Raw genomic sequence first — 115,343 nt, 5'->3', positions numbered from 1 at the left:
CGGCAACTTGGATCTCAGTACCGCTCGCTCGCATCTTCCGATTTCGACGCCAGCCTGCGGCGTGAACTGTCGCAGGCCACCATCCATACCGGCCGCGGGGTGACCGCGCTGGATGCCCAGGGTGTCACGCTTGACGGCGGAGAGAGGATTTCCGCCCGGATGGTGATCGATTGCCGCGGCGCGGTTACATCGGAGCATTTTCGCGGCGGCTGGCAAGTGTTCATGGGCCGCCACATCCGCACCCGCCAGCCGCACGGAGTCGCCCGCCCGACGATCATGGACGCAGCGGTGCGGCAGCATGGTGCTTTCCGCTTCGTCTACACCCTGCCGCTGGGCGCGAACGACCTGTTCATCGAAGACACCTATTACGCCGACGATCCGGTGCTGGACCGCGGAGCACTGTCTACCCGGATCGACGCCTACACACAGGAACAAGGCTGGGGCGCGGCTGGCAGCGACGATTTCGAGATCGTCGGCCACGAGGCGGGAGTCCTGCCGGTGATAACCGGCGGATCGTTCGCCGATTACCAGGCCGATCAACGCGTGGACGGCGTGGTGATGGCCGGCGCACGCGGCGGCTTCGTGCATCCGCTGACCAGCTATACCCTCCCCTTCGCAGTGGAGACCGCGCTGGCGATCGCTGCCGATGCGGACCTCCCGGGCGCGCAGATGGCCGCCCTGATCGAACAACGGGCACGGCGCCATTGGTCGCGGACCCGCTATTACCGGATGCTCGGTTCGATGCTGTTCGGTGCGGCAGAGCCGGACCTGCGCTACCGCATATTCGAACATTTCTACCGCCTGGACGAAGATCTGGTCGAACGGTTTTATGCCGCCCGGTCCACTCTTCCGGACAAGGCCCGCATCCTTATCGGCAAGCCGCCCGTACCTGTCAGCAAGGCCATCCAGGCCTTGATCACGCCGGGCCGTCCGCTTGCTGCCCCCCAGGAGACACGAACATGACTTCGCCTTCCATCACTACGCTGGCGCCCGCCCCGGCAGCGGCGGCGAAGCCCGCCGCAATCGTGCCGACCGGCAAGACCGCCTGCGTGGTCGGGTCGGGCTTTGGCGGGTTGGCGCTGGCGATGCGCCTGCAATCCGCCGGGATCGCGACGACCGTGATCGAAGGCCGGGACAAGCCGGGCGGCCGCGCCTATTTCTGGGAGAAGGACGGTTTTACCTTCGACGGCGGGCCGACCGTCGTCACCGATCCGCCATGCCTCAAGCAATTGTGGGAACTCAGCGGCCACGACATGGCCGACGACGTCGAACTGATGCCGGTGATGCCGTTCTACCGGCTCAACTGGCCCGACGGGGTCAATTTCGATTACTCCAACGACGAAGCGGGCCTGATGGCGGAAATCGACCGCGTCGCGCCGGGCGATGCTGCCGGGTACCGCGAATTCCTGACCTATTCCGCCGGGGTGCATGACGAAGGCTATGTGAAGCTGGGCACCGTGCCGTTCCTCGATTTCAAATCGATGATCAAGGCGGCGCCGGCGCTGGCGAAGTACCAGGCGTGGCGCAGCGTCTATTCGATCGTGTCGAAATACATCAAGTCGGAGAAACTGCGCGAGGCGCTGAGTTTCCACACGCTGCTGGTCGGCGGCAACCCGATGAAGACCAGCGCGGTTTACGCCCTCATTCACAAGCTGGAAAAAGACGGCGGCGTATGGTGGACGCGGGGCGGGACCAACCGCCTGATTGCGGGCATGATCCGCCATTTCGAGCGGCTTGGCGGACGGATGATCGTCGGCGATCCGGTGGTCCAGGTGCACACCGTCGGCAACCGGGTGACCGAAGTCGAAACGAAGAGCGGGTTCCGCGAACGGTTCGACGCGGTGGCCAGCAACGCCGACATCATGCATTCCTACCGCGACCTGCTGTCCGGTTCGAAGCGCGGCAAGGATTACTCGAAGAAGCTGGCGCGCAAGACCTACAGCCCCGGGTTGTTCGTGGTCCATTTCGGGCTGGAGGGAACGTGGCCCGGTATTCCGCACCACATGATCCTGTTCGGCCCGCGCTATAAGGGGCTGCTCGACGATATCTACGACAAGGGCGTGCTGCCGCAGGATTTCAGCATCTACCTGCACCACCCCACGGTTACCGACCCCAGCATGGCGCCCCCGGGCAAGAGCACGTTCTACGCGCTGGTTCCCGTCGCCCACATGGGCAAGCTGACGGTCGACTGGGACGAAATCGGCCCGATCCTCGAAAAGCGCATCCTCGACGAGGTCGGGCGGCGGCTGATCCCCGATATCCACGACCGGATCGTGACCAAGTTCCATTACGCGCCCGCGGATTTCAGCACCGACCTCAACGCGCATCTCGGCAGCGCCTTCAGCCTGGAACCGGTGCTGACCCAGAGTGCATGGTTCCGCGGCCACAACCGCGACGACCTGATCCCCAATTTTTACCTCACCGGCGCTGGCACTCATCCGGGCGCGGGTATACCGGGCGTGGTCGGCAGCGCGAAAGCGACCGCCGGATTGATGATCGCGGATTTGGCAGGCACGGGAACCTGATGAAAAGACTGGCTATCTACTGCGGCTCCGCCTCCCCGGCCGACCCGCGCTACATCGAACTCGCCCGCAGCGTGGGCGAAGCGTTGGCCCAGCGCGGTATCGGGGTAGTTTACGGCGGCGGACGGCTGGGGCTGATGGGCGCGGTCGCGTCCGGCGCGCTCGGCGCAGGCGGCGAGGTCATCGGGGTCATACCCGAAGCGCTGGCGGGCAGCGAAGTCGCCAACACCGACTGCACCGAACTGCGGATCGTCGGCGGCATGCACGAACGCAAGGCGGCCTTCACCGACTTGTCGGATGGGTTCATCAACCTGCCCGGCGGTGTCGGCACGATGGACGAAATGTGGGAAGCGGTTAGCTGGGCGCAGCTCGGCTACCACAGCAACCCGGTCGGGCTGCTCAACGCCTACGGCTTCTACGACCACCTGATCGCCTTCAACCGGCACATGGCGGAAGTCGGCTTCGTCCGTCCGGCGCACCAGGGCATCCTGATCGCCGAGGAAACGCTCGACAAATTGCTGGACCGGATGGCAGATTACACCCCGCACACCCCGATTTTCCAGATGAAGGCCAGCGACCTCTGACCGAACGCAACCATCCCGGGACGACGAATTCCAAGCGCATGCTCGCGCCGTCGCGGATCATGCGGACCACCCCCGAACAAACGGGCGGCGGGCGGCACCGTGCCTCGCTGGTGGCCAAGGCGCGCGAAGCGATCGAAGAAGGCTCCAGGAGCTTCGCCGCCGCGTCGCGCCTGTTCGACCGGACCACCCGCGAACGGGTCTGGCTGCTCTATGCATGGTGCCGCCGCTGTGACGATATCGCCGACGCGCAGGACAAGGGCGGCGCGCTGGGCGACCAGAGTGACGCGGCCAAGCGCCTGCGGTCAATCAAGCTGCTCACCAACCGCGCGTTCGACCGGATGCCGACTGCCGACGTGGCGTTCGACGCGTTTGGTCAGGTCGCCATCGAAACCGGGATCACGCATGAAATGGCGGAGGACGTCATCGCCGGCTTCGCGCTCGACGCGGAGGATTGGCGGCCCCGCACCGAGAAGGATATGATGCAATATTGCTACCACGTCGCGGGCGCGGTTGGGGTGATGATGGGCGTGGTGATGGGCGTGGCGAAGACTGACGAGGAAATGCTCGACCGGGCGTGCGACCTCGGGCTCGCGTTCCAGCTCAACAACATCGCCCGCGATATCGAGGAAGACGACGCCGCAGGGCGCTGTTACCTGCCGCTCGAATGGCTGTCGGAAGCCGATATTCCGCCGGGCCAGCACATGAAACCGATGTTCCGCGCCGAGCTGGTCGCGTTGGTCGCGCGGATGCTGGACATAGCCGAAACCCACGAAGCGGCATCGCGGCTGGGCGCCAGGAACCTCCCCTTCCGCAGCCGCTGGGCAGTGCTGAGCGCGGCGCGGATCTACGGCGCGATTGGCCGCAAGGTGCGCAAATCCGGCACCGCGGCATGGGACCACCGGATCTATATTTCCGGCCCGGCCAAGGCGCGCCACGTCGCCGCCGCCTATTTCGAGGCGCTGCTGAACCGTCCCAAAGCGCCCACTGAAATGCCGCGCTGGTCACGGCGGGACTTTGCCCGGCCGGCGGTTGCCGCGCTCACTCCACTGGAAGAATAATCGGCTTCGTCCCGGGCGGATTTACGCGGCGGAACAGCTTGCCCCTCTCGCTCCACAGCACCAGCGCAAGGGCGAGGATCCCGCACACCAGCAGCGCCATCGCGATCGGCCGCGCGGTCCCATCGAACGCCTGCCCGATGGCCCCGCCCAGCAGAGCACCGGTTACCATCCGCAGGAAGGTCTGGCCGGAGGACGCGGCGCCCGCGATATGCACGAACGGCTGCAGCGCGATCGAACCGAAATTCGCCCCGATAAAGCCGAGCAGCGCCAAGTTGATCGCCATCAGCGGAACGAATTGCCATAACGTCTGGTCGGGCTGGCTGGCGGACCAGACCTGCACCGCGCTGACCACGATGATGCCGAGCAGCGCTGTATGGCTGACCCGCCGCGCGCCGAACCGTTCGACAATGCGGGAATTGGTGAAGTTGGCGATCACCAGCCCGATCACCATCGAACCGAACACCAGCGCGAAATCCTCGCCCGCTCCGAATGTCTCGCCGATCAATTGCTGCGATGAATTGAGGAACCCGAACAGCGCACCGAACACCAACGCACTGCCGAGGACATAGCCGATCGCGCTTCGGTCGCTGACGCCGCGGACCATGTTGATCGCGATGGTACGTATCTCGAGGGTTTGCCGGTTCTCCGCCGTCAAGGATTCGGGCAGCCGCCACCACACCCAGATGCCGACCAGCGCGCAGGCGACCGCCATCGCATCGAAGATCACTCGCCAGCCGGCGAACACAAGGATCGCCTGACCGACCGCTGGAGCGAGCAGCGGGACAACCATGAAGGTCATCATGATCAGCGACATCAGCTTGGCCATGCGGTCCCCGCCCACACGGTCGCGCACGATGGTGGCGGGCAGGACGGATAGCCCGGCGCTGCCGAACCCCTGGATCGAGCGCATCACGACCAGCGTGTCGAAATCGGTCACCATCGAGCACGCGATCGACATCAGGAAATAGAACACGATACCGAAAAACAGCACCGGGCGCCGCCCGAACCGGTCGGCAAAGGCTCCCGGGATCAGCGCGCCGAGGCCCGATCCAAGCAAATAGGCGGCAATGATCAGCTGGCGGTCATTCCCCGAAGCGCCGAGGTCTGCCGCCATCGCGCCGAGCGCCGGCAGCATCGCGTCGATCCCGAACGCCTGAAGGCTCATCAACGAGGCCATCATCGCGATCAGTTCGCGTTCGCCCAATGCCGGACGGGTTGGTGATCTGCTGATACTCATGAAATTCCTGTGGGCACGCTAGCCGCATTGGGCGCAATCCGCCAACCAGTCTCGATTTGAAACTGCCTTATTCTCGAAAGATGACGACTTGGCGATGTTTTTGTTCCGGTCAACCACCGCCGCGGCTATCTTTCTGTCCGATGGACCACGAAAATCCTCAGAGCGATGCCGCTGAACCGGCGAATGACGGCCACAGCCTGGAGGAGGAATCGAGCGGCCTGCGCAAGATCATCCACGTGGACATGGACGCGTTCTTCGCCAGCGTGGAGCAGCGCGACAACCCCGAACTGCGCGGCAAACCGGTCGCGGTCGGCGGCGCGGGCGGGCGCGGCGTGGTTGCCGCCGCCAGCTACGAAGCGCGCAAATTCGGGGTCCGGTCGGCCATGCCCTCGGTCACCGCCAAACGGCTGTGCCCGGACCTGATCTTTTGCAAGAGCCATTTCGAAACTTACCGCGAGGTGTCCCAGCAGATCCGGGCAATATTCCGCCATTTCACCCCGCATGTAGAGCCGTTGAGCCTGGACGAGGCGTATCTCGACGTGTCCGACGACCTGCGCGGCATCGGCTCCGCCACCCGGATTGCCCAGTTGATCCGCAAACGTATTCAGGAAGAGACGCAGCTGACCGCCAGCGCGGGCGTCAGTTACAACAAGTTTCTCGCCAAACTCGCCAGTGACCAGAACAAGCCCGACGGCCTGTGCGTCATCCGGCCGGGTGAAGGCGCGGCGTTCGTCGCGGCCCTGCCGGTGCGCCGGTTTCACGGCATTGGTCCGAAAGGCGCGGAGAAGATGGCCCGCCTCGGTATCGAAACCGGTGCCGACCTTGCCGCGAAGGACATCAAATTCCTGCGCAGCAATTTTGGCAGCTTCGCCGATTACCTGTTCCGCGCAGCGCGGGGCATCGACCTGCGCCCGGTGCGCGCCAACCGCATTCGCAAGTCGGTTGGCGGGGAACGAACCTTCAACGAAGACATCTCGTCCGGCGCGGCTCTGCGCGACACGCTGGAACGCATCGTCGATATCGTCTGGGAGCGGATCGAAAACGCCAAGGCGGAGGGCCGCACAATCACCTTGAAAATGAAATTCAACGATTTCACGCAAGTAACCCGCGCCCGGTCCCTTCCCCGCAATGTGACGGACAAGGACGAGTTCCGGTCGATCGGCCGCGCGCTGCTGGAAGAAATGCTGCCCCTGCCGATGCCAATTCGCCTGATGGGCCTGACGCTATCGAACCTGGCTGGGTCAAACACCGACGGCAGCGGGGAAAAGGCCGCAGGGCCCGGGCGCGATGTCGCCCAGCTGTCGCTGCTGTAACCGCCCCCGGCTACTGCGAATTGCCGCGCCACAATTCGAGCCGCCGCCGGGTCATCTGGCTCAGCGGTTCGGGCAGCGAATGGAGCGGGAAGAACCGCGCGTCCATGATTTCGCGGTGATCGGGCGCCGGGTTGCCCTGCACCTTGGCGGCAAAAACATGGATCGAATGATGCGAGCCGTGAACGCGTTCCTGCTGGATCCCGACCAACTCGAGCGCGCCGGCCTCGCAGCCGGTTTCTTCACGGAATTCGCGCCGCGCAGCAGCCTCGGGCGCTTCCCCGCGATTTATCCCGCCCCCTGCCAGCGACCACGAGCCGGAACCGTAGGACAGCCGGACCAGCAGCAGCCGGTCCTCCAGGTCCGTCGCGATCACGGAAACGCTTGAAATTTTAGGCTGCCGGAGCCGCCACCAGTGTTTGCGCACCGCATGGGCCATTCGGTACGCCAGCCGGTGCAGCGGCGCAGGGATCAGGTGAAGCACGTCACCTCCAGGCCGGGGATTTGCGCCGCCGCACCAAGCAGGCGGGCAATTGGCAGGTCATGGGCCCCGGCCACCGCGGCATCGAAAACGGCTCGCTTGTCCTGCCCCCGGATCACGAACATCAGCGCGTCGGTGCGCAGCAGTGCGGGAATGGTCAGCGTCACGCGGTCGAACGGTGCTTCGGGCGGCAAGGGATCCGGTGTCAGGCGGCGGATCGGCTGCGGATCGTCAACGCGCGGATCGGTGTTTGGAAACAGCGACGCAATATGGCCGTCCGCGCCCATGCCCAGCCATGCGAATGCGAAATGCGGAACGCTGACAGTGCTCGCCTCGGCTTGCTCGATGATCGAGACGACTTTCGCCCCGACCGGTTCGAGCAGCGCACGGATGCGGCCGGTGTTGCTGGCTTCGTCGCTTTCCGGAACGATTCGGTCGTCGCCCGGCCAAACCTCGATGCGCGGCCAATCGAGCGAACTTTCCGTCAGTTGCTGGAGGATGGGGAACGGCGTCGAGCCGCCCGGTACGGTGATGGCAATTGTGCCATCCGCCGCGGTCAGGGCCGCGCCAAGACGGCGCTCGATCCAGGCGGCGATGGCGGCGTCATCGGCGTTTTCTCGGAGTGTCGGTTGGTTCATCGGGCACCCATACCAAATAGGCCGCCCGCGGCTAGTGACCTTGCGGCCAGGCGGACGGCCCATTCGGCGTCATCGTCAATCATGGAAAGGCCCACGCCTTATTTGTGGGCCCTATTTCAGGGTCTGCGCGAGGAACCATACGCGCTCCTCCGCCATGTCGGTCCAGTCGTCCAACAGCCCGTCGGTGGCGTTGTCGCCTGCCTGCTCGGCCAGTGGCTTCATGCCCTTGAGGCGCTTGACCAGCTTTACGTTGTCATCATGCAGTTCCTTGACCATCTTTTCTGCGCTCAGCGATGTGTCGTCCTGGTCCTTGATCTGGGTGTTCTTGGCCACCGAACCGATCGAGGTCAGCGTATTCTCGCCCAGCTTGCGGACGCGTTCGCCCACGGCGTCGATCTGGTCGCGGATTTCGATCGCCTGTTCGTCGAACATCAAATGAAGGTCCCGGAAACGCGGACCGGCGACGTGCCAATGGAAGTTCTTGGTCTTGAAATACAATGCCAAGTGGTCGGCAAGTAAACCGTTGAGTTCACTGACAAGTGCAGATTTCGAATTGTCGCCTTCTTTGGCCATGAATAGTTCCCCTTTTAGAAGTGATGTGATGAGATTACGCCCATTAACGGGCGGACCGTAGCAAAGTTTCCAGTAATCTCCTCATCACCATGATCGGATAGAGCGATCAGCCGATCAGGCCGCGTGCGGATAATCCGATCACCAGCCCGGCCAGCAGCACTATCGCTGCCAGCGTCAGTCGTACCTTACGCAAATGAAGTGACCGTTCGAGGTCCGCCTTGGCCAGCCAACCGATGGTGACCGCCGCCCCGCCCGCCAGCGCGCCGCCAGCCCCCGCCAGCACCGGTGCGCCAGTGGCCGCGGCAATCGCGAACACCAGAAACCGTCCTGCGTCTCCCAGTTGACGCGAAAACAGCACCAGCGCGATGGCACCGAGCGAACGCGTCGGTTCCTGCAGTGCCGCTGTGCGGTTGGGCCATGCCAGTTCCACCGCGGCGAGCACCAGCGCAATCGCCACCAGCATCGTCTTGCCTTCGGGCGGCAGGATCTGCGCCGCCGCCTGCCCCGCCCAAGCCATCACGCCGGCCGAAACTGCCGCCACCAGCCATCCCGTAGCGAGCAGCCCGTAGGCACGCCCCAACCGTTCTGAAAGTTGCGCCACCAGCAACTGGTCGCGGCTCCCTATGGAACTCAGCAACGCAGCGACAAAGGCGAGGAAAAAGGACGGCATCGACAACCCCTAACCCCAATCACTCGCGCGTTCAAAGTTCCTTCGGGATCGAGCTAGAAAAAGACATGGTCCTGACGGCCTTCTCGTTCGCCTGAACGGCCCGCATTTGCATCAAAGCCGCCGGCATGCTTCCCTGCTTCCCCGCAAAACCATCTCCCAGCGGTATATGTTACAATCACTTACGGCTGATTTGGTTGATGTGCCGGTGTTTCGAAAACTTTTTCCGTCTGCCGGTTGACCTGAATTGATACCGGTGTCATTTAATGGGTAAACCGGTGTCAATTCGGACGCGCAGTCTTCATGCTGCGTCATAAAGGGAGAATCAAAATGCGAAATTCCAGGAAAAAGGTGGCGGCTCAGCGGCTGGTCCTGCTGGCCTCGGCCGCGGCAGTAATGGCACCTGTATCCGCGCTCGCGCAGGACGCGCCGGTAGGGCCGGCTGCTGAGAATACAGAGAATGGCGAGATTGTGGTGACTGGCGAAATCAGTCGTTCGATTGAAAATTCGCTCGAGGCGAAGCGGCAGCTGAATGTAATCGGCGATGCGATTGTCGGGGAAGACATCGGCGATCTGCCCGACCTGTCGGTGGCGGAGACGCTGGAACGCGTGGTCGGAGTGACCTCCGACCGCTTCAAGGGCGGCGCTTCGGAGCTTTCAATCCGCGGTCTCGGCGCCTTTCTCGGCGCATCCTATCTCAACGGGCGCGAGATTTCCTCGGGCAGTGACGGACGCGGTGTCAATTTCGGCCAGTTTCCTTCCGAACTGCTAAACGGCGTGGTCGTCTACAAGTCGCAGCAGGCAAGTTTCATCGAAGGCGGCGTTTCCGGGATCATCGAGTTGCAGACGCTCCGTCCGCTCGATTACGGCAAAAGCCGGCTGCAGGTGCAGGGTCTGCTCGGTTACAGCGACTACGAGGACCGGGTGGATGACGGGTCCCCATTCAGCCAAAGGCTCACCGCCTCATACATCGACCAGTTCGGCAATGTCGGCATCGCCATTGGCGGACAGCTCCGCCGCGATACCGCGCCGGAAGACATCTACACCACCAGTTCGACGTTCAACCCGTGCAACACGCTGGGCGATAGCGGCAATTGTTCCTACCGGAAAGATGCGGACGGCAACCCCACCGGACCCTCGCCGCTCTATTTCGCCTCCAACCAGTACATTTACCGCGCACAAGCGAGCGAGGCGGACCGCGATGCGGTGATGGCGAACATCCAGTGGCAACCGACATCCAGCCTGGATATCAATCTGGACGGACAATATTCCTACCGCGACGATATCGAGGAGCGCCAGAACCTGGTGATCGCCGACGGCCGCCGCAGGATTGCGCCGATCGAGATTTCGCCCTCCGGCGCGCTGTTGGCATGGGCCGGGAATTCGCGGCTGGAAAACCAGAGCGTTTGGCGCAAGCGGACCGAGGAATATATCGGTCTAGGCGGAAATGTAGCGTGGACCGGCAACCGCCTGACGATGGCGCTCGATGTCGGCTATTCGCAGACCAAGCGCAGGCAGGACGAGCTGGACATGCGCATCCGCACCAACCAGCGGGTGAATTACGAAATCGACACGCGCGGTCTCACTGTGCCGAGCCTGGTACTGACCGATGTTTCCGCGGTCGAAAACAACACCGGGCTGGAGTTCGATCTCGACAATCACGATATCTACAACGAAGGCGCGCGGGCGCGGCGCCGGCTGGAAAACATCGACGATTCCATCTTCGCGGTGCGGCTGGACGGGACATACGAGCTGGACGGATTTTTCAATTCGATCGACGCAGGTGTCCGTTACGGCAACCGCGACCGCTTCCATGATGACGGCATCGACACCGAGGTCCCGCTGGTGCCGGGTAATTACGCCAGCGACGGCGCGGTTGCGGCGCGGCTCGATACGTTCCTGGTCAAGGATCTGTACCAGGGGGCCGATACCCCGATTGAAGGGCTGACCTTTGCACGGTGGGATGCGCGGGCGCTGTACGCCGCCCTCACCGGCAGTCTCGACGCCGGTCTGCCGACCGGGTCCACCCTATCGGCGGATGATACGGACGTGGTCGAGAAAACCTACGCGGGTTACGTGCAGGCCAATTTCGATGGCGATGTGTTCGGCACGCCGGCAACGGGGAACTTCGGGCTGCGGATTGTGCGGACCGATATCACTTCGATTGGCCTCAGCTCCGAACTGGCCACCGCTCCCGGGCCGGACCCCGACACTATCGTGATCACCCAGATCGGAACCCCGGTCGCGAATGTAGAGCGCAACAGCTTCACCAATGTTTTGCCGAGCGCTAACATCTCCTTCGAACTGGATTTCGACAAGCTGCTTCGCTTCGCGGCCTATCGCGCGATCGCCCGGCCCGAACAGGAAGCTATGTCAGCAGGCCTCAGTTTCGATACCGAGGCGGATCTGGGCAATATCGGGAGCATCGTCAGCGCCGCGGGCAACCCGTTCCTGGAGCCTCTGAAATCCTGGAATGCGGATGTTTCGTTCGAATGGTACGCATCGCCGACCACTTCGCTGGCGATCGCGCTTTATGCCAAACGGCTCAGCACCGGCTTCCGCACCGATGTCTCGCCGCTGACGCTGATCGTGGACGGCACCCCGACCGAAGTGATCATCGGCAGGACGGTCAATTCGGATGACAAGAGCCATCTGCTCGGGTTCGAAATCAACGCACAGCACAAGTTCGACTTCGGGCTGGGGCTTCAGGCAAGTTACAATTTCGCGGATTCGAATTTCGAATTCCCCGATCCGCAAGTGGTTGCCGGCACACCGATAGCGGATTTGACCGAACCGGCCAATCTGCCCGGATATTCGCGGCACACCGCCAACGCGACGGTGTTCTATGAAGGCTCCGGCTGGAATGCGCGGCTCGCCTACAAGATCCGTTCGGATTATTTCAAACCGTTCCGGTCCGAACAGAACCGCTTCGCCGCCGCGCAGGATTTTCTCGACTTTTCCGCCAGTGTGGACCTGACCCGAAGCGTCCAGTTGCGGCTTCAGGCACTAAACCTGCTCGACGAGCCCAACCTGTTCTATCGTCCGACGCGCGACAGCCTTGCGCAGGCCGATTATTCGGGGCGGCGGTTCTTTGTCGGTCTGCGGGGCAAGTTCTAACCATGGGGCGGCCGGGCGCTCGCAGCGACCTGGGGCCTGGTTCCAAGGCCCGACATGCCGCCCGCGGGCTCGCCGCAATGTTGCTGTTCGCGATGCCAGCGGGGCTTTCAGCGCAGGAATCCGGCGCCAAGGTCCCGGCGCTGGTGCTGGCCGACGGCGCACCGCGTTGCCGCGGCAGCGCGGGGTACGCTGCCGATTTCGAGGGGAGACGAACATTCCTATGGCGTCCGCAATGGCTCGAATCGATCCGGCAGGACCCGGCCGCGGTCAAGGCTGTAACGGATGCCGGCGACAAGGCGATCGGCGGGCCGCTCTACAGTGTGACGGACAAGCCGCAGCCGGTTCCCGGTGCCAGCCCGAACGAATACGCGTCGATTGGACCCTATTGGTGGCCCGACCCGAAGAAGGCAGATGGCACGCCCTATATCCGCCGCGACGGCGAAGTTAACCCGCAGCGTAACGGGCCGGAGTTCGACAAGGACAGGTTGCGCAATCTGGCGCGCGATGTTCGGGCTTTGTCTCTCGCCGCGTATGTGTCGGGGGATGAACGCTATTCTTCACGAGCGGCTGAACTGGTTCGCCGGTGGTTTCTCGATCCCGCGACGCGGATGTCCCCGAACATGAATTTCGCGCAGGGCATACCGGGCCGGGTCGATGGCCGCGCCGAAGGGATCATCGAAGCCTCGGATTTGGCGACCATCGCCGAAGCGGTCGGACTCATCGAGCCGACCGGTGCCCTTTCCCGTGAGGAACTGGCCGGCCTGCGCCAATGGTATGCCGATTTCGCGATGTGGATGGCGACCAGCGAAAACGGCGAAGCCGAGATGCTGAAAACCAACAACCACGGCGTGTTCTATGATTTCTACCTCGCCCAATTCGCATTGTTTGCCGGTCTTGAGGGAACCGCCCGAAGTGTAGTCGACAGCTTTCTGGATTTCCGCTTGGGGGCGCAGATGGACCGCCAGGGACGGTTTATCGAGGAATTGAAGCGTACCCGCAGCTGGCACTATTCCCATTTCGTGGTAATCGGCGCGGCGAAGCTGGCGACTATCGGGGAATGCCTGGACCGCGATTTGTGGAACAGTCAATTGTCCGATGGCCGCAGCCTGCAGACGGCGCGTTCGTTCCTGCTGCGTTATGCCGGCAATCCGGAAAGCTGGCCGTTTAGCGATATCGACCTCAGCGGCGGCAAACTTGGCAGGATGCGCCTGACTGCGATGCAGACGGAACAACTTTTCGAACGGGAAAGTCTGTCCGGCGGAGCGGACGCGCTCCCCTGATCGGATTTTGCGGGCTTCACGCCATCAGCCGCGCCTGTTCGTCACCATCGGCGATCCACCGGGAAGCGATAATTTCCGCGGAAACCGGCTTGGAGATATGCCACCCCTGGGCGATGTCGCAGCGCAGCGTGTGTAGCAGACGCATGCACTCCGCATCCTCGATACCTTCGGCGACTACCGTGAGGCCGAGGGCATGGGCCATCTCGATGGTCGATTCCACCATCACCCGGTTTCCCCGGTTGGTTGTTACCGTCTTGACGAAGCTCTGGTCGATCTTGATTTCGTCGACCGGCAGCCGCTGGAGATAGCTCATGGTCGACTGGCCGGTGCCGTAATCGTCGATCGAGATCTTGATGCCGGTATCACGGATCTTGCCGAGGGCCACGGTAGACAGTTCGGGATCGTCGAGCGCAGCGGTTTCGGTAACCTCGAAAGTGATCTGCTGGTTGGCCACTTCGGATTGCTCCACCAAGGCGATGGCCTGCTGCACGAAGGCACTGTCCCCCAGCAGTCGCGCGGAAATATTAACCGCGCAGCCCAGGCCGGGACGCTGACGGTCCCACTGCGCGAGGTCGGACAGCGTGCGGCGGATGACGAACAGGGTCAGGCTGTCGATCCGGCCCGATTTCTCGATTACCGGAATGAATACGTCCGGACCGATCCCGCCATAGACCGGATGTTCCCACCGGATCAGCGCCTCGAACCCCTGCAGCCGGTCGGTGTGGAGATTCCATTTCGGCTGATACACCACGTGCAGCTGGTTGTTGCGGATCGCCTCTTCCAGATCGACCAGCAGGATCTGCTTCAGGCCGATCGCGCTGGCCGCCTGTGCATCATCCCAGCACCATTTGCGGTCCTGTACGCGGGCTTGCTGGGCCGCTACTTTCGCCTGGTCGACCGAACGGTTGCTGATGCCGAAGGTCGCGCCAATCTTGACCCTTTGCGTCCCCGCCATGAACGGCGCCTGGAACAACGCCATAGCGGTCTCGAAATGACCGGGAATGTCGTCCTGGTAATCCTTTTTCACCAGCCATCCGACGGTGTTCGCATCGAGATGGAAAATCTGTTCGTCTTCGGCAAGAAAACCCAGCCGGGCGCTCAAATTGCCGAACAGGTCGCGGCGGGCGGCGCGGTCGGTCAGCACCAACAGGTCGGTGAAGTCCGCCATGCGCGCCGCGACGATGTTACCCGGACCATGGCGGGCGATGAACTCCTGCAACGCAACTTCATTCGGCAGGCCGCTGGCTTCGTTCGACATCTGGCTCGTTTCAAGCTCCCCGATCGTGCTCGAAAATTTGTGCAGGCCAGCGAACGACAGCAGGAAGAATAAGGCCGGGACCCCGGCAAAGGTAGCGACGAGGTAATATTCGAGTACCAGCACCGAGCCGAACAGCGCGACCCCGGTCCCCGCCGCCCCCACGGCGACCCCCCGTTTGCGCCGCGACACATGGGCGAATTGCACGAGCAGCCACATCGAACTGAAAGCGATGCCGAGCGGCAGGAAACCGCCCAGGTGCGGGATGTCGGCGTTCTGGATAAGCGTCTCGGCCGCGAGCGCCTGGATCACCACGCCCGGGGTAACGCCGAACCGCCGCAGAGAATAACGGTCGCCCAGCTCGATCGCAGTAGCACCGATCAGCACCTTTTTCCCGGTCAACCCTGCCGGCGGCGAGCGCGCTGCCAGCAAGTCAGAGAAACTCAGCCGCGGGATCGATGCAGGGTCGATCGACTGGTCAATCGCGAAGGTCCGTTCGATGGTTCCGGACCGCTCGGCCAGCATGCTAGCGACGGAGGGTCGCGCGATGCCTCCTGTGCGGGTGCCGAAACTGTAACGGCTGAGCTGCCCGTTGCCATCAGGGTGGATATTGACCGAGGCGATGAAAGCGTGCTGCCGCAACATTTCGATCGGCCGGTTTTCGACATAGGCACGCTGGACCGGGGAACGCACCTGGCGGAACGTAGGCAGGATGACATTGGCGGCAGAATTGGCAATTGCGGATGCAAATCGCTCGTCATGCTCGCGCGACGATTCCGAGGAAAAGTCGACGTCGAAAGCAATCTGGGCCGCTCCGGCTGCCGACAGCTTGTCTACCGCATCGGCGTAGTAACTGCGCGGCCAGGGCCAACTGTCCAGCGCCTGCAGCGATTTCCCGTCGATTTCGACGATGACTATCTCGCCGGAAGCCGGACGTTCGAGAAGGTCGGCACGAACATTCTGCAGCCGCTGTTCCAACTCGTTGCCCACGCCGGTGAGCGCCATCAGCGCGGCGGACACCAGGGCGATCACCCAGGCCAAGGCCGAGCGGCGGGCCTCCCATGGCTTGAAAGAAAGCAACCAGATCTTCAACGCGCGCACCACCACATTCGGTTAGCCGCGTTACTTAGCCCGGCCCGCTCTATTTTTGGTTAACCGGCAGCTAAAGCCGATTGCGAATTAAGGCCTCGGCTTGCCTTTATCACCGCCGCCGCCCCCATTGCCGCCACCTCCGTTGCCGCCACCTCCGTTGCCACCGCCCTCGTTCCCCGTACCATTTCCGCCGCCGTTGCCCTTACCGTTGCCTTTGTTGCCGCCGCCATGGCCGGTGCCGTTGCCATCGCCGTTACCGTTACCGTTACCGTTACCGTTACCGTTACCGTTGCCGTTGGCGCCGCCGTTGCCGTCACCGTTGCCTCCGCCTCCGCCGTTGCCCCCGCCGTTACCGTTGCCGTCTCCGCCGCTTCCGCCACCGTCGTTACCAGAACCGTTTCCGCCACCTTCCGCATTCCCATTGCCGTTACCGCCGTCCCCGCCATCACGGCCGCCTTCATTACCGCCGCCGTCATTGCCATTGCCGTTGCCGTTGCCGTTGCCGTTGCCATTGCCGTTACCTTGGCCGTTACCTTGGCCGTTACCTTGGCCGTCGCCTGCCCCGCCATTAGCTTCGCCGCCGCCATTGCCGTTGCCCGGTTCATTACTGTCATCCGAAGGTCCGCGGGCTTCGGCAGAGTTGTTGCCGAAGACACCGTTTCTTCCGTCCGCTGGAGCTTTTCCGGCAACACCATTTATCACAGCGTTGTCGTTGCCTGCGTTGTCGTTGAACGCCATCCGCACTGCCGTGTCCGGGGCGGCGCCGCCGTGCACCAGCCCATTGGTAATCACGCCGAGCGGCACGGGAGTTTCGGCGATCGCGGCGCTGATAGTGCCTTCGAAACCGCTGGATGCGATGTCGAGAAGGGTCGCCTCATCCATCGGCTGCGGTGTCTCGCTGCTTCCTGCCGGGGCGTTGGGCGAATCGATAACCTGCGGCCGGGCACCGGAGATGGTCAGCCGGAATTGCTTGGCGCGATCGACGATGCCGATCATTCCTGGCTGCAATAGCTGTGTGGCGCCGCCATCCAGGGTCGCGACCTGCACCGCGCCTTCGGTAACCTGAACCGCCGCGCCAACGTCGGTGACGGTCACACTGAATGTCGTGCCCTTGACCACGGCGGCGAGATACGGCGTCTCAACCCCGAAATGCGGCGTGGCCTTCTTGTCGATTCGGAAGATGGCGTTGCCGATCTCCTGGAAGAACTGCACGACACCGCCCTCGGCCTTGGGCTGGTTGATGCGGACGCGGCTGTTGGGCGAAACAGCGACATATTCCTCTCCGCGCACCAGCACTGCCCGGCTCTTCGCCCCGGCCGCGACCACGTCGCCGGGTTGCAGGATGCTGCCGGTGACCGCGATTTTCGAAACGCCTGCGCGCAAGACATTAACGTTTCCGGTCGTTTCGGACAGGGTCCATTGGGGCGCAGCGGCGTGGACCGCACCAGCAGACAGAAATGCAGCAATAACAACAGCTTTGACATAATTGCGCATCGGCAATTCCTTCGGCAATCACGTTTTAATCCAAATTCAAGGCCTTCTCTACGCTCCCCCTCCTCACGATCTCGTTCAATTTTACGCTGAATATCCGGTTAAACGGAACCTAAGCTAAGGAAATCATAAGGAATGAAGCTTAACCCGCGGCAGTCTTCGATGGAGTTGTGAATTGCGCCGCATTGCTTGTTTTTCCGTCTTCCTAGGCGTCAGTCATTTCGCGTCACCGGCAGCGGCGCAGCAGGTTTCGAATCCCTTCGAAACAGTGGCGAGCCCCCGCGACGGCCGCACGCCTGAGCAGACTGTCGATGTCGGCACCGGTCCGGTAGCCGCGACCGGAACATCAAGCGGTGCGTCCGATGCTCTGAGCGCCGTGACCATCGGTTCGGTCCATGTCGGTACCGCGCAGGAAATCGCCCCCGAGACGCTTGCCGGCAGCTATGCGGATTTCATCGGGCGCGAGGCCACCGAAGAAACGCTGCAGGCGCTGGCGACCGCGGTGTCCTCTGCCGCGCGCGAACAGGGCTACGTGTTTGCCAGCGCCAGTATCCCCCCTCAATCGGTCCGGATGGGCATGGTCGCAGTCCGGCTGGATCCGGGGCCGATCGACGAAGTCCGCGTCCTCGGCTCGAAGAACAAGCGCCTGCGCGCCATCCTTGAAAAATTGCGCTGCAATGCTGCGCAGTCGGATATCCTCGAACGGCAATTGCTACTGGCGGGGGACCTGCATGGGATCACCGTCAAGTCGGTGAATTACGAACGCGAAAGCGGGCGCGGCGTACTGGTGGTGAACGTTTCGGAAGACACGATCAGCGGGTATGCCGCGGCAGATAATTACGGCCCCGAGAGCTTCGGTCCGATCCGCGCAAGGATTGAATACGACATCGCGGGTTTGCTGTCGGATGACGATGTGCTGACCACCCGGCTCATCAGCACGGCGCTGCAACCAAGTGAACTGGTGTATTTCAACTCCCGCTATGCGCGTACGCTCGGGGACGGCAGCACCGTCATCGGCGCATCGGGCGCGGCGGGGCGCACCCGCTGGGATAATTTTTCCGGGCTTCGGGATTTCCGTGGCCGGACGCTCTACGCTTCCCTGTTTGCAGGACATGCGTTGAAACGCAGCCGCGCCGGCAGTCTGTGGGTGAATGCGGAACTCGACTATCTGGCTTACGAACAATCGGGCGACAGTGGCGTGTTCCAGGATGACCGGATCGTCACCGCTACGGTCAGCTTCAGCGGAAATTACGATCTTGGCGCAGGCCGTGTCTATGGGGGCATCGGAGTGACGCAAGGGCTCGGCGTCCTTAATGCCAGCCGCACCGGAGACCCGTTGAATTCGCGCTCAAACGGCAGCGGGGAGTTCACCAAGGTCAGCGCCTGGGTCAACACCGTCCTGAACGCTGGCGGCGGTTTCGGAATGCGCCTGGCGGCCAACGGGCAGATCACCTCGCGTCCGCTGCTGTCGCCGAACGAGATTGCGCTCGGCGGTCCCTATTTCGGCAAGGGATACGATTTCAGCGAGCGCTTCGGTGACGAGGGGATCCTCGCCCTGACCGAGTTGCGCAAGGAATTCAGCGACGTGAACCAGTGGCTCGACTGGTTCCAGCTCTACGGGTTCGTCGATGGGGGCTATGTCGACAATATCGGCACCGGCGAAGGCGACGGGTCGCTGGCGTCGGCGGGCGGCGGGATGCGCGCGCAGATGGGCCCGCTCGACATGGGCCTGGAAGTAGCCGCGCCCCTGACCGGTGACCGATACGAAAGCGGAGACCAGTCGCCCAAGATCAATGTGCAGGTCGGCTTGCGGTTTTAGGAGCCGGTAACCGGCAGCGTGGCACGGATCGGTGTCGACCCCGGGTCGGCCCCCGTCGCCGCGTAAAGCGCGATGATCGACGCGGCCAGGTCGGCCTCGCTATCGATGAGTGACTGGCGGCTGGCGATCAACTGGCGCTGCGCATCCAGCACGTCGAACAAGCTGGCGAGCCCTTCGCGGTACAGCGCCCGTGACTGTTCGAACGCGGTCTCGCTTTCTTCGATCGCCTGCCGCAATTCGGTGTTCCGATCGGTGAAGGCGTCGATCGCCACCAGCGAATTCTCGACTTCTGCCAAGGCGTTGAGGAAGGTCAGGCGGTATTCGAAGAACCGCGCGTCGGCCTCCGCTTCCGCCGCCGCGATTTCAGCGCGCCGCCGCCCGCCGTCGAACAGCGGAAGATCGAGCGATGCGCCGACTGTGGCGAAGAAATCGGACACCAGCCCGCCCAGTGACCCGTCACCCAGCACCAGATTGGCAGGCAGCACGAGATTGGGCAGCAAGTCGGACCGCTCCACCCCGACACGGGCCGCGGCCTCCACCAGGCCGGCTTCCGCCACCAGGATGTCCGCCCGGCGCCGCAGCAGGTCGGCCGGAGCCCCCGTCGGCGGACCGCCCGCATAGGCCGGGATCGCGGCGTCCTGCCCGGCAAATTCCTCCACCGCTCCCGGTGTGTCGCCGGTCAGCACGGACAAGGCGTGGCCCGCGCGCGCGCGCGCCAGGCGCAGCAGGCCCAGCTGGGCCCTTGTTTGCGCGAGATCCGCGGCCGCGCGGCGTACGTCGAGATTGGCGGATAGCCCGGCTTCGAACCGCAGCGTCACGATCCGCAGCGTCTGTTGCTGCAAGTCGGTCGATTCCTCCAGCAGCGCGAGCCGCGCGCCGGTCCGCCGCAGTTCGATATACTGGCCCGCAACCGCCGCCGCCACCAGCCGCCGCTGGTCCGCGAGGAAATACTCCGCCGCCGCCGCGTTGGCCGCGGCAGCCTGCACTTCCGCCGACAGCCGCCCCGACAAGTCGAGATCGAGTTGCGCTGAAAGCCCGGCCCCGGCAACCAGGCCGCTGTCCCCCGCAGTGCCGGCTTCGCCGCCCACGCTGCCGCTCACCCCGGCGGACGGCAGCAGGTCGGATTGTTCCGCGTCCACCAGCGCCCTCGCCGCGCGCAGCCGCGAATTGGCCGCCGCGACGTCGAGATTATCCGCCAGCGCGTCCTGCACCAACTGGTCGAGCACCGGGTCGGTGAACCCCTGCCACCACAATTCGCTATCCCCCGAAGCGGGCCGGTAATCCGCGTAATATTCGGCGGGCGGAGAAAGGTCCGCCGGGCCGCGCGCCGGCGGGATGGTGGCGGTGCAGCTGGACATCGCCAAGCCAGCTGCGGCCAGGGCTGCGAGAGCCGGATGGCGTGAAGCGCCCCTCATCGCGCACTTTCCAGCAAGGCGTTCTGTCCGCTCGCCTTGTCAATTTCTTCGTGGATGCGGGTCAGGTCTTCGTTGCGCGCAGACCCGAACCGCGCGATACCGAGATAGATTACCGGCGTCAGCAGCAGGGTGAAAACGCCCGCGATGCCGAGCCCGCCGAAGATCACCCAGCCAATCGACTGCCGCGCCTCCGCACCCGCGCCGCTCGCCAGGATCAGCGGGACTGCGCCGACAACGGTCGAAATCAGCGTCATCGCAATGGGCCGGAGGCGGATGATCGAGGCTTCCTCGATCGCCGCGCGCACATCGCGCCCGCCAGCCCTCAACTGGTCGGCAAACTCCACGATAAGGATCCCGTTCTTGGCCATTAGCCCGATCAGCATGACCAGCCCGATCTGCGAATAGATGTTCAGCGAAACGCCCGACAGATAAAGCGAGAATACCGCCGCCGCCAAGGCGAACGGCACTGTCAGGATCACGACCATGGCGCTCGTCATGCTTTCGAACTGCGCCACCAGCACCAGGAAAACGATCACGAAGGCGAAGGCGTAGGTCAGCAGCAGGTCGTTGGAGGTTTCCTCCAGCGATTGCGCCTGCCCCTGCAGCAGCATGTCGATGTCGTCCGCCACGGCGCTTTCCGCCAGCCGTTCGATCTCGGTCACCGCGTCTGCAAGGGGTGTTCCGGGGGCAATGCTGGCGCTGACCTCGATCGACCGGCGCTGTTCGGTGCGGTCGAGTTCGGCCGCGATGCCCTGTTCCTCGATCAGCGTCACGCTCGACAGCGGCACCAGCGTATCGTTCGCCCCGCGCACGTACAGGTTGCGAAGGTTGGACGGATTGGAAATCGATCCCACCGGCGCGGTCAGGAATATCGGAACTGCCTGGTCGCCGATGTTGAGGTCGACAATCTCGTCCCCGCCGACCATCGCGCGCAGGGTCTGCGACAGATCGTCCAGGCTGACCCCGAGGTCGGCAGCACGCTGGCGGTCGATCTGGATCGACAGCTGCGGCTGCGTCGGCTGGTAGGATATTTCCGCGTCGGACAGGATTTCCGACCCGGTGTCGATCGCTTCGGACAAGGATAGCGCAGAAGCATAGATGTTGTCATATTCCGCGCCGGTCAGGGCAACCTCGATCCCGTCCCCGCCGCCGCCGCCGAAATTCAGCGTACCGCGGCCCCGCGCGTTGGTGCGCGAACCGGGAATTTCCTGCAATGGACCGTCCAGCGCTTCGACGATCTCGGTCTGGCTGCGGTCCCGGTCCCCCCATTCCGCAAGCTCAGCGGTCGCCTGTATCCGGTTGGGATCGTAGCGCCCGACTATCGAGAAGGTCGACTGGATCTCGCCGCTGTCGAGGAACGGTTGGAGGACCTGCTCGATCTCGTCCATTTCGCTGTCCATGAACGCCAGCCCGACGCCGTCCGGCCCGGTCGCGCTGATCACCACGACCCCGCGATCCTCGTCCGGCACCAGTTCGTTGTCGAGCATCCCGTAGAGCAGTCCGGCGAGCACTGCCGCGACCAGCGCCGCACCGAGGGTGATCCGGGGGTGATCGAGACACCGCTTGAGCATGGATGCGTAGCGGGAATTGGCTGCGCTCCCCCAACGGGACAAGCGCGTTTCCGGCTGGTCATGCGCGGTCAGGTCGAGCCGCGCCGCGAGTGCGGGAACCAGCGACAGGGCCACGAAGGAAGACAGGATGACCGCGACCGCGAGCACAAAACCGAACTCCCGGAACAGCCGCCCCGCTTCCGATGGAAGGAAGGAAATCGGCACGAACACCGACACCAGCACCGCCGTCGTCGCGACCACGGCGAAGAATACCTGCCGCGTGCCGATGACGGCGGCGGCGCGTTTGCCCAGCCCCTTGTCCTGCAATCGCTGCGCATTTTCGAGCACCACGATCGCATCGTCCACGATCAGGCCGGTGGCGAGCACCAGCGCCAGCAGGGTCAGCAAGTTGATCGAGAAACCCATCAGGTAAATGCCCGCCAGGACGCCGACCAGCGCCACGGGAATGGTCGTGCTGGGGATCACCGTCGGCTTGATCGCGCGGAAGAACACCAGCATCGTCACGACCACCACCGCGATGGTGAAAGCCAGTGTTATCAGCACTTCGCGGACCGAAATCTGGATGAAATCCGCTTCGTCGGAAATGACTTCGATGGCGATATCGCCGAACCGCTCGTCAAGCCGTGTGACCGCTTCGCGAATTTCGCCGGATATCTGGATGGTGTTGGAACTCGCCTGCCGGATTACGCCCAGGCCGATGATCCGCTTGCCGTTCAGGCGCACGAAATTGGTGGCATCGGCGGGCGCGAAGCCGGCCTCTGCGACGTCGCCGATCCTAGTGTTGCCGGAAATGATCACGTCCTTGATCATCTGCGGATCGGTGGCGCTGGCTTCGGCCCGCACGACAAGTTCCTGCGCGTCCGAACGGAAACTGCCGACGGGAACATCATAAGGCGCGCGGCGCAAGGCTGCGGCCACGTCGGTCATGGTCAGGCCGAAGCGGTTCAGCCGCAATGGATCGACCGACACCCGCATCTGGCGTGCGCGCGATCCGAATTGTGCGATACTCGCAACCCCGTCCGCCGCGAGCAGTTCGGGCAGAATGTCGTTATCGACGATGCTGGTAAGTTCCGCCTCGTCATAGCGGTTGCTGGAAACCGCCAGTGTCATGATCGGCGAAGCGTCCTCGTCGGCCTTGACCACGGTGACTTGTTCAACCCGTTCCGGCAGTTCGCGGGTCACCCGGCTGACCGCCTCGCGCACATCGGACGCGGCGGTGTCGAGATCGGTGCCGGCGGTAAATTCGATGCGGATGCGCGAATTGTTCTCCTCGCTCGAGGCGTTGATCTGCCTGACCCCGGAAACGCGGGCCACCGCGTCTTCGAGAATGCTGGTGACCTCGGAATCCATCGTTTCCGGCGCGGCACCGGGGAAACTGGCGCTGACCGAAACGATCGGCCGGTCGACATTGGGCAGCTCGCGGACCTCGATCCCGATCAGCGCGGCAATCCCGGCAATCACGATCAGCAGGTTCAGGACCCCGATCAGCAGCGGCCGTTCGACCGCCAGCAACGGGAGATCGAGCTTCCTAGCGGCCATTGGCAGTGAGCGAGGCGGACGCGGCCGGGGCGGGTTTCGGCGCAGGCGTGGGCGTTACCAGCGTTCCGGTTTGCGCTGGTGCCGGGGCCGCCTTCGCAATTCGCACCTCCTGCCCCTCGCGGACTTTCTGGACCCCTTCCACCACCACGGTATCGCGCGCGGTCAGCGGTGCGTCGACAAACGCGCGCCCGTCGCGGCGGGAGGTGATCGTGACCGGAATGCGCCGCGCCTTGCCGTCCCGGACGGCCCACAGATAGGCTCCTTCCCCGCCCCAGACGATCGCTTCTTCCGGGACCGCCGGACGGGTGGTGCCCGCGTCGGAGAAGATCACCCGGAAACTCATTCCGGGCCGCAGCCGGTCACCGGAATTGTCCACCGCGGTGCGGACGGTGAAGTTGCGCTGGTCGGAGGAAACGGTGGAATCGGTCGCGATCACCCGCGCTTCGATCTGCCGGCCCGGTTCGGAAAACGGCGACACCGTGACTACGGCGCCTTCACTCAACTGGTTGAATACGGTCTCCGGCGCGGGGAAATCGACATACAATGTCCCGCGCTGGTCCAGTTGGGCGATCGGGATGGAGGGATCGATCCGGTCACCGACATCGATCTCGGTCAGGCCGATATGGCCGGAAAACGGCGCGCGGATGGTGCGGTCGGCGAGCGCTGTCTGCGCCTGCCGCAGCGCGACCCGGGCGGATGCAAGCGCGGTTTCCCCGGCCTCGATCTGGCTTTCCGAAATCGCGCCGGTGTCTTCGATCCGCCGGTATCGGCCAAGCAGTTGGTCCGCCTCGCGCACCTGCACCTGCGCCAGCTCCACCGCCAAACGTTCCTGCCGCGCGTCGAGTTCGACCAGCACCGCGCCCCGACGGACAAAATCCCCGGCGGCAAAGCGCACGCGGCGGACCTGGCCCGCGGTTTCGGGAAATATTTGCGCCGAGGTCGCCGCGCGGGCGGATCCGATGGCCTCGACCCGGGACTGCTCCGGCAGCATCGCCACTTTCTGGGCAATGATCGGGACCGCTTCACGCTCCGGTGGTTCCTCGTCAGCAGCGCAGCCCGCCAGCAACACCGCGGCCAACGCGAGGTACGTTCTTTTCAAGGAAACCATGCAAGCAGCCTTAACCCGATCCAGAAGTTGACGAACGCCTCCTTGCGCAGTTCTTCTGAAAAGGTTTCAGCCGCCGCGTTGTTCCCTTACAGACAGCATGTTCATTCGTGACGCAAGGCCTCGATTGGATCGAGGCGGGATGCGCGGCGTGCGGGGTAATATCCGAAAATGATCCCCATCACTGCCGAGAACAGGAAGCTCATCACGTTGATCACGGGATCGAACATGAAGGGGACGTCCACCAGCGACGCCAGACCGTAGGACAGTCCGAACGCCAGCACGATCCCGATCATTCCGCCAAGGCAGCATAGCACCACCGCTTCGGTCAGGAATTGCAGCTGCACCTCGCGCGCCAAGGCGCCAATGGCCAGCCGGATACCGATCTCGCGGGTTCGCTCGGTCACCGAAACCAGCATGATGTTCATGATCCCGATGCCGCCGACCAGCAGGCTGATCGCGGCAATGGCCGCCACCATCGCGGTCAGCGCCCCGGTGGCGGCACCCAGCGCATCGTTGACCTGCGCGGTGTCGATGACGTTGAAATCGTTGTCCTGCCCGTCCTGCAACAAGCGCCGTTCGCGCAGCAGGTCCACAAGGGAGGCCTGGATACCCGAACTGGCGTAGCTGCTATCGTACTTGACCACGAAGGACTGGATATCGGTGTTGCCGATAAACCGCCGCTGGACGGTCTTGAGCGGCATCATCACCAGATTGTCCTGGTCCTGGCCGCCCCCGCCCTGTCCGCGTTCCTCGAGCACGCCGATCACGGTGCAGGACACCGAATCCAGCCGCATTTCAGAGCCTAGCGGGCTGACCCCGGGCACGAAAATCGCGTCCAGCACCTTGGGCCCGATGATGCAGACGTTCTGGCCGGACGATTCCTCCGCCGCCGAAAAGCTGCGGCCCTCGACCACGTCGATGGTCTGGGCCCGCAGGAAATCGTTTTCCACCCCGTTGACGGTCGTGGTCCAGTTCTGTCCGTTATGGAACGCGGTGGCGCTGGCAGAAGCGCTGCCGGCGGCCAGTTCCACTCCGGCGATCTGCGTTGCCACCGCGTCGATGTCGCTTTGTTCGAACGGGCGAGGGTTGCCCCGGTCGGTGCGCACCGGGAAGACGATGAACACGTTCGAGCCGAGCGACGAAATCTCGTCCCGGATGGACGCGGTCACCCCGTTGCCGAGCGTCACCATGGTGATCACCGCGGCGACCCCGATGATGATCCCCAGCGTGGTCAGGAAGGACCGCAACAAATGCCGGCGAATCTCGCGCAGGGATAGCAGCAGGGTCGCGCCGAAAATCCCGAACATCAGGCGGTCGCCCCGATTGCAGGAGCGGGGCTGGCCGGATCAGCGGCTGCGCCGCGTTCGATCCGCTCCACCACCCCGTCACGGAAATGCACGATCGTGCGCGCGAACTGGGCCATTTCCATTTCGTGAGTGACCAGCAGGATAGTTATCCCGGCACGGTTGAGGTCGGTCAGCAGTTCCATGATTTCGATCGAGCGTTCGGTGTCGAGATTGCCGGTCGGCTCGTCCGCCAGCAGCACATCAGGTTCCGTCACCAGGGCGCGCGCGATGGCAACGCGCTGCTGCTGGCCGCCGGAAAGTTCCGCTGGCGTATGATCCGCCCACGGGACCAGCCCGACCAGGTCGAGCGCTTTCAGCCCCGCCTTGCGCCGGGCCGCCTTGCTTTCCCCGCGATACAGCAGCGGCAGTTCGACATTCTCCAGCGCAGTCGTGCGTGACAACAGGTTGAAACCCTGGAAGACAAAACCGAGGTAGCGCCGCCGCAGCAGTGATCGCTGGTCGCGGGTCAGCGCCTGGACCTCCGTCCCGCGAAACCGGAATATTCCGGTAGTGGGCACGTCGAGGCAGCCGAGGATGTTCATGGTGGTCGACTTGCCGGAACCCGACGGTCCCATCACCGCGACGAAATCGCCCTTCTCAATCGACAGGTCGACGCCCTTCAGCGCCTGGAACGCCGCCGGGCCGGTCCCGAAGGTCTTGGTTATCCCTTCCAGCTGGATCAGCGGCTGCGGCGCGCCGGCGTCACTCATTTTTCGGCTGCCTTGGTCCCGGTCACGACTTTCATCCCCTTTTTCAAATCGGGGGAGGTTACCACGGTTCGCCGGCCATTGCTCTGTCCGGTCACGACATCGATGCCTTTCAGCTTCCCGTCGTCCTGCAGCACATACACGCGCTGCCGGCTGCCTGCACCGATCGTGGCCTGCTGTTCTTTCTGCTCGAGCCCGATCTGCGGGTTGAGCACGTTGCCTTCCTCCGCCGCTTCCTCCTCCGGATCGAACCGCAGTGCGCTGTTCGGGACCAGCAATTGCTGGCCGGTGTTTTGCGTGGCGATAGTCGCGGTCGCGGTCATCCCGGGCCGCAGCAACCCGTCGGCGTTGGCGACGGACAGGCGTGCTTCGTAACTGACCACCGAATTGCCCGCAGCGTTCGTTGCGGCGGCATTTTCCGTCGCGGTGTTGCTGGAGGCGAGATCGATCCGTTCGACCACCGCCGGGAAGCGTTTGCCGGGATAGGCGTCAACCACGAAGCTGGCTTTCTGCCCGGGCTTGACCTGGCCGACATCCGCTTCGTCGATTTCGACCCGCAGTTGCATCGCCGACAGGTCTTCCGCCAGCACGAACAGCGTCGGGGTGTTGAAGGATGCGGCCACGGTCTGGCCCGGTTCGACCTGCCGGGCGAGCACCACACCGGTCACCGGCGAGCGGATTACCGCGCGGCTCCGCGTGGTCATGCTGGACGATAGCGCCGCTTCCGAAGCCGCGACATTCGCCCGCGCCGTCGCCACCGCCGCACGGTCACGCGCGACATTCGCCTGCGCCGCTTCCAGTTCGGTTTGCGAGGGGACCTTGCCGCCGGAAATGCGGTAAACTTCGCGCAGGCGGCCAAGCTGCGCGGTGTCGACATCGAGCGAGGCCTGAGCGGAAGCCACGGCGGCGCGCGACGCGTTGAGATTGGCGCGCGACTGGGCGATCTGGTCGTCGATGATGTCGGTGTTGATCCGTGCCAGCACCTGGCCCTGGGTTACCCGGTCGTTCACATCGACGGTGATCAGGTCAATCTTGCCGGACACTTCCGAACCGACTTCGACCTGGTTGGTCGGGCGCAGGTTGCCGGTCGCGCTAACGGTGAGGTCGAGCGATTCCTGTTCCACCGTCTGGGTGATATACTGCGGGCCCTCATCGCCCCCGGAACAGCGCGCGACGGCAAATATCAGCAGCAGCACGACCAGCGCGGGGACCCAGTAACGGGCCCACCGCCGCCAGCGCGGACGGGGCTTCTCGCCAAGGAAATCTTCCATGTTTTCCGGTCCGCTGTCCGGTGCGTTTTCCGGCGGGTTCGTGCCGGCGGATGCTGTGTCGTTCATGGATCAAGTCCTGGGCTGAAAGTCTCTGGATAGTTGCCCGGGTCCCAGCCGCCGCCGAGTGCCTGCGTCAAGGTGACGAAGGCACTCGCGCGCTGCGCTTCCGAGGCAACCTGCGAATTACGCGCTGACAGCAACTGGTTTTCCGCCGTCAGCAGGGTCCGGAAATCGGTCAAACCCGCCTGGTACTGGCTGCGCGCGAGGATCGCCGCGTTTTCTGCAGCTTCGCGGGCTTCGGCGAACAGCGCGACCCGCTGCCGGGCGGCACTCAGGCTCGCGCTTCCGCTTTCGACATCCTCGAGCGCGATCAGGATCGATTGACGCCATGCCGCCAACGCCCCTTCGGCCGCGGCTTCTGCGCTGCCAACCTGGGCCCGCGTCCGGCCGCCGTCGAAAATCAGCTGGCTGACCCCCGCAAACAGGTTGCCGGTGATGATATCGAACAGATTGCCGATCCCGATGGAGCCGCTGCCGACCGTGCCGGTAAGGCGCACGAGCGGCAGCAACTGCGCCCGCGCCACGCCCACCCGCGCGCTGCTGGCCAGCAGGCCTGCCTCGGCCGCGCGCACATCGGGACGGCGGCGCAGGACTTCTGCCGGGGCTGCCAGACCGACCGTTTCAGGCGGCCGCGGGATCCGGGCGGTGTTGTCCAGTAACGCCAGGACGCGGCCCGGCGGCTCGCCGATCAGGGTCGAGATGGCGTTGGCGGTAGCGGCAAGATCGCTTTCCAGCGCGGGAATACTCGCCGCGGTCTGCGCACGCTGGACCCGGGCCTGCTCGACATCGAGGCTGGACACGAGCCCTGCCTGGTTGCGCCAGCGGGCGATCTGCAGGTTGTCATCCTGGTTGACCAGGGTGTCGCGCGCTATCGCGAGCTGGGCTGCGGTCGACCGGGCGGAAATAGTCGAGACGGCGACATTGCCGATGATGATGCGCTGCAAATCGGCCAGCGAATACCCGGCGCTGGCAAGGTCCGCGCTTGCCGCGTCGACCGATCCGGTGATCTGCCCAAACAGGTCGGCTTCCCAACTGGCATCCGCGCCAACCGAGAATTGCAGGGAACGCTCGGCGAAATCGCCCACCTCTCGGCTTACCCCGCCGCTGGCGGAAACGGCGGGCAGCCGGCCGGCACGCGCGATGACCAGGGCTTCACGCGCTTGCGCCAGCCTGGCCGCCGACTGGGCAAGGTCGAGATTGTTCTCTGCCGCAAGCGCGACGAATTCCGCCAGCGCCGGATCATTGAGCGCCAACCAGTAATCGGTAACGTCGGTTTCGAGGGGAGCGGCACCGGCGCTCCATTGTTCGGGAACGGGAATATTCGCCGCAGGAAGATCGGCGTAGGTAATCGACTGTCCGCAGCCGCCAAGCGCCAGCGACGCCGCAATCGGTCCGGCCAGCCGAAACGAATTGCGGCGGATCAGGTCCGCCGACAATCGGAGGACTTGTAGTTGTCGTTCGAATTGAGTGATGGCAGCGCCCCTGTTGCCGGTAATCCCAAGCATAGGCACTGCAATTATTTTGGCAATATTTGCAAGCATTAATCGCGCCGCGCTCTATTCTTTTGCCATTGCAAACAATCCATTGCCGCCGGGAATATCCGGTCAGAAATGGCTCGACCTTGCCGGTTCTACCATCAAACTACTGCCGTGTCTGACCAAAAAGGCACAGCGCCGACAAGAGACTCCGAAGCCGGGACAAATCGCTAGCCCTTTTCGGCAAGGAAGCTAAGCCCACCCCGAAACCATGGGGGAAGGAACGCCGCAATGCGGGCTAAACCGAATACGCAGGTCCGCGCCGTTGTCTGATCGCGCCGTCTCCGGATTGCAGTCGCGGCGCTTCCTGCTGCTCTATGCGCTGGCGGCTGCGGGCGGCTCGGCGTCCTATGCGCCGTTCCTGACCTTGCTGCTGCCAGTAAGGGCCGGCGTGATCTGGCAGGGCGACGCGCTGCAGGTGCTCGCCTACGCCGCCTTTGCCGGGGCGTGTGCGGCCAGTGCGGCCAACATCCTGTTCGGCTGGATAAGCGACCGTTCCTCCCGGCGGAAGGAATGGATCGTCGCGGGCGCGCTCCTGTCCAGCGTGCTCCTGGTGGGCATGCAATACATCACGTCGATTGCGGGCCTGCTGGTCATGATCGTGCTGTGGCAGACCGCGGTCAACATGATGCTGGCGCCGCTGGGCGCATGGGCGGGGGATTGTGTTCCCGACAGCCAGAAGGGGACGCTGGGCGGTCTGCTGTCGGCGGCCCCGGCGGTCGGAGCGATGGTCGGTGCGGTCGTCACCATCCCCGGTCTTGCCGGTGCGGACACGCGGCTGGTCATGGTAGCGGTCATCGTCCTTGGGCTGGTGCTGCCGGTCGTGTTTTTCGGCAATCCCGCGCCGATGCCGGAACTTATGAAGCCGAAGAAGGAACTGCGGGTCGAAGTGGTCACTGGGCCGGGGACCACCGGGCGCAAGGCCCGCGGCAGCGCCGTGGGCCGCATGTGGTTCGCCCGGTTGTTGATCCAGATCGCCGAAGCGGCGCTGTTCGCATTCCTGCTGTTGTGGCTGCGAAGTATCGACGAGGGGATCACCGACAACGATACCGCGCGGCTGTTTACGACGGTGCTGGTCATTTCGGTGCCGATTGCGGTCTATGTTGGACGCTGGTCGGACCGTGCCGGTCGGCCGATCCTGCCGCTCGCCGTCCTGTCGGGCGGCGGCGCGGTGGGCCTGGTGTGGATGGCGATGGCCGATAGCGCCGCGATGGCGGTCAGCGGATTTGCCGTGTTCGGCGTGCTGACCGGGGTGTTCCTGTCGCTCCATTCGAGCCAGACCCTGCGCGTCCTCCCCCGTCCGCAGACCCGGGGCCGGGACCTTGGCGTGTTCAACTTAACGAACACCGTCCCCTCGTTGATCATGCCGTGGCTGGCGCTTGCACTGGTGCCGGTTTTCGGTTTCCAGGCACTGTTCCTGCTGCTGGCCGCTTTGGCCGTGATGTCCTGCATCCTGCTCGCAACAATGCGGGAAACATAGGGAATATCCGGCAGGTAACTTCTGAACAGTTGGCGTCCCATTGCGATTTGGCTAAAGGGGCCGCGTGGCACACATATGGTAACCATCAGGGAAGTAGCAAAAGAGGCCGGAGTTTCCGTCGCGACAGCCTCGCGCGCCCTCAACGGCCTGACCAATGTAACGCGTGAAACTCGCGAGAAGATCGAGGCCGCTGCGGTCCGTCTCGATTACGTTCCCCACAGCGGCGCACGCAACCTCACTCGCCGCACCACCGACACGATCGGGGTAATCCTGCCCGACCTGTTCGGCGAATTTTTCTCCGAGATGATCCGCGGGATCGACGTGGTGGTGCACCGCGCGGGCAAGAACCTGCTGCTCGGCAATATGCACGGCAGTCCGGAAGAAACCGGCCAGGCCATCCGGGCGATGCGCGGGCGGGTGGACGGCCTGCTGGTGATGCCGCCAAACTCCAGTGCCGAGACAATGGCCGGATCGCTGTCGAAACAGTTACCCACGGTGCTGCTCAACGCACGCGCAGTCGACGGGCACACGCCGTTCGTCACGGTGGACAATTATGCCGGGGCGCGTCTGATCACCGAGCATCTGATCGAACGCGGCGCGCGCAACATCGTCCACATCGCCGGTCCGGTCAGCAACCGCGACGCGAGCGAGCGCCAGCGCGGCTATTGCGACGTGCTCAAGGAGCGGTTGCGAATTACCGATCCGACCATCCTGCCGGGCGACTTCCGCGAAAACGCCGGACGCAGTGCAGCGCGCTTCCTGCTCGACGGAAATATCCGGTTCGACGCGGTGTTCGCCGGGAACGACCTGATGGCGGTCGACCTGATGGCCGAGCTGCGCGAAAACGGTATGGAAATCGGCCGCGACGTTCTGATCGCCGGGTTCGACGATATTCCGCTCACCCGTTATGTCACCCCGCAATTGACCACGGTGCATTCCGATATCACCCGGCTCGGATCTGCTGCCGCGCTGATGCTCCTGCGGATCCTCAGGGGAGAAGCGCTGTCCTCGTCCGACGGCCTCGTTATTGCGCCGACCCTGGCAATCCGGGCTTCCACCGCAGGCATTCCCGAACAATAAGTTCCACCGAACCGGTTTAACGGATTGCCTTCTCGCGCACGATCAACCAAGCTGCCAATGTAACCGCTTACAATAACAGTCGACGGGAGTTTATTTGGCAATGCGCAACCCGGTTTTATCAACGGCCAGACTGGCCCTGTGTTCGTTTCTGCTGGCCGCCGGTTTGCAGGCCATGCCGGTTGCGGCCGCGGACGAGCCGCAGCACGGACAGCATCCGCAAGAACCACTGGATGAAACCGGCTATCCCTACCAATTGTTCATTCCCCGCGGGCTTGAAGCTGGCGACGACGGGGAACAGACCAAATGGCCCCTGATGATCTTCCTTCATGGTTCGGGTGAACGCGGCGACGATGTGGCCCGGGTCAAGGTTCACGGCCCGCCTAAGCACGCCGACCGCAACCCCGACTTTCCATTCATCCTGATCTCGCCGCTGCTGGGGGCTGAACAGGATTGGGACATCGCCAAGCTCGACAAGATCCTCGATCATGTCACGGCAACCCTGCCGGTCGATCCGGACCGCATCTACCTGACCGGCCTCAGCCGCGGCGGCCATGCCGCGTGGCGATGGGCGGCAGCCGAACCGGAACGCTTTGCCGCCCTCGCCCCGGTTGCCGGCCGCGGCGTTGCGGACACCGCCTGCGCGCTCAAGGACCTGCCCGTCTGGGCGTTTCACGGTGACCGCGACGATGTGGTGGTACCTGAAGGGAGCTTCGCGATGGCGCGTGCGATCCGCGCCTGCGAAGGCCGCAAGTCGCGACTGACCATCTACCCCGACTTGGGCCACAACGCGTGGGACCCGGCCTATGAAGATCCTGAATTGTATTTGTGGCTGCTGTCCCAGCGCCGGATGCAAGGCGGTGAATAGGAGAGGCGTCCTCGGGGCGCTGGTCGCCCTGTCGTCCGCCCTGCTGCTGATCGGCTGCGTCCATGCCGGCGCTCGGCCCGGTATCGCAGCCGCGACCGATACCCCGGCCCCGATCAGCGCGATGACGTTCAACATCCGGCTGGACCTGCCCAGTGACGGGGCGAACGCCTGGCCGCAGCGCAAGGAGCTGGTCTTCGAACTGATCCGCCGCGAAGCGCCTGACCTGCTCGGGATGCAGGAAGTTCTGCTTCACCAGAAGCGCGAACTTGAAGCCGCCTTGCCGGATTATGCCATGATCGGCGCGGGCCGCGATGACGGACGGGAGGCCGGCGAATTCTCGCCGCTCGCGTGGCGCCGTGACCGTTTCGAGCTTGTTCGGTCAGGCACCTTCTGGCTCTCACCAACGCCGGAAACGCCGGGGAAGGCGTGGGACGCCGCCTTGCCGCGGATCGCCACTTGGGCGGTGTTGCGAGACCGGAAATCGGGCGAAACGCTCCGCGTGTTGAACACGCATTTCGACCACGTCGGGGCGGTTGCCAAGGCTAATAGTGCGCGGCTGATCGGGGAGTGGGTAAAGGCCGGCCCCGATGCGGGGCTGCCCGCGATAGTAATGGGCGATTTCAACTCGCCCACCGGCAGTGAACCGTACCGGCTGCTGGCGGACACCGGCGCAACGTCGCTATCCGATGCGCGGAACCTGAGTGCCTCTGCTCCTTATGGACCAAAGGGAACCTTCACCGGGTTCCGGATCGATGCCGATGCGGTGGAACCGATCGACCACATCTTCGTCAGTCCCCGTTTCCAGGTTACCAGCCACGCCGTCATCACCCAGCATTGGGGCGGCCGGTTGCCATCGGACCATTACCCGGTGCTGGCCGAGTTGACGTTAACCCGCCCGTGAACCGCTCCGCCGCCATGCTGTTCGCATTGTTGCTAGCGCTGACAGCTGCCGGTTGCGCTACGACATCCAGCCCGCAGCTCGATCGGGCCGCGATGCGCAACGTGACCGAACTGCCGCAGGACTGGGAATTCGCCTACAATGACGAATGGTCCCCGTCCGATGCGGGGTCCGCGCTACCGTCCGTGTGGCAGACTGTGACGCTGCCGCATACCTGGAACCGGCTCGGGGAATATCGCATCGGCCGCACGGAAGCGACCGACAACCGGCAGGGCCGGGGGTGGTACCGGCGGGTGATCGACGGGGCCGACCTCGATCCCGCAAAGCGCCACTTCATCGAGTTCGACGCGGTGGGCAATGTTGCCGACGTCTGGCTCAACGGCCAGCATCTCGGGAGCCATTCCGGCGCCTTCACCCGCTTCCGGTTCGAACTGACGCACGGGCTCGATTTCACCAGCGACAACGTCCTGCTGGTGCGCGCGGATAACAGCGACCCCCAGCCGGGCAGCAGCACCCAGCATGTCATCCCGCTGCTCGGCGATTTCTTCATCCATGGCGGCATCTACCGTCCCGCGCGTATTATCTCGGTGCCGCACAGCCACATCGACCTGACCGATGCAGGCGGCCCGGGTGTTTATGCGGTACCATCTGTCGCCGCCGACGGGTCCGCCGCCATAGCGGTGCTGGTGCGGGTGGAGCAGGCGCAGGCCGGACAGAGCGTCCAGTTCGCTGCGCTCGGTGCCGACGGCAAGCCGGTGGCGAAAACCTCCATCGCGCTAACGCCGGGTCAGACGGAAGCGCGCGGCAATCTCGCCGTCGCCCGCCCTCGGCTGTGGAACGGGCTCGAGGACCCGTATCTTTACCGCCTCCAAGCCACTCTGATGGACGGCGGGCGCGCGCTCGACCGGGTGGAGAAGCCGTTTGGCATCCGCTCGATCCGCTTCGATCCCGACAAGGGCTTTTTCCTCAATGGCGAAGCGCTGCGGCTGCGCGGCGTATCGCGGCACCAGGATCACCTCGGCAAAGGCTGGGCCCTGACGGAGGAGGACAACGCACGCGACATGGCGATCATCGCCGAGATGGGTGCGAACAGCGTGCGCGTGGCGCATTACCCGCAGGCGGAACAATGGTTCGACCTCGCCGATCGTTACGGCATGGTGGTGTGGGCCGAAGTGCCGTTCGTGAACAAGGTGGCGTTCGGCGATGCGCCCGCGTCCCCTGAACTTGCCGCGAATGCGCGGCAGCAGATGACCGAGATGATCCGCCAGAACTTCAACCATCCCTCCATCGTGACCTGGGGAATCGGGAACGAGGCGGATATCGACCTGGCCTTCAAGCGGCTCGGCCCCAAGGCGGACGCGCGTCCGCTGCTGCGCGAGCTCAACGCCTTGTCCAAGCGCGAGGATCCCTCACGCCCGACCGTGCTGGCCGATTGCTGCGAAGCCACCCCCGGCGACAAGGCCGACTACCTGCCGGTGCTCACGGGTGAGGCCGACCTGATGGGCTACAACCGCTATTTCGGCTGGTATTACGGCAAGGTGGAGGACCTCGGCCCGCACCTCGACATGCTCCACGCCCGCCACCCGGACGTGCCGCTATCGGTCAGCGAATACGGTGCCGGCGGCGCGCTGACCCAGCATAGCGGTCACCCCGAAGGCCGTCCGACGAACGTCACCGGTCGGCCGCAGCCAGAGGAATTCGAAAGCTGGCTGCACGAACAGAGCTGGCCGCAAATCCGCTCTCGCGACTATCTGTGGGGCAGCTGGATCTGGAACATGTTCGATTTTTCCAGCCGGGTGCGGCAGGAAGGCGATGCGACCGACATCAACACCAAGGGGCTGGTCAGTTTCGACCGGACGATCCGGAAGGACGCGTTCTTCTATTACAAGGCGCAGTGGAGCGCGGCACCGGTCGTGCACATCACCAGCCGCCGCTTCGTCGAGCGCACCGAGCCGGTGACCCGGATCAAGGTTTATTCCAACGCGACTTCGGTCGATATTTCGCTGAACGGCGAGCCCATCGGCAGTGCGCCTTGCGTCGACCGGGTTTGCACCCGGGAAGGAGTGACGCTGGTGGCGGGCGAAAACCGGATAACCGCGAGCGCAGCGTTCGGTACGGAACGGGTAGAGGACAGCGTCAGCTGGACCTTGCAGGCGCCGTAACGTTTACTCCGCCGGTTTTTCCAGCCAGCCGCCTTCGAAACCGAGCCGTTCCAGCCCGCGGCGGATATGCGGGTTCTTTCGCATGGTGCGCCAGACCAGCCCGCTGCGGTGGTTTTCCATCATTGCCAGGATCGGACCCTGGTCGATCCCAAGGTGATCGGTCGCTACCCAGCCTTTTACGGGGTCGGTCTGGCCCGTGCGCGAACCGGCCTCCACGAAGGTGAAGCTCGGGTTGACCGCGTCCTTGAATCCGTACTTTCCGTAGAGCCGTTCGCCGTATTTTTCCTTCATCGCCATCAGCGCAGGAATGGTGGCTTCGGGCGCGAAGGGTATCGAGCCGCCGGCAGCGGTAGGAACGATGGTGCCATCGTCGCGCACCCGAATGGCGCTGACGCCGCGGGCCATGTACGTGTAGAAGCTACGCGGCTTCCCATTGACCGTATATTCGTCCTTGGAATATTTCGGCCCGTCCGACGCAGTCCAGCCCCAGATATCGCCGCTGTAGTCCTTCCAGTTGTTCGGATTGTCCGCGCCATAAGCCTGCTGGCTCAGCGTGGCGCGGCGGCTGTTCTCGAAATAATCGATGCCCTTCTTTGCCATGAAGTCATCCTGGATGCCGCGGAAGTCGATCCAGACATGGCTGTACTGATGGCCGAACAAGGGTTCGAACTGGAGATGTTCATAGCCATAGTACGTCCCCCAATCCTCCTCGAGCTTGGCCGCCCAGCCCTTGTCCCAGGCGTCCTTGCCGACAGGATGCGTGGGGGAGGCCAGCGCCAGCACATAGACCAGCATGCCTTCGTTATAGCCGATCCAGTCCGCTGGCTCCCAGCCCTTTTCCGGCTTCCAGCCCATCGCGATGCCGTGCGAATTGGCGAGGTTGATCGCCTGCGTCCCGGTGGTGTTGCGCTGCGCCCAGTCCCATTCGACGCGGGTGTAGATCTTATCGGCAAGCTCGCGGATCTCCGCCTCGACCGGATCATTGCGGTCGAAATAGCTTTGGGCGAACAGGGCGCCGCCGAGGAACAGCGTGGTGTCGACGGTCGAAAGTTCGGTGGTCCCGTGGCGAGTGCCGTCGTCATATTTGAGGAAATGGTAGAAGAAGCCCTTGTGCCCCGTCACGCCGCTGGCCGCCGGACCTTGAGGGGCGTCCCAGTAGAACGCGAGGCAGTCGCGGGTCCGCTCGGCCGCTTCTGCACGCGAAACATAGCCGCGCTCGGCACCGACGCCGTAAGCGGTCAGCGCAAAACCGGTCGCCGCGATCGACGAGAAATTCCGCGTCGGCCAACGATCGGGCGCAAGGCAGCGCTCGGTGTCGGTAGTATCCCAGAAATACTGGAACGTGCGCCGGGTCAAGTCTTCGGAGAAGGCCTCCTGCGCGGATTTCTCTGCCGCAGGCGGGGGGCTGGCTGCCGTTTCACTTGCCGGCAAATGGGCGCAGGAGGCCAGCGCGAGTGCCGACAGCGATACGAACAGGCTGCGAGCCATCAGATATCCTTATGCAATTGAAAACTGCCGCGGCCCGGGGAGGGTCGGACCGCGGCAGTAAATCGACACGCTAGAAAGAAAAGCCTGCCGAAAACTTGAACGTCCGCGGCGGATTGCCGCCGGTACCAAGACCGGTGAGGCTGCCGAACACGCCGTTGGCATCATCCACCACATCACGGGCATTCCCGTTATAGTTGGTGAAGTTCTTGTAATCGAAGACGTTGATCGCATCGACCCGCAACCTGATCCGGGCATCTTCGTTGAGGAAGCCGAGTGTGATGTACTTGGTCAATGCCAGATCAACCTGGCGCAGGGCCCAGGTATCAGTGACGATGAACGGGAATCGTTCGGTATTATCACCCACCGTACCCAGGATAATCCGCTCTCCATTAGGGCCAGTGCTGAACCCCTTGAGATATGGCGGGGACGCCAAGGTGACCTTGGCCGACAGCGTGAAGTCCCACGGGAGGTCGGCGGCACCGGCTGCCACAAACCTGTGGCGGGAAACGCCGGAGGACCGGAGCGTCGGATAATCGGCGATCGTCGGGAAATCGAGCGAGAACGTCTCTCCGAAGGCCCGGTTTTCCTCCGCTTCGGTGTAGGTGTACGTGGCGGTGACATTCCACGGCGAGCTGGGCGAATAGCGCTTGGTCAGCTTGAGATAGGCCGAATCTGCCGAAGTCGACAAACCGTTGTCGCCCAGGATGATCGCGCCGCGGCCCGGGGGCGCGAAACCGAAGGGCGAATCCTGATTGGCCGGAGCGGGCGCGAAGAACGAACCGTCGGGGCGGCGGTTGCCCAGCAGCCAGGCAAAGCCGTCACGGCTCTCGATATGCTGATAGCCAACTTCGCCGTCGACGAGGCCGAACCGGCGGCGCAGGCCGAGGCTGAACTGGTCGGAATACGGCACTTTCAGATCGTTGTTGATGAAGCGCAGTTCCGCTCCGCCCTGCGGGCCAACCGAGTTCACCAGCTGTGTACGGCCTTCTTCGGTCAGATAGATCGGATCCCATGCAACGCAGGTCGGGCTCGGTACGCAAGTGTTGCGGGTGTCGCCCGGAACCTGGAACCGGAAAGTCCGGGTCGAAAACGCCCCGACACTGGTTTCCTGCTGGATGAAATCGAACTGGTTACGGTCATACGACCGGCCAAACCCGCCGAACAGGACAAAGCTGGATTCTTCATCGAGAATGTAACTGAAACCGATCCGCGGCTGGAACGCACCCGTGAAGGTCTTCCGCTGGCTTCCATCGCTGATGTAATCGTTGATGTCGTAATCGGCGTTGACGAGGTTGGGGTAATTGGCTGGTGACACGGCCTGGATGGCGCTCGGCGTGGTTACGAAATCGACGTATTGCGGGGTCCGGTCGTAGTCCCAGCGGATACCGAGATTGAGCGTCAACCGATCGGTTATTTCCCAATCGTCCTGGACGTACAGGCCTAGCTGGAAATTCTTCGAGGTGACGACAGGATCGCCGCCCAAACCGGAATCAAAGCCGAACTGGACCTGATAGGGAACGGACGTGTTGAACGTGCCGGTGTTGTTCATCGCAGCAGGATTATACTGCGTATTATAGACGAACACCGGGTTGGTGTTGATCAGCGATAGCGAATTCAGCTCCACCCACTTGGCTTTCGCGCCGAATTTGATCGAGTGTCCCTCGAGGCCGAAATAGGTGAAATCGTTCTGGATACCGTAACCCGTCTGGCCCTTGTCCTGGAAGTTCGCCCCTCCTCCGGTGCGGATGATCTGACGGCCCTGCGCATCCTGGAACACGCTGGCATTCTCGAACAGGACCGGATTTGGCGACCAGCTGACATCTTCATAGGTCAATTTCAGGTCGTTCACAAAACTGTCGGACCGGTGCTCCCACCGAAGCAAGCCGCGGTACTCGTCGATCCCTTGGTTGACCGCCGTTTCACGCAGGTTCGAACCGTTGTTGATCCCCTCGCCGGTTTCGATCCGGACCTTGAGCGATGCCTCGAACAGGTCTTTGTCGGTCGGAAGGATGTCGATCTTGCCGAAGTAGAGGTCTTCGTTGAAGGTCCGGTTGAAATTCCCGAATTCACCCGCAAACGAGGCCGGGAGATTCTGCGTGTTATCGGTAATTCCGGGGAAAATCTCGACGGGAACCTGCTGCCGCTTTCCCTCATAGGTGACGAAGAAATGCGCGAGGTCCTTGACGATGGGTCCGCCCAGGGCGCCGCCGAACTGGAAGTCCCGCGTCTTGGACTTCTCGCGCGTCAGGCTGGCGTCTTCGACCGGCGTCCGCGAGCGCAGGGACTGGTTCGTGAAATCGACGAAGGCTTCACCGTGGAATTCGTTCGTGCCCGATTTTGTCGCTGCCGTGATCGCGACCGAACTGACCTGGTCGAATTCCGCTTTGTAGTTCGAGCTGATTACGCGGTATTCGCCGACGGCCAGCTGGGGGAACGGATTGCCCTGCGTAGAATCCTGACCGGTGACGCCGTTTTTCAGGACATAATCTTTTTGGCCCACCCCATCGATGAAGATGTTCACAGTCCGGCTGTCTTGCGCGCCGCCTTGCAGACGGGATTGGCCATTGGCGCCGGTCACGAACTGGACGCCCGGAGCGAGATCAGCGAAGGCCAGGAAGTTACGGTTGTTCTGGGGAAGCTGCTCGATCTCGCGGTTGGTGATGTTGACCCCGACTTCGCCGCCTTCAAAGGATTTCAGCCTGCTGCCGGTGACGATGATCTCGCCGGTATCGTAGGCGGCCTGTTCTTCCGGTGTGAAATCGAAGTCCAGCACGGCGTTCTGGCCGGCGATCAGGGTGAATTCGTCCGTCCGCTTCACGCCTTCCGCGGTCTGAAGCTCGATTCGGTAGGTGCTCGGCCGAAGCGAAGGAACATCGAAGCTGCCGTCGGGGCGGACGGTCGCCGTACGGCGGAAGCCGGAGTTCACGTCGATCACGACGACCTCGGTGGCTGCCGGCGCGCCGTTGAGCGTTACGGATCCGCGCAGGTTGGCGTTGGCGTCCTGAGCGTGGGCCGGGGCCGCCATTCCGACAGCCAGAGCGCCCGTCGCAGTGCCGAGAATCAGTGCAGCCGCGAGCCGGCCAGTCACCGATGTGCGATTACCAAGCGAAATGAACATGTTGTACTCCTCCCACCATTGCCCCTGTATGTCGGGACTTCTGTCGAACTTCCCCCGGATCCCGGTGGTCCATTCAATTTGCAAATAAACTTGTAACCGGTTTCATATCGACTGTATAGCCTCGTCGTGCAAGCTTGAATCGCGCATCGCTACTGCGGAATAACTGCCGGCCGGCTGCGTGCGGAATAAAAATTACCAGGGAGGATTGAATGCGAAAAGCCCGCCAGTTCGTAGCGACAATTAGTTGCGCAGCGATTGGATCACTGCTGCTGGGAGCCTGCGCCACGACGCCGATGACCGGCACCGCGGCGCCAGTCACAGCCGCTCCGGCAAGTGACCGCACCGCAGTTCCCGTGACACAGGCGCAGCCGGACTGGGCGCGTAGCAATCCCGAAATGAACACGTTCATCAGCGACCTGATGGCGCAGATGACGCTCAAGGAAAAAATCGGCCAACTGACCCTGCTGACCAGCAATTGGGAATCGACCGGCCCGACGATGCGTGACAGCTACAAGGAGGACATCCGCTCCGGCCGGGTCGGGGGGATCTTCAACGCCTACACCGCAGCCTATACGGCGGAACTCCAGCGCCTGGCGGTTGACGAAACCCGCCTAAAGATCCCGCTGCTGTTCGGTTACGACGTGATCCATGGTCACCGCACCATCTTCCCCATTTCGCTGGGCGAAGCGGCGTCCTGGGACCTGGCGGCGATCGAACAAGCGGCCCGTCTTTCCGCGGTCGAAGCAAGCGCGGAAGGTATCCACTGGACCTTCTCCCCGATGGTCGACATCGCCCGTGATCCGCGCTGGGGCCGCATTTCCGAAGGCGCTGGCGAGGATGTCCACCTGGGCAGCAAGATCGCTGCCGCCCGCGTTCGGGGCTATCAGGGTGACGACCTCGCCGCGACCGATACGGTGGTCGCCACCGCCAAGCATTTCGCTGCCTATGGCGCGGCGCAGGCCGGGCGCGACTATCACACGGTCGATATCAGCGAGCGGACGCTGCGCGACGTATATTTGCCGCCGTTCAAGGCCGCGGTCGATGCGGGCGTGGGCAGTTTCATGACCTCGTTCAACGAAGTCGACGGCATTCCGGCTAGTGGCAGCCGGTATCTTCTCACCGACATCCTGCGTGACCAGTGGGGCTTCGACGGCTTCGTGGTGACGGACTACACCTCGATCAACGAAATGGTCCCGCATGGCTATTCGAAAGACCTCAAGCAGTCGGGCGAACAGGCGCTGAACGCCGGGGTCGATATGGACATGCAGGGCGCGGTTTACATGGACCACCTCGCGCAGTCGGTCAGCGAAGGCAAGGTCGATCAAGCCGCCATCGACCGCGCGGTGCGCCGCATCCTGGAAATGAAATACCGCCTCGGTCTGTTCGAAGCCCCCTATCGCTATTCGAACGTCGAACGTCAGGAAGCAACAATCTACCGCCCCGACATCCTGGAGGCAGCGCGCGATGTCGCGCGCAAGTCGATGGTGCTGCTGAAGAACGAAGGCGGCGCCCTGCCGCTCGCTTCCACCGCGCAGTCCATCGCCGTGATCGGCCCCCTGGCCGACAGCAAGGAAGACATGATCGGCAGCTGGTCCGCCGCCGGTGACCGCAGCACGCGCCCGGTGACCATTCTGCAAGGCATCCGCGAACGCGCCGCCAGCGGTGTGAACATCGGTTATGCCAAGGGCGCGAGCTATGCCTACGGCGACGCGGGCAAGGACGACGGGTTCGCTGAAGCTCTGGCGCTCGCACAAAAGTCCGACGTGATCATTGCGGCGATGGGCGAGAAATGGGACATGACCGGGGAAGCGGCCAGCCGCACCTCGCTCGACCTTCCCGGCAACCAGCAGGCGCTGCTGGAACGCCTGGTCGCAACGGGCAAGCCGGTGATCCTGGTGATGCTGAGCGGACGCCCCAATTCCATCGGCTGGGCGGATGAAAACGTGCCCGCCATCCTACATGCCTGGTATCCCGGCACGATGGGCGGTCACGCGGTCGCGGACGTGCTGTTCGGTGATTACAACCCGTCGGGCAAGCTGCCGGTAACCTTCCCCCGCAACGTCGGCCAGGTGCCGATCCATTACGACATGAAGAACACCGGCCGGCCGATCGAGCTGGGCGCGGACAACGCGAAATATGTGTCGCGGTACCTCAACACGCCGAACACCCCGCTCTACCGCTTCGGTCACGGCCTCAGCTACACCAGCTTCGGCTATTCGCCGGCCACGTTGAGCACCGCCAGCATGACCGCGGGCGGTTCGCTCACGGCTAGCGCGACGATCACCAACACCGGCAAGGTTGCAGGCGAGGAAGTGGTCCAGCTCTATGTCCGCGACCTGGTCGGATCGGTCACCCGCCCGGTGCAGGAATTGAAAGGCTTCGAAAAGGTCACCCTCGCCCCGGGAGAAAGCCGCACGGTCACCTTCACCCTGCGTCCCGAAGACCTAGCCTTCACCCGCGCCGATATGAGCCACGGTTGGGAACCGGGGGAGTTCCAGCTGTGGATCGCGCCGGTTTCCGGTGCGGCCGCCAGTGTCCCGGTGGGGTTCACCATCACGGAGTAGCGGAATGGTCCGGATTGTTGCCTTTGCTGCGGCCGCGGCCGGCTTGTCGGTAACCGGCTGTACCACGCTGGAACAGCCCACCGCCGCCGCCCCGGTGATCGCCGCCGCGCCCGCGCCGCTCGTGCAGCAATCCCGTCCGAACATCGTGTTCATCATGTCGGACGACCACGCCTATCAGGCAGTCTCCGCTTACGAATCTGACGTATCGCGGATTGCCCCGACGCCGAATATCGACCGTATCGCGCAGCGCGGGGCGCTGTTCGAAAACAGCTACGTAACCAATTCGCTGTGCGGGCCGAGCCGGGCGACGATGCTGACCGGGCAATTCAGCCACATGCACGGCTTCACCCGGAACGGCCAGAAATACGACAATTCGCGGTGGAACTGGCCGCGCGCCCTTGGGCAATCGGGTTACCAGACCGCGCTGTTCGGCAAGTGGCACCTCAATTACTCGCCCGAGGGCGCGGGTTTCGACACCTGGAAGGTGCTCGACGACCAGGGAAAATACTACAATCCCGACGTGATCACCCCGACCGGGCGCAGCGCGGTGGAAGGTTATGCCACCGATATCGTGACCGACCAGAGCCTGCACTGGCTGGAACAGGAACGCGACCCGGATCGGCCCTTCGCGCTGCTCATCCATCACAAGGCGCCGCACCGCAATTTCATGCCCGCCATCCGTCATCTGCAGAAATATCTCGGCACCGAATTTCCTGTGCCGACCAATTATTTCGACCATTACGATGGACGGCGCGCGGCCGACGCGCAGGAAATGAACATCTACCGCGACATGTTCGAAGGCCATGACCTGAAAATGACCACCGGGGTCGGCTCGAAGGAATTGCGCGAGAACCCGTGGAAGAACGATTTCGAGCGGATGACGCCGCAGCAGCGCGCGGAATATTTCAGCGCGCTGCAGCCGAGCAACGACGCGATGAACGCCGCCGACATGAGCGAGCGCGACATGGCGCTGTGGAAATACCAGCGTTACATGAGCGAATATCTCGGCACCGTGGCTGCGGTGGATGACAGTGTCGGCCGCGTGCTCGACTGGCTGGAAACCAATGGTCTCGATGAAAACACCATCGTCGTCTATACGTCCGACCAGGGCTTCTACCTCGGCGAACACGGCTGGTTCGACAAGCGCTTCATGTATGAGGAATCGCTGCGCACCCCGCTGCTGATCCAGTATCCCGGCCATATCGCGCCGGGCACACGGGTGACTGCTCCGGTGCAGAACGTCGATTACGCGCCAACATTTCTCGAGCTTGCCGGACTGGCGCAGCAGCCAAGCATACAGGGCCGCACCCTGCGCGAGGTGTTCGATAACTCACCCCCGGCGGACTGGCGGGAGGATATCTACTACCATTATTATGAATATCCCGGCTTTCACGCGGTGCGCGCACACTACGGTGTCCGCACCGAACGCTACAAGTTGATCCGGTTCTACGGCGATATCAACGCCTGGGAATTCTACGACCTGCAGGCCGACCCCGCCGAGATGCATAACCGGATCGACGACCCGAAAGTCCGGTCTTTGGTGGCCGATTTAAAGCAACGGCTCGAGGGTTTGCGCGCCCGCTATCAGGACGACAGCGGCCCTGCGGTCGATGCGCCGCTGGCGCTCGCTTCAGCCATGGCCAAGGGGCGCCGCGATGCGGAGGCGGCTGCCGGGGCCGGCCATCACGCGCACTGATCGCGATCCAACTCCAGCGCTTCAGGACTGCGGAACGAGCGACATCCCGAACCCGCCGCCAGACTCCATCGTTAGTGTCAGGGTGTCTCCGGCGGTGACCGTGCGGCGTTCCCGGACCATAGCAAAACGGTCCCCGTCGATCCCGCCGCCCGGGCCATCGCGCCAGATTTCAGCAATGTAGCGCTTGCCGGGTTCGAGAAATCCGAGATCGATCACGGCCTCGCGCTGCTTGCTGTCCGTCACCCCGCCGATCCACCAGTCCTTGCCGCCGCGTACCTGCCGCGCCACGACTGCGAACTCGCCGATCCGCCCGTCCAGCACCCGTGTCTGTTCCCAGTCGACCGGGACCTGCTCGATGAAGGCCAGCGCGTCCGGATGCTTCACATAGTTTTCCGGCAAATCCGCCGCCATCTGGATTGGCGAATAGATCACCACGTAATCGGCCAGCTGGCGGGCCAGGGTGTTGGGGATCGCCCGCCCGCCGCGCCCTTCCAGGCTGACGATGCCCGGCGTCAGGTCGAACGGGCCCGACAGCATCCGGGTGAACAGCAGCGTCGGTTCGTGGGACGGCGGATTGGCCGGCTCGCCCCAGGCGTTGTATTCGGTGCCGCGCGCACCTTCCCGCGTCAGCAGGTTGGGATAAGTGCGGCGGAGGCCGGTGTCCTTGATCGGCTCATGCGCGTTGACCGCGATGCGGTGCGCGGCAGCCCGCTCCGCCACCAACACATGGTGCCGCGCCATATATTGCCCGTCATGCCATTCCCATTGCTCGGTGCCGTCCGGATCCTCGCGCAGCACCCCGCCCGCGTCGGCTACATAGCCGGTCTTGACCGCATGCACCCCGTGGCGCTGGTAGTAATCGAGGGCTTCCTCCAGCTCGCGTTCGTAAAGCCCGGCGTTACCGGCGGTCTCGTGGTGGCCCATGATCTCGACGCCCTTCGCCTTGGCGTAGGCGGCGATGCGGTCCATGTCGAAATCGGGATAGGCCTCGGCGAATTTGAAATTGCGGCCGCTTTCGCTCCACCAACCCTGATTCCACCCTTCGACCAGCACCGATCCGAAACCATGTTCGGCCGCGAAATCTATATAGCGCAGCGTGTTTTCCGTAGTCGCGCCGTGTTTGGGCCCGTCGTTCCAGCTCCATTGGTCAAGGTGCATCCCCCACCAGATACCGATATATTTGTGCGGCTTCACCCAGCTCACATCCCCGAGCCGGTTGGGCTCGTTGAGGTTCAGTATAATGTCCGAAGCGGCATATAGGCCCGGCGCATCCTCCGCGATCAGGATGGTCCGCCACGGCGTGGTGAACGGCGCGGCGCGGCGCACCTTCCACGGCTGGGAGGACGGGGCGAGCCGGGTCCGGAAGCGCTGACCGTCGAGCCGCTGCAGCCAGAAGCCCGAATAATCGGCCAACGCCGCCTCGTGGATGGCGATATGCAGGCCATCTTCGCGGCGGAAGGTGATCGGTGAATGCGCGGTAGTGACCTCATTCGCCGGCGTCGTGTTGTAGAGGTATTCGTAGCGATTCCATTCGCCGCCGGGAACCCACCACGCCTCGGCCTTCCCGGCGATCGTGAACTCGGTCATTTCCTCGTCGATCATCACATCGCTCAGTTGCGACTGATCGGGAAATCCGAAGCGGAAGCCGACCCCGCCTTCGAACACGCGGGCGGTCAAATTGATGGTGCGGCCCGTCTTGCCGCCTTCGGTGATCGGGACGGCAATTTCGTTGTAATGGTCGGTGACGAGGCGGCTTTCGCCCCACGGCTGTTCCCATGTTTCGCGGTGGCTGCGGCGGGTTGGCTCGCCCAGCGTCATGCCATGTTCCCATTTGCCCGCACCGCGCAACATGAAGCCCAGCCTCGAAGGAGCGATAACATCCTCGCCGCCGCGTTCGACGCGGTAGGTCGCGACCTGGTTTTCGGTTGTAAGGACGAAGCAGACGGTCCCTTCCGGAGAGCACTCGCGGTATTCGGTTTCGTCGGCAGCGAGGACCGGTAAAGCCAACACCAAGCCGGCCATCAGCGCGGCGGCCACCGAGAGAACCGCGGATGCACTTCCGGAAGCCTTCGATTCAAACATGATTTTCCATATCTTTCCGGCCTATTGCCGTTATCCGATATCGGGGATATGCCCCGATCCAATTGCAGACATGGCGCAAGTGAAATCGGCGTGCAACCGGTTACATCATGCGCTAACGGCATTAGCCGATAGTCTGAACAATGTGGGAGGGTAGAGTATAATGGCGTTGGCACCAGAACTTGCGACGAGCAGCGACACGATACCGATGGAGGAGGACGGCCAGCCGATCGATGCGCCGGGCCTGCAGTACTTCGTGTTTGGTCTGTTTTTCATTTTCGGCGGAATCACCTCGCTAAACGACGTGCTTATCCCCAAGCTCAAGGAGCTGTTCACGCTTTCCTACACCGAAGCGATGTTGGTGCAATTCTGCTTCTTCGCCGCCTATCTGCTGATCGGCATTCCCGGCGCGCGGCTGGTGAAGCGCATCGGCTACATGCGCGGTGCCGTGGCCGGGCTGGTCACCATGATGGCAGGCTGCCTGCTGTTCATACCCGCCAGTCAGACCGCGACCTATGCCCTGTTCCTGTTCGCGTTGTTCATCCTCGCCAGCGGCGTGGTGATCGTCCAGGTCGTGGCCAACCCGCTGATCAGCCTGCTCGGTCCGGTTAAGACCACCCACAGCCGGTTAACTTTCGCACAGGCGTTCAACTCTCTTGGCACCACCGTGTTTCCCATCGTCGGCGCGGCGGTCATCCTAGGCTCACTGGCCAATTTCAGCGCCGACCAGCTGCAGGGGGCCGAACTGCAGGCCTATCGGGCTGCGGAGAGCGAGGCGATCTGGCAAGGCTACCTCGGGGTCGCGGCGCTGATCGGGCTGGTGGCTGTGGCTGTCTGGCTGTTCCGCAACCGCTTGCCGCACGATGTCAGGACGATGGGTGACGGCGAGCTGGTTTCCAACAATCGCTACCTCATCGGCCTCGCGCTCGCCGCGCTGGGCGTATTCCTCGCTATCCAGGTCAACGGCTGGCTGGGTGTGCTGGTTATCCTGCTCGCGCCCGCTCTCTGGTTGTATGACAATCCCCTGCTGAAGCGTACCCGCTTCAGCTACGGGGCCCTGTGCATCTTCCTCTACGTCGGGGCGGAAGTCTCAATCGGCTCGATCGTCATTAATTACCTTCTGCAAGATCATGTGATGGCGAATGGTGGGCCAATAACCGCTTTCCTCAACGGCCTTGTCGGTGCCGAACCCAATGCTGTGGAATGGCTAATCGGCCTCTACTGGGGTGGCGCGATGCTCGGTCGCTTCATCGGCTCTGCGGCGCTGCGAAAATTTAGCCCGGGAAAAATCCTTGTCTTCAATGCAACTGGTGCAATCCTTTTGGTCCTGATTTCAACGAACACTACCGGCGAACTTGCTGGCTACACCCTGCTGGCGGTGGGCCTGATGAACTCGATCATGTTTCCGACCATCTTTTCGCTCGCCTGCGAGAAGCTGGGCAGCAAAGCGGCTGATGGTTCGGGCATCATCAATGTTGCTATCTTCGGAGGGGCGGTCGTGCCGCTGCTCTATGGCGTGATGGCCGATGCGACCGGCGGTAACCTCGCGCTGGCCATGGTGATCCCGGTCGTCTGCTACGCCATCATCGCCGGGTTCGGGTTATACGCACGCCGCCCGGCCTGAATGGCGGGATTTCAGACTGCCGAACTGAACCGGCGCTGCGCGTGCTGGCGGTAAGGGTCGAACAAGGCAGCGATCGTCCGCGCATAGGGCAGTCCGTCGGCGTCGATGGTCAGGTGTCCATCCTGCATCGACGCCAGCCCGCGTTCGATGAAGGGCCGCAGGGCTTCGCGCGTTTCCTGCTCCAGCGCCGCCGGCACCGGTGCGTTGCCTGAACACAGCAGTGCCTCGATAATGCCGCCGCGCAGTTGATCGGCGGGGGAGCGGTGAACGCCGCGATTGGCCGCCAGCTTCCCCGCTTCGGCGATCATCCGGTACCGCCCGCTGTTCTTCTCGTTCTGGGCCAGCAAGTGGGGGAACGAACTGATGGCCGACGCACCGAGGCCGATCAGGTTCGGCGCAGCGTCGTCCGTGAAACCCTGGAAATTGCGGTGCAGCCTGCCTGACAGCGCAGCGTGGGCAAGCGGATCACCGCCCGGCTTGGCAAAGTGATCGAACCCGACCGGGGTGTACCCGTGCGTGACCAGATAGCCGTAACCCAGTTGCGCCATCGCAAACCGTTCCGCCTGATCCGGCAGTCCGGCCGCTTCGATGGCCTTCTGTCGCGGCACGATGTGGGGCACGTGCGCGTAGCCGAACAAGGCGATCCGGTCCGCGCCAAGCACCCGCGTGCGCTGAAGGCTATCCAGCAGGTCGCCGCAGGTCTGGCCGGGCAGGCCGTACATCAGGTCGAAATTCAGCGAACCGACCCCCGCTTCCCGCAGCCAGTCGGTGGTCTGCAGAATCAGCTGTTCCGGCTGCACCCGTCCGATCCGTTTCTGGCAATGCGCGGCGAAGGTCTGCACCCCGAGGCTGGCCCGTTCGATCCCGACCGCCTCGATGACGGAGGCCCATTCCTCCGTCATCGTCCGCGGATCGAGTTCGATGGAATAAATCGGACTGGTAAGGCCGAAAGATATGGTCAGTGCATCGACCAGTCGCACGAAGTCGGTCGGATCGATCGCGTTCGGGCTCCCCCCGCCGAACGCTACGCGCCCGATTTTTACGCCTGACGGTAGCAGCCGGGAAACCGTTTCAATTTCGCGGTGCAGCGCGTCGAGGTAGGATTGCAGCCGCTGCCGCTTCCCGACAGCCGCGGTGTTGCACCCGCAATAGAAACAGATTTTGTCGCAGAACGGCAGGTGGACATAGAGCGATATGTCCCCCGACACGGACTGCAGCGCCGTGCCGTAATCTCCAGCCTCAAGGTCACCGAATTCAGCGGCGGTGGGAAAACTGGTGTAGCGCGGTACCGGCACCGCGAGCAGATCTGCATGATATGGCCACATGCCCGGGTTGTGACCGAAAAGGCCGGCTGCCGTCATTGCGCTGAATCAAAATCCCTGCGGCTGCATCCGGCATGGCAGGCCTTTGCCGGACACGGTGCGGGAAATTCCTGCTCCTTTCCCGGGACCGGAATTTCGACCGAGCGGCTGCCCGACGCGGAACAGATCGAAAGCGTCATGGTATCAGGACCCGGAGGCATCGTCCCGAAGGCGAGCGGGAGCAATGCGACAAGGGCCAGGCCAGCGCCGCTCATTTGCCAGGTCCGTCGCCATCGTCGTCAATCAGGATGCGGTTGGCAGCGCCTTCCATATCATCGAATTGGCCGTCCCGCATGGCCCAGAAAAACAGTGCCAGACCGGCCCCGCCCATGCCGAGCGCTACGGGGATCAGATAGGCGAGAACACTCAAGACACCGGGTCCCGAGCCGCGCGAGCCAGCCGCAGCGAATTGCCGACGACCACCAGCGAACTCAGCGACATGGCGACGGCGGCGATCAGCGGGGTTACGATCCCCGCAAGCGCCAGCGGCACCGCCAGCACATTATACCCGATTGCAAAGACAAAGTTCTGTCGGACGATCTGCATCGTGCGGCGGGCAACCCGGACGGCGAGGACCACCGGCATGAGTTTCTCGCCGATGAAGACCGCGTCGGCGGCTTGCTGGCTCGCATCGCTCGCGGAGGCCGGAGCGATCGACGCATGCGCCGCCGCCAGCGCAGGACCGTCATTGAGACCGTCGCCGACCATCAGGGGGAAGCCGCCGCTGCGCCGGAGGTTGTCAAGCGCCGCCAGTTTGCCCGCCGGGCTCACACCGCCGCTGCCGGGAATGCCGAGCGTTCGGGACACCTGAGCAACCGCAGTCTCGCCGTCTCCCGACAGGATGCCGGCATCGAGCCCCATCGCCGCGAGCGCCGCGACCGCTTGCTTCGCGTCGGAGCGCAGCTGGTCGGCAAAGGTGATCAACGAGCTACGATCGCCGATGCGCAGGCTCACCTGCGGGCGATCGGCAGAGGCTTCAGGCCGCTCGAGCGCGACGTCAACGCCGTCACACTGTCCAGTCACACCGATCCCCCCGGTTTCGCGAATTTCCGTGACAGCTGCTGGTTTGAACCCGGCGGCGGTGAGCGACCGGGCGAGCCCGACGCTGAGAGGGTGGCGGCTTGCCTGCGCCAGCGCGAGCGCGATTTCAGCGTCGCGACCTCCGATACCGCCAACGTCCGCGCGCAAATCCCCCAGCGTGAGGGTGCCGGTCTTGTCGAAGATTACCGTGTCGACCTCCGCCAACCGCTCCAGCGCGCTACCGTCCTTGACCAGCAGTCCGCGCCGAATGAGCGCACCGGAAGCGACCACTTGCGCAGCGGGCACAGCAAGGCCCATCGCGCAGGGGCAGGTAATGATCAGCACCGCGATCGCGATCACCAGCGACTGGTGCCACCCCGCCCCCGCAATCATCCAGCCGGCGAAGGCCAGCGCCGCGAGCGAATGCACCGCCGGTGCATAAAGGCGGGAAGCGCGGTCGGCAATCCGGACATAGCGGCTGCGCGATTGGCCCGCCTCGTCCATCAAGCGGGCTATCTCCGCCAGCGCGGTGTCGCTGCCGGTCTGCGTGATGCGGACCTCGATCGGCTCCATCAAATTGACCGTGCCGGCGTGGACGAGGTCGCCGGTCACCACGTGTTCAGGGGTGCTTTCCCCGGTCAGCATGGCGTTGTCGATGGTGCCGCGCGGGCTTTCCAGCACCCCGTCAGCCGCCAGCACCTCCCCGGCGGCGACCAGCATCACCATGCCCGGGCGCAGGTCTTCCGCTTTCAGCCGCAGGATGGAACCGTCCGCCTGCACCACCCCGGCGCTGCGGCCCATGCGGCCCAGCAACGCTCCGATCCCGGCCCGGGTCCGGTTGCGCATCGCCGCATCCAGCGCGCGCCCGGCGAGCAGGAAGAACAGCAGCATGACGGCGCTGTCGAAATAGGCATGCTCGCCGCCGGTGACCGTCTCGTACAGGCTGAGAGCCGCCGCCAGCAGCACCCCGATGGAGATCGGCACATCCATGTTGGTCCGGCGATAACGCAACGCCATCGCTGCGGATGCAAAGAACGGCCGCCCGGAATAGAGGATGACCGGCACTGCGATAATCGCCGACAACCAGTGGAACAGATCGCGCGTGACCCCGCCCGCTCCCGACCACACGCTGACCGACAGCAGCATGATGTTCATCATCCCGAACCCGGCCACCGCCAGTGCGCGTAGCAGGGTCCGGCTTTCACGGTCATCCTGCGCCAAGGGGTTGGCCGCCACCGCCTGCGCTTCAAAGCCCAGTTGGCGAAGTTCCTCGACCAGCGCCTCTTCCGTCAGGGCTGGATCATGGCTGACCGCCACGCGGCGGGCGGAGAAATTCACCCTTGCGCTGGCCACCCCGTCCACGCCGCCAAGCCCGCGTTCGATCTTCGCGATGCAGCCGGCGCAGCGCATGCCGGGCACGGTCAGGCGGGTATCGACCAGCGCCACGGAATTTGCCGGATCGAGGATTGCAGGCGCGTTCATTCGATGCGAACTTCCTCGGTCCAGCGCTCGTCCGCCGCCGTGATTTCGATCCGGGCGATCCACCGGCCCGCGGGTACCGGCACCGACGAGACATACTCACCGGGGGTGACGGAATCGAAGCCGAGGTCGATCGTCTCGGGCTGACCCAGGGGACGGCGAAACTTCACCGACACCTCCGCGCCGCCGGGAACGCCGGTGGTGACGATCCGGACATTGCCGCCGGCCTGCCGCACCGCCTCTGCCGACCAGCCGAGCCGCTCCTGCTCCCGCGCGGCGCTCAGCCAGCCGTTGAAATTCTGGCTCGCGACGTAAGAGTTTTCGACCACCACCCCGCCGAATCCGCGAACCGCCAGCGTCGCCATGAAGAAATTCACCGCGATGACCACGCCGAACCCGCAAATCATCACCGCCCACATGTGCCGCCCGGTAAATTCGGTTTTCATGGTTGGTCTCCCGGCGCGGAGAAGCGGGTTTCCACGGTGTCGGTTTCCCGCTGCTCGTCCTGCGAAGTTATGCGGAAGGCGAAGTCCTGCGCCGGGGTTCCGCCGGGTGCCATCACATAGGCCCGCACGGTTTGGGTCTGGTCCGCCGCGACGTTCACGATCTGGGTCGCAGCAGCATCTTCCCGCCGCGTCGTGTCGGACCACATGACCGCACCGAGCAGGCCTTCGACGGCGATCTCCATGTCGCGCGGGCGGCTTTCCATGTTGCGCAGCTTGAGCGTGAAGGAATTGCGCACCGACCCGTCGCTCATCAGCATGAAGGGTGGATTGCGGTCCGGCGAGACTGTCAGGTCGGTATGGCTGCGCACCCCGAGCGCGAACAGCAGGCCTAGCCCGATGCTGGCCCAGATCAGGGTATAGGCGATGATCCGTGGCCGGAGCAGCGTGCGCCACGGCGGACGCGGCGTTTCGCCCCGTGCCTCGCGCTCGCAATCCTCCAGCGTCGCGTAGTCGATCAGGCCGCGCGGGCGGCCGACTTCGGCCATTACCTTGTCGCAGGCGTCGATGCACAAGGCGCAGGTGATGCACCCGATCTGCGCGCCTTCGCGGATGTCGATGCCCGTCGGGCAGACCGCAACACATTGCATGCAGTCGATGCAGTCGCCGAACTCACCGGGATTTTTCTGCGCCTTCTTGACGCTACCACGCGGTTCGCCGCGCCAATCCTTGTAGGTGACCATGAGCGATTTCTCGTCGAGCATCGCGGTCTGGATGCGCGGCCACGGGCACATGTAGATGCACACCTGTTCGCGCATGAACCCGCCCAGGGTGACCGTGGTCAGGGTCAGGACGGCTACGGTGATATAGGCGATCGACGCGGCCTGGCCGGTAAAGAAATCGCGCAGCAGCGTCGGTGCGTCGGCAAAATAAAGGATCCACGCGCCGCCCGTGGCGAACCCGATCACCGCGTAAAGCGACCATTTGAAGGCGCGGCGCGTCACCTTGCCCCAGGTCCACGGCGCGGCGTCGAGGCGGACGCGGGCGTTACGGTCCCCGTCCACGAACCGATCGACGTGCTGGAACAGGTCGGTCCACACGGTTTGCGGGCAGGCGTATCCGCACCATGCGCGCCCGACGGCGCTGGTGATGAGGAACAGCCCAATCCCGGCCATGATCAACAATCCGGCGACGAAATAAAATTCGTGCGGCCAGATCTCGATCCCGAACATGTAGAACCGCCGGTTCGCCATATCGACCAGAACGGCCTGGTCGGGCGCATAGGGTCCACGGTCCCAGCGCAGCCAGGGGGTGACGTAATAGATCCCCAGCGTGACCAGCATGACGAACCATTTGAACCGGCGGAACGGCCCGTCGATCCGTTTGTTATGGACCGCCGCACGCGCTTCGTAGAGCTTTTCCGGCTGGGGATCGCGCTCCGCTTCGCCAGGTTCTGGCGCGGTGCTAAGGTTGTGCATCGACATCGACCGCCGGATCAGCGGCAACCTCCACGAAGTCTTCGCCGCCGCCCAGCGAGTGCACATAGGCAGTGAGCATCCGGATCGTCACCGGATCGAGGCGGCCTTCCCACTTCGGCATGACGCCCATTTTCGGATTGAGAATCTGCGCGCGCAGATCATCGCGGCTGCTGCCGCGCAGCCAGATAGCGTCGTTCAGGCGCGGCGCACCGACATCGCGGCTGCCCTCCCCTTGCGGTCCGTGACAGGCGGCACAATTGTCCGCGAAGGTCTGGGCACCGGCCGGGTTGGGCTGCGCCTTGCCGCTGAGCGACAGGACATGGGTGATCAGGGCGTCGAGCTGGGCCGGCTCGAACGCACCGGCGAACGGGGGCATGGCACTGAACCGGGTTTCGTCGTCCCCCGCCTGGCGGATGCCGTGCACCAGCGTGTATTCGATGGCGCGCGGATCACCGCCCCACAGCCAGTCATCGTCGTTGAGATTGGGATAGCCGAGGAGCTGGCTGCCCGCTGCGCCGGACCCATGGCATTGGCTGCAATTGACCTTGAACGCGGCCCGGCCGCCAGCAACCGCCTGGGCCATCAGGGCGCTATCTTCCGGCAGCCGCTCGATCGGGGTGCGGGCAAGTGCCTCGCGCACGCTGACCTTGGCAAGGTCAGCTGCGCCCAGTTCGTCCGCCAGCTGTCCGCGGCTGGTCCAGCCGAGCACTCCTTCGGTGCCCTTCTCGACCAGCGGCCAGGCGGGATAGGCCACGACATAACCGGCGGAGAAAATGATGCACAGATAGAACGTCCACAGCCACCACCGCGGGAGCGGGGTATTGAGTTCCTCGATCCCGTCCCATTCGTGGCCGACCGTTTCCGTGCCGGTGGGCTTGTCGATGCGCCTATTGGCCATCCTGTTCATCCTTGAAAATTGAGTGCGCTGCGGAATGGTTGTGGTGTTTCGCCCCGGGCCGGAACGGCCACAGGCACAGCGTCAGGAACACGACCAGCATGGCGACCAGTCCGTAACTGTCGGCGAAGTGGCGCAGGGTTTCGTAGGCGGTCACCGGCCTTTCTCCTGCGCCAGTTCCTCCTGCGCCGCCGCGCTGCCGAAATCGACCAGCGTGCCCAGCATCTGGAGATACGCCACCAGCGCATCCATTTCCGTGATGCGGGAAGGGTCGCCATCGAAATCGCGCACCTGCGCCTTGGGATAACGCTGCTGGAAGTCGGCGACATCGCCTCCCGCGTCGGGGTCGGCCTGAATCTCGATATCGCCCGCCGCGAGCTGGATGTCGCGGTCCGAATACGGCACTCCGACTCGGCGCAGCGCCGTCAGCTGCGCGGAAGCATCGGGAACCTCCAGCTCGGTTTTGCCGAGGAAGCTGTATTGCGGCATCACGCTTTCCGGCACCACGCTCTGGGGATTGGTCAGATGCTGGACGTGCCATTCATCGGAATAGCGACCGCCCACGCGGGCAAGGTCCGGCCCGGTCCGCTTGGACCCCCACTGGAACGGGTGGTCGTACATGCTCTCGGCGGCGAGGCTGTAGTGGCCGTACCGCTCCACCTCGTCGCGGAACGGACGGATCATTTGGCTGTGGCAGGAATAGCAGCCTTCGCGGACATAGATATCGCGCCCCGCCTGTTCCAGCGGGGTATAGGGGCGCATCCCCTCCACTTCCTCGATCGTGTTGTCGATCCAGAACAGCGGCGCGATCTCCACCAGGCCGCCAATCGCGACCGTGACGAAGGTCGCCACAGCCAGCAGGGTGATGTTGCGCTCCAGCTTCTTGTGGCCTTCAAAGGGCTCTTTGGCGGGTTTGGTCATCGGGTGCGCCCTTTATTCGGCCGGAACGGTGCTGGGGGTGGGCTGGACGATCGGACGGTCGGCGTCCGGATCGTAGGGGGCGTCGGTCATCGGCGCTTCGTCGCGCTGGTGCCCGGCCACCGTCATCCAGAAGTTGTAGGCCATGATTATCGCACCGCCGAGATACATGAGGCCGCCGGATGCGCGCATGATGTACATCGGGTGGAGCGCGGCGACCGTGTCGGCGAAGCTGTTCACGAGGTAACCGTCGGGTCCGTATTCGCGCCACATCAGGCCCTGGGTGATGCCCGCCACCCACATGCTCGAAGCGTAGAAAACGATACCGACCGTCGCCAGCCAGAAATGCCAGTTGATCATCCGCAGCGAATACATCCGTTCCCGCTTCCACAGGCGCGGCACCAGGAAATAGACGCAGGCGAAGGTGATCATCCCATTCCAGCCAAGCGCGCCGGAATGGACGTGGCCGATGGTCCAGTCGGTATAATGCGACAGGCTGTTGACGCTCTTGATCGACAGCATCGGCCCTTCGAAAGTGCTCATGCCGTAGAACGCGAGCGCCATCACCATCATCCGGATGATCGGATCGGTGCGGACCTTGTCCCACGCGCCGTTGAGCGTCATCAGCCCGTTGATCATCCCGCCCCAGCTGGGCATCCACAGCATGACGGAGAAGACCATACCCAGCGTCTGCGCCCAGTCGGGCAGCGCGGTGTAATGCAGATGGTGCGGACCGGCCCAGATGTAGAGGAAGATGAGCGACCAGAAGTGGATGATCGAGAGGCGGTAGGAATAGACCGGACGGCCGGCCTGCTTGGGGACGAAGTAATACATCATCGCCAGGAAGCCCGCGGTCAGGAAGAAACCGACCGCGTTATGGCCGTACCACCACTGCGTCAGCGCGTCCTGCACCCCGGAAAAGGCGCTGTAGCTGCGCGATCCGAGGAAGCTGATCGGCACCGCCAGATTGTTGACGATATGGAGCATCGCAATCGTCAGGATGAACGCGAGGTAGAACCAGTTGGCAACGTAGATATGCGGTTCATGCCGACGCACCAGCGTGCCGATGAACACCGCGGCATAGGACACCCAGACGATGGTCAGCCACAAGTCGACATACCATTCGGGTTCGGCGTATTCCTTGGACTGGGTGATCCCGAGCAGATAGCCGCTGGCCGCCAGCACGATGAACATCTGGTAGCCCCAGAACACAAATCGCGCGAGACCAGGGAACGCCAATTGCGTTCGGCACGTGCGCTGCACGACATAGAAGCTGGTCGCGATCAGGGCATTGCCGCCGAACGCGAAGATCACCGCGCTGGTGTGGAGCGGCCTGACGCGCCCGAAATTCAGGTAGGGTTCGAAGTTGAGCTGCGGAAAAGCGAGCTGAAGGGCGATGAACAGTCCGGCAAGAAACCCGGCCATACCCCAGAACATCGTCGCGATCACGCCCCAGCGGACGACATCGTCATCGTAGAGCGAGGGACCTTCGGGCATCCGGAAGAATCCCTGCGCCCGGCCCAGCGGGTCGAAGCGCAGCGCGCTCATCACCATCAACGCAAAGGCCACTACCGCGACAATTGTGGCGTGCGCGGCGAACCCCCAATCTGCCGCCGTCGCCATGACGATCACCGACAACAGGAATATCCCCAACCACAGGCCTGTTCGGCCAAGTGCAGCTTCCGCTCGCATTATAATCTCCGTCCGTTTGCGGCGGTCTATGGTGCACTGCGGAAAGCTGCTTTGATCCAGATCAAGAAGCCGAAAGATAGATCATCCGGCAATGCAGGGGCCGGACACGGCTGGGGACCGCCCAACATTTCCGCACGTGCAAATATCATGTTGCGGCGCAGCGGACTTGGTTGATCTGCGTCAATGATCTGCGGCGGACACGCGGCCAATAGGTCCCCCGCAACGCAAAAAACCTGGGCTGCAAGGGGCAGTCGCTGCGTTGCCGGGAAAATAGAATGAAACTGCTGCATGCCGTGTGTATTTTCGCCCTCGGATCGCTGGCTGCATCGGGCACCGCGATGGCGCAGGACCGCGCCGGTTCGGTTCAGGTCAAGGCCTTCGCTACGGCGGTGCTGCCGGACGGCAAGATCACCAAGTTCGAAACCGATCTCGTTGGGCTGCCCGCGAACACCCAGACGACAGCCAACGACAATGTCGTCCCGACGGTCGCGGTCGAATATTTCTTCACCGATAATTTCTCGGTCGAGACGATCTGCTGTCTGACCCAGCACGATGTCGACGGGACCACCGGCCTGCCCGGAGCGGAACTGGTGTCCGACGCCAAGCTGATCCCCGCGACTTTCACCGCGAAATACCATTTCGACCTTGGCGCGATCAAACCCTATGTCGGCGCGGGTCCGGCCTACTTCATCTTCATCGATGAACAGCGCGGCGCGGCAACCATCCCCCTCGGCGTGACCGATTTCGACCTGTCGAACGAATTCGGCGTCGCGTTGCAGGCGGGCGTGGACATCCCGGTGAACAGCCGCGGGCTTGGCGTCAGCCTAGACGCCAAGCGGTACTTCATCGACACCACCGCCCGCTGGTTTGCCGGCAACACCGTGGCGATCCAGACGGAACACCGGCTCGATCCATGGGTGCTCAGCGCCGGCCTGGCCTTCCGCTTCTGACGCGATTCAATCCGGAGAAACGATGATGGCACATACGAACTTCAAGGACTGGCCGGGAATGGCCGCGGGCCTTCTGCCCGCAATCAAGGAACTGCACCGCGGGTCCCCGGGGGTCATGAAAGGCTTCCGGGAAATGGCGGCCGCCGCGCATGAAGGCGGCGCGCTCGACGCCAAGACCAAGGAACTGCTCGCGGTCGCTATCTCGGTCGCGGTGCGTTGCGATCCTTGCATTACCTACCACGTAGAAGCTGCGCGCAAGCAGGGGGCGACCCGCGAGGAGATTGCGGAAACACTCGGGCTGGCGATCTACATGGGCGCCGGACCCAGTGCGATGTATGCGGCGCAGGCGCTGGAAGCGTTCGACCAGTACACCGACAAGGCAGCCGGCTAGGTGCTTTCACGCCTAGCTGGCGCGCTCGGCCAGTTCCTTCGGCCGGAGGACCGTCACTTCCCTTCGGCCGGAGACGTCGATCAACCCGTCGTTCTTCATCTTGGTGAATTGGCGGCTGACCGTTTCGATGGTCAGGCCGAGCACGTCGGCAATCTGCTGCCGTGACAGGGGCAGCTCGATCGTCTGCGGGCCGTCGGAAGGCACGAAACTGCAGTTCGCAGGCGCCAGTCGCTCGGTGGTTTCGACGAGGAAGCTGGCCAATTTCTGTTCAGCATTCATCCGCCCCAGCAGGAGCATCCAGCGCCGGGTGCGGTCCAGTTCCGTCAGGGTCCGTTCGAGCAATTTATGCGCGAGCTTGGGATGCTCGCGAGAGAATCGGTCGAAATCCGCACGCTGGAAGATGCAAACCTGGGTCTCGGTCAGGGCTTCGACACCATACGGAGTCGTCTGGCCGAACGGTCGGCCGAGGAAGTCGGACGGGTAGGCCAGCCCGAGGATCTGTTCCTTGCCCTCCGCCGTCTGGGTCGAAAGCTTCAGCACGCCTTCGATGACATTGGCCACCAGCACGGCATCATCGCCTTCCCACAGCAATTGTTCTCCGGGCGCGATCGTCTTGCGGCGGCCGATCGCGTTGAGCAGGCAGATCTCCTGATCGTCGAGATCGGCACAGATTGACCGGTTGCGAACCGTGCAGGCTTGGCAAAAATTGAGGGCAGGTTCGCTTTGGACAGCTTGCATGGACAGGGACTAGAGGTATTGGCGACCTTTGCCAAGCTTGTCGGGCCTTGACGGGACCGTCTGGCGCCCACGTTCCAGCAGCGATTTTCAGGATTTGCCGTTCCTAACCAAGGCAAAGCCGCGCAATATGGCACGCAAAAGGCCCGGCCTTGGCAGGCCGGGCCTTTCCCCTGCTGCAAGCCGGATCAGTATTCCGGTGCGTAGTGGTGCTCAATCGCCCACAGGTACCAATTGTCCACCACCGTGCCGGTCAGCAGGATGCCGATCCCGCCGGTGAGAGTGCACAGCACCGCGAACCACCACGCCCAGCGATGGATCGATTCCATCGTGGCGTTGAAGCCCATCGTCCAGCGCCAGAACAGGGCTGCCCGTTCGGACGCGGTGCCGCGGTCGGTGATCTGTTCCAGTTCCCGCTCGCCGCCGTACCGGCCGACCGCCAGGATGGTCGCCCCGTGCATTGCGAACAGCAGCGCCGAACCATAGAGGAACACGATCGAGAGCGCGTGGAACGGATTGTAGAACAGGTTCCCGTAAAGCAGCGAGAAATTGTTGGTCCATTCCAGGTGCGGGAAGATGCCAAACGGCACCGCTTCCGACCATTGGCCCATGAAGAACGGCCGGATGAAGCCGAGCACCAGGTAGAGCCAGATCGCGCTGAGGAATGCCCACGCCACATGCGTTCCCATGCCGAGCGCACGGGCGCGCCGATAGGTCCGTACCCACCACAGCAGGATCGACAGCGTCAGGAAGAAACCGGCGAGGATCCACCAGCCGCCTTCCTTGAGCGGGACGAACGGGGTGAAGCCGTATTCAGGGCCCGGAGGGTTGAGCGAAAGCCAGAAGAACTGGCGGACGAATTCAACCGGATCCCAATTGACCGAGGCGAGCATGTTGAGCCCGATGATCTCGATCGCGAGAAACCCGAACAGGATCGATGCAAGACCGAGCCAGCCAAGGTAGATCGGTCCGATCTGCGCCTGGCCGAACTTGCCCATCCAGTAACTGAACCCGGTCATGTCGATCCGGCGTTCGTCACCAGCAGGCAGCGGGACACCCATTTCGGGGGCGTATTGCAGCTGAACCTGCGTGAAAATGTTCTGATAGCGTGCCATTATCTATACCCCCTCACGACCAGATCGGAATGTTGCGCCACCATTCCCACCATTCCGGCCAGCCGCCGGCGTACAGCGGCCCGGCGATGATGATGCACACCGCGCTCCAGAACCCGGCGCTCAGCGCGAGGAACAGGCCGAGGCGGTGGATGCCGATCGTGCCAACCGAATAGCCGATGAAATCGCGGAAAAACGTATCTTCGTATTCCGGCGTCTTGACGACCTCGCCCTTCTTCGGATTGACCGCGGACAGGATCAGCGCGCCGTGCAGCGCGAGCGCGAAGGTGGTGACGAAGAAGAACGACACCGCGATCATGTGCGCCGGATTGTAATGGAAATTCACATACTGGTACCCGGTGTTGGATACCCAATCGAGGTGGCTGAAAATGCCATACGGGAATCCGAATCCCCACGCCCCGAGCAGGAACGGACGGAAAATCACCAGCGTCACATAGGCCAGGATCGCCACGCCGAACGCGACGGGCACATGGTAGCCCATGCCCAGCTTGCGGCAGATCTCGACCTCTCTCAGCGCCCACGAAACGAAGGCCACCGTCGCGCAGATCGTGATGACCTGCCAGAAACCGCCCTCTGCGAGCGGCGCGAAGCCCAGACCGTAACTGATGTCGGGGGGATTGATGGATATGAGCCACGGGTTCCACGTTGGGCCCTGCGACGCGGCGTAAAAGATCAGCGCGGTTCCGAGAATCGCGGAGATCGCTGTGACCACCCCGAAAAACCCGACGTAGAACGGGCCGATCCAGAAATCGAACAGGTCACCTCCGATCAGGGTACCGCCCCTGACCCGATATTTTCTCTCGAAGCTTAACAGCGACATGGCTTTTCCCCTGCGCGCTCATCCGTGCCGCCCGACTAGGGCGGACCTGTGTAACAATTCGAACCCTGACCCCTGCCAGGCCCTGCGGGAGGCACGGTGCTCTCGCACCGTGACCTCCACTGGGGGCGTGATCAGGTTTGTCGTTCCGACTGCTCGATCATGGCCGTTGCGGCCGGACCGGCAGCACCGGGACCTTCGATCCAGTTGAAGCGATCAGTGCTCAACAGGATGAAATGGATCAGCAGCGCCAGGACGAACAGGAAGATCGCCAAGGCGACGAGGGTCCGACGTGGGTCGAATATTAGCCAAAGTCTCCACATGGTCGTTCTCCTATCCTAACAGCGGCATGAGGGTGGCCTGAGCCATCCGCACACCGTCGTCCAAAGCCGCGTAACCATTTACGCCAGGAAGCCACGGACGCCACATCCACACCAACACATGCGCGATAATCGCGATGATGGTGAAGGCGATGAAGCTGCTCACAAAGATCTTGTGAAACTCCTTGGCTTCTTCCGGGGTCAGATAAGCCCCCGGACCGAAGCGGTCGTTATGCTCACTCATATTCCTTCTCCAGTTTAGCCCCCTGCAAGCCGCCAGAGGCGCCTCCCACGGGTATTGCCCGGTCGCCCGAAAAGGCCGGCCAGGTTGCGGATGCCAGGCCGCAGCCGGGCAAATTTCCGGGGCGCGTCATGCGTTTTCCCCCTTGAGGAGCGCTGCCGCCAAACGGTCGGCAGACACATGTTTTTCGCCTGCGAGCCGCGCATGGCGCTCGGCAGCGTCGCGCAGGCGCTTGGCGGCGGAAATCCGCACCAGCACCGGCTGCGCTTCGACGATGGCGTCGAGCTTTTCCTTCGCGTCCTGGTCCCACGACAGCTGGATATCGTCCCGGGCCGGGGTCGCTTCCCCCGCGTCCATCTGGGTCGAGAGAGGCAGGATGTGAAACAGCGCATCAAACAGCGCATTGCACACTTCCTGCACCAGGTAGGTCGCGCCGGAATAACCCATGTATGGTGTGCCGGTATGGCGACGGATGGCTGCACCGGGGAACGATGCGGGAATGAAGATTCCCCGAGAACCGGCCTCCGCCATGTACATCCGCTCGTTATAGCTGCCGAACACCACCATCGGCAGCTGCTCGAAAATCGCTGCGCGCACCGCCTGGTTGTCAGGCTTCACCCCGGCGCTGCGGCTGAAAGCGAAGGCGCACGGCAGGCCCATGTCGTTTTCAAGGAAATTGCGGATGCCTCGTGCGTAAGTCTCGTTGGCGACGATCCCGAAATTGGCCGTGCCGAAGAAGTCCTGCGTGACGGAGCGCCAGAGGTCCCACAGGGGCTTGATCGTGGTGTGCTTTTCCCTGGTGATGAACGGTTCCGGATCGAGCCCGGTCATTTCTCCCAATTGGCGCAGGAACAATGTGGTCGAATTCAGCCCGACCGGCGCCTGCAGATAGGGCCGCTCCAGCAGCTCGCACAGATTGCGGCCGAATTCGCGGTACATGCAGACATTGACCGAGGCATTCGCCAACTGGCGGATATCGGCCAGATGGCTGCCGAGCGGGAAGACCATGTTCACTTCCGCGCCGATGCCTTCGATCAACCGGCGTATTTCGGCCAGGTCGGACGGCATGTTGAACATGCCATAGGATGGCCCGATGATGTTGACCTTGGGCTTGTCGCCGTCCTGCAGGACCTTGGGCGCGGGCATTTTTTTGGGGCCGAATTCGGTCCACAGCCAGGAGAGGGCGCGATCTTCCGACTGCCACTGGTCCTCGTCGATCGTGCGCGGCAGGAACCGCTTGATATTGGTCCCTTCGGGGGTGACACCCCCGCCGATCATCTCGGCAATCGACCCGGTGACGACCACGGCCGGCAGGTCGGGATCGAGCGCTTGCCAGGCCCGGCGCATCGCGCCTTCGGTGCCGGTCTTGCCAAGCTCTTCCTCGCCCAGCCCGGTCACCACGATCGGCAATTCGTGCGGCGGCAGGCCGTCGGTGTAATGGAGAACAGAGGTAACCGGCAGGTTTTCACACCCGACTGGACCATCGATGATCACCTGCAATCCCTTGATCGCGGTGAACGCATAGACCGCGCCCCAATAGCCGCCGGCCCGATCATGGTCGATGATCAGCGTCATGATCCAACCGCCTCGGCCGCTTTCGCAGCCATCGCGTTCTGGGCAGCGTATTTCTGCTTGAACTTCGGCCGGTCGGTCGGCGTGTCCTCCCAGATCCCGCTGGCGTAGCCTTCGCCGACGCCTTCGAAAAATTCCGTCATCCGGTCAAAGCGCGCCTTGTTGGCGAGCGCGGCGTTGACGACCTGCGCCAGGCTGCCAGCACCGGCGGGACCCATCAGCGGGCGGGCGGAAATGAGGTTCGTGAAATACAGCGCCGGGGTGCCCTTGGCCTTGGCGTGCTGGACCACCGGTGTGGTGCCGATGGACAGATCGGGTCCGAATTCCTCGACCGCTGCGATATCCTGCTCCAGGCTGGCGCGGAAATTGACCCGCACGCCCTTGGCTTCCAGCCATTCGCGGTCGGGGTCGGACCACTTGGTCCTGGGACAGGCGGTGCCAACATAGGGCACATCCGCGCCGCTTTCGATCAGCAGGCGGGCCACCAGCAATTCCGAACCTTCGTAGCCTGATACGGTAATCCGGCCCCTGATCGGCTTGGCTGCGAGCGCGCCTGTAATTGCAGGCAGGATGGCGTTCTGGGCAGCGGCGATCTGGTCTGCGCTGGCGCCGGTGGCCTCGCCGATGGCCTGAAGCCACGCGGCGGTTCCATCCCGGCCGACCGGCGCGGAGCCGATGACCTTGCGGCCCGCAGCCTCGAATTCACGGACGCTGGCAGTGTAGAACGGATGGATCGCCGCGATCACCGCCCCGTCGAGCGCGGCATAGAGTTCGCGCCATTCGCGGGTCGGCACGACCGGTCCGGCAGCAAGCCCGAGCGGCGCGAGCATCTGGCCGATGCCGATGGGGTCGGCGGGGAACATTTCGCCCAGCAGCGTCACCGAAGGTTTGTCGGCCCGTTCCCGCGGTGCGGCCACGGGGCCCTGTTCAGCTTCCTGGCGAGCGAATTTGAGCATTGCGCCGGCCAGGACATCCTTGGCCTCGGCATGGGTCGGAACCCCGAAGCCGGGCACGTCGATCCCGATCACCCGGACGCCGTTGATCGAATTCGGCAGCAGCCGCAGCGGAACGCCGCTGGCGGTCGGCACGCAAAGATTGGTCACCACGATGGTGTCGTATTTCTCGGGATCGGCCATCTGTTCGACGGCTTCCTTGATGTCCTCGAACAGTTTGCCGGTGACAAGCGTTTCGGAACTGAACGGAACGTAGCCGACACTGCGCCGCGCGCCGTAGAAATGCGAGGTGAAGGTCAGGCCGTATACGCAGCACGCCGAGCCCGACAGGATCGTGGCCGTCCGCCGCATCCGCAGCCCGACACGCAGCGAACCGAATGCGGGGCACATGCTTTGCGGTTGGTCATGCGGGCCGACCGGATAGTCTTTTTCGTAACGGTCGAGCACTTCAGTGTTGCCCGCCTGCTTGGCGGCATCGCGCATCGTTTCCGCACCGCCGTGGCACCCGCTGCCTTCCGCGCCCGCCGGTGCTGCCGGAGCGATTTCGATCCGGTCTGGCGCGCGTCTGGTCGGGGCGGAGGTGTCAGTCATCTGTCATACCTCGTCGTAAATCACTTCGAGGGACGGCTTCTGTTCGAAGGTGCCGCCGCGCATATCGGCCTGGGTCGCCGGAACGAGCTGGATATTGCCGCCGGTCTGATCGGGCGAGAACAGCCCCAGAAGTCCGTCCTGGTCCAGCGGCTTCGGCTGTTTGGGAGGAGCCTCCGCGACGTTGATCGCGAGTTCCTCGAACAGGCTGGCCCATTCGCTGTCGGGCGTGCCGATGATCTGGTAATTCGCCGACTTCTTGCGGATATCGTCGTTGGCCGGGATTGCGGTGAGCACCGGAATATCCACAGCCTTGGCAAACGCCTGCGCCTCGCCGCTGCCGTCGTCCTTGTTGATGATCATGCCCGCCACGCCGACATTGCCGCCCATCTTGCGGAAATATTCGACCGCCTTGCAGACATTGTTGGCCACATACAGCGACTGCAGATCGTTCGATCCGACGACGATGACTTTCTGGCACATGTCGCGCGCGATCGGCAGGCCAAAGCCGCCGCACACCACATCGCCGAGGAAATCGAGCAGGACGTAATCGAAGCCCCATTCGTGGAAGCCAAGTTTCTCCAGCAATTCGAACCCGTGAATGATCCCGCGCCCGCCGCAGCCGCGGCCAACCTCGGGTCCGCCAAGCTCCATCGCGAACACCCCGTCGCGCTGGAAACAGACGTCTTCGATCGACACTTCCTCGCCCGCCAGTTTCTTCTGGGATGACGTTTCGATGATGGTCGGGCAGCTCTTGCCGCCGAACAGCAGGCTGGTGGTGTCGGACTTGGGATCGCAGCCGATCAGCAGGACCCGCTTGCCCTGCTGGGCCATCATGTAGCTGAGATTGGACAGCGCGAAGCTCTTGCCCGAACCACCCTTGCCGTAGATCGCGATGACCTGCGTTTCGCTCTTCACCTCGCCGGTGTGGACCGGATCGGGTTCGTGATCCGCTTCTTCGCGCAGCTTGTCTACATCAACGAGGCTCATGCGGCTTCTCTCCAATCGAGCACCATTTTGAGGCACTCGCTATCTTCAAAGGCGGCGGGGTAGGCCGTTTCGGCGCTGGATGCGGGCTCGACGTTGGTGATCAGCCCGGTAAGGTCGAGCGCCCCGGTGCCGATCAGGGCGTTGACCGAGGTAAGGTCATCCGGCTGCCATTCGGCGGCAATCCGCAGACGGGCTTCGCGCTGGAACGCAGGGGGAAAGGCAAAGCTGATCGGCTGGGTATAGAACCCGGCCAGCACCAGCTCCCCGCCCTTGGCGAGGCAGCCGATGAAACTTTCGATGGACGCCGCATCCCCACTCACGTCGTAGATGTTGCGGTAATCGCGGCGGTCATCGTCGTCCGGATGGATTACATCGTACCCCTGAGCGCCCGCCTGGCGCCGGGAATTGGTGTCCCACACCACCGGCGGCTTGGCCCCGGATGCGACCGCGAGCCGCGCCAGCAACCGGCCCAGAACACCGTGACCGACGATCAGTTCGGGTGCGTCGCCATGCGCGATTGCATGAAGTGCGGTGGCCGCCAGCGCGTAAAGGATGCCCTCGCGCCCGAGTTCCTCCGACACCGGTAGCGCCCGCGCTGACGGGAGAATCACGGTCCTGGCCGATCCGCCGAACAGCCCGCGCGCATCGCGGTAGCAATTCGCGCCGGGGACAAAGACCCATTCACCGATCCGCGAGGAGGCGGACTCCCCGGCATCCACCACCCGGCCGACCGACTCGTAGCCCGGCACCAAGGGATAACCCATGCCTGGAAAGTTCGGCATCTTGCCGGTCCAGAACAGCTTCTCGGTCCCGGTGCTTACCCCGCTCCAGTGGATGTCCACCTGCACATCCCCGGCGCCCATGGGGTTCAGCGCGGTTTCCCGCAGTGCCAAACGCCCCGGTGCGTCAAGAATGATAGCGGCAGTTTTCATCCAGGCCCTCTCTGGGTCCCTATTCGAGAAGGGACTCCATCCAGCGTCAAACTACCGAAACAGAAAACATTGTCAACTAAACTGGACACTTATTCTGTCACTTCGTCAGGACAAGTGCCTTTGCGATGATCGGAAGAGGGGTTGGGACCGCCTTACTCGTTGAAAATCCTGCCAATTGCGCCATCTCAACGTAGCTGTGGATGGAGCGCGGCCTACCTGACCCCATGGCCCACAAGTAAAGCCCGAAATAGGCGTCCCCCATGCCCTCGGCCCCCCGAGTCTCGGCCATCGGTTCGACTATCAGGACCTTCCCGCCAACCGGGAGCGACTCGCACAGTGCGGCCAACAACGCTTGGACCACGTCGTCGTCGTGGTCGTGGAGGATGCGGATGAGAGTGACGAGGTCATAGCCCGCCGGGATGGGGTCGGTGCGAAAGCTGCCGGCGTGAAGTGTTACCCGCTTTTCCAGTTCCGATCCGGCAAACCGCTTGTGCGCCAACGGCACGACCTCCGGAAGGTCGAACAGGCCAAGGTCGAGTCCCGGTGTATGCGCGCCGACCGCAGCAACAAACGTCCCTGACCCTCCCCCGATGTCGAGCATACGGCGGTGGCTGCCGAACGAGTATCGGCCGATAATCTGCTGCCAGACCATCGGCTGGGTCGCAGCCATCAACTCGGAATAGGGTGCGGGCTGCTGGCTGTCTTCGGCTGATTTGGGCGCATAGGTCCAGAAACGCGAAAGCTCGCTTCTCGCCGCGCCGCGATCTTTTAGCAACGCGAACGGGTCGGACAAATCGCGGTAGAACAGCGCGTGATGGCGGATCATCGCCATCGCGCCTTCGTTGGCGGACAACGCGGCACCAACCACACCCAGGGTCCACAAGTCGCGCTGCGGCGACTCGGCCAGACCCAGCGCGGCGCCCGCCTTCAGTATGCGGGCCGCGGCGTCTTGCGGGAAATCGAGGAACCGGACGATTTCCGCCTCCGTCCGCGCACTATTGCCGAGGAACCCGATCAGGCCCGATTGGACGAAAATATAGGTAATCTGGGTATAGACAAAGCCTGCAACAAGATCGAACTGACGGGCTGCCTTGCGCCGCGCAACACTGCGAAAAACAGGCGTTCTCGCCGCCCAATCCTGAAATTTGCGGCTGCCGAGAATCCGGTTTCGGCGCAGCGCCCAGCGGGTTCTCCAATTCAGGGAGACGGGGGCAGGATCGTCTGGTCTGGACATAATGATATGTCCAAGCGAATGGACGTGTGGTAGAGGTTCGTCAAATCGAAACTCGCAGACGGGTCGGGGAGAGCGTGACGGAAACACCGACAGTCATCATCGGGGCAGGCGTTGGGGGGCTCGCCAGCGCGGCGTTGCTCTCGGCTCGCGGTGTTCCGGTGATCGTGCTGGAAAAAGAACCCGCCGCGGGCGGCAAAATCCGCCAGCTGGATGTAGACGAGTCCCCGATCGACGCCGGGCCGACCGTGTTCACCATGGGCCCGGTGATCGATGCAATCTTCGAAAGCGCCGGCGCGTCGACCGGAGATTATCTGACCCTCTCACCGGCAGATACCTTGGCGAGACATGCATGGGACGAACATGGCCATCTCGACCTGTTCAGCGATCACGAAAAGAGCGTGGAGGCCATCGGTGATTTCGCCGGGGCGAAAGCCGCCGCTGGGTTTCGCAGCTTCTCTCAGGAAGCGAAGAAGATCTTTGACATCCTCGACCGGCCCTTCTTGCAGGACAGCAAGACTTATCCGCCGGGGCTGATGTGGAGGATCGGATTGTGGCGGATGGGGTCGTTGCTGGCGATCCGGCCCTACGAGAGCTTATGGAAAGTCCTCGGCGAACATTTCACCGATCCGCGTTTGCGGCAATTGTTCGGTCGCTACACGACCTATTGCGGGTCATCACCGTTCAAGACGCCCGCCACGCTGATGCTGATCGCACATGTCGAGTCGCAGGGCGTCTGGAAAATCGACGGAGGGATGAACGCTCTGGCCAAGGGGCTGGAAGCGGTCGCGCGCAAGAACGGAGCGCGTTTTCGCTACGGCGCAAAGGTGGACGAAATCCGTGTGACGCGCGGAAGGGTCAGCGGCGTACGGCTCGAAAGCGGTGAAGAAATTTCCACGCAATCGGTCATTTGCAACGCGGACCCCTCCGCCCTCGGCGCCGGAATGTTCGGCCGGGAAGCGCAAAAAGCGGCCAGTGCAGTCCGGCCAAAAGACCGTTCCCTGTCCGCGATGGTCTGGCTGGCGAAGGGCAAGGCGCAGGGCTTCCCCCTCGGACATCACAACGTCTTCTTCTCCGGTGACTACCCCGCCGAGTTCAGGGATATCGGCGCGGGCTGCGTGCCGGCGGGTCCGACTGTCTACCTCTGCGCGCTCGACCACGGCCCTGATAACACGCCCGATGCGGCCACCAGCCAGCGCTTCCAGATCATCGTCAACGCGCCGGCCAATGGCGACACCCATACGTATACCGCCGAGGAGAAGGACCAATGCACGTCGAAGATGCTGAGCCGGCTGCGCGCCTGCGGGTTGGAGCTGGAAACGCCCCTGCCCCACCAGCTGGTCACGCCCAACGATTTCTCGAAACTCTTCCCGGCGACCGGCGGGGCGCTTTATGGTCGAGCCTCGCACGGGTGGGCGGCCTCCTTCCTCCGGCCCGGATGCCGGACGAGGATCCGTGGGCTCTATTGCGCGGGCGGGGCGACCCATCCTGGCGCGGGCGTCCCGATGGCCGCCTTGTCGGGGAAATTGGCGAGCGAAGCCGTGTTGTCCGACCGAATTTCGACACGGTCGTCCCGCCGCAGGGATACCGCTGGTGGTATGTCGATGCGATCAGCGATGACGGGTCCTTCGGGCTGACGATCATCGCCTTCATCGGCAGCGTGTTCTCCCCTTATTACCGTAAATCCGGCCGAAACATCCCGCTCGATCACAGCTGTCTAAACGTTGCGCTGTATGGCCGCGGCGGGGCGCGCTGGGTGATGACCGAGCGCGGCCAGTCGGACACCGTTCAGCATCGCGACGCAGTGCAGATCGGGCCGAGTTCGATGCGGTGGGACAATGACCGGCTGATCATCGAGATCGAGGAGCGTGATATCCGCCTCGGCATTCCCTGGCGGCGACGGGTTGCCGGCCGGATCGTACTGACACCGGAGGTCCTGAACTCCCGCTCGTTCAAGCTCGACGTCGAAGGCAAGCATAACTGGCACACCATCGCCCCGCGCGCACGGATTGATGTCCGGATGGAGCGGCCCGACGTGACGTGGTCTGGCAGCGCCTATCTCGACGGCAATCACGGCAGCGAACCGATCGAGGACGGCTTTCGGGACTGGCACTGGTCGCGCGCGCATGCGGGGGAGGACGTGGCGGTGATCTATGAAGGCAACCGGCGCGATGGCAGCCATTTCGGCAGCGCGCTGCGGTTCGACAAGACCGGTACCCCGCACGAGGAGGAACTGCCGCTGGTCGCGCCATTGCCCGCGACATTATGGGGCATGAAGCGTCAGACCCGGGCGGACCGCGGCCATGCATCGGTTATCAAGACCTGGGAGGATTCGCCGTTCTATGCCCGCTCGACGCTGGCCATGCGGATTTTCGGCAAGAAGGTGATGGCGGTGCAGGAAAGCATCTCGCTCGACCGGCTGGTCAACCCGGTCATCCAGTTCATGCTGCCGTACAAGATGCCGCGAGAATAGGGGCGGTCAATCGCCCTCCGCCTCGGTCCCGGTCTGGGCGTCCCGGGCCGCGGCCTTTTCCTTGTCCTTGGCAATCTCGCGGTTCACCGACCACAATTGCCAGAATCCGATGCCGAGCGCGACCGCGCTGGTGAAGATGATCTCTACCCAGCCAAGATTGTCGAACGCGCCCTGTTCCATCACCCCGCCTCCCGTTCAGTCATGTCGGCCACGAATGCGCCGATCATCTGCGCAACCTGCTCCGGTCGTTCCTCATGCGCAAGATGCCCTACCCCCTTTAACTCCTCGAAGGTACAGCGCGGGATCAGGTCGGCGGCACCCTTGACGGCAGAGCGGGGAATAGCCGTATCGCCTGCCGCATGGACTAGCAGGACAGGCCCGGTCAGTTCCTGCATCCGCGCCTGCAGCGGCTCCAGACGCCAGCTGGCCATCATCCGGATCGCGCCGTCACAATGCCCCGAACGGCTCATCAGGATTTCGTACTGCTTCAGGCCGGCCCGGTCGATGGTGGAACCGGTCGCCTTGCCGAGGAACCGCTCCACGGCGCCGGGATAGCGCGCCATCCGGGCGAAAATCTGCGACACCAGCGGGTTGGTGAACAGCATCTTGGCAAGCTGCGGAAACAGTTTCGCGGCAAGCCCCGGGAACGGCATCAGCGCCGGGTTGAGGCCAACCAGCGGGACCTTCCAGCCCCGATCCAGCATCATCTGCATCCCGATTGCCGCGCCGGCCGAGTGACCCACTATCAGATCGGGTCTGGCGTCCAATTCGTCGAGCAGGGCAACGATCGAGCCGGCCATCAGCGGCAAGGTGACCCGCCGTTTGAAATTCGGGCGGGTGAAGCCATGTCCCGGCAAATCCATCGCGATGACACGGAAATCCTGTGCCAGCCGCGGCATCAGGTCGCGCCAGCTGTGGGTGGCGGCGCCGGTGCCGTGGATTAGCACGCACACCGGCGCGGTCGGATGGTCCGGTCCCATGGACTGCACGTGCCAATGGTAGCCATCCGCCTCGACGAATTGACTGGCGGCGCGGTTGGGCCAGTTTCGTCCGTCCGTGTTCCAGTCGGGATAGCGCCCGCTCATGCCCGCGCACCTTCGCCAACACTCTCGATCGCGTCGACCATAGCTGCGCTGCCCGCACGCGGCAGTGCGAGATAGCGGCCGCCCAATTCGCTGGCGAGCTGCGCCGCCTCCTCGCGGGGCCGGGGGGAGATATCGATCACGATCGACTGGTGGCCCGTCGCCGCGACACGTTTGCTTACCTCACTGACCTCCCGCATGGCGGTAGACCGGTCAGCGTCTCCCGCGAGCGTCACATTGGCCTTGCCGTCGGTCAGGATTGCTATCGTCGGAGTCTGCCCGCGCTTGGACGACGCGTCGGCCATCATCAGCGCTTCAAGCAGGCCGGCCGCAAGCGGAGTCCCCCCTCCGCCCGGCAAGGCACCGAGAGCGCGGCGGGCGCGGGTCAACGAGCGTGTCGGCGGCAGGAGGATTTCCGAACCCGACTGGCGAAATGCGATCAGAGCGACTTGTGAGCGCTTCACATGCGCCTGCGCCAGCATCAGTTCGACCGCGCCCTTGGCTTCTGCGAGCCGCGACAGGGCCGACGACCCCGACGCATCGACCGCGAAGATGGTCAGGCTTTCCCGGCGCTGTTCGTAATGGCGGATCCGCAAATCCGACTTGCGAATATGGAGCGTCTGTTTGCTGCCCGAACCGGCGCGCCGCGCGCCTTGCCACGGGGCGGCTGCGCGCAGCGTATCGATCAGCGCAAGTTTCCGCCCGTCGCCCGGAATGCCCGGCTTCGATCCGAGCGGACGCCCCCGTTTTGAGGATTTTTCTTTCTGGCCCGAACTGCCCGTCCGGCCGCCCGCCGACCGCAGCGTACCGCGATCGATCCCGTCGAGTATATGCTGCGGGATGGAGGCGGCGGCGGCTTCGATCAGCAGGTCATCCAGGGAGACATCCTGCTGTCGCTGCTCTTCCGATTGGCCCGAATCCTCTCCGGGCTGATCCGGTTCGGCGGGTGGCGGGGGAGCGGGTTCCGCCACCTCTGGCCGCCGGGTCGCCCGCGGCGCAAGCACCAGCCGGATGGCCGTTTCGAAATCCTCCGTCCGTACCATACCGGCCTCGGCGAGTGCGGCGCTCGCCCGCGCGCTTTGTTCCGCCATCAGCACCGGCCGCATTGAATGTATCCCCAGCGCAGCCGCCGTCGCCGCGAGCGCCTGACGCTGATGCTTGGAAGGCGCGCGGGCGGGCCGCCATGGTGCCTCCTGCCCATCAAGTTCGAAATCGAGGGTGCGTACCGCCGTCAAGTCGCAGTGGAACGCGGCACGTTCGCGCAGAACAGCGGGTGGGGCTTCGTCCACCTCAATCCCGTCATCGAGCAGGATCACCGCGACCTCACGGTGGTCCATTGCCTGCGCCAGATGCGCGGCAATATCCGGTGCAATCCGCTCCGCCATGCTGACGATCACCACCCCGCCCGCAGCCCGCGCCAGCAGCCCCGGACGCAGAACCGCACGTCCACGGCTGAGCGTTTCGGTCAGGTCCAGCCCGCCGAGCAATTGTTCGGTATCGACGTTGATCGGCATTCGCAGGACCGGGCCTTGTTTGGCCAGTTGGGCGGTCATCAAATCAAGCAGCCGGTCCCGAACCGGGCCATATCCACGCAGGACAATCCCGCCGAATTTCATGGGGTGCAAAGTGAACAGCTGCGCTGCAAGCAGGCTGTCGGCCATTGCCGGGTCGGCGGCAGGCCCCTCCTTCACCCCGGCAGTTCTTCCAGCGCCATTTCAATCCGCACCGTCGATCCCGTTTCGTCCAGCACGTCGCGCCGCAGACGGTGACGCAAAGCCAGCGGCGCGAGCGTGCGGAGGTGGTCCATGGTCACCGAACCCGCGCCTTCCAGTGCGGCCAGCGCCCGCGCGGCGCGCATCAGCGTCAGTTCGCCGCGCAGCCCGTCCGCGCCGACCATCTGGCACAGGGTCGCAGTACTGCGCATGATCTTGGCCGAAGTCTTGACCTTCGGCAGGGCTTTCTTGGCCAGTTCGATATTCCGCAGGACCTTGGCGTCTTCGCTCTTCCATTTGGCGGCGAATTTGACTGCATCGCGTTCCTGCGCGTCGCAGCGGCGCATGATTTCGACCCGGTCGTCGATACTGTCGGGCGTGCGCACCTCCACCGACAGGCCGAAGCGGTCGAGCAACTGCGGGCGGAGTTCGCCTTCTTCCGGATTGCCGCTGCCGATCAGCACGAAGCGCGCCTTGTGCCTTACGCTCAGCCCGTCGCGTTCCACCAGGTTCTCCCCCGATGCGGCGACATCGAGCAACAGGTCGACGACATGGTCTTCGAGCAGATTGATTTCGTCGATATACAGGAACCCGCGGTGCGCCTTGGCCAGCAGGCCCGGTTCGAAATGCTTTTCGCCCGCCGCCAGCGCTTTTTCCAGATCGAGTGTCCCAAGCACCCGGTCTTCCGTCGAGCCGAGCGGCAAGTCCACGAAAGGGACCGCTATCTTGCGCACCCGCTTGCTGCTGCAGGCATCGGGACAGGTTCCGGCATTTTCCGGTTCACAATTATACCGGCATCCCTCGACCGCCCGGATGGGCGGCAAGGTTCCGGCCAGCGCGCGGGCGGCGGTGGATTTGCCGGTGCCGCGATCGCCGAAGATCATCACCCCGCCGATCCGCGCATCGACCGCCGCGACCATGAGGGCCAGTTTCATCTCACGCTGCCCGACGATGGCGCTGAACGGAAATACAGACATCGCGGTTGTCTATCACACGCGCGCGGCGCCGCAAGCGCGGCTTGTGGTCACCCATCCCCGTCGATCAGTCTTGACCTGCAACCTGTTTCTGCCGCACGCTGTGCCCGCCTACCGGAAAATCGGCGGCGCGGCTGTCAAGGGCGGGGAAAACGGGATGGGCAAGATCAAGGTAATCGCTGCGGTCGGCGCTGTCGCCGTAGTCCTGGCAGCGGGCGGATACTGGCTTTCCCGCCCCGCCGTGATCGATCCCGCCGAAGTTGCCGAGGCCGAAGCGGCCATCGCACTGACCGAGTTTCCCGAGACTGTCCTGTGGGGCGATACCCACCTCCACACCGACAATTCGATTGACGCATTTGGCTTCGGCGTACGCCTTGGGCCTGAGGACGCACTCAAATTCGCGCGCGGTGATGAAGTCACCTCGACCACCGGTATCAAGGCGAAGCTCGCGCGTCCGCTCGATTTCCTGGTGATCGCCGATCACAGTGATGGCCTCGGGGTCATGCGCCGCATTTACGACGCGCCGCGCATTGCGATCCGCGATGAAACGCTGCGCCGCTGGTATGACATGATGCACGAATCCCCGCAGCAATCGGCCCGTGCGACGGCGGAACTCATTTCTGCCGCGGGAGCAGGCACTTTGCCGGAAGCCATGATGGACCCCGAGCGCCGCGAAGAGACCGCGACCGATATCTGGAACGACCAGCTCCGGGTGCTCGACCGCTATTACCGTCCCGGCAAATTTACCCCGCTCGCCGGGTTCGAATACACCTATCAGCCGGACGGCAACAATCTTCACCGGGTGGTCATGTTCCGCGACGGGATCGAACGGACGTCGAAGGTTCTGCCCTACCCCGGCCTGACCGAAGAAATCGGCGGCTTGTTCGATTACATGGATGCCTACGAGCAGGCGACCGGCGGCAAGGTGCTGGCTATCCCGCACAATTCCAACCTGTCCAACGGGCTGATGTTCGAGCTAACCGATGCGGGTGGCGGGCCGATGTCGGCCGAATACGCGCGGCGGCGCGCAAGCCGCGAACCGGTGGTGGAAGCAACCCAGATCAAGGGCGATAGCGAAACGCATCCGTTTCTTTCGCCCAACGACGAATTTGCGGATTTCGGCAAGAAGGGCTGGGATATCGGCAATCTGACGCTGTCGCGGGCGAAGGCCGATCCGATGTATGCGGGCGAGTACCTCCGCGAGGCGTTGAAGCGCGGCCTGTCGATCGAGCAACGGACCGGGGTAAATCCGTACAAGTTCGGGATGATCGGTTCGACCGACAGCCACACCTCGCTCGCCACCGGGGACGAGGACAATTTCTTCGGCAAGCACACCGGCAACGAACCGAGCGCAGCCCGCGCCAACGCCCCGCAGAACCTCGGGACGCAGGTCGGCCGGTTCGGCTGGAACTATCTCGCCGGTGGCTACGCGGCGGTCTGGGCCCGGGCCAACACCCGCGCGGAAATTTTCGACGCGATGATGCGGCGGGAAGTCTATGCCACCACGGGCCCGCGCATGGTTGTACGGTTTTTCGGCGGTTTCGATTTCACCGACAACGCGTTCGAGGGAAACTGGGTGCGCGCCGGCTACAAGAACGGCGTGCCGATGGGCGGCGAACTGGTGGACGGCGGCAAGGCGCCTCGGTTCCTGGTATCGGCGCTGAAGGATCCGGACGGGGCGCATCTCGACCGGGTGCAGATCATCAAGGGGTGGACCGCGGCGGACGGCACGGCGCGCGAAAAAGTCTACGATGTTGTCTGGTCCGACAATGCCAGGCGCCGTCCGGTAAACGGCAAGGTGCCCGCGGTCGGCGATACGGTGGACCGGGCCAAGGCAAGCTACACCAACTCCATCGGCGCGCCCGAATTGCGCGCGGTCTGGACCGACCCCGATTACCGGGCCGGCGAGCGGGCGTTCTACTACGTCCGGGTGCTGGAAATTCCCACGCCGCGCTGGCCGCTGTTCGACGCCCTGCGCTTCGACATGACCCTTTCCCCCGAGGCGGTGGATGATGCCGTGGCGCAGGAACGGGCCTACAGCTCGCCGATCTGGATCGGGCCGCCCGCCAGATGACGCTGCCCGCCTGGACCCGCGAGCCGATCGTGCATTTCCTGGCCGCGGCGGCCGCGCTGTTCCTCTATTTTGCATGGGTGGGCGAACCGGCCGATCCCGCCAGCAGGACGATCACGGTTACGCGTGAGGACCGCGCGGCGATGGCCCTGCAGTGGGAGCGCACCATGCAGCGCCCGCCGACCGATGCGGAACTGGATGCTCTGGTGGAGATTTTCCTGCGCGAGGAAGTGCTCTACCGCGAGGCGATCCGCCTTGGCCTCGACCGGGACGACACCGTGGTGCGTAAACGTCTCGCCAACAAGATGGACTACCTTGCGGCAAGCATGGCGGAAACCGCGGTTGTATCGGACGACGTACTGGCCGAGTGGCTGGCGCAATATCCCGAACGTTTTGCACCCGACGTGCGCTACAGTTTCGACCAGATGTATTTCGCGGAGCGCGCCGCGGCGGCAGCGGCGCTGACAAGTGCGCCAACGAACGGAGAATCAATTTCGCTGCCGTCCGCCTTCGAAAATGCATCTCGCAGCGAAGTGGAGGGCAGGCTCGGCCGCGCTTTCACGGCCACCCTCGACACCCTGGAACCCGGAAGCAAATGGGCTGGCCCGGTTGCCTCCGGCTTTGGCTGGCACGTTGTCCGGCTCCGGGCGCGAGAGATCGGCAAGGCGCCAACGCTGGCCGAAATTCGCGGCGAAGTCGAAGCCGACTGGCGCGGCAGCACGGAAGCGCAGCGCAAGAAAGACGCCTACGAATTGCTGCGCGGCGCATACCGGGTGACGGTGCAGAAATGAGAGCGCTGGCCGCATTGTTCCTGATGCTGCTGTGGATGCCCGGCACGGCAAGCGCCGATGAACTGCGGCCCGGCTACCTCGAAATGAGCGAGCAGCGCGCCGGGGACTGGCGGATTGCGTGGAAGCTCCCGCTTGCCCAGCCGCCGACCAGTGCAATCCCGGTACCTACCTTGCCGCGATCCTGCCGCTACCGGGAAGAACCGCAGCAGGGCTTCGTCGGCGGGGCGATCATCGGTAGCGGGCAGGTATCCTGCGCTGGCGGCGTGACAGGCGGAACGGTTACGGTGCCTGCACTGTCCGGACCGGGCGACATGCTGGTCCGGCTGGCACCGCTGGACCAGCCGGTCCAGGTCCACCGGCTGACCGCTGCAACGCCCGCGGCAACCGTCACGGGACCGGCAAGCACGTGGCAAGTCCTGCAGAGTTATTTCGTGATCGGCGTGGAGCATATCCTTGCCGGGTGGGACCACTTGCTGTTCGTCATCGCGCTGGTCCTGTTGCTGCGAACCCCGCGCGCGGTGGTGGTGGCGGCGACGGCTTTCACGCTGGCCCATTCGGTCACCCTGGCCGCGGCGGCTCTGGGCTTTCTGTCGATGCCGCAGAAACCGGTCGAGGCGCTGATCGCGCTGTCGATCGTGTTCATGGCCGTGGAAATCTTGCGAAAATCCAGAACCGTTCCCAGCCTCACCCTGCGCTTTCCATGGGTGATCGCACTGCTGTTCGGGCTACTTCACGGCTTCGGCTTCGCGGGCGCGCTGAGCGCAATCGGTTTGCCGGAAGGGGACATCGTTCCGGCATTGCTGGCGTTCAATATTGGCGTCGAGGCTGGGCAGATCCTGGTGGTCTTCGCCGTTCTCGGGTTGCTCGCCGCAGTCCGCAGGCTATCCCAGCCAGCTCTGCAGACCGGGATCCGGCTCGCGTCCTATGCCATCGGGATCACCGGGGCTTACTGGCTGCTGGACCGCATCCTCGTCTGAAGCTCAGCCGACGCTCTCGATAGTACCCAGAACCCGTCCCTCGCAGGTTATCGAGATGGAACGGTAACGCGCCGCCGCGGCGGGTCCGGAATAGCTCACCTCCCGCGTGTCGAGCACCTGGGTAACCATCCCGGCGGGCGCATTTGCCAGCAGCCGCAATTCGAAAGCCGGGACAGCTGACCGGTCAAGCCGGCCCGCTTCCCACGCGAAGGTGTACCCCGGCGTGGGCATGGTGACTCGCCCGGTGATGGTCAGCTGGTTACGATCCGGACTTCCCGGCACGGGAGCTATAGTTGCGGCCCAGCCCTCGCTTTCAATGACCGGGCAATCGTCTGCAGTCTGCATCTCATCCGGATCCTGGATAGCTGCTTCGTCAGAAGGTGTGGTGCACGCACAAAGCACGATGGTGCTGGCGGCTGCGAGGACAAATGCGGAATGTTGCATATGCGCTGTACCCTTGTTGCTGGTCGGCTTCGGTGCCGGACATGGCAATAGTACCATCGAGCCGACCGTTAGTGCCCAATGGTGTTCCAGCAATGGCCAAGTGCAGACCCTATTGCATCCGGCGCGGGGGAATGGCCGCGGCGACCCGCTGCATCGCGATCGCCGCGACGAGGAAGGCGCAGGCGGCGAACAGCATCGTCCAGACCGGCTCGTTCGGGAAAAATATCTTCATGATCGATCCCATGATCGTTGCGACCAGCAATTGCGGAACCACGATGAAGATGTTGAACAAGCCCATGTAGATGCCGAGTTTGCGCTGCGGCAGGTTCGACGCGAGAATGGCGTAGGGCATGGCGAGGATCGAGGCCCAGGCGATCCCGATGCCGATCTCGCACACAATCAACGCATAGGCATCACGCAACACGAAAAAGCCGAGGAAACCCAGCGCGCCCAGTACCAGGCATATCGAGTGCGTGGTGACCTGCCCGAATTTTCGCGACAGCACCGGCAGCAAGGCGAGTGCAGCGATGGCGGCGACACCGTTATAGACGGTGAACAGTACATTCACCCAGTTGGCGCCTTCATTGTAGGCCGCGCTGGCCGTGTCGGTGCTGCCGAAGACGTATTGCGTGACCACCGGCGTGGTGTTGATCCACATGATGAACAGCGCGGACCAACTGAAGAACTGCACGACGGCAAGGCGCTTCATCACGTCCGGCATGCCCGAAAAATCCCCGACGATGGAAGACAGCATGTTGGCGGTCTTCCCCCGTCTGGACAGGCTGATCGCAAATCCACTGAGCAATCCGTAGACCACCAGCAGGCCGCCAAGCAGGAACACTTCCTTCTCCAGCGACAGCGGGCCGACCGCCGCCGCGACGGCGATCCCGAGCGCGATCCAGACCATGGGGGAATAATAGGTCTTGTCCGCCAGCGCGCGGGCGGGGCCGGTTTCGTCCACCAGTGCCGGGCCTTCGAAGGTCGCTACTTCCTCGGGGCTGTATTCCGTGGTGGTCACGACCGTCCACAATACGGCGCAGAACAGCGCGATCGCGCCGAACCAGAAACTGAACTTCACGGTGTCCGGCAATTCGCCCGCGGCGGCAACGTTCGAGACTCCGAACTGTTCAAGGAAAAACGGAAAGATCGACCCGACGACCGCGCCGGTTCCGATGAAGGCGGTCTGGACGGCATAGCCCGCGCTGTGCTGGTCGGTCCCCAGCATGTCGCCAACAAAGGCGCGGAACGGCTCCATCGAAATGTTGAGCGAAGCGTCGAGCATCCACAGCATGGCAGCGGCAAACACCAGCGGGGCGGCGATCAGCGGTGCCAGCGGCATTGCCAGCAGCGCCGCCGCGGCCAGCACCGCGCCCACCAGGAAATACGGTCGCCGCCGGCCAAGGCGGGTCCAGGTCCGGTCCGAAAAATGGCCGACGATCGGCTGAACGATCAGGCCGGTCAGCGGCGCCGCAGCCCACAGCCACGGAAGATCGTCCATGCTTGCTCCGAGCGTCTGGAACACGCGGCTCATATTGGCATTCTGCAGGGCAAAGCCGATCTGGATACCGAAAAAGCCGAAGCTGATGTTCCACAGGCCCCAGAAACTTTGCCGTGGCTTCGCGCGCAGTTGATCCATCCTCAGGCCCTTCCCTTCACCTTGGCGAACTTCTGCCGCCATTCAGGTTGCACGGCTGGCACGCCCGGTGGCCCGCGACAAGTTGCATACGAATGTGATGAAATTGAAGGGACCGGACCCAAGGGCCCTAGACGGCCCCGGAGGTGCTCGCCCGGACGATCAGCTGGGCGGGCAAGGTCCTTGCGGGCCGCGGCGTATTCTCGATCTGGGCGATCAGCGTATCGACCAGCAGTGCGCCCGCATTCCTGGTGTCCTGCATCAGGGTCGTCAGCGGCGGCGTGGTCACGCTCGCGGTCGAGATATCGTCGAAACCAACCACCGCGACATCCTCCGGGACCGCCAGGCCCGCTTCCGCCAACGCCCGCAAGGCGCCGATCGCGATCAGATCACTGCCGGCGAACAAGCCGTCAAACGGGGTCTCGCGGGCCAGCAGTGCGCGAGCTGCACAGTAGCCTTCTTCCTCGGTTGTCAACGCATCCAGCCGCAGCCGTTCGTCGAACCCCAGCCCGGCCTGGTCCAGCGCATCGCGCAAACCGCGATAGCGATCGGCGAATTCGGGATAATGTTCATCCGCCTGCCCCAGAAATGCGATCTTCCTGCGCCCCTGGGCAATCAGGTGTTCGCCCGCCAATCGGCCAGCCCCGAAATTATCAGAGCCAACCGTCGCGCCGATATTGTCGTCCCCGACCGAACCCCAGCGCACGAAATGCGTACCCTGCCGCACGAGCTGTTCCAGCCGGCTTTCGTATAATGCGTAATCCCCGTATCCCAGCAGGATCAGCCCGTCGGCGCGGTGGCTGTCCTGGTAGCGGACGTGCCAGTCATCCTCCATCCGCTGGAATGATATCAGCAAGTCGAGGCCGCAGGTGGCGCAGTGGCGGGTGATCGAACCGAGCATCGCCAGGAAAAACGGATTGATCATGCTCTGGTCGGGAGTGGGATCTTCGAACAGCAGAAGCGCCAGCGTGTTCGACCGCTGCGAGCGCAGGGAAGAAGCGTTCTTGTCGACCGTGTAGTTGAGTTCCCGCGCGATCTGCTCGATCTTCTCGCGCGTGGCCGCGCTGACCGACTTGTCTCCGCGTAAGGCACGGCTGACGGTTGGCTGGGAAACGCCCGCCAGATAGGCAATATCAAAGCTGGTCGGCTTTCCCGTGGGCAATCTACCCATTTCTCACTCCCGCGTTCTTTCTAGCACGAATTGTCGCGGCCTACGAAAGCTATATTGCGGCCATTTTATCGCATCATGGGATGATGCAAATGCGTGACACTCGGCCATGCTGCGCTGCACAAACATACGTATGCTGGCTATCGCAGCGCCATTTTTACCTCCTAAGACACTCTCGAAAAGCAGCCGCCCCCGGGCCGGACAGGCTTTCCAATGAGAACAAGCAGGCCGTTAACAACACGGTGGGACTGGGAGACGACGACGTGGTAAAACGTAATTTTCTGACGAACGGAATCAGTGGATCGGCCATGGCGCTCGCGCTGGCTGGCGGCTTTGGACAGTCCGCCGCAATCGCGCAGGACGCCGCCGAACCGGTAGTGAACGAAGCGGCAACGGAAGACGAAAGCGAAGACGAGGATGTCATCGTGGTGTCCGGTTTCCGGGCCAGCCTGGAATCTTCGGTCAACGAAAAACGCCGTTCGGACCTTATTTTGGAATCGGTGACCGCCGAAGACATCGGCAAGCTGCCTGACGATTCCATTGGCGAATCCATTGCCCGCCTGCCGGGCGTGACCTCGCAGCGGCTGAACGGCCGCGCCAACGTCATCGCGATCCGCGGTCTTGGTCCGGACTTCTCGCAGACGCTGCTCAACGGCCGCGAACAAACCTCCACCGGCGACAACCGCGCCGTTGAATTCGACCAGTACCCATCCGAGGTGGTCAATCAGGTCGTAGTCTACAAATCGCCTTCGGCAAGCCTGGTCGGACAAGGCCTCGTTGGTACGATCGACGTGCGCACCATCCGTCCGCTCGAAGCCGGCAAGCAGATCTTCGCCATTGGTGCCAAGGGTTCCTACGCCGATCTGGGCGCGCTCAACGCCGGGTCGAAGGAATTCGGCTACCGCGCCAACGCCACATACGTGGACCAGTTCGCGGACGACACCATCGGTATCGCGCTGGCCGCGGCCTACACCGACGAGCCGTACCAGCTGCAGGAATTCAACGCCTGGGGCTATGGCGGGGGCGGCACACCCGGCAGCCCGTTCGTGATCGGCGGATCGAAGAGCTTCGTCACCTCGACCCAGCTCAAGCGGTTCGGCGTCAACGGCACCTTTCAGGCTGAGGTTACCCCGACCCTGACGCTGACAGTCGATGGGTTCTATTCCAACTTCGATGACGATTCCACCAAGCGCGGTATCGAATTGCCGCTCGGCTTCGGCGCGTTCGGGACGACTTTCGATCCCGCCACGGCCACGACCACCCCGACCGAGTTCGGCGATTTCGCGTCCTCCGGCACATTCCAGAACGTGCAGGGCGTGGTCCGCAACGACGTGTTCCAGCGCAAGGCGGACCTCTATTCCGGCGGTCTTAACCTCGAATACGAAGGCGAAGACGGCTGGAGCGCGTTCTTCGATTTCGGATATTCGCGCACCGACCGGAACGAACTCAGCATCGAAAGCTATTCCGGTACCGGTTTCAACTGGGACGATCCGAACCGGGTGGGTGACGAATTCGCGGCGGGCGATCCCACCGACACCATCGGGTTCAATTCCGGCACGACCGGTACCGTGTTCAGCCCGACCCTGGATTACAGCGATCCGTCGCTCATTTTCCTGACCGATCCGCTTGGCTGGGGCGGCAGCCTGACCGTTCCGCAGGCCGGCTATTACAACAACCGGATCCTGGAAGACGAACTGAAGCAGTACCGCCTCGGCGTCGAGAAGGAACTCGACGGTTTCTTGAGCGCGGTTAAATTCGGCTTAGCCTATACCGACCGCGCCAAAAGCCTGACCCCGGACGAATCCCTGATCCGCCTGGCGGGCGGCGCGACCGAACTCGCGATCCCGTCCAGTGCTTTGCTGGAGCCGACCAATCTCGATTACCTCGGGCTCGGTCCCATCGTCAGCTACGATCCGCGCGGCCTGATTGCCGACGGAACATACGTGCTGGAAATCAACACTTCGAACGACATCCCGGCCAAGGCCTACCGGATTTCGGAAAAGCTGATGACGGCTTACCTGCAGGTCGATCTCGACAAGGAAATCGGGACAGGCGTCCTCACCGGTAACTTCGGTGTCCAGGCGATCGCGACCAACCAGAAGTCATCAGGCATTGCATTTGCGGACGGCCAGCGCGTCGACGTTACGCTGGGTGATGATTTCTGGGATGTCTTGCCCAGCCTCAACCTCTCCTACCGGCTCGCCAGCGACTGGGTGTTCCGCCTCGCCGCATCGCGCCAGATCCAGCGCCCGCAACTCGACGATCTCCGGTCCGCCATCGGCTACAGCGTGATTACCGCGATCGACGACCAGAGCCCGACCGGCCTCTACCCATACATCTCGGGCGGCGGCGGCAACCCGCTGCTGCGACCCTACCGCGCCAACGCAGTCGACTTCAACGTCGAGAAATACTTCGCCAACGGTGCCGGGGTCATCGCGCTGCAACTGTTCTACAAGGACATCGTCAGCTACATCGACGCATCGCAGACGGTGTTCGATTACGCAGGGCTGCCAATCCCCGTGGGCCAGACGCCGGCCACGACCATTGGCCTGCTCAATTCCGAGATCAACACCGGCGGCGGCGATTTCTATGGTGCGGAAATCTCTGCAACCGTGCCCTTCGACGCCTTCTTCTCGTTCCTGGAAGGCTTCGGTGCGACCGGCGGGGTTGGTTACACCAAGACCAAGATCAAGGATGCGAACGACAATGTCGACGTGATCCCGGGGTACTCGAAGTGGGTCGCGAACGGCACGCTCTATTACGAACGCGGCGGCTTCAACGCTCGCGGAAGTGCGCGCTACCGTTCGCAGTTCCTCGCCGACTTCACCGGTTTCGGCGGGACTCCGACCCGCCGCCTGGCACGGGCCGAAACCATCATCGATGCGCAGATCGGCTATGATTTCGACAGCGGCGCACTCGAAGGTCTGTCGGTTTATCTCCAGGGCCAGAACCTGACCAACACGCCCTTCGTGTCGCAATTCGATGTGCCCGTGCCGGAAGCGGTGATCGACAACCAGGAATACGGCCGCCGCTTCCTGGCTGGTTTCACCTACAGGTTCTGATCTATTGAAGAAGGGGCGGCGCGCGGACAGCTTTCCGGCAGTCCGCGACCGCCCCTTGTTTTCGGGCTGGCATTCCGGCGAGCGGAACATTTTGCAAATCGGGATTTTTGGGACGGTACATGGATGAAGGGCGTAAACAGCGTATCATCATAGTCGGCGGCGGGACTGCCGGCTGGATGGCGGCGGCAGCCCTCGCGCGCTTCACCGACCGGGCCATTACGCTGGTCGAATCCGAGGCCATCGGCACCGTCGGGGTGGGGGAGGCAACGATCCCGCAACTTCGCCTGTTCAACGCCGGGCTCGGGATCGACGAAGCGGAGTTTCTTCGCGAAACCCGAGGCAGCTTCAAACTGGGGATCGAATTCGCAGGCTGGTCGTGCGACAGCAGCCGCTACATGCATGCGTTCGGCAGCGTGGGCCAGGGCGCGGGCCTGCTGCCGTTCCACCAATATTGGCTCCGCGCCCATGCGTCCGGCATCGCCGAGGAACTCGGCCGCTATTCGCTCAACGAAACCGCCGCGAGGGCCGGCAAAATGCAGATCTGGCGGCCCTCGCCGGGCGCCCAAGCACCCGACATGCCGTGGGCCTATCATTTCGACGCCGGTCTTTATGCCGCCTATCTCCGCCGGTATTGCGATGCGCGCGGGGTAACCCGGGTCGAAGGTACCGTGAGCCGCGCCGAAAAGTCACCGGATGGCGGCACCCTGACCGGGATATTGCTCGACGACGGCACCTCCATCTCCGGCGATTACTTCATCGACTGCAGCGGTTTTAGGGCATTGCTGATTGAGGGCGCGCTGGGGTCCGAACTTGAAGACTGGTCGCAATGGCTGCCCTGCAACCGCGCGGTCGCGGTTCCCTGCGCCGGCACCGGGGAATTCACGCCCTACACCCGCTCGACTGCGACCAGAGCCGGCTGGCGCTGGCGCATTCCGCTGCAGCACCGGATCGGCAACGGGCACGTCTACTGCAGCAGCTTCATGTCCGATGACGAGGCAGCGGCAAACCTGCTCGATAATCTTGACGGCGCTGCGCTGGACGAACCGCGGGTGCTGCGGTTCACCACCGGCATGCGGCGCACGCAATGGTCGGGCAACTGCCTCGCGCTGGGTCTGGCGGCGGGGTTCATGGAGCCGCTGGAATCGACTTCGATCCACCTCGTCCAGTCGGCCATCGCCCGGTTCCTAGGCATGCTGCCGGGATCGGTACCGCAGCCTGCCCTGATCGACGAATTCAACCGTCAGGCCAGCTTTGAATGGACCAGTATCCGCGATTTCCTGATCCTGCCCTATCACGCGAACGGCCGCGTGGGCGAACCATTCTGGGATGCCTGCCGCGCCGCCGAAGTGCCGGAAACCCTGCAGCGGAAGATCGGTCAATTCCGCGCCGCCGGCTTCGTCCACCGCGAGTATGAGGAACTGTTCACCGATGCTGGCTGGGTTCAGGTCATGATCGGCCAAGGCATCTGGCCGGATCACTGGCATCCGATCGCCGACACCGTTCCCGAAAGCGACCTCGCCGCGATGATGACGGTGCTTGAGCAACGCCATGTCCAGACGGCGGCAAAAATGTCCGACCATGCCCCATTCTTGCGGGCGTATTGCGCGCCCGCCGTATCTCCCTCCCCCGGCCCGAGCGGCGAACTCAGGAAAATTCCTTCATGATCCGCACCGCTGCATTTCTGCTGACTGCCCTTTCACTCGGCGCCGCTGCTTGCGCGCAGACTCCGCCGCCTGCAGCCGCCGCTCCGGTATCGGAATCCGGTTTCCGCGACCGGCTGCCCGAAGACGAGGTGATCTATTTCGTCCTGCCCGACCGGTTCGCGAATGGCGACACGGCCAACGACCTCGGCGGTTACAAGGCGGACCGGCTGACCAGTGGCTACGATCCCGAACACAAGGGTTTCTACCATGGCGGCGACCTGGCCGGTCTTACGGGGAAACTGGATTATATTCAGGGCATGGGCGTGACCGCCGTGTGGTTCGCGCCGATCTTCAAGAACAAGCCGGTCCAGGGTCCCAAGGGCGATGAAAGCGCAGGTTATCATGGCTACTGGGTCACCGACTTTACCCAGGTCGATCCGCATTTCGGGACCAATGCCGAATTCAAGGCGTTTGTCGACGCCGCCCACGCCCGCGGGATGAAGGTCTATATGGACATCATCACCAACCACACCGCCGACGTGATCCGTTACCGCGAAGGCGACGCGGCACAATACGCCTATCGCAGCCTGGGCGAATACCCCTACTCCACCCGCGACGGTGTGAACGGGGCGGCCATCAATCCCGGCTTCCTGGGCCATGAAGTCGACACACCGGAAAACTGGGCCAAGCTGACCGATCCCGCCTATGCCTACACCCCGTACGTTCCGCGCGGCGAGGAACAGGTGAAGATGCCCGCATGGCTTAACGATCCGCAATATTACCACAACCGGGGCGACACGTTCTGGGTCGGCGAGAGCGCGGTGTTCGGTGATTTCGCCGGGCTCGATGACCTGTTTACGGAGCATCCCCGTGTCTTGGCCGGGATGATCGATATCTATGGCAGCTGGATTGACCGCTTCGGGATCGACGGGTTTCGCATCGACACCGCCAAGCACGTCAATCCCGAATTCTGGGACGCGTTCGTTCCCGCCATGACCCAGCGCGCCGCCGCGGCGGGGATACCCAATTTCCACATGTTCGGCGAAGTCGCCACGCAGGATGTCGATCCGGCGCTGCTGGCGCGCTGGACCCGGATTTCCGCACTGCCAACTAACCTCGACATGGCGTTCGCCGCGGCGGCGCAGGGGATCGTGTCCGGGAAGATGCCGCCCGCCGCGATGGCCCGGATGCTGGAAGATGACCCGCTGTACCAAGGCGGTGCGAAAACCGCGCTGCGCCTGCCGACGTTCCTCGGCAACCACGATTTCGGCCGCTTCTCGATGTTCGTGAAGCAGGCCAATCCGGGTGCGGACGAGGAAGAATTGCTGCAGCGGCTGATGCTCGGCAACGCGCTGCTGATCGGGCTGCGCGGCGTGCCGGTGATCTATTACGGCGACGAACAAGGCTTCGTGTCGGACGGCAACGACCAACTAGCGCGGGAGGACATGTTCGAAAGCCGTGTGGCCGCGTATAATGACAACGATCTGATCGGCAGCGATGCCACGACAGCCCAGGACAATTTTGACCCTTCCCATCCGCTGTACCGGCAGATCGCCGCGCTGGCCGAGCTCAGGGCGGACAATCCGGCCCTGCGTTACGGCGAAACCGTGATCCGCGATTACGATACCGAGCCGGGCCTGCTCGCGGTGACGCGGCACGATCCCGCCAGCGGCCAGCGCATCCTGCTGGCGTACAACAGCAGCGCGTCCGCGATCACGCGCGCCGTTGCGATCGACTACCGATCGGGGGGGATCAATCCGCTGGCAGGGCAATGCCCCGCCGCCCTCGCCGCCCCCGGCTCGGCAGTGATTACCCTGCCGCCATTCGGCTATGCGATCTGCGAACTGACCGGCAAGGCGGGGGGCTGACCCGGTGGCGAGCACTGTTACCGACCGGATGGCAAACCCCGTCAGTGATACCGCGCCGTGGTGGCGCGGTGCGGCGATCTACCAGATCTATCCGCGCAGTTTCATGGATTCCAACGCAGACGGGATCGGCGACCTGCCGGGCATTGCCAGCAAGCTGGAGCATGTTGCGCGGCTGGGCGTCGATGCGATCTGGATTTCGCCCTTCTTCACCAGCCCGATGAAGGATTTCGGATACGACGTTTCCGATTATTGCGATGTCGATCCGATCTTCGGCACGCTGGCCGATTTCGACAGAGTCGTGAAACGCGCCCATGCGCTCGGGCTGAAGCTGATAATCGACCAGGTTTATTCCCACACATCGGATGAACATGCCTGGTTTGCCGAAAGCCGCTCCTCCCGCGATAATCCGAAGGCGGACTGGTATGTCTGGGCAGACGCCAAGCCGGACGGCTCGCCGCCATCCAACTGGCAATCGGTGTTCGGCGGTCCGGCGTGGACCTGGGACGCCCGCCGACGGCAATATTACCTGCACAATTTTCTCACCAGCCAGCCGCAGCTGAACGTGCACAACGCCGCCGTGCAGGATGCCCTGTTGGACGTGGCCCGCTTCTGGCTGGACCGCGGGGTCGACGGGTTCCGAATCGACGCGCTCAATTTTGCGATGCACGATCCGCAATTGCGCGATAATCCACCGGCGGCGGCGACCAATCGCCCGCGCAGCCGGCCGTTCGATTTCCAGCAGCGTATTCACAACCAGTCGCATCCCGATATTCCCAAATTCATCGAACGTATCCGGCAGGTTACGGATGATTACGACGCCATTTTCACCGTCGCCGAAGTTGGCGGGGACGAGGCCGAGCGGGAAATGAAATCCTTCACCGAAGGCAGCACCCATCTCAATTCCGCCTATGGGTTCAACTTCCTCTACGCCGATCACCTGACCCCGGAACTGGTTTGCGCCGCCCTGTACGAATGGCCGGACGAACCCGGTATCGGCTGGCCAAGCTGGGCGTTCGAGAACCATGATGCACCGCGCGCGCTTTCGCGGTGGTGCCGCCCGGAAAACCGCGAAGCCTTCGCCCGGATGAAGATGCTGCTGATGGCCTGCCTGCGCGGCAATATCATCCTATACCAAGGCGAGGAATTGGGGCTGACGCAGGTCGATATTCCGTTCGAGAAACTGCGCGATCCCGAAGCGATCGCGAACTGGCCGCTAACCCTGTCGCGCGATGGTGCACGGGCACCGATGCCGTGGACCCGCGATCCGAAATCGGGCGACTTTTCGGATGCCGAACCGTGGCTGCCGCTGGGCGAGGACAATCTCGCTCGCGCGGTAGAAGGGCAGAAGGATGGCTCGATCCTTGCGCACACAGCCGCAATGCTCGCGCTGCGCAACCAACACCCGGCCTTGCGCAGCGGCGCGGTGACGCGCTGCCATGCCGCCGACGGAATTCTCGTCCTCGACCGCAGCGCACCGGGCGAGACGATCCGCTGCATCATCAATTTCACTGACCGGGTGCACCCATTGGCGCCCGAGACCGCGACTGGCGCCGTGCTGGCCGCAGTCAACGGCGCGACCCCCGACACACTGCCTGAATTTGGAGCCCTGATATGCCGAAACTGACCCTGCTATTCGCCTCTGCCTCGCTCGCGGCCCTACTTGGCGCAGTCGGCGCGGCGCAGGCCGGTACGGTCACCTCGCCCGACGGCCGGATCACCGTCACCCTCGACGCTGATAACGACGGGGTGCCATTCTACGAAGTGGCGCGCGACGGGAAACCGCTGATCGCGAAATCCAGCCTCGGCTTCAATTTCACCGATGCCAACCCGATGCGTCGCAACTTCGCAATCGAGAGCGAAACCGCAGCGTCAGCCGATACCAAGTGGGAACAGCCGTGGGGCGAGCGGCAATGGGTCGCGGACGTGCACAACGAACTGGCAGTGACCTTCCGCGAGGCTGGCGAAACGCCGCGCCGGGTGACCGTGCGGATGCGGGTGTTCGATGGCGGGGTCGGCTTCCGCTATGAATTTCCGCAGCAGGACACCCTGCCGGTCGCACGGATCGCGGAGGAACTGACCGAATTCAACATTGCCGGCGAAGGAACCGCCTGGTGGATCCCCGGCGGCGATTGGAACCGCTACGAATATCTCTATTCCAGGACCCCGATCCGCGAGGTGTCGATCGCGCATACGCCAATCACGCTGCGGCTTGAAAACGGCACCCATATGTCGTTCCACGAAGCGGCGCTGGTCGATTATTCAGGGATGTGGATGCGGCGGATGGACGGGACCCGGTTCCGCGCCATGCTCGCGCCGTCCTCGCGCGGGCCGAAAGTCGTACGGGAAGGCGCCTTCAACACCCCGTGGCGCGCCATGCGCGTCGCCGATGACGCGGCAGGGCTGGTGGAAAACGATCTTGATCTGAATTTGAACGAACCCAACAAGCTGGGCGATGTCAGCTATTTCGAACCGGCCAAATACATCGGCATCTGGTGGGGGATGATCCGCGGCGACTGGAGCTGGGCCCAGGGGCCCAATCATGGTGCGACCACCCAGCGGGCGAAGGATTATATCGATTTCGCCGCGGCAAACGGCTTCCGCGGGGTGCTGATCGAGGGGTGGAACGTCGGCTGGGACGGCAATTGGTTCGGCAACGGCCGCGACTACAGCTTCACGCAGGCGTATCCCGATTTCGACCTGGAGGAAGTAACCAGCTATGCCGCCGAAAAAGGCGTCCACATCGTCGGGCATCACGAAACCGGCGGGAACATCGAAGTTTACGAGCGGCAGCTGGAAGATGCGATGGCAATGAACGCGCGCCTCGGGATCGATGTCGTCAAGACCGGCTATGTCGCTGATGCCGGCGGGATCATTTCCTGCAATGCAGACATCACCGATCCCTGCGGCAAGGAAATCTTCGAGTGGCATGACGGGCAGCGCATGGTCCAGCACCATCTGAAGGTCGTGGAAACCGCCGCCGCCCACAAAATCGCGATTAACCCGCACGAACCAGTCAAGGACACCGGCCTCCGCCGTACCTATCCAAATTGGGTCGCTCGCGAAGGCGCCCGCGGGCAGGAATATAACGCCTGGGCCCGCTTCGCCAACGGCCCGGATCATGAACCCACATTGGTCTACACGCGGATGCTTTCGGGCCCGATGGATTACACCCCTGGTGTGCTCGGGCTGGTCGGGTCGGACGGTGTCCCGATCGCGTCAACCAAGGCGAAGCAGCTCGGCCTGTATCTGGCGATCTACTCGCCGATCCAGATGGCGGCCGATTTCATCGAAAGCCTCGCCAAGCACCCGCGCGAACTGGAATTCATCCGCCAGGTTCCCGCCGATTGGGCAGAAAGCCACCTGATCGCGGGCGAGGTCGGCGATTACGCCATCTTTGCGCGCAAGGACCGGAACAGCGCAGAATGGTATGTCGGCGGCGTCAACGACGCGACCGAGCGGACGGTGGAACTGGATTTCGATTTCCTCGAACCCGGGGCCAGCTACCGCGCGACTATCTGGAAGGACGGGCCCGGCGCGACCTATGAAACCGAGGCGCGCCACAACATCGCCTACGACACCGCCACCGTAAAACGCGGGGACACAATGCCAGTGTGGCTTGCCCCCGGCGGCGGACTTGCGATCAGGCTGGAGAAGCTTTCCAAGTGAGCCAAGCCCCCACCCCGCCGAAAATCGTCGTCCTTGGCGGCGGCAGCGCGGGGTGGATAACGGCCTGCCTGATGGCGCGGGCGTGGGGCGGCAGCCATGTGACCGTGGTCGAAAGCCCGGACATCGGGATCATCGGCGTGGGCGAAGGGTCGACCCCGCAGTTAAAGGCGTTCTTCGATCTGATCGGCGTGGCGGAAGCCGACTGGATGCCGGCCTGCGATGCTACTTACAAGATGGGGATCCGCTTTACCGGCTGGAGCGAACGCCCGGGGTACGAAAGCTATTTCCACCCCTTCCCGGGGCCGACGGACCTTCATACGGAGCCGGCATTCCTGCACAATTGCGCGCTGGCGCGGCGCGGTTTCGAAGTTCCGGCGCATCCCGACGCGTTCTTCCTTGCCAGCCGACTGGCGGCAGAGGGCAAAGGACCGCAGGCAGGCGAAAATTTCCCGTTCGCTCCCAGTTACGGCTATCATTTCGACGCTTACAAGCTTGGTGCCTTCCTGCGGAGCCATGCAGCGGCGCAAGGGGTCACGCATCTCGAACGGCTCGTCAGAGAGGTGGAACGCGGTGCGGACGGCGACGTCGCTGCGCTTGTGTGCGAGGGCGGCGAACGGATTGACGGCGATCTGTTTGTCGATTGCTCGGGCTTTGCCGGGGTAATTGCGCAGCAGGCGCTGGGGGAACGGTTCGTATCTTTCAGCGACACACTGTTCAACGACCGCGCGGTGGTCATGCCCACGCCCCGCAGTCCGGATTACCGCCCCCAGACCGAAGCAGTCGCCATGTCCGCGGGTTGGCGCTGGTCGATCCCGCTTACCAGCCGCATCGGCAATGGCTACGTCTATTCCTCCAGCCACCAGTCGGACAAAGACGCAGAAGCTGAGCTTCGCGCCGCGTTGAGCCTGTCCGGCAGCGAGACCGAGGCACGGCATCTGCGCATGAAGGTCGGCCGCGTCGAAAACAGCTGGTCGCGGAACTGCCTGTCTACCGGCTTGGCGCAGGGGTTCCTCGAACCATTGGAAGCCACCGCGCTGCACATCGTGATCGCGACCGCACTCGAATTCATCAGCGCTTACGAGGCAGGGAACTTCACAGACCAGCACCAAGCCCGCTTCAACACCTCGATCGCGGAGCGGATCGACGGTATCCGGGACTACATCACCGCCCATTACCGTCTGAGCCAGCGCAGCGACACGGAATACTGGCGCGAGAACGCAACAAACCAGAACTTGTCCGAAGGCCTCAAATCGATGATGACGGCATGGTTCACCCATCAGGACATCGCCGCCGCAAACGAACGCGCCTACCCCCAGCGGCCCTACTCGGCGGCAAGCTGGCACTGCCTGATGGCCGGTTACGGCACCTTCCCCGCAGCCGAAAAGATGCAAGCCCCGCCAGCAAACCTGCGCGCAGCCGAAATGGCGGATGTCGGCCGCATCCTCACCGCCAGCGCGAAGAATTTCACTGTCCTGGGAAGATAAAAGCGACTGCGGACAAGACGATGGCGCGCAGTTCGGACTGTAACCCGCCGCCGCCGATAAAATAATGGTGAGCCCTGCTGGGTTCGAACCAGCGACCTACTGATTAAAAGTCAGTTGCTCTACCGACTGAGCTAAGGGCCCGCACATGGGGGTGTCTCGGGCCGCTCACCTAGGGGCGGGGCGCGGGCGGGTCAAGCGGGTATGGAGCTGTTTTATCGTCAGCCCGGTAATCGGATCGCGCCAGCTTGCCGCGACGGTTGCCGCGGGGCCGAGGACGAAGCTGCGGTCCCGGTAGGCGATATGGGGGATGACCAGCGCTGCCGAGCCGAAGCTGCCGCCGCTCCACAGGATGATGTCGAGGTCGAGGACGCGGGCTCGCCAGCGCTGTCCGGAGCCAGTCCTGCCGAAATCGCGCTCGATCCGTTTTAGCCGGTCCAGCACCTTTTCCGGCGGCAGGTCACTCGCAACAATTGCCGCACTGTTGGCGTAGTGCCGCTGCGAGGGACCGATCGGAGCGGTCGAGACAGGGGGTGATGCGCTGACCACCGCCAGCCCTGCCCTGCCCAGACTGTCGAGCGCCGCCGCGAGCACCTTGCGTGGATCGCCGTGACGGGGGTGCCGGACGTTGGAACCCAGCGCCACCAGATAGCTGCCCGGCGCAGGCAAGCTCAGATATCCTCGCAGATCCGGCCGTAAAGCTGCGGACGGCGGTCGCGGAAGAACCCCATGCCGGCGCGGTGCTTTTCCGCCAGCGTTAGGTCCAGCGTCGCCACCAGCACGCCGTCTTCCTCGCCGCCGAATTCCGCAACCAGATCGCCCCATTCGTTGGTGATGAAGCTGTGGCCGTAGAAGCTCTGTTCGCCTTCCGCGCCGATCCGGTTCGCGGCGACGACGGCCATGCAGTTGGACACCGCGTGACCCTGCATTGCGCGGCGCCACAGATGGCTGGTGTCGAACTCCGCATCGTAGGGTTCGGATCCGATGGCGGTGGGGTAGAACAGCACTTCGGCGCCCATCAGCGCCATTATCCGTGCACATTCGGGATACCACTGGTCCCAGCAGATGCCGACGCCGATCGTGGTGCCGAAGACGTTCCAGACCTTGAAACCGTCGTTACCCGGGCGGAAATAGTACTTTTCTTCATAGCCCGGCCCGTCGGGAATATGGCTTTTGCGGTAGGTGCCCATCACTTCGCCGTCGGGCCCGATCATGGCGAGGGTGTTGTAATAGTGGTGCCCGTCCCGCTCGAAGAAACTGGTCGGAATGGCGACACCCAATTTCTTCGCCAGCTTGCGCATCGCGATGACCGAGGGGTGTTCCAAGGTCGGACGGGCGAGCGCAAACAGCGCCTCGTCCTCGGCCTGGCAGAAATACGGGCCGGAAAACAGTTCCGGCGGCAGGATTACCTGCGCTCCATCGGCGGCGGCGTTTTCCACCAGTTGCACGGCGGCGTCGATATTGTCCGCCTCGTCAGCAGAGCCGAGCGGTAGCTGGAGGGCGGCGACAGTGATCTCTCTCATGGCGCCGCCCCTTAGACCTATTCTGCCTTGCGGAAAAGCAGGGTCATCCGGTCGCTTTCACCCTTGCCCTTCAGGTCTCCGCGCTTGGTGGCGAGGACCGGCGGCATTTCCCACACGCCTTCCGCGTGATCGGCGGTGTCCATCGGATTGGCGTTGATCTCGCTCGAATCGACCAGCGCGAAGCCGTTGAGGCGCATGAAATCAACCACGTCCTGCTGCTTGAGATAGCCCTTCGTACCGTTCGTATAGCTCCACGGGGCGTCCGCCTTCGCGCGGTGCTGGACCACGCCGAGCATGCCGTCACCCTTCAGAAGTTCGCGCATGGCGCGGATTTCGGTGTCGGCGGTTCCGCCGCGGGTGATGCCGTGAAGGCTGCGGATTACCAGGATGCGGTCAAACGTGCCGCGCTGGTCGTCGGGGATGCTGTCCAATGTAAGGCCGCCGAAACGGTCTGCCGACAGCCCGGTGTAACCGGCGACTTCCGCCGGGAAACCAGCGGCGGCGTCCCGCAGGCGCTGCTGGCGGGCGGCATCGGCGGTGGCGGTGAGCGGATTCGCGTAGAGCCCGACCAGCTGACCTTCGCCGCCGAGATAATGGCCGAGCAACCGCGAATACCAGCCGCCGCCAGGGGCGTATTCGCCCACCTTCATGTCGGGTGCGACCTGGAAGAAGCTGAGAGTTTCGACCGGATGGCGGAACTGGTCGCGGGCCTTGTCCTCGGCGCGGGTGGGGTGGTTGATCGCGCCGGAGAACGCCTCCGCATGCTGGGCACTGAAGTCTGCCGGGAGCGGCAAATTGTGCGCGTGACCATCGGCCAGCGCGGGCGCCGCAAGAACCAATACGCCGGCAGTGGCGGCAAGAAACAGCTTCTTCATGATGATACCTCTCGAAGGAATTCGAATATTGGCGAAACGCCGCGATGGCAAATCCGGATTACGTTCTTATGTTCGCACGAAAGCCATGGAGAATTCAATGAGCAATACACAGCAGGCCATCATCGCAGGCGGATGTTTCTGGTGCACCGAAGCGGTGTTCCGGGATGTCGTCGGAGTGAGCGAAGTCGAAAGCGGCTATATCGGCGGCAGCGTCGAAAATCCGACCTACAAACAGGTCTGCAGCGGCACCACCGGCCACGCCGAGGGCATCCGCGTGACCTTCGATCCCGAGGTGATTTCCTACGCAGAAATGCTCGACGTGTTCCTTGGCACGCATGACCCGACGCAATTGAACCGGCAGGGCAATGACGTCGGCACCCAGTATCGCAGCGCGATCTTCCCGCTAGACGACAACCAGCGCGCCGAAGCCGAAGCGGCGATCGCGCGGGCGAACGAAGATCACGGCGGCAAGGTGGTCACGACCATCGAAGAGCCGACCACATGGTATCCTGCAGAGGATTACCACCAGGAATACTGGGATAACGAAGGTCAGCGCAATCCCTATTGCCAGGCGACGATCCCGCCCAAGCTTCTGAAGCTGCGCAAGAGTTTCCAGAACAAGGTGAAACAGGGCGCTTGATGGGCGTGCTTCCGACGGGGCGTCTCTTTAGGCGCTCCGCCGGAAGCCTGACCCCCGATGAGATGCACACAAGACGAGTAACGGCTGGTTGTTGGAGTGTTCGTCAAGAAGCAGACTGTTCGGAAACGAGACCCAAGCGGAAATTGCTTCGCAAACCGATTTTTTGGTGATTAGTTACGATTAGACCGACGGCCATTCGCCAAGTAAGAACGCACAATCAGCGATCGGCCTAAAAGCAAGGCGTGCCCTATTTCTGTTCTTGCTTGGCGAGTAATATACTGCGGTTCACAAACTTGAGCGGGCATCGCCAATTGGCACAGGCGATTGCTTGCCGAATTTTAATCATGCGGTGATATGAGTCCCAGGTGGATATCAAGCAGTTCTCGATCCTTTCGGTGCTAGTCGTGCCTATCGCGATGATCATTCTGCTTGCACTGATAGGAAAATCCGTCCCGAAAAAAATCGCAACGAGCTTTCCCTTTCAGACGTTTGCGACCGTGTGGTTTATTGGAATCTTCGCTGTTCCAATCAGCGCTATTTACTTCGATGCTCAGGACGATTTCTTTAAGGATCGCTACGCGCTGGTCCGCGATGGCCTAGGCATGCCTGCCAATGTCGAGGTCCCTTCCCCAGGTCGCTTCAGTGGCGGTTTGGGCGACTGCTGGTCGAATTCGGTAAACTGGAGTTTAAAAGCCACATTCCCATCGGATGAGCAGCTGGGGCTGTGGTTTGCACAACAGTCCTACCGCGAGCCGCTGGTCAAGCAAATTTCCGCCTATTTCGATACGCCGATGGACCAGATCACTGTGCTCAATGGCGCGCTTGATGCGCGTGAGATCGACAAAAAATGGATGTCTGACATCAACGAGCCGATGCGCGAATGGTGGCAGTATCGCCGCCGCAACTATTTCAAGCCGAGTGTGTGTCTGGCGATTGATCGGCCTGATGAAACTGGCGAAGGGCTGATTTTGCGCCCGTGCGACCCTGTCGTCCTGCCAGAAGATATGGGCAATATGGGCCGCGTCATCCTCAATCGCAGCGGATCATCCGCAGTTTTGGCTGGCGAAATTTACTATGCAACCGGCCCTTCATATTGCACTAATCCCGTGCGCCGTGTGGTCAACAATGCGCTGGGCCTACCTCATCCCGAAGCGCGCCGCCCTGACGATGGCAGCACCCTGCCGCTTTAGGTTAGGAAGCTCTTTGGTAAGTGGCAGGGCGAGGGGGTGTAAGTGTCATAGCCGCTTGCAATCCGATTGCAAGTGATCCGTGGCCCGAGGGCTATTATCAAACGGTCAATTCTGCCCGCGGCGAATTTGAGATATTCCAAGCCAGCCCACCGCTCTTTTCAAGCATGACCAACCTGTAATTTAGCGCCTGAACCACGATGGGCTCGAAAGAGGCGTAGGACGCGACGATCTCGGCGGGACCCTCACCGGGCTGAGAAGGGGCTGTCAGATCGTGTGCGATACCGGCAACAATTGCCCAAACTGCCAGAAATGCGGTGCCTATCAAACCGAATATCCAGCCAAACTCACGGCTGTTTGCGATCAGAGCGATCAAAAGCAGCGCCACAAAACAGCCGCAACCCTTTCCCGCTTTGCCCATCATCCGCCCCCTTCATCCGGAGATATCCCACACCGCAGCGAAAAAATAGCGCTAACGTCGGTTCCCACGACAAAGCGGCCATTCAAGCTCATGCGCGCGGTTCCCGAAACCCGTCGTTCCTACTTCGTCCAGCGTCCGATGAAGAAGCCGTCCATGCCGCCGGCTTCGGGCAGCATGGTGGGGTCGGTGTTCAGCCAACCAGCCGCGTCGGGCTGTAATCCGGCGGGCAGTTCAGCGGCGGTGATGGGGGCCTGCGTTAGCGGGACGGCGCCGGTCTGGCCGCGGCCTTCCTCTTCCTCCAGCGAGCAAACGGCGTAGACCAGCGTGCCGCCTTCGGGCAGCCAGCTTGCCGCGCGGGCGAGCAATTTTGCCTGCAATTCGGCCATTTCGCCGATCTGGCGCGGGCCGATCCGGTGCAGCACGTCGGGATGGCGGCGGCAGGTACCGGTCGCGGTGCACGGCGCGTCGAGCAGGATCGCGTCGAACTGCTTGGCGGGCTCCCATGTCAACGCATCGGCGGTGATGATTTCCGCGGCAAGTCCGGTGCGATCGAGATTGTTGCGCAGCAATTCCAGCCGCCGCTCGCTGATATCCAGCGCGGTGACCTGCCAGCCCGCGGCCGCGAGTTGCAGGGTCTTGCCGCCCGGTGCGGCGCACAGGTCCAGCACACGTTTTCCTTCGCCGGCGCCCAGCAGGCGGGCCGGGAGTGTCGCCGCGAGGTCCTGGACCCACCAAGCGCCTTCCTCGAAACCGGGCAGTTCATCGATCGGGGTGCCGCGCGGCAAGCGCACATGGCCGGGCGCGAGGCTCTGTCCGCCCAGTTCCGCCGTCCATTTTTCGGTTTCGGCATGATCCTTCAGCGCCAGGTCGAGCGGAGGCGGTTCGGCCAGCGCGCCGACGATGCTGTCGGCCTTCTCGCCCCAGCGAACCATTACCGCGTCGCTTGGCGTGGGGCCTTCGGGCAGCTTTACTTCGCGCTTCGCCAGGGTGGAGAACACCCCGTGCGCCAACCTGCGCGGCCCGCCGGTCAGCAGCGGCAGCGCAGTGGCGATCACCGCGTGCGGCGGCGTGCCAAAGCGCAGCCATTGCACCAGCATCAGCCGGATCACGCTCCGCGCCTTGGCATCATCGGACAAGCGATTGCGGGTGGCGCTGTCGATCATCGCGTCGAGATCGACCAGCCACCGCATTACTTCGGCTGCAATTGCACGCGCCAGGGCACGGTCGGCGGGGCCGTTGATGCTGCGAAGCGCGGCGCGTTCCGCCTGCTCGAGCGTCTCGCCGCGGTGAAGCACGGCATCCATCATGCGCAGCGCGGCGCGGCGGGCGGGTAATCCGGGAGTATCTACCATCGCAGCGCCCCTATCCGCGATTGCAATGAAGGGCCAGCGATACCATGTTGTAAAAATGACCCAGCGAGCCACCAAGCGTCCCGAAGACTTCGCCAAGCCGAGCCACTGGAACAACGATCCCGTGCCGCAGCCGGAAACGCCCAAGGTGTCTGGCAAGCCCGCGGACGGCGACAAGCATGGTCTCAGCCCAACCCGCTACGGCGACTGGGAAAAGAACGGCATCGCTATAGATTTTTAGAGCGGTTTGAAGCTGACCTTCAGGCCGTCCTTCGGCTGGGGGATCGGCCACGGCTGCCACTGGGGCTCATAACCCTCGGCGACCTTGACTTCATAGCGGGTCAGAACATGCGCGAGCAGGATCTTCACCTGCATATAGGCAAAGTGCAGGCCAAGGCACATATGCGCCCCGCCGCCAAACGGCACCCAGGCGTATTTGTGCCGCGCCTTCACCTGTTCCGGGGTGAACCGCATCGGATCGAAGCGCAACGGATCCGGCCAGTGTTCTTCCTGATGGTGCACCAGATGGACATTGATGCCGACCTGCGTTCCCGCCGGAATGGTGTATCCGCCATGTTCGAAATCGCGCAGTGCACGGCGCGGGATGGACGGGACCGGCGGCATGAAACGCAACGCTTCCTTGAACGCCATCTCGGTCAGTTCCAGCTTGCCGAGGTCGTCGTAATCGACCGGTTTGCCTTCACCGCCGGTGACCGCGCGCAGTTCCTGCCGGACCTTCTCCTGCCAATCGGGGTTCGCCGCCAGCAGCCACAGCAGCGAGGTCGCGCTGGACGTGATCGTGTCATGCGCGGCCATCATCAGGAAGTTCATGTGATCGACCACGGATTCCACGCTCAACAATTCACCGTCTTCGTCGGTCGCGTTGGCGAACTGGCTGAACATGTCCTGCCCGCCGCCCAGCTCGCGCCGCTTCAGCGCTTCCTTGCTGAAAAAATCGACCAGGAATTCGCGGCCCTTCACGCCCCGGCGCATCAGCGTACCCGGCAGCGGCTTGCGGATCGGCGCGACGGAGGCCTGGACCATGTCGACGAAGGCCTGGTTGATCCGGTCGGCTTCGGGCCCGAAGGGAATGCCGATGAAGCTGTCGGCGGCCAGATCGAGCGTCAGCTTCTTGATCGCGGGATAAAACGCCATTTCGGCGCCGCCCCATTCCTCCACCCGCGCCGCAATTCCGCGGTTGAGGGAATCGGCGTAATGCCGCATCGGCCCCGGCTTGAACGCAATCGACAGCGCGCGGCGATCGGCCCGGTGATGGTCGAAATCGATCAGCATCAATCCGCGGGGGAACAGTTGGTCGAGCACCGGACCCCAACCCTGTTCGGAGGAGAACAGCTTGTCCCGGTCGAACAGCATCAACTCGTTCGCATCGGCCCCGATCAGTCCGACATTCCACCGCCCGAACGCCCAGTTCTTGTAGACCGGGCCGTAGGTCGCATACATCCGCTGCGCAAAGGCGTGCGGATCGGCCAGCATCTTGAAGGTGTTGCCCACCAGCGGCCAGCCGCCCTCGCCCGGGATATGGTCCAGCGCGTTCGGTGGCAGCTGCTGGCTCCAGTGCTGCGGCCACGCATTCGGTGCACCCCCCATCGTGATTTTCGGCGCGGAAATGGCGGCTTCTTGTGCGGCGGTAGCCATCGGATTCTCCCTACTTACCCCAGTGTAAGTAAGTCCGTCCGCTAAATCCAGCCCGACAATTCGCGGCGGATGATGATTTCCAGCATCTCCATCCCGGCGTCGCTGCTGTTGAGGCAGGACAGCGCAGCAAATTCCTCGCCGCCCGCCTCGGCGAATTGTTCCGCGCCCTGGATCGCCAGTTCCTCCAGCGTTTCGAGGCAATCGACCGCGAAACCCGGCGCGGCGATGGCCATGCGGCGGGTACCGGCCTTGGCCTCCGCTTCCAGCGTGTCATCGGTTGCAGGCGTCAGCCATTTCGCGCGGCCGAAGCGCGATTGGAATGTCGTCTGGAACCGCATTGCCGGGCGCTTGCCTTGTACCTTCATTTCCGCTTCCAGCAGGCGGGCCGTTTTCTGGCAGTGGCAATGGTACGGATCGCCCTTGTAGAGCGTGCGTTCGGGCATTCCGTGGAAACTCAGCAGCAGCACTTCAGGCTCGAACGCCAGCGCGTCCAGCTGGCGCGTAAGGTCTTTTGCAAGGGCGCTGATATAGGCCGGATCGTCATGATAGGGCGGCATCGTCCGCAAGGTTGGTTGCCAGCGCATCTTGCCCAGCGCCTCGCCCGTCTTGTCGACCACCGTCGCGGTCGTAGCGCCGCAATATTGCGGATACATCGGGGCCAGCAGGATCCGGTCGCAGCCCGCGTCCTTCAGCCGGGTCAGTTCCTGTTCGATCGAGGGATTGCCGTAGCGCATCCCCCAGCCGACCTGAACGCTGTTCCCGAGCCGCAGCTGCAATGCTTCCGCCTGATCGGCGGTCAGGGTGGCGAGCGGCGAACCGTGCTTGCCCCATACCTGCGCATAAGCCTGCGCCGATTTCTTCGGCCGGGTGTTGAGGATGATCCCGCGAAGGATCGGCTGCCACGCGATCTGGGGAATTTCCACAACCCGCCGGTCCGACAGGAATTCGAGCAAGTATTTCTTCACCGCCTGGGTCGTCGGCGCATCGGGCGTGCCGAGATTGACCAGCAGCACCCCGATGTTGCCGCTACGGACCGGGGGATGTTCGGGGCTGAGCTGCTGCGGGGTCCAGGTCATAATCCGTCCGCAAATAGAGGCAGGCGGCGGATGCGCAAGCCGGTTGCGGAATAGAGGGCGTTGGCGATGGCTGGCGCGGCGACCGCCACGCCCAGTTCGCCGGGGTCGAATGGCGCGGCCTTGCTGCTGATGAAATCCACTTCCACTTCGGGACAATCGACCAGCGACGGCAGACCAAGCGAGCCGAGCCGCTTCGTCGTCGGCACGCCGTCCACATATTCCAGCGCGGATCCCAGCGCGAGCGCCATGCCGAACAGCAGCCCGCCCTCGATCTGCTGGCGAGCGATGTCGAGGTTCACGATCCGGCCAATGTCCGCGACTGCGGTCAGTCTGGTTACGCGGGCTCCGCCGCCGTCCCGCCGGGCGGTCGCGATACAGGCGATCCGGCCGGCATCTTCGCCCTCCCCGATGCGGTGGCAGGCGAGGCCCTGACCGCTCTGGTCCTTGCCCCCGTCCCATTGCGCCAGCCGCGCGACATCCTGCAGGCACCGCGCCAGACGCAGGTCACTGCCAAGCATCTCGATCCGGTAAGACAGCGGTTCACGCCCGTGCTTCCACGCCATCTCGTCCACGAAACTCTCGGTGACGAAGGCGGTGATGCCATGCGCATTGCCGCGCATCCGCCCGGTGGGCAGACCAATCCGCACCGGCACATGATCGAGCGCGACATTGGGAATCGAGTACGGCGGCATGGCCCCTTCCATGACCATCGGGTCCGCCTCGCCAGCCGCGTTTTCGATCGCCGCCCAGTTGGTCTTGTTGCCGAACAACCGGTGACCGAATTCCTTGCCGGACGCCGGGGCGGCCATGCGCACGCGCAGGGTCTCTATTTCTCCGCCGGTGCCGACATTACCGTCACCCCGGCCGAGCTTGGCGGATACCAGCACCGCAGCGGGCATCCGCGGTTTCCCGCTGAGCAGTTCCTGCCCGCGCGGCCACATCAGCTGAACAGGGCGTACACCGTCTTTCGACACTTCGCGGGCGATCAGCGCGGCCTCGACCGCGTGGTCATGTTCCAGCCGCCGGTCGAAACTGCCGCCCGCCGGCATCGGATAGAGCACCACGTCGCTGGCGGAAATCCCCAGCGTCCTTGCGGCCGCTTCCCGCGCGGCTTCGGGGGCCTGCGTCGCCATCCACAGTTCCAGCCGGCCATCGCCGTAGCGCGCCGTCACGGTCGTGGTTTCCAGCGTGGCGTGGGTCGCAGGCGCGAAATCATAACGCCGCGCGACCTGGGTTTTTTCCATCAGGCTGTCACCCTCGCCGCGGACCGCAATCCGGGTGGCCTCGCCGCGCCGCACCGCTTCATCCAACACCGCTTCGATGGTTGAGGAATTGACCGCCTCGTCCACATCGAACCGCGGGTCCATCCGGGTCAGCGCCTGATCGGCGCTCCACCAGCTGTCCGCCACCGCGGCGAGCCACCTTTTGCCCTTCACGATCGTGCCCAGTCCCGGCATCCCGGCGGCTTCGCCCGCTTCGAACCGGGACAGCACCGCCTGGTTGACCGGTCCGTGGCGGATCGACGCATAGAGCATGTCGGGCAGCCGCACATCGCCCGCGAACAGATAGCTTCCATCCACCTTGGACGGCAGGTCGAGGCGCGGAAACGCAGTAGGCGCGTCTGCCAATCCGAAAATTGGATCTTCGGCGGCGCCTTCGGGCAACAGCGGCGGCGGATCGGGCGGCGTATATTCGGCTGCCTCCTCCACCAGTTCCGCGAAACTCAGCCGCATGTCCCCGGCCCGGATGAAGCCGCCTTCCGCGATGCATTCTTCCCAGCTTATGCCCCAGCGGTCCGCCGCAGCCATCGCCAGCATCGCCCGCGCGGACGCGGCGGCAGCCCGGCACGGCATTTCATAGGCCGCCAGTGACGTGCCGTCCGCCGTGACGTTGAAGCGGCTTTCCTGCGCATAACGCTGCGCCAGCAGGTCGTCCGCGTCATTCGCCAGCCCGGGCAACGCCGGCATCCACAGCGAAGCCCAGCGCGCGGCGAGCGGGATGTTGGCGTAGGCGCCGCTGACCGGGGCCGGTTCCACCGCGACCTGCCGCCAGTCCGCGCCAAGTTCCACCGCCACAATCTGCGGCAGTAATGTGGTAATACCCTGACCCATTTCCAGCTGCGGGACGGCGACGGTGATCACCCCGTCCTTGCCGATCTTGAGCCACGCATCGAACGCATATTCGCCGCGGCCCGGCGCTAGCGGCGTGGAGAAACTGCGCGGGCGCAGGGTCCAAGCGGCCACCAATCCCCCGCCGATCGCGGCGCCGACCAGAACGTTCCGGCGGCTAAACTGCATCGTCAGACCGCCTCGGCTACCGATGAGGCGTCGAGCCAGTCGGACAGGGACCGGGCAATCGCGGCAAAGGCTTCGGCCTGCGGTCCGTCCTGCGCCGCCGTCGGCGTTCCGGCATCGCTGTCTTCACGGATATCGATCGCCAGCGGAATGCGCCCCAGGAACGGTATGCCGGTGGCTTCGGAAGCGTCTTCCACGCCGCCCCGCCCGAACGGATCGCTGATCTCGCCGCAATGGGGACAGGCATAGCCGGCCATATTCTCGACCAGCCCGATCAGCGGTATCTTTCCCGTTTCGAACAGGTTCGCCGCACGCTGCGCGTCGATCAGGGCGAGATCCTGCGGGGTCGATACGATGATCGCGCCCGCGGGCTTGTGCTTCTGCAGCATGGACAGCTGCACATCACCGGTGCCCGGCGGCAGATCGACCAGCAACACCTCGGCATCGCCCCAATGCGCGTCAATCAGCTGGCCCAGGGCATTGCCCGCCATCGGACCGCGCCACGCAATGGCTTTTCCTGGTTCGACGAGATGCCCCATCGACAGGACCGACACGCCCCATTTGCTTGGCACCGGGATCAGCTTGCCGTCTTCCGCCTTGGGCCTCTCGCCCTTGTTCGCCAGGATCGTGGGCTGCGAAGGACCGTAAATATCGGCGTCGACCACCCCGACCTTGCGGCCCATCCGCGCAAGCGCAACTGCCAAGTTCGCGGTCAGGGTCGATTTTCCGACTCCGCCCTTGCCTGAACCGATGGCGATGATCCGCCGCGGCGCCGGCTCGGGTGCGCGGTCAGCAATCATCGCGACCCGCACCTCCTCGACCGCGTCCGCACCGCCGACCAGGTCCTTCACTGCGGCTTCCAATTTTTCGCGTCCGGACGCACCCAGCCCCGCGGCATCGAGCACCAGTGTGGCGACTCCATCCTTGAATTTTGCCGTTTGCACCCGCGTGGCAATCGAAGCGGGAAGCCGTGCCCTGATTTCGTCCTGATCCATCGCGGGCTTCCCTAGCAGCAATTTCGTGACCGCAACCCCTGTTTTTCTTGAGGCGGAACCCTATAAAGACTGCATGGACATTTTGACGGGTTTTACCAACAGGATCGGGCTTGCCATGGCTGGCAAGAGCCCATGGGGCGGAAACAAGGGCAGCGGTGCCTCCGGAGATGGAGGCGCCGGCGATGGTGATGACGGCAAGAAGGCCGGCGGCAAACCCGGTGGCCCGCGCAACCCGTGGCTTCCTTCGGGCGGCGACGACGCGCGGCGTTCGGCCAAGATCGAAGATATTTTCAAGAACCGCGGCCCCGAAGGCCCGCGGCGCGGCGGCGGTCCCGGCGGCCCGAATTTCCGCATGCCCCAGCGCCCCGGCGGCAAAAGCTGGCTCCCGATTGTAGCTTTGGTGGTGGTGGTCGCTTGGCTCCTGATGAGCTCGGTCCATTTCGTCCAACCGAAAGAACAGGGTATCGTCACGACCTTCGGCAAATATTCGGGGACCCTACAGCCAGGTACCAATTTCTCCGCCCCCTGGCCGTTCCAGAACGTCAGCGTCGAGCAGGTCAGCACCATCCGGTCCGAACGGATACCGGAAGGCGGGGAGCAGAAACTGATCCTCACCGGCGACCAGAATTTGGTGGACCTGTCCTATCTCATTCGTTGGAACATCAAGGATCTGAAGCAATACCAGTTCCAGTTGGCCGAACCCGACGAGACGGTTCGCGAAGTGGCTGAAGCCGCAATGCGCGCCTCGGTTGCAGAACGTACGCTGGACGAGACCTTCTCCGGCGCGGGCCGTGCAGAAATCGAACAGCGGGTTCGGACCCGGATGCAAGCCGTGCTGGACGCCTACCGTTCGGGTATCGCGGTGCAAGGTGTCGAAATTGCCAAGACCGACCCGCCCGCCGAAGTGAACGAGGCGTTCAAGGACGTCACCGTGGCAGAACAGGACGCCGATGCGGCGGTGAACACCGCGCGGGGTACCGCGCAGCAGATCCTCGAGCGGGCGCAGGGTGAAACCATCGCCTTCGACAAGGTTTACGAGGAATACCGCCAGGCTCCGGAAGTTACCCGGCGGCGGCTGTATTACGAAACGATGGAGCGTGTGCTGAGCCAGACGGACAAGACGATCGTCGAATCCGGCGGGGTACAGACTTATCTGCCATTGCCGGAAATTCGCCAGCGTGCGCAAGAACGCGCGCCAGCCACTTCCGAACAGGGACAGTAAGTCATGGAAAATATCTGGGAAAACCATAAGCTCTCGATCATGGCCGTCGCTGCCGTGATTATCGTGCTGCTTATGTCCGTGGTCATCGTGCCAGAAGAACAGCAGGCCGTGGTCGTGCGAACGGGTGAGCCGGTCCGCGTGATCAACCGCTTCGAAGCGGACCAACCCTACGGTGAAACCGGGGCCGGCATGGTCCTGAAAATCCCGTTGGTCGAACAGGTCCAGTTCGTCGACAAGCGCGTCCTCGATCTTGATATGGAGCGCGAACAAGTCCTGTCGAGTGACCAGCAACGCTTGCTGGTGGACGCCTACGCCCGGTTCCGGATCATCGACCCGGTGCTGATGGTGGAAACCGCCGGCACCACTGACGGCGTGCGTACCCAGCTGGAACCGATCCTCAACTCGGTCCTGCGTCAGGAACTTGGTCGGCGCACCTTCGCCAGCCTGCTGACGGCGGAACGCGGCCAGGCGATGTCGAACATCCGCGAAAAGCTGGATGTGCAGGCGCGCGAATACGGCGCTCAGGTGATCGACGTGCGGATCAAGCGGACCGATCTGCCCGATGGCACGCCGCTTGAATCCGCGTTTCGGCGAATGAAGACCGACCGTGAACGTGAAGCGCGGACCATCCGTGCACAGGGCGAACGCAACGCCCGTGTCATTCGCGCTGAAGCCGATGCGGAAGCGGCGCGGGTCTATGCCGACAGTTTCGGCAAGGACCCGGGCTTCTATGATTTCTACCGCGCAATGCAGAGCTATGACACGACCTTCGCCAAGGGCGAGGGTCAGGGCCAGAGCCAGATCATCCTGTCGCCCGATAATGAATATCTGCGGCAGTTCCGCAACGGGCAATGATCTGTCCAGCCGCTGAACCGATTACAACTGTCGTTCAATCGGTGTTCAGGGCGCTTGGGCTGTAATTGTGGAAAGTCGTGCCGGGCGCAGTGTCGCCCGCTCGCTCACCAAAGAAGAGGAATTTAACCCAGTGCGATATGCTTACGGATTGACATCAGCGCTGCTGGTCGGCGGCGCGGCGATTTCCCTGGTCACCGGATTTCCCGCCGGTGCGCAAGTTGCCCAGAACGAAGGCCTGCAGATGGAGCGCGCGGTTCCGCGCGCCGGTGCGCCGGAAAGCTTCGCCGATCTGACGGCGCAGCTGCAGCCTGCCGTGGTCAACATTTCCACCCGCCAGCGGGTCGAGGTCCAGCGTAGCGCCAATCCGTTCGCGGGTACGCCATTCGCCGATCTGTTTGGCCAGCGCGGCGGCGCCCAGCCCCAGGAACCGATCACTCGCGAAGCGCAGTCGCTTGGTTCGGGCTTCATCGTCTCGGCCGATGGCTACGTGGTTACGAACAACCACGTGATCAGCCCGCCCAGCGATAGCAATGGACCCCGCGGTACGGTGGAAGAAATCACCGTCACCATGCCCGACGGCACCGAATATCCTGCCAAGCTGATCGGCAACGACGCAGCATCGGACCTCGCGGTGCTCAAGATCAACCGCGGAGAGCCCTTCCCGTTCGTGAAGTTCGGCGATTCGGCGCAGGCCCGGGTTGGCGACTGGGTTATTGCCATCGGCAATCCCTTCGGACTGGGCGGCACCGTCACCAGCGGAATCGTCTCGGCGGTCTATCGCAACGCAGGCGGCGGCGCATATGATCGCTACTTGCAGACCGATGCCAGCATCAACCGGGGCAATTCCGGCGGTCCGTTGTTCGACATGCAGGGCAACGTGATCGGCATCAACAACGCGATCTTCTCGCCATCGGGCGGTAACGTCGGGATCGGCTTTGCCATTCCCGCAGACGTCGCGGCGCCGATCGTGGAACAGCTGAAATCCGGCAAGCGGATCGAACGCGGCTATCTCGGGGTCAGCATCCAGCCGGTCAGCGCCGACATGGCGAACGCACTGGGCTTGCCGAGGAATCGCGGCGAGATCGTCCAGGTCGTGCGCGACGATTCGCCGGCAGCTGCTGCCGGGATCGAGCCGGGCGACGTGGTGACCAAGGTCAACAACAAGGAAATCACGTCGGACCAGACGTTGTCGTTCCTGGTTGCCAACATCGCTCCGGGCACGCGGATCCCGGTCGAACTCTACCGCGAAGGTACCCGGCGGACCGTCACCCTGACAGTCGGCCAGTTCCCGACGGAGGAAGAACTGGCGGAAGAACCCGCGTTCGATCCCGATGCGGAAACGCCTATGCCGGAAGGCCAGTCCAGCGGCATGCTCGAGGAATCGCTTGGGCTCCAGGTCATTCCGCTGACGCAGCAAATCGCCGGTCAGTTGGGGCTCCCCGGAACGACGCAGGGCGTGGTCGTGGCGGCGGTCGATCCAAATTCCGACGCCGGGACCAAGGGCCTGCGGCGCGGGGACGTGATCCTGTCTGCCAATTACAAATCGGTGACCAGCCCCGCCGACCTGGAACGGCTGGCTAAGGAAGCAAAGGATAGCGGGCGCGAGGCCCTGTTCCTGCGGTTCCAGCGGCGCGGTAACCCGCCGGTCTACACGTCGATCCGTTTCGCACGGCGCTGACACGAAAAATAAGGCCCCGCCGGTTAACCCGTGCGGGGCCTTTTTGCGTCCAAAGCTGATCGGCGATCGCCTTAGTTCTGCTGCCCGGGCGCGGGCATCTGGTCGGGCTGCCCCGGTTGCGGCACGCGCCGCGAATTCGTCGTCGGCGGGGGCCTCGTTTGTCCGGGGCCGCGGCCCGTCGCGCGGTTGAGGAAATCGTCACTGGCGGCTTGCGGCGCGCCATCGGCCGCCTCGGCAGGGTCACCTTCGCGGCGCGGCTGTACGCCGGGGATATTCTCGCCCTCGACGGGGAATGGCAGCGTGCCGGGTTCCGGCTGGAGCCGACCCGGCTCGATCAGGTTGCCCTGCTCGTCGACGTAATAATAATCATCCGGATCGCCGTAGTAATACTCCTCGTCCGGCTCGAGCTGCCATTCCGGCAGCTGCAATTCGGTATCGAACTTGGTGATCGGACGGTCCTTTACCGCATAGCGCATGAACGCTGCGAAGGCCTGGGCCGGCGCGCGTCCGCCCTGCAAGCCGGCGACTGCCTTGGCATCGTCCCTGCCCATCCACACGCCCGTAGTAATCCCGCTGGAGAAGCCGACGAACCAGCCATCCTTGTTGGAACTGGTGGTGCCGGTCTTCCCGGCAACAGGCCGGCCGATCTGCGCGGCCTTCCCGGTTCCGGTGTTGACTGCAGTCTGCAGCAGGTCGGTGATCCCGGCAGCGACATATTCCGGCACCAGCTGCGTTCGGCGTGCGTCTTCATGCTGGTACAGTACGTCCCCGTCTGAAGTAGTCACCTTGACGATACCGTACGGCTCCACCGATGTTCCGCCTTCGGACACCGACGCGAAGGCGCGGGTCATGTCGATCAGGCGGACCTCGGAACTGCCCAGCACCATCGAAGGGAAGGTTGAAATGGGCGAAGTTATGCCGAACCGCCGTGCCATCGATGCCACGGTCCCGAAACCAACCTCGTTGCCCAATTGCGCCGCGACCGTGTTCTTCGAATAGGCGAAGGCGGTGCGCACATCCATTTCGCCAGCATAGGAACCGCCCGAATTGCGCGGGCTCCAGCCGTCGATCGTGACCGGCACGTCCTTCACCCGGTCTTCCGGCGTATAGCCGGCTTCCAGAGCCGCCAGATAGACGAACAGCTTGAAGGCGGACCCCGGCTGGCGCAGCGCGTCGGTGGCGCGGTTATAGCTGGTGGATACGTAATCGGTGCCGCCCACCATCGCCAGGATCGCGCCGTCACGGTCGAGGCTGACCAGCGCGCCCTGCGTGTTGCCGGGCACATTGGCTTTGATCGCCGCGGTGCCGGCCTGCTGCATCCCGATGTCGATGGTGGTCCAAACCTCGATCGGCTCGAATGTTTCGGGCAGAAGCAAATCGAGCTGCGGCAGCGCCCAGTCGGTGAAATACCGGACCGAATTCTGCGCCCGGTCTTCCTTCAGCTTGACCGCCGAAACATCAACATCGGCTTCGCTGGCGGAAATGCGTTCCTGTTCGCGCATCAGCCGCAGCACCACGTTGGCGCGGCTGACGGCGGCCTGCACATCGGCGGTGGGTGAGTAGCGGGACGGTGCCTTCACCAGGCCGGCGATGATCGCGGCCTCGGCGGTGCTCAAATCGGTTGCCGGGTGGCTGAAGAATTTGCGGCTGGCGCTGTCGATGCCGTAGGCGCCGCCGCCGAAATAGACCTTGTTGAGATACAGCTCGAGGATCTGTTCCTTGGAGAACTTCGATTCCAGCGCCATCGCCAGCACCGCTTCACGCAGCTTGCGGTCCAGAGTCCGGTTGGAATTGAGGAAGATATTGCGCGCCAGCTGCTGGGTGATGGTAGACGTCGCGCCGAACCGCTTGGTGCCGGTCGCCCAGACATAGGTCGCCCGCGCGAGGCCGATCGGATCGATCCCGAAATGCGAACGGAAGCGGCGATCCTCCACCGCGACCATGGCCTCTTTCATAACCTCGGGGATTTCGCTGCTGTCGAGCCACTTGCCGAAACTGGGGCCAAGTTCCGCAATCTGCGTACCGTCACGCGCACGGACCACGATCGTCTGGGCGTTCTGCGTCGCGCGAAGCTGGCCGTAACTCGGCAACGAACGCGCGGCGAAGAGCACCGCGAGGCCGAGGAAAATTACGCCCAGGACACTGGCGATCACCCCGGACAGGACCAAGCGGCGGAACCAGCGTGCGAACCATCCGCGCTCTTTCTTCGCCGGCATTTCACTCGTTCCCCGTTTCAGAAAACGCCGCCGACTACCCCGCCTTGCCATGGGTTTCGATTACCTTTTCACGATCCGCCGTACGCACTGTCTGCGGGACGGTTCAATTCATCATGAGGGTGCATAGGCGAGTTGTAACCGCGCGTGAACGGCAAATGCAGGGAACGCCGTCCGCGCCGATCTCAGGCGTCGTCTTCCGGTACGAAATCAAGCGAAGCGCTGTTCATGCAATAGCGCGTGCCTTCGGGTGAAGGCCCGTCGGGAAAGATGTGCCCCAGATGGCTGTCGCACCGGCTGCATTTCGCCTCGATGCGGACCATGCCATGGGAGGTGTCGCGTTCCTGCTCCACCGCGTCGGAATCGGCGGGTACGGTGAAGCTCGGCCAGCCCGAGCCGCTCTCGTATTTCGCATCGCTGGTGAACAGCAATTGCCCGCAGGCGGCGCAGTGATACTCGCCCGTCGCCTTGTTTTTCTCCAGCGCACCGGTGAACGCCCGCTCCGTCCCGCCTTCGCGCATGACATGGTATTGTTCCGGCGTCAGACGTTCGCGCCATTCGGCTTCGGTGAGTTCGAGTTTGTCGGGCATATGGATCTCCTTTGGCCCGGATATGGGGCGAGACATCCCGGAATTCTACCCGTCGATATCCGCATAATGCGCGGGCGGCTGGATCACTTCCATCCGTTCCGACAGCAGCGGACGGAAACTGGGGCGGCTTTTGAACACGGCGTACCAGCCCCGCGTCTGTTCGTGACCAGTCCAGTCGATCCCGCCGAGGTAATCCGCGACCGATATCTGCGCGGCAGCCGCAAGGTCGGCCATGCTCATGGTCGATCCGGCCAGCCACGGGCGGGTGTCGATCAGGTAATCGATGTAGTCGAGGTGACCGTGCGCCATCTTCATCGCCTCGCGGATCGCGCGGCTGTCGGGCGGCTGCCGGTGAACGAGGCGCTTGCGCATCTTTTCGTTCAGTAGCGGCGCGGTGACATCGTGATAGAAATTCTCGTCGAACAAAGCCACCAGCCGGCGGATTTCGGCGCGGCCCGTGACCGTGCCGTTGATCATCGGCATCTTCTGGACGGTTTCTTCGAAATATTCGCAAATCGCGCGGCTGTCCGCGAGGATGATGTTCTTTTCCGGGTCGTGCAATACCGGCGTCCGGCCGGCAGGGTTAAGCGTGAAGAACTCGTCATTGCCTTCCCACGGATTCTCCCGCCACAAATCGTAGCCGATGCCCTTCTCGCTCATCAGCAACCGGACCTTGCGACTGAACGGGCACAGCGGGAATTGATGGAGACGCCACATGGCGCCGCTCATGCCGCAAGGCGCGGCCAGCGTCCACCGTCAGTGGGATGCCTGCCGCAAAAATTGTGGGCAATTGCGCATCAGGCGCCGGATGTGTCGAGCAGCAGGAGGCAGGACGGCATGATCTGGTCGATCTCGCCCGTAAAGCCCCCGGCGGCCCATAGGCGCTGCGCCTCCGTCATGAGCGCGGCGGCCACCGCGTCGCGGTCCATCCCGGTATCGTCCATCACCCGCGCGCTGGCCCGCACGAAAAACTCCCGGCCACGCTGGCCCAGCGCCGGATACGCCAGTGCATCCTTGTCCGACCGCGCCTGTCCGTCCGCAACCAGCGCAAACGCGGCGGAACACCGCAGCGCGGTGCGGCTTTCCAGGCTGAGCGGCTTGACCGCTGGACCCGGGGCGGGTTGCGCAGCCGCAAGGGCAGGCAGGAACAGCAGGGCGAGTGAGGCAATCGGCATTTTCATGAAGACATTCCTATCGGTTGCCACCTTAACCGGAGCAAACCGGGTAGCATTCGGGCCAGTCCACCCTATCTCCCCCGCATCACCCGTTACAAGCCCGCCCACGGGCACTGCATAAGGAACCGCCGATGAACACCTATCCCGCACTCCACATGTTGATCGGCGGCAGGCAGATTTCAGGCGACGGGCGCGATACGGACGAGGTGATCGATCCGGCAACGGGCGAAGTGCTCGGCAAGCTGCCTCTGGCCAGCTCGTCGGACCTCGACGCGGCGCTGGATAATGCGGCGAAGGGCTTTCGCACCTGGCGGACCACTCCCGCGGACAAGCGCGCCGCGGCACTCACCGGCGCGGCCAAGCTACTGCGCGAACGCGCCGGGGATATTGCCTGGATGATGACCCGCGAACAGGGCAAACCGCTGGCCGAAGCGAAAGGCGAGGTGATGTACTGCGCCAGCTTGTTCGAATTCTATGCGGGCGAATGCAAACGCAACTATGGCCGCACGCTGGTTCGCCCGGCAGGCAGCCGCACCGAAGTGCGTCACGAGCCGGTCGGGCCGGTCGCCGCCTTCGCGCCGTGGAATTTTCCGGCAATCAACGTCGCGCGCAAGGTCGGCGGACCGATCGCGGCGGGCTGTTCGGTAATCGTCAAGCCATCGGAAGAAACCCCCGCCGCCGGCATCGCCGTGGTCCAGGCGCTGCTCGACGCCGGTCTGCCGCCCGAGGTTTGCCAGGTTGTGTTCGGAGTGCCTGACGAGGTCAGCCGCCATCTGCTCGGTTCGCCCGTGATCCGCAAATTGAGCTTCACCGGATCGACCGTAGTGGGCAAGCATCTCGCGAAACTGGCCGCCGAGGACATGAAGCGCACCACCATGGAACTGGGAGGTCACGGCCCGGTGCTGGTATTCGCCGATGCCGATGTCGATGCAGTGCTGGACACCATGGTCCCGGCCAAGTTCCGCAATGCCGGTCAAGTCTGTGTCAGCCCCACCCGCTTCGTGGTGGAAGCGCCGATCTATGACCGGTTCCGCGACGGTTTCGTGGAACGTGCCAAGGCGATCAAGCTGGGCAACGGCCTTGAAGATGGCACACAGATGGGACCGATGGCCAACGCCCGCGGCACCGAGGGACTGGCCAAGAAGGTCGCGGATGCCGTCGAACACGGGGCCACGCTTCACACTGGCGGCGAACGCGTCGGTAACCAGGGCTTCTTCTATGCGCCAACGGTACTCAGCGATATTCCCGAAGATGCCGAGATCATGAACGAGGAGCCCTTCGGTCCGGTGGCGCTGCTCAATTCCTACGCCGGCGAAGCGGAGATGATCGCGGAAGCCAACCGGCTGCCCTACGGCCTTGCCGCCTACGCCTGGACCGAAAGCCCCGCCCGCCGCCGCCGTTTGGTTGAGGAGATCGAGGCGGGAATGGTGGCGATCAACGGCGCGTCGGTCAGCGCGGTCGACGCACCCTTTGGCGGGGTTAAATGGTCAGGTCACGGTAGCGAAGACGGCGCCGAAGGGGTAAGCGCTTGTATGGTTACCAAGACCATCCACGAATCCTGACCCGTCCGCCAATCGAAACCTCGCGATACTTAAAACGGAGTAATCCTGCCCCATGAAGACCCGCGCCGCCGTTGCCTTCGAAGCGAAGAAGCCGCTCGAGATAGTCGAACTCGATCTC

The 115,343-nt window shown here is 63.5% G+C and carries 92 protein-coding genes and 1 tRNA gene (1 of these 93 running past the window's edge); 36 read left to right on the top strand and 57 right to left on the bottom strand.

From position 1 onward, the window contains the following. The 4 genes in view from crtY to GRI65_RS14170 are tightly spaced (at most 38 nt apart) and all read left to right on the top strand, a layout consistent with a single transcriptional unit that may run on beyond the window. Window positions 1–963: the 3' portion of a lycopene beta-cyclase CrtY gene (gene crtY, locus GRI65_RS14185; RefSeq protein ID WP_232844193.1), read on the top strand. Its footprint begins 324 nt before the window's first position; the window shows 963 of its 1,287 coding nt (coding positions 325–1,287); its start codon lies off the left edge, out of view; the stop codon is at window positions 961–963. After that, complete coding sequence (locus tag GRI65_RS14180) at window positions 960–2,525, top strand: phytoene desaturase (RefSeq protein WP_160757243.1); 1,566 nt, start codon at window positions 960–962, stop codon at window positions 2,523–2,525. The genes crtY and GRI65_RS14180 overlap by 4 nt, the downstream gene beginning before the upstream one ends. After that, a complete protein-coding gene (locus GRI65_RS14175) occupies window positions 2,525–3,106 on the top strand; it encodes a TIGR00730 family Rossman fold protein (RefSeq protein WP_160757242.1) in 582 nt (193 codons plus the stop codon). The genes GRI65_RS14180 and GRI65_RS14175 overlap by 1 nt, the downstream gene beginning before the upstream one ends. A 38-nt stretch (window positions 3,107–3,144) precedes the next feature. Then, a complete protein-coding gene (locus GRI65_RS14170) occupies window positions 3,145–4,164 on the top strand; it encodes a phytoene/squalene synthase family protein (RefSeq protein ID WP_160757241.1) in 1,020 nt (339 codons plus the stop codon). Here the strand turns inward: GRI65_RS14170 and GRI65_RS14165 are convergent. Beyond that, the gene (locus GRI65_RS14165; RefSeq protein ID WP_160757240.1) at window positions 4,145–5,401 is read right to left on the bottom strand and encodes a multidrug effflux MFS transporter; all 1,257 of its coding nucleotides are present in this window, start codon (window positions 5,399–5,401) and stop codon (window positions 4,145–4,147) included. The genes GRI65_RS14170 and GRI65_RS14165 overlap by 20 nt on opposite strands. A 140-nt stretch (window positions 5,402–5,541) precedes the next feature. On the opposite strand from GRI65_RS14165, the gene dinB reads away from it, so the two are divergent. Next, complete coding sequence (dinB, locus tag GRI65_RS14160; protein ID WP_160757239.1) at window positions 5,542–6,714, top strand: DNA polymerase IV; 1,173 nt, start codon at window positions 5,542–5,544, stop codon at window positions 6,712–6,714. 10 nt (window positions 6,715–6,724) lie between these two features. Here dinB and GRI65_RS14155 read toward each other — a convergent pair whose 3' ends face one another. From GRI65_RS14155 to GRI65_RS14140, 4 genes are all read right to left on the bottom strand, one after another. Beyond that, on the bottom strand, window positions 6,725–7,087 hold the full coding sequence (locus GRI65_RS14155; RefSeq protein ID WP_332872666.1) for an NUDIX domain-containing protein: 363 nt from the start codon (window positions 7,085–7,087) through the stop codon (window positions 6,725–6,727). 95 nt (window positions 7,088–7,182) lie between these two features. After that, window positions 7,183–7,830, bottom strand: a complete 648-nt coding sequence (locus tag GRI65_RS14150; protein ID WP_160757237.1) for a 6-phosphogluconolactonase — start codon at window positions 7,828–7,830, stop codon at window positions 7,183–7,185. Between the two features lie 111 nt (window positions 7,831–7,941). Next, complete coding sequence (locus GRI65_RS14145; RefSeq protein ID WP_160757236.1) at window positions 7,942–8,403, bottom strand: Dps family protein; 462 nt, start codon at window positions 8,401–8,403, stop codon at window positions 7,942–7,944. A 106-nt stretch (window positions 8,404–8,509) separates the two neighbouring features. Further along, window positions 8,510–9,073, bottom strand: coding sequence for a hypothetical protein (locus tag GRI65_RS14140; protein ID WP_160757235.1), 564 nt, complete (start codon window positions 9,071–9,073; stop codon window positions 8,510–8,512). A 327-nt stretch (window positions 9,074–9,400) separates the two neighbouring features. Between GRI65_RS14140 and GRI65_RS14135 the strand changes: the two genes are divergently transcribed. Together GRI65_RS14135 and GRI65_RS14130 are read left to right on the top strand one after the other, a co-directional pair. Next, the gene (locus GRI65_RS14135) at window positions 9,401–12,187 is read left to right on the top strand and encodes a TonB-dependent receptor (RefSeq protein ID WP_160757234.1); all 2,787 of its coding nucleotides are present in this window, start codon (window positions 9,401–9,403) and stop codon (window positions 12,185–12,187) included. A gap of 2 nt (window positions 12,188–12,189) precedes the next feature. Next, window positions 12,190–13,467 carry an alginate lyase family protein gene (locus tag GRI65_RS14130; RefSeq protein WP_160757233.1) on the top strand — a complete coding sequence of 426 codons (1,278 nt, stop codon included), beginning with the start codon at window positions 12,190–12,192 and terminating at the stop codon, window positions 13,465–13,467. Between the two features lie 16 nt (window positions 13,468–13,483). Here the strand turns inward: GRI65_RS14130 and GRI65_RS14125 are convergent, their stop codons facing one another. Beyond that, the gene (locus tag GRI65_RS14125; protein ID WP_160757232.1) at window positions 13,484–15,814 is read right to left on the bottom strand and encodes an EAL domain-containing protein; all 2,331 of its coding nucleotides are present in this window, start codon (window positions 15,812–15,814) and stop codon (window positions 13,484–13,486) included. An 87-nt stretch (window positions 15,815–15,901) separates the two neighbouring features. Further along, window positions 15,902–17,308, bottom strand: coding sequence for a FecR domain-containing protein (locus tag GRI65_RS14120; protein ID WP_160757231.1), 1,407 nt, complete (start codon window positions 17,306–17,308; stop codon window positions 15,902–15,904). Between the two features lie 265 nt (window positions 17,309–17,573). Between GRI65_RS14120 and GRI65_RS14115 the strand changes: the two genes are divergently transcribed. Continuing rightward, a complete protein-coding gene (locus tag GRI65_RS14115) occupies window positions 17,574–19,124 on the top strand; it encodes a ShlB/FhaC/HecB family hemolysin secretion/activation protein (RefSeq protein ID WP_160757230.1) in 1,551 nt (516 codons plus the stop codon). Here GRI65_RS14115 and GRI65_RS14110 read toward each other — a convergent pair. The 7 genes from GRI65_RS14110 to GRI65_RS14080 all read right to left on the bottom strand — a co-directional run bounded on the left by GRI65_RS14110 (window position 19,121) and on the right by GRI65_RS14080 (window position 29,646). After that, a complete protein-coding gene (locus tag GRI65_RS14110; protein WP_160757229.1) occupies window positions 19,121–20,539 on the bottom strand; it encodes an efflux transporter outer membrane subunit in 1,419 nt (472 codons plus the stop codon). The genes GRI65_RS14115 and GRI65_RS14110 overlap by 4 nt on opposite strands. After that, window positions 20,536–23,649 carry an efflux RND transporter permease subunit gene (locus GRI65_RS14105; protein ID WP_160757228.1) on the bottom strand — a complete coding sequence of 1,038 codons (3,114 nt, stop codon included), beginning with the start codon at window positions 23,647–23,649 and terminating at the stop codon, window positions 20,536–20,538. The genes GRI65_RS14110 and GRI65_RS14105 overlap by 4 nt, the downstream gene beginning before the upstream one ends. After that, complete coding sequence (locus tag GRI65_RS14100) at window positions 23,639–24,757, bottom strand: efflux RND transporter periplasmic adaptor subunit (RefSeq protein WP_160757227.1); 1,119 nt, start codon at window positions 24,755–24,757, stop codon at window positions 23,639–23,641. Before GRI65_RS14100 ends, GRI65_RS14105 begins: the two co-directional genes overlap by 11 nt. A 101-nt stretch (window positions 24,758–24,858) precedes the next feature. Continuing rightward, on the bottom strand, window positions 24,859–26,055 hold the full coding sequence (locus GRI65_RS14095) for an ABC transporter permease (protein WP_160757296.1): 1,197 nt from the start codon (window positions 26,053–26,055) through the stop codon (window positions 24,859–24,861). Between the two features lie 8 nt (window positions 26,056–26,063). Next, window positions 26,064–26,813: an ABC transporter ATP-binding protein gene (locus tag GRI65_RS14090; protein WP_160757226.1), complete on the bottom strand. Its 750-nt coding sequence runs from the start codon at window positions 26,811–26,813 to the stop codon at window positions 26,064–26,066. Next, the gene (locus tag GRI65_RS14085; protein WP_160757225.1) at window positions 26,810–28,147 is read right to left on the bottom strand and encodes an efflux RND transporter periplasmic adaptor subunit; all 1,338 of its coding nucleotides are present in this window, start codon (window positions 28,145–28,147) and stop codon (window positions 26,810–26,812) included. Before GRI65_RS14085 ends, GRI65_RS14090 begins: the two co-directional genes overlap by 4 nt. Beyond that, window positions 28,144–29,646: an efflux transporter outer membrane subunit gene (locus GRI65_RS14080; RefSeq protein WP_160757224.1), complete on the bottom strand. Its 1,503-nt coding sequence runs from the start codon at window positions 29,644–29,646 to the stop codon at window positions 28,144–28,146. Before GRI65_RS14080 ends, GRI65_RS14085 begins: the two co-directional genes overlap by 4 nt. Before the next feature lie 295 nt (window positions 29,647–29,941). On the opposite strand from GRI65_RS14080, the gene GRI65_RS14075 reads away from it, so the two are divergent. The 5 genes from GRI65_RS14075 (at window position 29,942) to GRI65_RS14055 (ending at window position 36,161) form a co-directional block, all read left to right on the top strand. Continuing rightward, a complete protein-coding gene (locus tag GRI65_RS14075) occupies window positions 29,942–31,156 on the top strand; it encodes an MFS transporter (RefSeq protein WP_232844191.1) in 1,215 nt (404 codons plus the stop codon). Window positions 31,157–31,231: 75 nt separating this feature from the next. After that, window positions 31,232–32,236 carry a LacI family DNA-binding transcriptional regulator gene (locus GRI65_RS14070; RefSeq protein WP_160757222.1) on the top strand — a complete coding sequence of 335 codons (1,005 nt, stop codon included), beginning with the start codon at window positions 31,232–31,234 and terminating at the stop codon, window positions 32,234–32,236. 100 nt (window positions 32,237–32,336) lie between these two features. Beyond that, window positions 32,337–33,101 carry a carboxylesterase family protein gene (locus GRI65_RS14065; RefSeq protein ID WP_160757221.1) on the top strand — a complete coding sequence of 255 codons (765 nt, stop codon included), beginning with the start codon at window positions 32,337–32,339 and terminating at the stop codon, window positions 33,099–33,101. After that, a complete protein-coding gene (locus GRI65_RS14060; protein ID WP_160757220.1) occupies window positions 33,094–34,002 on the top strand; it encodes an endonuclease/exonuclease/phosphatase family protein in 909 nt (302 codons plus the stop codon). Before GRI65_RS14065 ends, GRI65_RS14060 begins: the two co-directional genes overlap by 8 nt. Beyond that, window positions 33,999–36,161 carry a glycoside hydrolase family 2 protein gene (locus GRI65_RS14055; protein WP_332872664.1) on the top strand — a complete coding sequence of 721 codons (2,163 nt, stop codon included), beginning with the start codon at window positions 33,999–34,001 and terminating at the stop codon, window positions 36,159–36,161. Before GRI65_RS14060 ends, GRI65_RS14055 begins: the two co-directional genes overlap by 4 nt. A gap of 3 nt (window positions 36,162–36,164) precedes the next feature. On the opposite strand, the gene GRI65_RS14050 is transcribed toward GRI65_RS14055, so the two are convergent. Then, on the bottom strand, window positions 36,165–37,649 hold the full coding sequence (locus GRI65_RS14050) for a glucoamylase family protein (RefSeq protein ID WP_160757219.1): 1,485 nt from the start codon (window positions 37,647–37,649) through the stop codon (window positions 36,165–36,167). 70 nt (window positions 37,650–37,719) lie between these two features. Further along, window positions 37,720–40,767, bottom strand: coding sequence for a TonB-dependent receptor domain-containing protein (locus tag GRI65_RS14045; RefSeq protein ID WP_160757218.1), 3,048 nt, complete (start codon window positions 40,765–40,767; stop codon window positions 37,720–37,722). 209 nt (window positions 40,768–40,976) lie between these two features. Here GRI65_RS14045 and bglX point away from each other — a divergent pair, with 209 nt between their 5' ends. Both bglX and GRI65_RS14035 read left to right on the top strand, forming a co-directional pair. Continuing rightward, window positions 40,977–43,331 carry a beta-glucosidase BglX gene (bglX, locus tag GRI65_RS14040; RefSeq protein ID WP_202391348.1) on the top strand — a complete coding sequence of 785 codons (2,355 nt, stop codon included), beginning with the start codon at window positions 40,977–40,979 and terminating at the stop codon, window positions 43,329–43,331. A 4-nt stretch (window positions 43,332–43,335) separates the two neighbouring features. After that, complete coding sequence (locus tag GRI65_RS14035) at window positions 43,336–45,027, top strand: sulfatase family protein (RefSeq protein ID WP_160757217.1); 1,692 nt, start codon at window positions 43,336–43,338, stop codon at window positions 45,025–45,027. 21 nt (window positions 45,028–45,048) lie between these two features. Here GRI65_RS14035 and GRI65_RS14030 read toward each other — a convergent pair whose 3' ends face one another. Then, window positions 45,049–47,109 carry a glycoside hydrolase family 97 protein gene (locus GRI65_RS14030; protein ID WP_160757216.1) on the bottom strand — a complete coding sequence of 687 codons (2,061 nt, stop codon included), beginning with the start codon at window positions 47,107–47,109 and terminating at the stop codon, window positions 45,049–45,051. A 160-nt stretch (window positions 47,110–47,269) separates the two neighbouring features. On the opposite strand from GRI65_RS14030, the gene GRI65_RS14025 reads away from it, so the two are divergent. Further along, window positions 47,270–48,730 carry a sugar MFS transporter gene (locus GRI65_RS14025; protein WP_160757215.1) on the top strand — a complete coding sequence of 487 codons (1,461 nt, stop codon included), beginning with the start codon at window positions 47,270–47,272 and terminating at the stop codon, window positions 48,728–48,730. 11 nt (window positions 48,731–48,741) lie between these two features. Here the strand turns inward: GRI65_RS14025 and GRI65_RS14020 are convergent, their stop codons facing one another. The 9 genes from GRI65_RS14020 to ccoN all read right to left on the bottom strand — a co-directional run bounded on the left by GRI65_RS14020 (window position 48,742) and on the right by ccoN (window position 58,016). Next, a complete protein-coding gene (locus GRI65_RS14020) occupies window positions 48,742–50,055 on the bottom strand; it encodes a radical SAM protein (protein WP_160757293.1) in 1,314 nt (437 codons plus the stop codon). Between the two features lie 247 nt (window positions 50,056–50,302). Further along, window positions 50,303–50,461: a cbb3-type cytochrome oxidase assembly protein CcoS gene (gene ccoS, locus GRI65_RS14015; RefSeq protein WP_160757214.1), complete on the bottom strand. Its 159-nt coding sequence runs from the start codon at window positions 50,459–50,461 to the stop codon at window positions 50,303–50,305. Further along, window positions 50,458–52,593, bottom strand: coding sequence for a heavy metal translocating P-type ATPase (locus GRI65_RS14010; protein WP_160757213.1), 2,136 nt, complete (start codon window positions 52,591–52,593; stop codon window positions 50,458–50,460). The genes ccoS and GRI65_RS14010 overlap by 4 nt, the downstream gene beginning before the upstream one ends. Then, window positions 52,590–53,036, bottom strand: a complete 447-nt coding sequence (locus GRI65_RS14005) for a FixH family protein (protein WP_160757212.1) — start codon at window positions 53,034–53,036, stop codon at window positions 52,590–52,592. The genes GRI65_RS14010 and GRI65_RS14005 overlap by 4 nt, the downstream gene beginning before the upstream one ends. After that, complete coding sequence (gene ccoG / locus GRI65_RS14000) at window positions 53,033–54,511, bottom strand: cytochrome c oxidase accessory protein CcoG (RefSeq protein ID WP_160757211.1); 1,479 nt, start codon at window positions 54,509–54,511, stop codon at window positions 53,033–53,035. The genes GRI65_RS14005 and ccoG overlap by 4 nt, the downstream gene beginning before the upstream one ends. Beyond that, window positions 54,498–55,409, bottom strand: a complete 912-nt coding sequence (gene ccoP, locus GRI65_RS13995; protein ID WP_160757210.1) for a cytochrome-c oxidase, cbb3-type subunit III — start codon at window positions 55,407–55,409, stop codon at window positions 54,498–54,500. Before ccoP ends, ccoG begins: the two co-directional genes overlap by 14 nt. Further along, a complete protein-coding gene (locus tag GRI65_RS13990) occupies window positions 55,399–55,563 on the bottom strand; it encodes a cbb3-type cytochrome c oxidase subunit 3 (RefSeq protein ID WP_160757209.1) in 165 nt (54 codons plus the stop codon). Before GRI65_RS13990 ends, ccoP begins: the two co-directional genes overlap by 11 nt. Beyond that, entirely contained in the window at window positions 55,560–56,327 is a 768-nt protein-coding gene (gene ccoO, locus GRI65_RS13985; RefSeq protein WP_160757208.1) for a cytochrome-c oxidase, cbb3-type subunit II, read from the bottom strand. Before ccoO ends, GRI65_RS13990 begins: the two co-directional genes overlap by 4 nt. 12 nt (window positions 56,328–56,339) lie before the next feature. Further along, entirely contained in the window at window positions 56,340–58,016 is a 1,677-nt protein-coding gene (ccoN, locus tag GRI65_RS13980) for a cytochrome-c oxidase, cbb3-type subunit I (protein WP_160757207.1), read from the bottom strand. Window positions 58,017–58,291: 275 nt separating this feature from the next. Here ccoN and GRI65_RS13975 point away from each other — a divergent pair, with 275 nt between their 5' ends. Both GRI65_RS13975 and GRI65_RS13970 read left to right on the top strand, forming a co-directional pair. Further along, window positions 58,292–58,966, top strand: a complete 675-nt coding sequence (locus GRI65_RS13975; protein ID WP_160757206.1) for an OmpW/AlkL family protein — start codon at window positions 58,292–58,294, stop codon at window positions 58,964–58,966. A 25-nt stretch (window positions 58,967–58,991) separates the two neighbouring features. Next, entirely contained in the window at window positions 58,992–59,357 is a 366-nt protein-coding gene (locus GRI65_RS13970) for a carboxymuconolactone decarboxylase family protein (RefSeq protein ID WP_160757205.1), read from the top strand. Window positions 59,358–59,369: 12 nt separating this feature from the next. Here the strand turns inward: GRI65_RS13970 and GRI65_RS13965 are convergent, their stop codons facing one another. The 10 genes from GRI65_RS13965 to GRI65_RS13920 all read right to left on the bottom strand — a co-directional run bounded on the left by GRI65_RS13965 (window position 59,370) and on the right by GRI65_RS13920 (window position 68,872). Next, window positions 59,370–60,095 (bottom strand): Crp/Fnr family transcriptional regulator, encoded by a 726-nt coding sequence (locus GRI65_RS13965; protein ID WP_160757204.1) that lies wholly within the window; start codon window positions 60,093–60,095, stop codon window positions 59,370–59,372. Between the two features lie 185 nt (window positions 60,096–60,280). Beyond that, on the bottom strand, window positions 60,281–61,207 hold the full coding sequence (gene pufM / locus GRI65_RS13960; RefSeq protein WP_160757203.1) for a photosynthetic reaction center subunit M: 927 nt from the start codon (window positions 61,205–61,207) through the stop codon (window positions 60,281–60,283). Between the two features lie 13 nt (window positions 61,208–61,220). Next, on the bottom strand, window positions 61,221–62,045 hold the full coding sequence (pufL, locus tag GRI65_RS13955) for a photosynthetic reaction center subunit L (RefSeq protein ID WP_160757202.1): 825 nt from the start codon (window positions 62,043–62,045) through the stop codon (window positions 61,221–61,223). Window positions 62,046–62,176: 131 nt separating this feature from the next. Continuing rightward, on the bottom strand, window positions 62,177–62,365 hold the full coding sequence (gene pufA, locus GRI65_RS13950) for a light-harvesting antenna LH1, alpha subunit (RefSeq protein ID WP_160757201.1): 189 nt from the start codon (window positions 62,363–62,365) through the stop codon (window positions 62,177–62,179). A 10-nt stretch (window positions 62,366–62,375) separates the two neighbouring features. Next, complete coding sequence (pufB, locus tag GRI65_RS13945; protein ID WP_160757200.1) at window positions 62,376–62,606, bottom strand: light-harvesting antenna LH1, beta subunit; 231 nt, start codon at window positions 62,604–62,606, stop codon at window positions 62,376–62,378. Between the two features lie 126 nt (window positions 62,607–62,732). After that, a complete protein-coding gene (bchZ, locus tag GRI65_RS13940; RefSeq protein ID WP_160757199.1) occupies window positions 62,733–64,178 on the bottom strand; it encodes a chlorophyllide a reductase subunit Z in 1,446 nt (481 codons plus the stop codon). Beyond that, window positions 64,175–65,719, bottom strand: coding sequence for a chlorophyllide a reductase subunit Y (gene bchY, locus GRI65_RS13935; protein WP_160757198.1), 1,545 nt, complete (start codon window positions 65,717–65,719; stop codon window positions 64,175–64,177). Before bchY ends, bchZ begins: the two co-directional genes overlap by 4 nt. A gap of 3 nt (window positions 65,720–65,722) precedes the next feature. Continuing rightward, a complete protein-coding gene (locus GRI65_RS13930) occupies window positions 65,723–66,706 on the bottom strand; it encodes a chlorophyllide a reductase iron protein subunit X (RefSeq protein WP_160757197.1) in 984 nt (327 codons plus the stop codon). After that, window positions 66,703–67,638 (bottom strand): chlorophyll synthesis pathway protein BchC, encoded by a 936-nt coding sequence (gene bchC, locus GRI65_RS13925; protein WP_160757196.1) that lies wholly within the window; start codon window positions 67,636–67,638, stop codon window positions 66,703–66,705. Before bchC ends, GRI65_RS13930 begins: the two co-directional genes overlap by 4 nt. 97 nt (window positions 67,639–67,735) lie before the next feature. Continuing rightward, a complete protein-coding gene (locus GRI65_RS13920) occupies window positions 67,736–68,872 on the bottom strand; it encodes a methyltransferase (protein WP_160757195.1) in 1,137 nt (378 codons plus the stop codon). 74 nt (window positions 68,873–68,946) lie between these two features. Between GRI65_RS13920 and crtD the strand changes: the two genes are divergently transcribed. Beyond that, window positions 68,947–70,506 (top strand): 1-hydroxycarotenoid 3,4-desaturase CrtD, encoded by a 1,560-nt coding sequence (gene crtD / locus GRI65_RS13915; protein WP_160757194.1) that lies wholly within the window; start codon window positions 68,947–68,949, stop codon window positions 70,504–70,506. After that, window positions 70,395–71,342 carry a hydratase gene (locus GRI65_RS13910; protein ID WP_332872668.1) on the top strand — a complete coding sequence of 316 codons (948 nt, stop codon included), beginning with the start codon at window positions 70,395–70,397 and terminating at the stop codon, window positions 71,340–71,342. The genes crtD and GRI65_RS13910 overlap by 112 nt, the downstream gene beginning before the upstream one ends. Window positions 71,343–71,348: 6 nt before the next feature. Here the strand turns inward: GRI65_RS13910 and GRI65_RS15160 are convergent, their stop codons facing one another. Genes GRI65_RS15160 through GRI65_RS13895 form a run of 4 tightly spaced genes read right to left on the bottom strand, consistent with a single transcriptional unit; the run spans window position 71,349 to window position 75,113 of the window. Then, window positions 71,349–71,522 (bottom strand): hypothetical protein, encoded by a 174-nt coding sequence (locus GRI65_RS15160; protein WP_202391347.1) that lies wholly within the window; start codon window positions 71,520–71,522, stop codon window positions 71,349–71,351. Beyond that, complete coding sequence (gene bchO, locus GRI65_RS13905; RefSeq protein WP_160757192.1) at window positions 71,522–72,427, bottom strand: alpha/beta fold hydrolase BchO; 906 nt, start codon at window positions 72,425–72,427, stop codon at window positions 71,522–71,524. Before bchO ends, GRI65_RS15160 begins: the two co-directional genes overlap by 1 nt. Beyond that, window positions 72,424–74,115 carry a magnesium chelatase subunit D gene (locus tag GRI65_RS13900; protein ID WP_332872663.1) on the bottom strand — a complete coding sequence of 564 codons (1,692 nt, stop codon included), beginning with the start codon at window positions 74,113–74,115 and terminating at the stop codon, window positions 72,424–72,426. Before GRI65_RS13900 ends, bchO begins: the two co-directional genes overlap by 4 nt. Then, entirely contained in the window at window positions 74,112–75,113 is a 1,002-nt protein-coding gene (locus tag GRI65_RS13895) for an ATP-binding protein (protein ID WP_160757191.1), read from the bottom strand. Before GRI65_RS13895 ends, GRI65_RS13900 begins: the two co-directional genes overlap by 4 nt. On the opposite strand from GRI65_RS13895, the gene GRI65_RS13890 reads away from it, so the two are divergent. The 3 genes from GRI65_RS13890 to GRI65_RS13880 are packed head-to-tail and all read left to right on the top strand — an operon-like array spanning window position 75,088 to window position 78,949. After that, window positions 75,088–77,184, top strand: a complete 2,097-nt coding sequence (locus GRI65_RS13890; RefSeq protein WP_232844190.1) for a DUF3604 domain-containing protein — start codon at window positions 75,088–75,090, stop codon at window positions 77,182–77,184. The two genes, GRI65_RS13895 and GRI65_RS13890, sit on opposite strands and share 26 nt — an antisense overlap. Next, window positions 77,181–77,972 carry a peptidyl-prolyl cis-trans isomerase gene (locus GRI65_RS13885; RefSeq protein ID WP_160757190.1) on the top strand — a complete coding sequence of 264 codons (792 nt, stop codon included), beginning with the start codon at window positions 77,181–77,183 and terminating at the stop codon, window positions 77,970–77,972. Before GRI65_RS13890 ends, GRI65_RS13885 begins: the two co-directional genes overlap by 4 nt. After that, window positions 77,969–78,949 (top strand): HupE/UreJ family protein, encoded by a 981-nt coding sequence (locus GRI65_RS13880; protein ID WP_160757189.1) that lies wholly within the window; start codon window positions 77,969–77,971, stop codon window positions 78,947–78,949. Before GRI65_RS13885 ends, GRI65_RS13880 begins: the two co-directional genes overlap by 4 nt. 3 nt (window positions 78,950–78,952) lie before the next feature. Here the strand turns inward: GRI65_RS13880 and GRI65_RS13875 are convergent, their stop codons facing one another. The 3 genes from GRI65_RS13875 to GRI65_RS13865 all read right to left on the bottom strand — a co-directional run bounded on the left by GRI65_RS13875 (window position 78,953) and on the right by GRI65_RS13865 (window position 82,197). Continuing rightward, the gene (locus GRI65_RS13875; protein WP_160757188.1) at window positions 78,953–79,393 is read right to left on the bottom strand and encodes a hypothetical protein; all 441 of its coding nucleotides are present in this window, start codon (window positions 79,391–79,393) and stop codon (window positions 78,953–78,955) included. A 109-nt stretch (window positions 79,394–79,502) separates the two neighbouring features. After that, window positions 79,503–81,029: an MFS transporter gene (locus tag GRI65_RS13870; protein ID WP_160757187.1), complete on the bottom strand. Its 1,527-nt coding sequence runs from the start codon at window positions 81,027–81,029 to the stop codon at window positions 79,503–79,505. 127 nt (window positions 81,030–81,156) lie between these two features. Further along, a complete protein-coding gene (locus GRI65_RS13865; protein ID WP_160757186.1) occupies window positions 81,157–82,197 on the bottom strand; it encodes a LacI family DNA-binding transcriptional regulator in 1,041 nt (346 codons plus the stop codon). Between the two features lie 305 nt (window positions 82,198–82,502). Here GRI65_RS13865 and GRI65_RS13860 point away from each other — a divergent pair, with 305 nt between their 5' ends. The 6 genes from GRI65_RS13860 to GRI65_RS13835 all read left to right on the top strand — a co-directional run bounded on the left by GRI65_RS13860 (window position 82,503) and on the right by GRI65_RS13835 (window position 93,917). Continuing rightward, window positions 82,503–85,256, top strand: coding sequence for a TonB-dependent receptor (locus GRI65_RS13860; RefSeq protein WP_160757290.1), 2,754 nt, complete (start codon window positions 82,503–82,505; stop codon window positions 85,254–85,256). A gap of 119 nt (window positions 85,257–85,375) precedes the next feature. Continuing rightward, window positions 85,376–86,920 (top strand): tryptophan halogenase family protein, encoded by a 1,545-nt coding sequence (locus GRI65_RS13855; protein ID WP_160757185.1) that lies wholly within the window; start codon window positions 85,376–85,378, stop codon window positions 86,918–86,920. Further along, a complete protein-coding gene (locus GRI65_RS13850; RefSeq protein WP_160757184.1) occupies window positions 86,917–88,767 on the top strand; it encodes an alpha-amylase family glycosyl hydrolase in 1,851 nt (616 codons plus the stop codon). Before GRI65_RS13855 ends, GRI65_RS13850 begins: the two co-directional genes overlap by 4 nt. Before the next feature lie 28 nt (window positions 88,768–88,795). Then, window positions 88,796–90,391 carry an alpha-amylase family glycosyl hydrolase gene (locus GRI65_RS13845; protein ID WP_160757289.1) on the top strand — a complete coding sequence of 532 codons (1,596 nt, stop codon included), beginning with the start codon at window positions 88,796–88,798 and terminating at the stop codon, window positions 90,389–90,391. Next, window positions 90,379–92,433 (top strand): glycoside hydrolase family 97 protein, encoded by a 2,055-nt coding sequence (locus GRI65_RS13840; RefSeq protein WP_160757183.1) that lies wholly within the window; start codon window positions 90,379–90,381, stop codon window positions 92,431–92,433. The genes GRI65_RS13845 and GRI65_RS13840 overlap by 13 nt, the downstream gene beginning before the upstream one ends. Further along, window positions 92,430–93,917 (top strand): tryptophan halogenase family protein, encoded by a 1,488-nt coding sequence (locus tag GRI65_RS13835; RefSeq protein WP_160757182.1) that lies wholly within the window; start codon window positions 92,430–92,432, stop codon window positions 93,915–93,917. Before GRI65_RS13840 ends, GRI65_RS13835 begins: the two co-directional genes overlap by 4 nt. Before the next feature lie 65 nt (window positions 93,918–93,982). Here the strand turns inward: GRI65_RS13835 and GRI65_RS13830 are convergent. The 4 genes from GRI65_RS13830 to GRI65_RS13815 all read right to left on the bottom strand — a co-directional run bounded on the left by GRI65_RS13830 (window position 93,983) and on the right by GRI65_RS13815 (window position 96,312). Continuing rightward, window positions 93,983–94,058 (bottom strand) — tRNA-Lys (locus tag GRI65_RS13830). 24 nt (window positions 94,059–94,082) lie between these two features. Continuing rightward, on the bottom strand, window positions 94,083–94,583 hold the full coding sequence (folK, locus tag GRI65_RS13825; RefSeq protein ID WP_160757181.1) for a 2-amino-4-hydroxy-6-hydroxymethyldihydropteridine diphosphokinase: 501 nt from the start codon (window positions 94,581–94,583) through the stop codon (window positions 94,083–94,085). 2 nt (window positions 94,584–94,585) lie between these two features. Next, window positions 94,586–95,437, bottom strand: a complete 852-nt coding sequence (gene aguB, locus GRI65_RS13820) for an N-carbamoylputrescine amidase (protein ID WP_160757180.1) — start codon at window positions 95,435–95,437, stop codon at window positions 94,586–94,588. A gap of 17 nt (window positions 95,438–95,454) precedes the next feature. Then, the gene (locus GRI65_RS13815) at window positions 95,455–96,312 is read right to left on the bottom strand and encodes a class I SAM-dependent methyltransferase (protein ID WP_160757179.1); all 858 of its coding nucleotides are present in this window, start codon (window positions 96,310–96,312) and stop codon (window positions 95,455–95,457) included. Window positions 96,313–96,409: 97 nt separating this feature from the next. On the opposite strand from GRI65_RS13815, the gene msrA reads away from it, so the two are divergent. Together msrA and GRI65_RS13805 are read left to right on the top strand one after the other, a co-directional pair. Next, window positions 96,410–96,952, top strand: coding sequence for a peptide-methionine (S)-S-oxide reductase MsrA (msrA, locus tag GRI65_RS13810; protein WP_160757178.1), 543 nt, complete (start codon window positions 96,410–96,412; stop codon window positions 96,950–96,952). A 365-nt stretch (window positions 96,953–97,317) separates the two neighbouring features. Next, a complete protein-coding gene (locus GRI65_RS13805) occupies window positions 97,318–98,142 on the top strand; it encodes a hypothetical protein (RefSeq protein WP_160757177.1) in 825 nt (274 codons plus the stop codon). A 97-nt stretch (window positions 98,143–98,239) separates the two neighbouring features. Here GRI65_RS13805 and GRI65_RS13800 read toward each other — a convergent pair whose 3' ends face one another. Together GRI65_RS13800 and GRI65_RS13795 are read right to left on the bottom strand one after the other, a co-directional pair. Beyond that, window positions 98,240–98,563, bottom strand: coding sequence for a hypothetical protein (locus tag GRI65_RS13800; protein ID WP_160757176.1), 324 nt, complete (start codon window positions 98,561–98,563; stop codon window positions 98,240–98,242). Between the two features lie 116 nt (window positions 98,564–98,679). Continuing rightward, window positions 98,680–99,912, bottom strand: coding sequence for an RsmB/NOP family class I SAM-dependent RNA methyltransferase (locus GRI65_RS13795; RefSeq protein ID WP_160757175.1), 1,233 nt, complete (start codon window positions 99,910–99,912; stop codon window positions 98,680–98,682). Window positions 99,913–99,967: 55 nt separating this feature from the next. Between GRI65_RS13795 and GRI65_RS13790 the strand changes: the two genes are divergently transcribed. Next, window positions 99,968–100,150 carry a DUF1674 domain-containing protein gene (locus GRI65_RS13790; protein ID WP_160757174.1) on the top strand — a complete coding sequence of 61 codons (183 nt, stop codon included), beginning with the start codon at window positions 99,968–99,970 and terminating at the stop codon, window positions 100,148–100,150. Here GRI65_RS13790 and GRI65_RS13785 read toward each other — a convergent pair. The 4 genes from GRI65_RS13785 to GRI65_RS13770 form a co-directional block, all read right to left on the bottom strand. Beyond that, window positions 100,147–101,517: a cytochrome P450 gene (locus GRI65_RS13785; RefSeq protein WP_160757288.1), complete on the bottom strand. Its 1,371-nt coding sequence runs from the start codon at window positions 101,515–101,517 to the stop codon at window positions 100,147–100,149. The two genes, GRI65_RS13790 and GRI65_RS13785, sit on opposite strands and share 4 nt — an antisense overlap. An 89-nt stretch (window positions 101,518–101,606) precedes the next feature. After that, window positions 101,607–102,641, bottom strand: a complete 1,035-nt coding sequence (hemH, locus tag GRI65_RS13780) for a ferrochelatase (protein WP_160757173.1) — start codon at window positions 102,639–102,641, stop codon at window positions 101,607–101,609. Beyond that, window positions 102,638–104,938, bottom strand: coding sequence for a molybdopterin cofactor-binding domain-containing protein (locus tag GRI65_RS13775; RefSeq protein WP_160757172.1), 2,301 nt, complete (start codon window positions 104,936–104,938; stop codon window positions 102,638–102,640). The genes hemH and GRI65_RS13775 overlap by 4 nt, the downstream gene beginning before the upstream one ends. A 2-nt stretch (window positions 104,939–104,940) precedes the next feature. Beyond that, the gene (locus GRI65_RS13770) at window positions 104,941–105,930 is read right to left on the bottom strand and encodes an Mrp/NBP35 family ATP-binding protein (protein WP_160757171.1); all 990 of its coding nucleotides are present in this window, start codon (window positions 105,928–105,930) and stop codon (window positions 104,941–104,943) included. 73 nt (window positions 105,931–106,003) lie between these two features. Between GRI65_RS13770 and hflK the strand changes: the two genes are divergently transcribed. From hflK to GRI65_RS13755, 3 genes are all read left to right on the top strand, one after another. Then, a complete protein-coding gene (gene hflK / locus GRI65_RS13765) occupies window positions 106,004–107,152 on the top strand; it encodes an FtsH protease activity modulator HflK (RefSeq protein ID WP_232844189.1) in 1,149 nt (382 codons plus the stop codon). Between the two features lie 3 nt (window positions 107,153–107,155). Then, entirely contained in the window at window positions 107,156–108,007 is an 852-nt protein-coding gene (gene hflC / locus GRI65_RS13760) for a protease modulator HflC (RefSeq protein ID WP_160757170.1), read from the top strand. A gap of 130 nt (window positions 108,008–108,137) precedes the next feature. Further along, complete coding sequence (locus tag GRI65_RS13755) at window positions 108,138–109,685, top strand: Do family serine endopeptidase (RefSeq protein ID WP_160757169.1); 1,548 nt, start codon at window positions 108,138–108,140, stop codon at window positions 109,683–109,685. Between the two features lie 71 nt (window positions 109,686–109,756). On the opposite strand, the gene GRI65_RS13750 is transcribed toward GRI65_RS13755, so the two are convergent. From GRI65_RS13750 to GRI65_RS13735, 4 genes are all read right to left on the bottom strand, one after another. After that, entirely contained in the window at window positions 109,757–111,952 is a 2,196-nt protein-coding gene (locus GRI65_RS13750; RefSeq protein ID WP_160757168.1) for a transglycosylase domain-containing protein, read from the bottom strand. 131 nt (window positions 111,953–112,083) lie between these two features. Continuing rightward, the gene (msrB, locus tag GRI65_RS13745; RefSeq protein ID WP_160757167.1) at window positions 112,084–112,488 is read right to left on the bottom strand and encodes a peptide-methionine (R)-S-oxide reductase MsrB; all 405 of its coding nucleotides are present in this window, start codon (window positions 112,486–112,488) and stop codon (window positions 112,084–112,086) included. Window positions 112,489–112,533: 45 nt separating this feature from the next. Beyond that, entirely contained in the window at window positions 112,534–113,205 is a 672-nt protein-coding gene (locus GRI65_RS13740; RefSeq protein ID WP_160757286.1) for a glutathione S-transferase family protein, read from the bottom strand. An 80-nt stretch (window positions 113,206–113,285) separates the two neighbouring features. Further along, window positions 113,286–113,669: a hypothetical protein gene (locus tag GRI65_RS13735; RefSeq protein ID WP_232844188.1), complete on the bottom strand. Its 384-nt coding sequence runs from the start codon at window positions 113,667–113,669 to the stop codon at window positions 113,286–113,288. A gap of 125 nt (window positions 113,670–113,794) precedes the next feature. Between GRI65_RS13735 and GRI65_RS13730 the strand changes: the two genes are divergently transcribed. Beyond that, the gene (locus GRI65_RS13730; protein ID WP_160757166.1) at window positions 113,795–115,225 is read left to right on the top strand and encodes an NAD-dependent succinate-semialdehyde dehydrogenase; all 1,431 of its coding nucleotides are present in this window, start codon (window positions 113,795–113,797) and stop codon (window positions 115,223–115,225) included. Window positions 115,226–115,343 lie beyond the last annotated feature (118 nt).

It is taken from the genome of Allopontixanthobacter sediminis, from assembly GCF_009828115.1.
Lineage (GTDB): Bacteria > Pseudomonadota > Alphaproteobacteria > Sphingomonadales > Sphingomonadaceae > Allopontixanthobacter > Allopontixanthobacter sediminis.
Note: the sequence above shows the minus strand (reverse complement) of the source record. Positions and strands in the feature narration are given on the sequence as shown.

Coding starts and splice junctions, on each gene's coding strand:
- GRI65_RS13875 (WP_160757188.1), bottom strand. CDS start 79,393: ATGCAACATTCCGCATTTGTCCTCGCAGCCGCCAGCACCATCGTGCTT.
- GRI65_RS14105 (WP_160757228.1), bottom strand. CDS start 23,649: ATGGCCGCTAGGAAGCTCGATCTCCCGTTGCTGGCGGTCGAACGGCCG.
- ccoN (WP_160757207.1), bottom strand. CDS start 58,016: ATGCGAGCGGAAGCTGCACTTGGCCGAACAGGCCTGTGGTTGGGGATA.
- GRI65_RS13855 (WP_160757185.1), top strand. CDS start 85,376: ATGGATGAAGGGCGTAAACAGCGTATCATCATAGTCGGCGGCGGGACT.
- GRI65_RS13890 (WP_232844190.1), top strand. CDS start 75,088: ATGGCGCTGAACGGAAATACAGACATCGCGGTTGTCTATCACACGCGC.
- ccoG (WP_160757211.1), bottom strand. CDS start 54,511: ATGCACAACCTTAGCACCGCGCCAGAACCTGGCGAAGCGGAGCGCGAT.
- GRI65_RS14180 (WP_160757243.1), top strand. CDS start 960: ATGACTTCGCCTTCCATCACTACGCTGGCGCCCGCCCCGGCAGCGGCG.
- GRI65_RS14130 (WP_160757233.1), top strand. CDS start 12,190: ATGGGGCGGCCGGGCGCTCGCAGCGACCTGGGGCCTGGTTCCAAGGCC.
- GRI65_RS13870 (WP_160757187.1), bottom strand. CDS start 81,029: ATGGATCAACTGCGCGCGAAGCCACGGCAAAGTTTCTGGGGCCTGTGG.
- msrB (WP_160757167.1), bottom strand. CDS start 112,488: ATGCCCGACAAACTCGAACTCACCGAAGCCGAATGGCGCGAACGTCTG.
- GRI65_RS13965 (WP_160757204.1), bottom strand. CDS start 60,095: ATGCAAGCTGTCCAAAGCGAACCTGCCCTCAATTTTTGCCAAGCCTGC.
- GRI65_RS14045 (WP_160757218.1), bottom strand. CDS start 40,767: ATGTTCATTTCGCTTGGTAATCGCACATCGGTGACTGGCCGGCTCGCG.
- GRI65_RS14050 (WP_160757219.1), bottom strand. CDS start 37,649: ATGGCTCGCAGCCTGTTCGTATCGCTGTCGGCACTCGCGCTGGCCTCC.
- GRI65_RS14010 (WP_160757213.1), bottom strand. CDS start 52,593: ATGAACGCGCCTGCAATCCTCGATCCGGCAAATTCCGTGGCGCTGGTC.
- pufB (WP_160757200.1), bottom strand. CDS start 62,606: ATGAGTGAGCATAACGACCGCTTCGGTCCGGGGGCTTATCTGACCCCG.
- GRI65_RS13840 (WP_160757183.1), top strand. CDS start 90,379: ATGCCGAAACTGACCCTGCTATTCGCCTCTGCCTCGCTCGCGGCCCTA.
- GRI65_RS14120 (WP_160757231.1), bottom strand. CDS start 17,308: ATGCGCAATTATGTCAAAGCTGTTGTTATTGCTGCATTTCTGTCTGCT.
- GRI65_RS14080 (WP_160757224.1), bottom strand. CDS start 29,646: ATGCTTGGGATTACCGGCAACAGGGGCGCTGCCATCACTCAATTCGAA.
- dinB (WP_160757239.1), top strand. CDS start 5,542: ATGGACCACGAAAATCCTCAGAGCGATGCCGCTGAACCGGCGAATGAC.
- GRI65_RS14030 (WP_160757216.1), bottom strand. CDS start 47,109: ATGTTTGAATCGAAGGCTTCCGGAAGTGCATCCGCGGTTCTCTCGGTG.
- bchY (WP_160757198.1), bottom strand. CDS start 65,719: ATGACTGACACCTCCGCCCCGACCAGACGCGCGCCAGACCGGATCGAA.
- GRI65_RS13920 (WP_160757195.1), bottom strand. CDS start 68,872: ATGTCCAGACCAGACGATCCTGCCCCCGTCTCCCTGAATTGGAGAACC.
- GRI65_RS14065 (WP_160757221.1), top strand. CDS start 32,337: ATGCGCAACCCGGTTTTATCAACGGCCAGACTGGCCCTGTGTTCGTTT.
- GRI65_RS14085 (WP_160757225.1), bottom strand. CDS start 28,147: ATGAACGACACAGCATCCGCCGGCACGAACCCGCCGGAAAACGCACCG.
- bchO (WP_160757192.1), bottom strand. CDS start 72,427: ATGAGCGGGCGCTATCCCGACTGGAACACGGACGGACGAAACTGGCCC.
- GRI65_RS14135 (WP_160757234.1), top strand. CDS start 9,401: ATGCGAAATTCCAGGAAAAAGGTGGCGGCTCAGCGGCTGGTCCTGCTG.
- GRI65_RS14100 (WP_160757227.1), bottom strand. CDS start 24,757: ATGGTTTCCTTGAAAAGAACGTACCTCGCGTTGGCCGCGGTGTTGCTG.
- GRI65_RS14020 (WP_160757293.1), bottom strand. CDS start 50,055: ATGTGGCCATATCATGCAGATCTGCTCGCGGTGCCGGTACCGCGCTAC.
- GRI65_RS15160 (WP_202391347.1), bottom strand. CDS start 71,522: ATGGAACAGGGCGCGTTCGACAATCTTGGCTGGGTAGAGATCATCTTC.
- ccoO (WP_160757208.1), bottom strand. CDS start 56,327: ATGACCAAACCCGCCAAAGAGCCCTTTGAAGGCCACAAGAAGCTGGAG.
- GRI65_RS13750 (WP_160757168.1), bottom strand. CDS start 111,952: ATGGCAAGGCGGGGTAGTCGGCGGCGTTTTCTGAAACGGGGAACGAGT.
- hflC (WP_160757170.1), top strand. CDS start 107,156: ATGGAAAATATCTGGGAAAACCATAAGCTCTCGATCATGGCCGTCGCT.
- GRI65_RS13895 (WP_160757191.1), bottom strand. CDS start 75,113: ATGTCTGTATTTCCGTTCAGCGCCATCGTCGGGCAGCGTGAGATGAAA.
- ccoP (WP_160757210.1), bottom strand. CDS start 55,409: ATGGCCAATAGGCGCATCGACAAGCCCACCGGCACGGAAACGGTCGGC.
- pufL (WP_160757202.1), bottom strand. CDS start 62,045: ATGTCGCTGTTAAGCTTCGAGAGAAAATATCGGGTCAGGGGCGGTACC.
- GRI65_RS13845 (WP_160757289.1), top strand. CDS start 88,796: ATGGCAAACCCCGTCAGTGATACCGCGCCGTGGTGGCGCGGTGCGGCG.
- pufM (WP_160757203.1), bottom strand. CDS start 61,207: ATGGCACGCTATCAGAACATTTTCACGCAGGTTCAGCTGCAATACGCC.
- GRI65_RS13770 (WP_160757171.1), bottom strand. CDS start 105,930: ATGGATCAGGACGAAATCAGGGCACGGCTTCCCGCTTCGATTGCCACG.
- GRI65_RS13740 (WP_160757286.1), bottom strand. CDS start 113,205: ATGTGGCGTCTCCATCAATTCCCGCTGTGCCCGTTCAGTCGCAAGGTC.
- GRI65_RS13800 (WP_160757176.1), bottom strand. CDS start 98,563: ATGATGGGCAAAGCGGGAAAGGGTTGCGGCTGTTTTGTGGCGCTGCTT.
- GRI65_RS13865 (WP_160757186.1), bottom strand. CDS start 82,197: ATGGGTAGATTGCCCACGGGAAAGCCGACCAGCTTTGATATTGCCTAT.
- hemH (WP_160757173.1), bottom strand. CDS start 102,641: ATGACCTGGACCCCGCAGCAGCTCAGCCCCGAACATCCCCCGGTCCGT.
- GRI65_RS14090 (WP_160757226.1), bottom strand. CDS start 26,813: ATGAGTGACGCCGGCGCGCCGCAGCCGCTGATCCAGCTGGAAGGGATA.
- GRI65_RS13785 (WP_160757288.1), bottom strand. CDS start 101,517: ATGGGGGGTGCACCGAATGCGTGGCCGCAGCACTGGAGCCAGCAGCTG.
- bchZ (WP_160757199.1), bottom strand. CDS start 64,178: ATGACGCTGATCATCGACCATGATCGGGCCGGCGGCTATTGGGGCGCG.
- GRI65_RS13735 (WP_232844188.1), bottom strand. CDS start 113,669: ATGAAAATGCCGATTGCCTCACTCGCCCTGCTGTTCCTGCCTGCCCTT.
- pufA (WP_160757201.1), bottom strand. CDS start 62,365: ATGTGGAGACTTTGGCTAATATTCGACCCACGTCGGACCCTCGTCGCC.
- GRI65_RS14145 (WP_160757236.1), bottom strand. CDS start 8,403: ATGGCCAAAGAAGGCGACAATTCGAAATCTGCACTTGTCAGTGAACTC.
- GRI65_RS14005 (WP_160757212.1), bottom strand. CDS start 53,036: ATGAAAACCGAATTTACCGGGCGGCACATGTGGGCGGTGATGATTTGC.
- hflK (WP_232844189.1), top strand. CDS start 106,004: ATGGACATTTTGACGGGTTTTACCAACAGGATCGGGCTTGCCATGGCT.
- bchC (WP_160757196.1), bottom strand. CDS start 67,638: ATGAAAACTGCCGCTATCATTCTTGACGCACCGGGGCGTTTGGCACTG.
- GRI65_RS13815 (WP_160757179.1), bottom strand. CDS start 96,312: ATGAAGAAGCTGTTTCTTGCCGCCACTGCCGGCGTATTGGTTCTTGCG.
- GRI65_RS14170 (WP_160757241.1), top strand. CDS start 3,145: ATGCTCGCGCCGTCGCGGATCATGCGGACCACCCCCGAACAAACGGGC.
- GRI65_RS14175 (WP_160757242.1), top strand. CDS start 2,525: ATGAAAAGACTGGCTATCTACTGCGGCTCCGCCTCCCCGGCCGACCCG.
- GRI65_RS13880 (WP_160757189.1), top strand. CDS start 77,969: ATGAGAGCGCTGGCCGCATTGTTCCTGATGCTGCTGTGGATGCCCGGC.
- GRI65_RS14150 (WP_160757237.1), bottom strand. CDS start 7,830: ATGAACCAACCGACACTCCGAGAAAACGCCGATGACGCCGCCATCGCC.
- GRI65_RS14165 (WP_160757240.1), bottom strand. CDS start 5,401: ATGAGTATCAGCAGATCACCAACCCGTCCGGCATTGGGCGAACGCGAA.
- GRI65_RS14025 (WP_160757215.1), top strand. CDS start 47,270: ATGGCGTTGGCACCAGAACTTGCGACGAGCAGCGACACGATACCGATG.
- GRI65_RS13730 (WP_160757166.1), top strand. CDS start 113,795: ATGAACACCTATCCCGCACTCCACATGTTGATCGGCGGCAGGCAGATT.
- GRI65_RS13775 (WP_160757172.1), bottom strand. CDS start 104,938: ATGCAGTTTAGCCGCCGGAACGTTCTGGTCGGCGCCGCGATCGGCGGG.
- GRI65_RS14140 (WP_160757235.1), bottom strand. CDS start 9,073: ATGCCGTCCTTTTTCCTCGCCTTTGTCGCTGCGTTGCTGAGTTCCATA.
- GRI65_RS13970 (WP_160757205.1), top strand. CDS start 58,992: ATGGCACATACGAACTTCAAGGACTGGCCGGGAATGGCCGCGGGCCTT.
- msrA (WP_160757178.1), top strand. CDS start 96,410: ATGAGCAATACACAGCAGGCCATCATCGCAGGCGGATGTTTCTGGTGC.
- GRI65_RS14110 (WP_160757229.1), bottom strand. CDS start 20,539: ATGAGGGGCGCTTCACGCCATCCGGCTCTCGCAGCCCTGGCCGCAGCT.
- GRI65_RS13850 (WP_160757184.1), top strand. CDS start 86,917: ATGATCCGCACCGCTGCATTTCTGCTGACTGCCCTTTCACTCGGCGCC.
- GRI65_RS13975 (WP_160757206.1), top strand. CDS start 58,292: ATGAAACTGCTGCATGCCGTGTGTATTTTCGCCCTCGGATCGCTGGCT.
- GRI65_RS13930 (WP_160757197.1), bottom strand. CDS start 66,706: ATGAGCCTCGTTGATGTAGACAAGCTGCGCGAAGAAGCGGATCACGAA.
- GRI65_RS13860 (WP_160757290.1), top strand. CDS start 82,503: ATGGCGCTCGCGCTGGCTGGCGGCTTTGGACAGTCCGCCGCAATCGCG.
- GRI65_RS13790 (WP_160757174.1), top strand. CDS start 99,968: ATGACCCAGCGAGCCACCAAGCGTCCCGAAGACTTCGCCAAGCCGAGC.
- GRI65_RS13795 (WP_160757175.1), bottom strand. CDS start 99,912: ATGGTAGATACTCCCGGATTACCCGCCCGCCGCGCCGCGCTGCGCATG.
- aguB (WP_160757180.1), bottom strand. CDS start 95,437: ATGAGAGAGATCACTGTCGCCGCCCTCCAGCTACCGCTCGGCTCTGCT.
- GRI65_RS14035 (WP_160757217.1), top strand. CDS start 43,336: ATGGTCCGGATTGTTGCCTTTGCTGCGGCCGCGGCCGGCTTGTCGGTA.
- GRI65_RS13885 (WP_160757190.1), top strand. CDS start 77,181: ATGACGCTGCCCGCCTGGACCCGCGAGCCGATCGTGCATTTCCTGGCC.
- GRI65_RS14070 (WP_160757222.1), top strand. CDS start 31,232: ATGGTAACCATCAGGGAAGTAGCAAAAGAGGCCGGAGTTTCCGTCGCG.
- bglX (WP_202391348.1), top strand. CDS start 40,977: ATGCGAAAAGCCCGCCAGTTCGTAGCGACAATTAGTTGCGCAGCGATT.